The 114,303-nt window shown below is 67.5% G+C and carries 100 protein-coding genes (2 of these 100 only partly in view); 40 read left to right on the forward strand and 60 right to left on the reverse strand.

All coding sequences use genetic code 11. The features are described 5' to 3' along the window. The 4 genes from dgcA to ACFCQI_RS04360 form a co-directional block, all read left to right on the forward strand. Positions 1-474, forward strand: the end of a protein-coding gene (gene dgcA / locus ACFCQI_RS04345; RefSeq protein ID WP_395120156.1) for an N-acetyl-D-Glu racemase DgcA. Its footprint begins 513 nt before the window's first position; 474 of the gene's 987 nt are visible here — the last part of the coding sequence; its start codon lies beyond the left edge, outside the window; the stop codon is at positions 472-474. Between the two features lie 104 nt (positions 475-578). Then, a complete protein-coding gene (gene ggt / locus ACFCQI_RS04350; RefSeq protein ID WP_395120157.1) occupies positions 579-2,381 on the forward strand; it encodes a gamma-glutamyltransferase in 1,803 nt (600 codons plus the stop codon). Between the two features lie 113 nt (positions 2,382-2,494). Continuing rightward, on the forward strand, positions 2,495-3,715 hold the full coding sequence (locus ACFCQI_RS04355; protein WP_395120158.1) for a helix-turn-helix domain-containing protein: 1,221 nt from the start codon (positions 2,495-2,497) through the stop codon (positions 3,713-3,715). 36 nt (positions 3,716-3,751) lie between these two features. Then, on the forward strand, positions 3,752-4,402 hold the full coding sequence (locus ACFCQI_RS04360) for a DUF5074 domain-containing protein (protein ID WP_395120159.1): 651 nt from the start codon (positions 3,752-3,754) through the stop codon (positions 4,400-4,402). Positions 4,403-4,448: 46 nt separating this feature from the next. Here the strand turns inward: ACFCQI_RS04360 and ACFCQI_RS04365 are convergent, their stop codons facing one another. The 7 genes from ACFCQI_RS04365 to ACFCQI_RS04395 all read right to left on the reverse strand — a co-directional run bounded on the left by ACFCQI_RS04365 (position 4,449) and on the right by ACFCQI_RS04395 (position 12,607). After that, the gene (locus ACFCQI_RS04365) at positions 4,449-5,582 is read right to left on the reverse strand and encodes an NAD(P)/FAD-dependent oxidoreductase (RefSeq protein ID WP_395120160.1); all 1,134 of its coding nucleotides are present in this window, start codon (positions 5,580-5,582) and stop codon (positions 4,449-4,451) included. Between the two features lie 84 nt (positions 5,583-5,666). Further along, entirely contained in the window at positions 5,667-6,923 is a 1,257-nt protein-coding gene (locus ACFCQI_RS04370; protein ID WP_395120161.1) for a dicarboxylate/amino acid:cation symporter, read from the reverse strand. Next, positions 6,920-7,696: a L,D-transpeptidase gene (locus ACFCQI_RS04375; RefSeq protein WP_395120162.1), complete on the reverse strand. Its 777-nt coding sequence runs from the start codon at positions 7,694-7,696 to the stop codon at positions 6,920-6,922. Before ACFCQI_RS04375 ends, ACFCQI_RS04370 begins: the two co-directional genes overlap by 4 nt. A 141-nt stretch (positions 7,697-7,837) precedes the next feature. Beyond that, entirely contained in the window at positions 7,838-8,695 is an 858-nt protein-coding gene (locus ACFCQI_RS04380; RefSeq protein WP_395120163.1) for a MurR/RpiR family transcriptional regulator, read from the reverse strand. A 187-nt stretch (positions 8,696-8,882) separates the two neighbouring features. Beyond that, on the reverse strand, positions 8,883-9,974 hold the full coding sequence (locus ACFCQI_RS04385) for a dipeptide epimerase (protein ID WP_395120164.1): 1,092 nt from the start codon (positions 9,972-9,974) through the stop codon (positions 8,883-8,885). 52 nt (positions 9,975-10,026) lie between these two features. Continuing rightward, the gene (locus tag ACFCQI_RS04390) at positions 10,027-11,430 is read right to left on the reverse strand and encodes an SH3 domain-containing protein (RefSeq protein WP_395121248.1); all 1,404 of its coding nucleotides are present in this window, start codon (positions 11,428-11,430) and stop codon (positions 10,027-10,029) included. Positions 11,431-11,455: 25 nt separating this feature from the next. Continuing rightward, complete coding sequence (locus tag ACFCQI_RS04395; protein WP_395120165.1) at positions 11,456-12,607, reverse strand: DUF819 domain-containing protein; 1,152 nt, start codon at positions 12,605-12,607, stop codon at positions 11,456-11,458. Between the two features lie 165 nt (positions 12,608-12,772). Between ACFCQI_RS04395 and ACFCQI_RS04400 the strand changes: the two genes are divergently transcribed. The 8 genes from ACFCQI_RS04400 (at position 12,773) to ACFCQI_RS04435 (ending at position 24,523) form a co-directional block, all read left to right on the forward strand. Continuing rightward, the gene (locus tag ACFCQI_RS04400; protein WP_395120166.1) at positions 12,773-14,293 is read left to right on the forward strand and encodes a transglutaminase-like domain-containing protein; all 1,521 of its coding nucleotides are present in this window, start codon (positions 12,773-12,775) and stop codon (positions 14,291-14,293) included. A 54-nt stretch (positions 14,294-14,347) separates the two neighbouring features. Next, positions 14,348-17,374, forward strand: coding sequence for a carboxypeptidase regulatory-like domain-containing protein (locus ACFCQI_RS04405; RefSeq protein WP_395120167.1), 3,027 nt, complete (start codon positions 14,348-14,350; stop codon positions 17,372-17,374). Between the two features lie 91 nt (positions 17,375-17,465). Next, positions 17,466-18,773 carry a diaminopimelate decarboxylase gene (gene lysA, locus ACFCQI_RS04410; protein ID WP_395120168.1) on the forward strand — a complete coding sequence of 436 codons (1,308 nt, stop codon included), beginning with the start codon at positions 17,466-17,468 and terminating at the stop codon, positions 18,771-18,773. Continuing rightward, positions 18,770-19,981: a dipeptidase gene (locus tag ACFCQI_RS04415; protein WP_395120170.1), complete on the forward strand. Its 1,212-nt coding sequence runs from the start codon at positions 18,770-18,772 to the stop codon at positions 19,979-19,981. Before lysA ends, ACFCQI_RS04415 begins: the two co-directional genes overlap by 4 nt. Beyond that, a complete protein-coding gene (locus ACFCQI_RS04420) occupies positions 19,968-21,596 on the forward strand; it encodes a serine hydrolase (protein WP_395120172.1) in 1,629 nt (542 codons plus the stop codon). Before ACFCQI_RS04415 ends, ACFCQI_RS04420 begins: the two co-directional genes overlap by 14 nt. After that, entirely contained in the window at positions 21,593-22,408 is an 816-nt protein-coding gene (locus tag ACFCQI_RS04425) for a M15 family metallopeptidase (RefSeq protein ID WP_395120173.1), read from the forward strand. The genes ACFCQI_RS04420 and ACFCQI_RS04425 overlap by 4 nt, the downstream gene beginning before the upstream one ends. Positions 22,409-22,542: 134 nt before the next feature. Then, the gene (locus ACFCQI_RS04430; RefSeq protein WP_395120174.1) at positions 22,543-23,589 is read left to right on the forward strand and encodes a serine hydrolase domain-containing protein; all 1,047 of its coding nucleotides are present in this window, start codon (positions 22,543-22,545) and stop codon (positions 23,587-23,589) included. A gap of 163 nt (positions 23,590-23,752) precedes the next feature. Continuing rightward, positions 23,753-24,523: an N-acetylmuramoyl-L-alanine amidase gene (locus tag ACFCQI_RS04435; RefSeq protein ID WP_395120176.1), complete on the forward strand. Its 771-nt coding sequence runs from the start codon at positions 23,753-23,755 to the stop codon at positions 24,521-24,523. 12 nt (positions 24,524-24,535) lie between these two features. Here ACFCQI_RS04435 and ACFCQI_RS04440 read toward each other — a convergent pair whose 3' ends face one another. The 4 genes from ACFCQI_RS04440 to ACFCQI_RS04455 form a co-directional block, all read right to left on the reverse strand. Continuing rightward, positions 24,536-27,661 carry an efflux RND transporter permease subunit gene (locus ACFCQI_RS04440; protein WP_395120178.1) on the reverse strand — a complete coding sequence of 1,042 codons (3,126 nt, stop codon included), beginning with the start codon at positions 27,659-27,661 and terminating at the stop codon, positions 24,536-24,538. Then, entirely contained in the window at positions 27,658-28,824 is a 1,167-nt protein-coding gene (locus tag ACFCQI_RS04445; protein ID WP_395120180.1) for an efflux RND transporter periplasmic adaptor subunit, read from the reverse strand. The genes ACFCQI_RS04440 and ACFCQI_RS04445 overlap by 4 nt, the downstream gene beginning before the upstream one ends. Beyond that, positions 28,814-30,325, reverse strand: coding sequence for an efflux transporter outer membrane subunit (locus tag ACFCQI_RS04450; protein WP_395120182.1), 1,512 nt, complete (start codon positions 30,323-30,325; stop codon positions 28,814-28,816). The genes ACFCQI_RS04445 and ACFCQI_RS04450 overlap by 11 nt, the downstream gene beginning before the upstream one ends. Positions 30,326-30,596: 271 nt before the next feature. Beyond that, a complete protein-coding gene (locus ACFCQI_RS04455) occupies positions 30,597-33,446 on the reverse strand; it encodes a TonB-dependent receptor (RefSeq protein WP_395120183.1) in 2,850 nt (949 codons plus the stop codon). A 135-nt stretch (positions 33,447-33,581) separates the two neighbouring features. On the opposite strand from ACFCQI_RS04455, the gene ACFCQI_RS04460 reads away from it, so the two are divergent. Continuing rightward, complete coding sequence (locus ACFCQI_RS04460; RefSeq protein ID WP_395120184.1) at positions 33,582-34,364, forward strand: DeoR/GlpR family DNA-binding transcription regulator; 783 nt, start codon at positions 33,582-33,584, stop codon at positions 34,362-34,364. 166 nt (positions 34,365-34,530) lie between these two features. On the opposite strand, the gene ACFCQI_RS04465 is transcribed toward ACFCQI_RS04460, so the two are convergent. Next, positions 34,531-35,637, reverse strand: coding sequence for an amidohydrolase family protein (locus tag ACFCQI_RS04465; protein ID WP_395120185.1), 1,107 nt, complete (start codon positions 35,635-35,637; stop codon positions 34,531-34,533). A gap of 113 nt (positions 35,638-35,750) precedes the next feature. Between ACFCQI_RS04465 and ACFCQI_RS04470 the strand changes: the two genes are divergently transcribed. The 5 genes from ACFCQI_RS04470 to ACFCQI_RS04490 are packed head-to-tail and all read left to right on the forward strand — an operon-like array spanning position 35,751 to position 42,231. Continuing rightward, positions 35,751-37,868, forward strand: a complete 2,118-nt coding sequence (locus ACFCQI_RS04470) for a glycoside hydrolase family 36 protein (protein WP_395120186.1) — start codon at positions 35,751-35,753, stop codon at positions 37,866-37,868. Then, on the forward strand, positions 37,865-38,884 hold the full coding sequence (locus ACFCQI_RS04475; RefSeq protein ID WP_395120187.1) for an EamA family transporter: 1,020 nt from the start codon (positions 37,865-37,867) through the stop codon (positions 38,882-38,884). The genes ACFCQI_RS04470 and ACFCQI_RS04475 overlap by 4 nt, the downstream gene beginning before the upstream one ends. Beyond that, entirely contained in the window at positions 38,827-40,116 is a 1,290-nt protein-coding gene (locus ACFCQI_RS04480) for a D-tagatose-bisphosphate aldolase, class II, non-catalytic subunit (RefSeq protein ID WP_395120188.1), read from the forward strand. Before ACFCQI_RS04475 ends, ACFCQI_RS04480 begins: the two co-directional genes overlap by 58 nt. Beyond that, positions 40,103-41,263 (forward strand): SIS domain-containing protein, encoded by a 1,161-nt coding sequence (locus ACFCQI_RS04485; RefSeq protein WP_395120189.1) that lies wholly within the window; start codon positions 40,103-40,105, stop codon positions 41,261-41,263. Before ACFCQI_RS04480 ends, ACFCQI_RS04485 begins: the two co-directional genes overlap by 14 nt. Next, on the forward strand, positions 41,260-42,231 hold the full coding sequence (locus ACFCQI_RS04490) for an N-acetylglucosamine kinase (RefSeq protein ID WP_395120190.1): 972 nt from the start codon (positions 41,260-41,262) through the stop codon (positions 42,229-42,231). Before ACFCQI_RS04485 ends, ACFCQI_RS04490 begins: the two co-directional genes overlap by 4 nt. A 42-nt stretch (positions 42,232-42,273) precedes the next feature. On the opposite strand, the gene trpE is transcribed toward ACFCQI_RS04490, so the two are convergent. Then, positions 42,274-43,764 carry an anthranilate synthase component I gene (gene trpE, locus ACFCQI_RS04495; protein ID WP_395120191.1) on the reverse strand — a complete coding sequence of 497 codons (1,491 nt, stop codon included), beginning with the start codon at positions 43,762-43,764 and terminating at the stop codon, positions 42,274-42,276. Positions 43,765-43,983: 219 nt separating this feature from the next. Here trpE and ACFCQI_RS04500 point away from each other — a divergent pair, with 219 nt between their 5' ends. Beyond that, positions 43,984-45,000, forward strand: coding sequence for a hypothetical protein (locus tag ACFCQI_RS04500; RefSeq protein WP_395120192.1), 1,017 nt, complete (start codon positions 43,984-43,986; stop codon positions 44,998-45,000). A gap of 3 nt (positions 45,001-45,003) precedes the next feature. Here the strand turns inward: ACFCQI_RS04500 and ACFCQI_RS04505 are convergent, their stop codons facing one another. The 4 genes from ACFCQI_RS04505 to pdsR are packed head-to-tail and all read right to left on the reverse strand — an operon-like array spanning position 45,004 to position 48,755. Next, positions 45,004-45,387, reverse strand: a complete 384-nt coding sequence (locus ACFCQI_RS04505) for a hypothetical protein (RefSeq protein WP_395120193.1) — start codon at positions 45,385-45,387, stop codon at positions 45,004-45,006. A gap of 57 nt (positions 45,388-45,444) precedes the next feature. Further along, positions 45,445-47,475, reverse strand: a complete 2,031-nt coding sequence (locus tag ACFCQI_RS04510; RefSeq protein WP_395120194.1) for an ATP-binding protein — start codon at positions 47,473-47,475, stop codon at positions 45,445-45,447. An 18-nt stretch (positions 47,476-47,493) separates the two neighbouring features. After that, entirely contained in the window at positions 47,494-48,069 is a 576-nt protein-coding gene (locus ACFCQI_RS04515; protein WP_395120195.1) for a hypothetical protein, read from the reverse strand. Then, on the reverse strand, positions 48,066-48,755 hold the full coding sequence (pdsR, locus tag ACFCQI_RS04520; protein ID WP_395120196.1) for a proteobacterial dedicated sortase system response regulator: 690 nt from the start codon (positions 48,753-48,755) through the stop codon (positions 48,066-48,068). Before pdsR ends, ACFCQI_RS04515 begins: the two co-directional genes overlap by 4 nt. Before the next feature lie 305 nt (positions 48,756-49,060). Here pdsR and ACFCQI_RS04525 point away from each other — a divergent pair, with 305 nt between their 5' ends. Both ACFCQI_RS04525 and ACFCQI_RS04530 read left to right on the forward strand, forming a co-directional pair. Continuing rightward, positions 49,061-49,198, forward strand: a complete 138-nt coding sequence (locus ACFCQI_RS04525) for a hypothetical protein (protein ID WP_395120197.1) — start codon at positions 49,061-49,063, stop codon at positions 49,196-49,198. 174 nt (positions 49,199-49,372) lie between these two features. Next, positions 49,373-49,561: a hypothetical protein gene (locus tag ACFCQI_RS04530; protein ID WP_395120198.1), complete on the forward strand. Its 189-nt coding sequence runs from the start codon at positions 49,373-49,375 to the stop codon at positions 49,559-49,561. A 274-nt stretch (positions 49,562-49,835) separates the two neighbouring features. On the opposite strand, the gene rpe is transcribed toward ACFCQI_RS04530, so the two are convergent. The 3 genes from rpe to ACFCQI_RS04545 form a co-directional block, all read right to left on the reverse strand. Next, positions 49,836-50,504: a ribulose-phosphate 3-epimerase gene (rpe, locus tag ACFCQI_RS04535; RefSeq protein ID WP_395120199.1), complete on the reverse strand. Its 669-nt coding sequence runs from the start codon at positions 50,502-50,504 to the stop codon at positions 49,836-49,838. A gap of 123 nt (positions 50,505-50,627) precedes the next feature. Then, positions 50,628-51,440 carry a co-chaperone DjlA gene (gene djlA, locus ACFCQI_RS04540; RefSeq protein WP_395120200.1) on the reverse strand — a complete coding sequence of 271 codons (813 nt, stop codon included), beginning with the start codon at positions 51,438-51,440 and terminating at the stop codon, positions 50,628-50,630. Continuing rightward, entirely contained in the window at positions 51,437-51,751 is a 315-nt protein-coding gene (locus ACFCQI_RS04545) for a c-type cytochrome (protein ID WP_395120201.1), read from the reverse strand. Before ACFCQI_RS04545 ends, djlA begins: the two co-directional genes overlap by 4 nt. A gap of 122 nt (positions 51,752-51,873) precedes the next feature. On the opposite strand from ACFCQI_RS04545, the gene ACFCQI_RS04550 reads away from it, so the two are divergent. Genes ACFCQI_RS04550 through ACFCQI_RS04560 form a run of 3 tightly spaced genes read left to right on the forward strand, consistent with a single transcriptional unit; the run spans position 51,874 to position 53,668 of the window. Next, positions 51,874-52,770, forward strand: coding sequence for a phosphoribosylaminoimidazolesuccinocarboxamide synthase (locus ACFCQI_RS04550; RefSeq protein WP_395120202.1), 897 nt, complete (start codon positions 51,874-51,876; stop codon positions 52,768-52,770). A 23-nt stretch (positions 52,771-52,793) separates the two neighbouring features. After that, complete coding sequence (locus ACFCQI_RS04555) at positions 52,794-53,264, forward strand: DUF962 domain-containing protein (protein WP_395120203.1); 471 nt, start codon at positions 52,794-52,796, stop codon at positions 53,262-53,264. After that, positions 53,261-53,668 carry a hypothetical protein gene (locus tag ACFCQI_RS04560; protein ID WP_395120204.1) on the forward strand — a complete coding sequence of 136 codons (408 nt, stop codon included), beginning with the start codon at positions 53,261-53,263 and terminating at the stop codon, positions 53,666-53,668. The genes ACFCQI_RS04555 and ACFCQI_RS04560 overlap by 4 nt, the downstream gene beginning before the upstream one ends. Positions 53,669-53,720: 52 nt before the next feature. On the opposite strand, the gene ACFCQI_RS04565 is transcribed toward ACFCQI_RS04560, so the two are convergent. The 8 genes from ACFCQI_RS04565 to ACFCQI_RS04600 form a co-directional block, all read right to left on the reverse strand. Then, positions 53,721-54,128, reverse strand: a complete 408-nt coding sequence (locus tag ACFCQI_RS04565) for a hypothetical protein (RefSeq protein WP_395120205.1) — start codon at positions 54,126-54,128, stop codon at positions 53,721-53,723. A 108-nt stretch (positions 54,129-54,236) separates the two neighbouring features. Beyond that, positions 54,237-57,305, reverse strand: coding sequence for an error-prone DNA polymerase (locus tag ACFCQI_RS04570; RefSeq protein WP_395120206.1), 3,069 nt, complete (start codon positions 57,303-57,305; stop codon positions 54,237-54,239). Next, complete coding sequence (locus ACFCQI_RS04575; protein WP_395120207.1) at positions 57,302-58,702, reverse strand: Y-family DNA polymerase; 1,401 nt, start codon at positions 58,700-58,702, stop codon at positions 57,302-57,304. Before ACFCQI_RS04575 ends, ACFCQI_RS04570 begins: the two co-directional genes overlap by 4 nt. A gap of 12 nt (positions 58,703-58,714) precedes the next feature. After that, a complete protein-coding gene (gene imuA / locus ACFCQI_RS04580) occupies positions 58,715-59,341 on the reverse strand; it encodes a translesion DNA synthesis-associated protein ImuA (protein ID WP_395120208.1) in 627 nt (208 codons plus the stop codon). Next, entirely contained in the window at positions 59,341-59,961 is a 621-nt protein-coding gene (gene lexA / locus ACFCQI_RS04585) for a transcriptional repressor LexA (protein WP_395120209.1), read from the reverse strand. The genes imuA and lexA overlap by 1 nt, the downstream gene beginning before the upstream one ends. Before the next feature lie 64 nt (positions 59,962-60,025). Next, positions 60,026-61,093, reverse strand: coding sequence for a tetratricopeptide repeat protein (locus ACFCQI_RS04590; protein ID WP_395120210.1), 1,068 nt, complete (start codon positions 61,091-61,093; stop codon positions 60,026-60,028). Positions 61,094-61,175: 82 nt separating this feature from the next. Beyond that, positions 61,176-61,835 (reverse strand): thiopurine S-methyltransferase, encoded by a 660-nt coding sequence (locus ACFCQI_RS04595; RefSeq protein ID WP_395120211.1) that lies wholly within the window; start codon positions 61,833-61,835, stop codon positions 61,176-61,178. Positions 61,836-61,888: 53 nt separating this feature from the next. Further along, on the reverse strand, positions 61,889-62,191 hold the full coding sequence (locus ACFCQI_RS04600; RefSeq protein WP_395120212.1) for a hypothetical protein: 303 nt from the start codon (positions 62,189-62,191) through the stop codon (positions 61,889-61,891). Positions 62,192-62,352: 161 nt separating this feature from the next. Here ACFCQI_RS04600 and ACFCQI_RS04605 point away from each other — a divergent pair, with 161 nt between their 5' ends. Together ACFCQI_RS04605 and ACFCQI_RS04610 are read left to right on the forward strand one after the other, a co-directional pair. Beyond that, positions 62,353-62,844 carry an SRPBCC family protein gene (locus ACFCQI_RS04605; protein ID WP_395120213.1) on the forward strand — a complete coding sequence of 164 codons (492 nt, stop codon included), beginning with the start codon at positions 62,353-62,355 and terminating at the stop codon, positions 62,842-62,844. After that, the gene (locus ACFCQI_RS04610) at positions 62,828-63,181 is read left to right on the forward strand and encodes an ArsR/SmtB family transcription factor (RefSeq protein WP_395120214.1); all 354 of its coding nucleotides are present in this window, start codon (positions 62,828-62,830) and stop codon (positions 63,179-63,181) included. The genes ACFCQI_RS04605 and ACFCQI_RS04610 overlap by 17 nt, the downstream gene beginning before the upstream one ends. 69 nt (positions 63,182-63,250) lie before the next feature. Here ACFCQI_RS04610 and ACFCQI_RS04615 read toward each other — a convergent pair whose 3' ends face one another. Genes ACFCQI_RS04615 through ACFCQI_RS04625 form a run of 3 tightly spaced genes read right to left on the reverse strand, consistent with a single transcriptional unit; the run spans position 63,251 to position 65,244 of the window. Beyond that, the gene (locus ACFCQI_RS04615; RefSeq protein ID WP_395120215.1) at positions 63,251-63,736 is read right to left on the reverse strand and encodes a pilin; all 486 of its coding nucleotides are present in this window, start codon (positions 63,734-63,736) and stop codon (positions 63,251-63,253) included. A 2-nt stretch (positions 63,737-63,738) separates the two neighbouring features. Further along, positions 63,739-64,692 carry a hypothetical protein gene (locus ACFCQI_RS04620; protein WP_395120216.1) on the reverse strand — a complete coding sequence of 318 codons (954 nt, stop codon included), beginning with the start codon at positions 64,690-64,692 and terminating at the stop codon, positions 63,739-63,741. Between the two features lie 6 nt (positions 64,693-64,698). Next, the gene (locus ACFCQI_RS04625; protein WP_395120217.1) at positions 64,699-65,244 is read right to left on the reverse strand and encodes a hypothetical protein; all 546 of its coding nucleotides are present in this window, start codon (positions 65,242-65,244) and stop codon (positions 64,699-64,701) included. A 205-nt stretch (positions 65,245-65,449) separates the two neighbouring features. Here ACFCQI_RS04625 and ACFCQI_RS04630 point away from each other — a divergent pair, with 205 nt between their 5' ends. Beyond that, a complete protein-coding gene (locus ACFCQI_RS04630) occupies positions 65,450-65,611 on the forward strand; it encodes a hypothetical protein (protein ID WP_395120218.1) in 162 nt (53 codons plus the stop codon). Between the two features lie 116 nt (positions 65,612-65,727). Beyond that, complete coding sequence (locus tag ACFCQI_RS04635) at positions 65,728-66,543, forward strand: hypothetical protein (protein WP_395120219.1); 816 nt, start codon at positions 65,728-65,730, stop codon at positions 66,541-66,543. Positions 66,544-66,821: 278 nt separating this feature from the next. On the opposite strand, the gene ACFCQI_RS04640 is transcribed toward ACFCQI_RS04635, so the two are convergent. The 5 genes from ACFCQI_RS04640 to ACFCQI_RS04660 all read right to left on the reverse strand — a co-directional run bounded on the left by ACFCQI_RS04640 (position 66,822) and on the right by ACFCQI_RS04660 (position 70,297). Beyond that, positions 66,822-67,055 (reverse strand): hypothetical protein, encoded by a 234-nt coding sequence (locus ACFCQI_RS04640; RefSeq protein ID WP_395120220.1) that lies wholly within the window; start codon positions 67,053-67,055, stop codon positions 66,822-66,824. Between the two features lie 22 nt (positions 67,056-67,077). After that, positions 67,078-68,234 (reverse strand): IS3 family transposase gene (locus tag ACFCQI_RS04645; protein ID WP_395120221.1). Its coding sequence is split into 2 segments (ribosomal slippage): positions 67,078-67,985 and positions 67,985-68,234, totalling 1,158 coding nucleotides; the frame shifts between segments, so codons are not numbered across the junction. 129 nt (positions 68,235-68,363) lie between these two features. Beyond that, on the reverse strand, positions 68,364-68,885 hold the full coding sequence (locus tag ACFCQI_RS04650) for a hypothetical protein (RefSeq protein WP_395120222.1): 522 nt from the start codon (positions 68,883-68,885) through the stop codon (positions 68,364-68,366). A gap of 235 nt (positions 68,886-69,120) precedes the next feature. Continuing rightward, positions 69,121-69,369: a hypothetical protein gene (locus tag ACFCQI_RS04655; protein ID WP_395120223.1), complete on the reverse strand. Its 249-nt coding sequence runs from the start codon at positions 69,367-69,369 to the stop codon at positions 69,121-69,123. A 484-nt stretch (positions 69,370-69,853) separates the two neighbouring features. Next, complete coding sequence (locus ACFCQI_RS04660; protein ID WP_395120224.1) at positions 69,854-70,297, reverse strand: hypothetical protein; 444 nt, start codon at positions 70,295-70,297, stop codon at positions 69,854-69,856. 133 nt (positions 70,298-70,430) lie between these two features. Between ACFCQI_RS04660 and ACFCQI_RS04665 the strand changes: the two genes are divergently transcribed. Beyond that, entirely contained in the window at positions 70,431-71,501 is a 1,071-nt protein-coding gene (locus ACFCQI_RS04665) for an IS110 family transposase (protein ID WP_395120225.1), read from the forward strand. Positions 71,502-71,855: 354 nt separating this feature from the next. Here the strand turns inward: ACFCQI_RS04665 and ACFCQI_RS04670 are convergent, their stop codons facing one another. The 6 genes from ACFCQI_RS04670 to ACFCQI_RS04695 all read right to left on the reverse strand — a co-directional run bounded on the left by ACFCQI_RS04670 (position 71,856) and on the right by ACFCQI_RS04695 (position 75,036). Next, positions 71,856-72,260 carry a hypothetical protein gene (locus tag ACFCQI_RS04670; RefSeq protein WP_395120226.1) on the reverse strand — a complete coding sequence of 135 codons (405 nt, stop codon included), beginning with the start codon at positions 72,258-72,260 and terminating at the stop codon, positions 71,856-71,858. Between the two features lie 78 nt (positions 72,261-72,338). Beyond that, positions 72,339-72,728, reverse strand: a complete 390-nt coding sequence (locus ACFCQI_RS04675; protein WP_395120227.1) for a hypothetical protein — start codon at positions 72,726-72,728, stop codon at positions 72,339-72,341. Positions 72,729-72,871: 143 nt separating this feature from the next. Further along, the gene (locus ACFCQI_RS04680; protein WP_395121250.1) at positions 72,872-73,717 is read right to left on the reverse strand and encodes an IS3 family transposase; all 846 of its coding nucleotides are present in this window, start codon (positions 73,715-73,717) and stop codon (positions 72,872-72,874) included. Next, a complete protein-coding gene (locus tag ACFCQI_RS04685) occupies positions 73,678-74,031 on the reverse strand; it encodes a transposase (protein WP_369491286.1) in 354 nt (117 codons plus the stop codon). Before ACFCQI_RS04685 ends, ACFCQI_RS04680 begins: the two co-directional genes overlap by 40 nt. A gap of 75 nt (positions 74,032-74,106) precedes the next feature. After that, positions 74,107-74,688, reverse strand: coding sequence for a hypothetical protein (locus tag ACFCQI_RS04690; protein ID WP_395120228.1), 582 nt, complete (start codon positions 74,686-74,688; stop codon positions 74,107-74,109). A 66-nt stretch (positions 74,689-74,754) separates the two neighbouring features. Then, positions 74,755-75,036 carry a hypothetical protein gene (locus ACFCQI_RS04695; protein WP_395120229.1) on the reverse strand — a complete coding sequence of 94 codons (282 nt, stop codon included), beginning with the start codon at positions 75,034-75,036 and terminating at the stop codon, positions 74,755-74,757. A gap of 138 nt (positions 75,037-75,174) precedes the next feature. Between ACFCQI_RS04695 and ACFCQI_RS04700 the strand changes: the two genes are divergently transcribed. Both ACFCQI_RS04700 and ACFCQI_RS04705 read left to right on the forward strand, forming a co-directional pair. Further along, positions 75,175-76,245 carry an IS110 family transposase gene (locus ACFCQI_RS04700; RefSeq protein ID WP_395120230.1) on the forward strand — a complete coding sequence of 357 codons (1,071 nt, stop codon included), beginning with the start codon at positions 75,175-75,177 and terminating at the stop codon, positions 76,243-76,245. 1,241 nt (positions 76,246-77,486) lie between these two features. Further along, a complete protein-coding gene (locus ACFCQI_RS04705; RefSeq protein ID WP_395117203.1) occupies positions 77,487-78,566 on the forward strand; it encodes an IS110 family transposase in 1,080 nt (359 codons plus the stop codon). Between the two features lie 312 nt (positions 78,567-78,878). Here the strand turns inward: ACFCQI_RS04705 and ACFCQI_RS04710 are convergent, their stop codons facing one another. Continuing rightward, entirely contained in the window at positions 78,879-79,307 is a 429-nt protein-coding gene (locus ACFCQI_RS04710; protein ID WP_395120231.1) for a hypothetical protein, read from the reverse strand. Between the two features lie 64 nt (positions 79,308-79,371). Beyond that, complete coding sequence (locus tag ACFCQI_RS04715) at positions 79,372-79,887, reverse strand: hypothetical protein (protein ID WP_395120232.1); 516 nt, start codon at positions 79,885-79,887, stop codon at positions 79,372-79,374. Between the two features lie 136 nt (positions 79,888-80,023). On the opposite strand from ACFCQI_RS04715, the gene ACFCQI_RS04720 reads away from it, so the two are divergent. Further along, positions 80,024-81,103: an IS110 family transposase gene (locus ACFCQI_RS04720; RefSeq protein WP_395117203.1), complete on the forward strand. Its 1,080-nt coding sequence runs from the start codon at positions 80,024-80,026 to the stop codon at positions 81,101-81,103. An 858-nt stretch (positions 81,104-81,961) separates the two neighbouring features. Beyond that, a complete protein-coding gene (locus ACFCQI_RS04725) occupies positions 81,962-83,032 on the forward strand; it encodes an IS110 family transposase (RefSeq protein ID WP_395120230.1) in 1,071 nt (356 codons plus the stop codon). A gap of 840 nt (positions 83,033-83,872) precedes the next feature. Here ACFCQI_RS04725 and ACFCQI_RS04730 read toward each other — a convergent pair. The 3 genes from ACFCQI_RS04730 to ACFCQI_RS04740 all read right to left on the reverse strand — a co-directional run bounded on the left by ACFCQI_RS04730 (position 83,873) and on the right by ACFCQI_RS04740 (position 88,627). After that, a complete protein-coding gene (locus tag ACFCQI_RS04730; protein ID WP_395120233.1) occupies positions 83,873-84,616 on the reverse strand; it encodes an NrdJb in 744 nt (247 codons plus the stop codon). 99 nt (positions 84,617-84,715) lie between these two features. Next, positions 84,716-85,279, reverse strand: a complete 564-nt coding sequence (locus ACFCQI_RS04735) for a hypothetical protein (protein WP_395120234.1) — start codon at positions 85,277-85,279, stop codon at positions 84,716-84,718. A gap of 63 nt (positions 85,280-85,342) precedes the next feature. Next, positions 85,343-88,627: an LAGLIDADG family homing endonuclease gene (locus ACFCQI_RS04740; protein WP_395120235.1), complete on the reverse strand. Its 3,285-nt coding sequence runs from the start codon at positions 88,625-88,627 to the stop codon at positions 85,343-85,345. A 354-nt stretch (positions 88,628-88,981) separates the two neighbouring features. Here ACFCQI_RS04740 and ACFCQI_RS04745 point away from each other — a divergent pair, with 354 nt between their 5' ends. From ACFCQI_RS04745 to ACFCQI_RS04770, 6 genes are all read left to right on the forward strand, one after another. After that, a complete protein-coding gene (locus ACFCQI_RS04745; protein WP_395120236.1) occupies positions 88,982-90,373 on the forward strand; it encodes a Do family serine endopeptidase in 1,392 nt (463 codons plus the stop codon). Positions 90,374-90,657: 284 nt separating this feature from the next. Beyond that, positions 90,658-91,971: a substrate-binding domain-containing protein gene (locus ACFCQI_RS04750; protein WP_395120237.1), complete on the forward strand. Its 1,314-nt coding sequence runs from the start codon at positions 90,658-90,660 to the stop codon at positions 91,969-91,971. 34 nt (positions 91,972-92,005) lie between these two features. Further along, positions 92,006-92,713, forward strand: a complete 708-nt coding sequence (locus ACFCQI_RS04755) for an HAD family hydrolase (protein WP_395121252.1) — start codon at positions 92,006-92,008, stop codon at positions 92,711-92,713. A 67-nt stretch (positions 92,714-92,780) separates the two neighbouring features. Beyond that, positions 92,781-94,160, forward strand: coding sequence for a leucyl aminopeptidase family protein (locus ACFCQI_RS04760; RefSeq protein ID WP_395120238.1), 1,380 nt, complete (start codon positions 92,781-92,783; stop codon positions 94,158-94,160). A 436-nt stretch (positions 94,161-94,596) separates the two neighbouring features. After that, the gene (locus ACFCQI_RS04765; protein WP_395120239.1) at positions 94,597-97,473 is read left to right on the forward strand and encodes a TonB-dependent receptor plug domain-containing protein; all 2,877 of its coding nucleotides are present in this window, start codon (positions 94,597-94,599) and stop codon (positions 97,471-97,473) included. 102 nt (positions 97,474-97,575) lie between these two features. Then, positions 97,576-99,462, forward strand: coding sequence for a sulfotransferase (locus ACFCQI_RS04770; protein WP_395120240.1), 1,887 nt, complete (start codon positions 97,576-97,578; stop codon positions 99,460-99,462). Positions 99,463-99,555: 93 nt separating this feature from the next. On the opposite strand, the gene ACFCQI_RS04775 is transcribed toward ACFCQI_RS04770, so the two are convergent. The 12 genes from ACFCQI_RS04775 to ACFCQI_RS04830 form a co-directional block, all read right to left on the reverse strand. Continuing rightward, positions 99,556-101,805 (reverse strand): carboxy terminal-processing peptidase, encoded by a 2,250-nt coding sequence (locus ACFCQI_RS04775; protein WP_395120241.1) that lies wholly within the window; start codon positions 101,803-101,805, stop codon positions 99,556-99,558. 8 nt (positions 101,806-101,813) lie between these two features. Beyond that, positions 101,814-102,824, reverse strand: a complete 1,011-nt coding sequence (gene lipA, locus ACFCQI_RS04780; RefSeq protein ID WP_395120242.1) for a lipoyl synthase — start codon at positions 102,822-102,824, stop codon at positions 101,814-101,816. A 9-nt stretch (positions 102,825-102,833) separates the two neighbouring features. Further along, a complete protein-coding gene (gene lipB / locus ACFCQI_RS04785) occupies positions 102,834-103,532 on the reverse strand; it encodes a lipoyl(octanoyl) transferase LipB (RefSeq protein ID WP_395120243.1) in 699 nt (232 codons plus the stop codon). A 106-nt stretch (positions 103,533-103,638) separates the two neighbouring features. Further along, positions 103,639-103,929, reverse strand: coding sequence for a YbeD family protein (locus ACFCQI_RS04790; protein WP_395120244.1), 291 nt, complete (start codon positions 103,927-103,929; stop codon positions 103,639-103,641). Beyond that, positions 103,929-105,173 (reverse strand): D-alanyl-D-alanine carboxypeptidase family protein, encoded by a 1,245-nt coding sequence (locus ACFCQI_RS04795; protein WP_395120245.1) that lies wholly within the window; start codon positions 105,171-105,173, stop codon positions 103,929-103,931. Before ACFCQI_RS04795 ends, ACFCQI_RS04790 begins: the two co-directional genes overlap by 1 nt. 77 nt (positions 105,174-105,250) lie before the next feature. Further along, positions 105,251-106,159, reverse strand: coding sequence for a septal ring lytic transglycosylase RlpA family protein (locus ACFCQI_RS04800; RefSeq protein ID WP_395120246.1), 909 nt, complete (start codon positions 106,157-106,159; stop codon positions 105,251-105,253). After that, positions 106,156-107,160, reverse strand: a complete 1,005-nt coding sequence (mltB, locus tag ACFCQI_RS04805; RefSeq protein WP_395120247.1) for a lytic murein transglycosylase B — start codon at positions 107,158-107,160, stop codon at positions 106,156-106,158. Before mltB ends, ACFCQI_RS04800 begins: the two co-directional genes overlap by 4 nt. A gap of 96 nt (positions 107,161-107,256) precedes the next feature. Beyond that, positions 107,257-108,372 carry a rod shape-determining protein RodA gene (gene rodA / locus ACFCQI_RS04810; protein WP_395120248.1) on the reverse strand — a complete coding sequence of 372 codons (1,116 nt, stop codon included), beginning with the start codon at positions 108,370-108,372 and terminating at the stop codon, positions 107,257-107,259. Next, on the reverse strand, positions 108,369-110,330 hold the full coding sequence (gene mrdA, locus ACFCQI_RS04815; RefSeq protein WP_395120249.1) for a penicillin-binding protein 2: 1,962 nt from the start codon (positions 110,328-110,330) through the stop codon (positions 108,369-108,371). Before mrdA ends, rodA begins: the two co-directional genes overlap by 4 nt. Positions 110,331-110,346: 16 nt before the next feature. Continuing rightward, a complete protein-coding gene (mreD, locus tag ACFCQI_RS04820; protein WP_395120250.1) occupies positions 110,347-110,832 on the reverse strand; it encodes a rod shape-determining protein MreD in 486 nt (161 codons plus the stop codon). Beyond that, complete coding sequence (mreC, locus tag ACFCQI_RS04825) at positions 110,829-111,794, reverse strand: rod shape-determining protein MreC (protein ID WP_395120251.1); 966 nt, start codon at positions 111,792-111,794, stop codon at positions 110,829-110,831. The genes mreD and mreC overlap by 4 nt, the downstream gene beginning before the upstream one ends. Before the next feature lie 21 nt (positions 111,795-111,815). Further along, complete coding sequence (locus tag ACFCQI_RS04830) at positions 111,816-112,862, reverse strand: rod shape-determining protein (protein WP_395120252.1); 1,047 nt, start codon at positions 112,860-112,862, stop codon at positions 111,816-111,818. A gap of 272 nt (positions 112,863-113,134) precedes the next feature. Here ACFCQI_RS04830 and ACFCQI_RS04835 point away from each other — a divergent pair, with 272 nt between their 5' ends. After that, on the forward strand, positions 113,135-114,070 hold the full coding sequence (locus ACFCQI_RS04835; protein WP_395120254.1) for a carbohydrate kinase family protein: 936 nt from the start codon (positions 113,135-113,137) through the stop codon (positions 114,068-114,070). A gap of 7 nt (positions 114,071-114,077) precedes the next feature. On the opposite strand, the gene glpK is transcribed toward ACFCQI_RS04835, so the two are convergent. After that, on the reverse strand, positions 114,078-114,303 hold the 3' end of the coding sequence (gene glpK, locus ACFCQI_RS04840) for a glycerol kinase GlpK (protein WP_395120255.1). It continues 1,280 nt past the right edge of the window; the window shows 226 of its 1,506 coding nt (coding positions 1,281-1,506); its start codon lies off the right edge, out of view; the stop codon is at positions 114,078-114,080.

Raw genomic sequence — 114,303 nt, forward strand, 5'->3', positions numbered from 1 at the left:
CTCATCGTCGACCCCAACGAGAGCTGGACCATCGAGTTGCTGCGCGACATGCAGCAGCCGCTGGCGCGCGCCGGCGTCGACCTGCTGGAGCAGCCGCTGCCGGCCGACGCCGACGACGCGCTGCTGGGTTTTTCCGGCAGCATCCCGATCTGCGCGGACGAGGCCTGCCACGAGACGCGCGACCTGCCGCGCATGCGCGGGCGCTACCAGGCGATCAACATCAAGCTCGACAAGACCGGCGGCCTGACCGAGGCATGGCACCTGCTGCGCGCCGCGCGCCGCGAAGGTTTCAAGGTGATGGTCGGCTGCATGGTGTGCTCGTCGCTGGGCATCGCGCCGGCGCTGGAACTGGCGCGCGAGGCGGCCTTCGTCGACCTGGACGGGCCGTTCTGGCTGCAGCACGACCACCCGGACGGCGTGCAACTGCACGGCGGCTCGCTGCTGCCGCCCTTGTCCGGCTTCTGGGGTGGCTGAGCGCCCCGCCACAACCGCCGGTTATGCCAGCTGACCGTCTTTTCATTGGTGGCTGGCGCACGCCGGCGACTATGCTCGATCCGACAATCGTGGAGGGTGAACCCATGTCCGATCGCAACACCGCGCGCGCCGATGTCCGCCAGGCGCACCGCGCGCGCGCCGCGCGCTGGCGGCAAGCCGCGCTGGCGCTGGCGCTGACCGCGTGCAGCGCGCTGGCGTGGGCGCAGGAGGTCAATCCCGATTCGACCGGCCGCGAGCCGGTCATCACCCGCATGGCGCTGGAGAAGGCCAAACCGGTCACCGCCAAACACGCCATGGTGGTCAGCGCGCAGCACCTGGCCACGCTGGTGGGCGTGGACATCCTCAAGCGTGGCGGCAATGCGGTGGACGCCGCCGTGGCGGTGGGTTTTGCCGAAGCCGTGGTGCACCCGTGCTGCGGCAACATCGGCGGCGGCGGGTTCATGACCATCCACCTCAAGGATGGTCGCAATCTGTTCCTCAACTTCCGCGAGAAAGCGCCGCTGAAAGCCACGCCGACCATGTTCCAGGACGCCGACGGCAACGTGGTCGAGGGGCGCAGCACGGACAGCTATCTCGGCGTGGGCGTGCCGGGCACGGTGATGGGTTTCGACACCGCGCTGAAGGCCTACGGCACGATGTCGCTCAAGCAGGTCATCGCGCCGGCCATCAAGCTGGCGCGCGAGGGTTACATCCTCAAGCAGGGCGACGTCGACAGCCTCGAACCGCACACCGGGGATTTCGCCAGGCACGCCAACGTGGCGGCGATCTTCCTCAACCACGGCAAGCCCTTCAAGGTGGGCGAACGACTGGTGCAGAAGGATCTGGCCAACACCCTGGAAATGATCGCCGACAAGGGCATCGACGCGTTCTACAAGGGCCCGATCGCCGAGGCCGTGGTCAAGGCCAGCGACGCCAACGGCGGCATCCTGTCGATGCGCGATTTCGCCAATTACACCGCGCAGTGGGAAAAACCGATCCAGTGCAAGTACCGCGGCTACGCCGTCGTCTCGGCGCCCCCGCCGAGTTCGGGCGGCACCACGCTGTGCCTGATCCTGCAGATCATCGAACCCTACCCGCTGGCCAGGTGGGGTTACGGCTCGGTCAACAGCGTGCACTACATCGTCGAGGCCGAACGCCGCGCCTTTGCCGACCGCAACACCTACCTCGGCGACCCGGCCTTCGTGCACAACCCGATCGACGAGCTGCTCTCGGCCGAACACGTGGCCAGGCTTCGCGCCACGATCCAGCCGGACCGGGCTACGCCGTCCTCCGAGGTCAAGGGCAGCCTCGGCGCCCCCGAAGGCAATCACACCACGCATTACTCGGTGGTCGACAAGGACGGCAATGCCGTCGCCGTCACCTACACCGTCAACTTCCTGTTCGGCAACAAGCAGATCGCCGGCCATACCGGTTTCTTCCTCAACGACGAGATGGACGACTTCACCTCCAAGCCCGGCGTGGCCAACGGCGCCGGCCTGGTGCAGGGCGTGATCAACCAGGTCGAACCGGGCAAGCGTCCGCTGAGCTCGATGACGCCGACGATCGTGCTGCGCGACGGCAAGCCGTTCATGCTCACCGGCAGCCCCGGCAGCGCCACCATCATCTCGTCCACGCTGGCCAGCATCATCAACGTGGTCGACTTCGGCATGAACATGCAGCAGGCCGTCAACGCGCCACGCCTGCACCAGCAGTGGTATCCGGACGTGGTCTACGCCGGCCAGGGGCTGCTCACGCCCGAGTCGCAGAAAACCCTGGAAGCGATGGGCTACACGTTCAAGCAATTCAGCGGCGGCGCGGTCGAGGCGATCCTGATCAATCCGAAGACGGGCTTGCTGGAAGGCGCCAACGACCCGCGCCGTCCCGCGGGGCTCGCTGCCGGGTACTGACCTCCGCGACGCCGTCCGGTGGGCGGCCTGCGCTAGATTAGGCAGCCGAACCACGAAGGCCGGAGTGAACACGTGGCGCGACTGCCCGAACCCGTCGCAGCGAGGCCGCCGCGATGGATGCGCTGATCACCGCCGCGGCGCAGGCGCTGGCGGCGGGCGACCCGCTCGGTGCGATGACGCGGGTCGCCCTGCGCGAGGATGCGCCGGCGCTGGCGTTGCGCGGCCTGGCCATGGCCCAGCTCGGCGATTTCCCGCGCGCGACGCTGCTGCTGCGGCGCGCGGCGCGCGCATTCGGCCCGCGCGAGGCGACGGCGCGCGCACGCTGCGTGGTGGCCGAGGCCGAGATCGCGCTGGCCTCGCGCGAGCTGGCCGGTGCCACCGCCACCCTCGACGCAGCGCGCGCCACGCTCGACGCGCACGGCGACCACGTCAACGCGGCGCACGCGCGCTACCTCGGCATCCGCCGCCTGCTCCTGCTCGGGCGTCTCGACGAAACCGAACAGGCGCTGGCCGCGGCGGCCGGCACGCCGCTTCCGCCCGCACTGCTGGCGGTGCACGAACTGGTCGCGGCGGGCGTCGCGATGCGCCGCCTGCGCGCGACGGCGGCACGTGATGCGCTCGCTCGCGCCGCCCGCGCCGCGCAACGCGCAGGCATCCCCGCGCTGATGGCGGAGGTGGACGCCGCCACGCGCACCCTGCACGCGCCCGCCGCACGCTGGCTGGCCGGCGGCGAGGAACGCCTGTTGCCGCTGCGCGATGTCGAAGCCCTGCTGGCGTCGGAAACCTTCGTCGTCGATGCCTGCCGCCATGCCGTGCGGCACCGTGGCAAGACGGTTCCGCTGGCCAGTCGTCCGGTGTTGTTCGCGCTGATGCGGCAACTGGCCGAGGCGTGGCCGCATGACGTGCCGCGCGACGCGCTGGTCGCTCGCGCGTTCCGCGCCAGGCACGCCGACGAGTCGTATCGCGCACGCTTGCGGGTGGAACTCGGGCGCCTGCGCCGCGCGCTGAGCGGGTTGGCCGAGGTGCATGCCACCCCGCACGGTTACGCCTTGCTGGCGCATCGCGCGGACCAGGTCGGCGTGCTGGCGTGGCCGGTCGAGTCCGTGCACGCGGCGGTGCTGGCCCTGCTCGGCGACGGCGAATCGTGGTCCAGCTCGGCGCTGGCTCTCGCGCTGGGGCGCAGCCAGCGCAGCGTGCAGCGGGCACTCGAAACGCTGGCGGCAGCCGGCAGCGTGCAGTGCTCCGGGCACGGTCGCGCGCGCCGCTGGATGACGCCGCTTACGCCGGGATTCGCGACGACCTTGTTACTCCCGGCGCCGCTGTCGTTTGAATAGCATGGCCCGCGTCTTCCATCCCCAAGGAGTCCGGACATGAAACGAAGCAAAGCCGACATCGTCGCCGAACACGGCCCCTACCCCGGCACCGATGGCGTGCATGGCGTCACCTGCGATGGCGAACATGTGTGGTTCGCCTCCGGCGCACGGTTGAACGTGTGGGACCCGGCCAGCGCCCGCGTGTTGCGCAGCATCGACATCGCCGCGCACGCCGGCACCGCGTTCGACGGCCGCCACCTGTTCCAGATCGCCGAGGACCGCATCCACCGGATCGATCCGCAGACGGGCGAGGTGCTGGCCACCATTCCCGCGCCGGGCGACAGCAGCTCGGGCCTGGCGTGGGCCGAGGGCACGCTGTGGGTGGGCCAGTATCGCGGGCGCAAGATCCAGCAGATCGATCCGGCGACCGGCGCGATCCTGCGCACCATCGAATCCGACCGCTTCGTCACCGGCGTCACCTGGGTCGACGGCGAGTGCTGGCACGGCACCTGGGAAAACGACGAGAGCGCCTTGCGGCACATCGATCCGGCGACCGGCGAAGTGCTGGAGCAACTCGACATGCCGCCCGGCGCCGGCATCTCGGGGCTCGCCGCCGAAGACGGCCAGGCCGTGTTCTATTGCGGCGGCGGCCACAGCGGCAAACTGCGCGTGGTGAAGCGGCCGCGAAGCGTCGCGGCGGCTGGCTGACGAGGCGCCGGATTCCAGCTTTCGCTGGAATGACGGCCAAGGAGCTTCAGCGCCGCAGGCGTGCCGGGCTCAACATCTCCATCGACAGCCCGGCATCGACCAGGCGCTGCGGCAGCGGTCGGCCCAGCGCCAGGTTGGCGCAGGTTTCGCCCATCGCCGCGCTGGTCTGGATGCCGTAGCCGCCCTGCGCGGCGACCCAGAAGAAACCCGGTGCATCGGGATCGAAGCCGCCGATCAGGTCGCCGTCGGCGACGAACGAGCGCAGGCCGGCCCACGTGCGCCGGGGCCGGCGGATCGTCATCGTGGTGGCTTCCTCGATACGGTGGATGCCCAGCGCGATGTCGTATTCCTCCGGCTGCACGTCGTGCGGTTCGACCGGGTCGGCATTCGCGCACGAGCCCAGCAGCAGGCCGGCGTCGGGCTTGAAATAGAACCTCTCGCTGAAGTCGGTGACGAACGGCCAGCGTGCCGTGGCCACGCCTTCGGGCGGCTCGAACACGAAGGCGGAGCGGCGCTTCGGCACGATGCCCAGCGGCGCCACGCCGGCCAGCGCGGCCACGTGGTCGACCCAGGCGCCGGCGGCGTTGAGCAGCAGCGGCGCGCGGAACGACTGCGCCCCGCTGTGCACCCGCCAGCCGCCCGCCTCGCGCTCGATCGCGTCGATGGCGACGTCCACGCGCAACTCGCCGCCATGCGCGCGCAAACCGCGCAGAAAGCCGAGGTGCAATTCGTTGACGTCGATGTCGGCCGCGCCCGGCTCGTGCAGGCCGATCTGCGCGAACTCCGGCCGCAGCACCGGCACCGCGGCCTGCACGCGGGCCGCGTCGTGCAGCTCGATGTCGCGGCTGAACGGCACGATGGCCTCGTACAACGCGCGCACGTCGTCGCGGCGTTCCGCGCCGGCGATGATGGTGGCGCCACGCGGACTCAGGATCGGCTCGGCCGAGAATCCCGCCGGTGGCGCCGCCAGGAACGGACGCGCGGCACGGGTCAGCGCGCGCACCTGTGGCGAACCGTAGGTTTCGCTGAACAGCGCAGCCGAGCGCCCGGTCGAGTGCACCCCGGCATGCGCCTCGCGCTCCAGCACCAGCACCCGCACATGCGGTGCGAGGAAATACGCGACCGACGCGCCGGCCATGCCGGCGCCAATCACGATCACATCGGTTTCGATCCGTTCCATCTTCAGCTCTGTCGTTGTGGGAGCCCGCTCGCGGGCGATGCCTTTGAATCGGGATGCGCAAGAGCATCGCCCGCAAGCGGGCTCCTACGATTCCGTGTCGCCAGTTCCCGCCATATCGCTGCGCGACTGCCGGTTGACCACGCTGGTGGCGGTTAGGTCGGCGGTGACGTTGCCCAGCGTGGCGAGGGCGTCGGGCACCGTATCCACCGCCAGCATCAGGCCCAACGGGGACAGTGGCAGGCCCATCGCCTGCGCCACCGGCAGGTTGGTGGCGACGAAGGTGACCTGGCCCGGCAATCCCACCGAACCGAGGCTGACCACGACCGCCAGCAGCGCACCGGCCAGCAGCTGCGCGGTGGACAGATCCACGCCATAGGCCCACGCGATGAACGCCGCCGACGTCATGTACTGCACCGGGCTGGTCAGCCGGAACAGGCTCACCGCCATCGGCAGCACCAGCGCGGCGACCTGCTTGGGATAGCCGAGGCGGCGGTCGGCGCTTTCCAGCATCGCCGGCAGCGAGGCCAGCGAGGACTGCGTGCTGATCGCCACCGCCTGCGCCGGCACCAGCGCGGGCACGAAGCGGCGCAGCCGCTCGCCGCCGAACACCAGCGCCACCGGCAGCATCATCGCGGTGACGGCGAGATACAGGAGGCACTCGGTCAACACGTACACGCCCAGCGCACTGAGCATGCCCAGTCCGGAGCGCGCGCACACCGAGAGGATCAGCGCGAACACGCCCAGCGGAGCCACCCACAGTACCCAGCGCACGATCACGATCATCGCGTCGGCAATCGCCTGGAAAAACTCCACCAGCATCGCGCGCCGCGCCGGTGCGATGCGGGTCAGCGCGAAACCGAGGAACAGCGCGAATACCACCAGCGGCAGCATCGCGCTCTGCGCCGCGGCCATGATCGCGTTGCTGGGTACGATCGCCACCAGCGTGTCGACCCACTGCACCGGCGCCACCGACACCGCCGGCACGCTGGCGTGGTCGAGCGCGGCGACCAGCTCGGGGTTGTGCGGAAACAAGGAAAACACCAGCGGCGCCGCCAGTGCGGCGAACAGCGCGCCGCCGGTGAGGATCACGATGAACACCACGATCGCGCGGCGCGCGATGCGGCCGGAGGCCGCCGCGTCGGTGGCAGTGTTGACGCCCACCACCACCAGCGCCAGCACCAGCGGCACCACCGTCATCTGCAGCGCGTTCAACCACAGCTTGCCGACCGGGTGCACCGCGTTGGCCACCTGCAGCGCCACGGATTGATCCCAGCCGGCCAGCAGCAGGCCGATCACCGCGCCGGCGGCCAGGCCGGTGAGCACGCGCGCGGTGGCGCTCATCGCGCGCCGTCCGCGTGGAGGACGGGCAACTGCCACGTGTTGCGCAGGCGCTCGTACTCGGCCTGCGGCAGCAGCACGAACACCGGATGGTCCTGCGGCTTGAGCCAGGCCAGCAGCGACTGCATCACCGCCGGCGTCATCGCGGTGCAGCCGGCGGTGGCGTCGGTGGGCGACTTCCACAGGTGGGCGAAGATGCAGCTGCCGCCTTCCGGCGCCGCCTGCGCGTTGTGCTCGATGACGAAGCCGAGCCGGTAACGCTGGTCGCCATCGACATGCAGGTCGCGGCGCATCGGCTCGCTGGAACCTTTCACGGCCTCGGCACCCACCACGTCCGCATCGACGATGCGGTTGTAGTGCGGCGAACCGCTGACATCCATGCACCAGTCGCTGGCGCCGAGCGCACGATACGGCAGCGCGGTGGCCGCATGCGCGGCATAACCGAACGCCGTGCCGATGCGGAACACGCCGGCCGGGCTGCGGTTGTCGCCTTCGCGCTTGACCGGCCCGCCGGTCTGCGCAGGGTTCAGTCCCATGCCCCAGCCGGAACCGCGCTTGCCGACGGTGACCGGCGCGGCGGGGCGCACCTGGCGCCAGCCGTCGCCGTCGCGCTCGAACGCGCGCAACGTGCCGTGGTCGGCGTGCCAGTCGGCGGTGGTGACCACGATCATCTGGCGGGCGTTGCGCCACGGCGCGTCCGCGGCACCGGCGTGCGCGACGCCGGCAAGCACGGCGGCGAACGTCAGCAAGGCAAGCATGCGGCGGCGAACAGTCATCGGGTTTCCATCCGGCACATCATCGTCATCTCGTCAAGTTGCAGGAGCCCGCTCGCGGGCGACGCTTTTTTTACCGGGATTCGTGGCGAGAACATCGCGCGCGAGCGGGCTCCTGCGATTCCCAATTCCCAATTCCCGTCCTCATGGCTCCAGCATCTGCTGGATCCGGTCGAGGTTGCCCAGCAGCAGGGCACGGCGGTCGTCGTGGCTTTCGCACAGCTGCACGAATACGCCGTCGAGCAGGTGCTGCAGGGCGGACTGGTACAGCAGCGGCTGGATGTAGGGCAGCTCGTCATGGGCGGACACCACCAGCGCGATGTCGGCCAGCGTGCGCAGCGGATTGGCGGTGTGCCGCGTCACCGTGATCAGCTGGCCGCGGCGTTCGCGGAAATAGCGGGCGATCTTGCACAGCGCCGGGTGGTTGCCGTGTTCGGAGAACATGATGAGCACGTCGCCGGCGCCGGCGGCGGAGACGTTGGCGGTCATCCGCGCGGTGTCGAAGTTGTGCACGGTGAGGATGCCCAGCAGCGACAGGCGCAACGCGAAATTGCGCGCATAGATGTCGTCCTCGCCCAGGCCGATGATGAACACCTTGCCGGCGCGGCCGGCCTGGCCGATCGCGTCGGCCACCGCATTGAGCATCTCCGGCGGGTTGATCAGCCGGGTGGCTTCCTCGGCCTCGGACTTGCGCCGCCACAGGTTGCCGGCGAACGCGCCGGTGCCGTCGCCGCCGGCGGTCGACTCGACCTGCAGGGTGTCGCCGTTGTCGGCGCGGGCGATCGCCTCGCCCACGGAATACTTGAGGTCGGGATAACCCTTGAAGCCGAGCTTCTGGGTGAACTTGACCACGCTGGACTGGCTGATGCCCAGCGCATTGGCCAATTGCTGCGAAGAGTAGTCGCGCAGCAGGTGCGCGTTCTCCAGCACGAAATCGGCGATGCGCCGCTCCACCGCGGACATCTGGTCGCGTTCCGAACGGATTTTGACCAGCGGGGACATCAGTTCTCTATCCTCTCCAGCGCTTGCGAAAAATTCGACTGCCGTGGCGAGAGCGTCGCCGGGCGTTCGTGGCAAGGTGCGTTGTGGGCAACTCCGGAAAAGCCTGGAGAACCGGTGACCCGGATTTGCCCGCAGCGCGCCGCCGCTACGGACGTCCGGCGGCGGTCGCAGTAGGCGGGCGATTTTTTCACAAGCGCTCCAGGCCGCGAATTTCGCGAATGCCCAGGCCGGGCGCGTCCGTTACCGAGATCTCCGATTCGTTGAAGATTACCCCACCGTCGACCGGGTTGAACTGGCACAGCGAGGGGCCATCCAGGTCGATCTTGGTGATCGCGTTGGACTTGGCCACCGCCACGTGCACCGCGGCCGCCACGCTGATCGAGGTTTCCAGCATGCAGCCGATCATGCACTCGATGCCGTGCATGCCGGCGATGTCGGCGATGCGGATCGCATTGGAGATGCCGCCGGTCTTCATCAGCTTGATGTTGATGATGTCGGCCGCGCGCAGGCGGATCAGCTCGATCACCTCCATCGGGCCGAACACGCTCTCGTCGGCCATCACCGGCGTATGCACGCGCTCGGTGACGTAGCGCATACCGGCCAGGTCGTTGGCCTTGACCGGCTGCTCGATCAGCTCGAGCTTGATGCCGGCCTCCTCCAGCGTCTGCAGCGCATACACCGCCTGTTTGGCCGTCCAGCCCTGGTTGGCATCCAGGCGCAGCAGGGCGCGCCCTTCCACCGCGGCGTAGATCGCCTTGACCCGCTCGATGTCGACGCCGATGTCCTTGCCGACCTTGATCTTCAGCGACTCGAAACCGCGCTCCACCGCGGAGACCGAATCGGCCACCATCTTGTCGATGTAGTCGACGCTGATGGTGATGTCGGTGGTGATCACCGGATCGCCGCCGCCGAGCAGCTTGTACAGCGGCGCGCCGTAGAGCTGGCCCCACAGGTCGTACACCGCGATCTCCACCGCCGCCTTGGCGCTGGTGTTCTTCTCCATCGAGGACTGGATCAGCTGGGTGATCTGGTTGAGGTTGGCAATCTCCTGGCCGATCAGCCGCGGGGAGATGTAGTGGCGGATCGCGTCGATGATCGAGCCATGGGTGTCGCCGGTGATCACCGCGGTGGCGGGCGCCTCGCCGTAGCCGACCTCGCCGGTGTCGGTATGCATCATCACCACGATGTCGTCCACCGTGTTGACGGTGCGCAGCGCGGTCTTGAACGGGGTCTTCAGCGGTACCCGCAGCATGCCGAACTGGATGTCGGTGATTTTCATGGGAAGGCCTTCATGGAATCCGTGTCCTGTTTTCTTTTTGGTGCCGGCGGGCTCAGCGGCGGATGCGCACGATGCTGGTCATGCGGTCGACATAGGTCTGCTTGTCGTTGTAGAGCAGCGGCAGCAGCGGGGTCACCGACACCGCGTTGAGCTTGATGCGCACGCGGCTGCCGTCGGCCTTGCGGTAACTCATGCCGCCCACGTCGTGGATCACGTAGGGCTGACCGTGCAGACGGCCGATCACCATCATCACGTGGCCGGGGATGTAGACCAGGTCGCCGACCTCCAGCGCCTGCGCGGCCTTGAGGCGCGTCTCGCGGCTGTCCTTGGCGGTGAACGCGCGGTGCTCCAATGCCGGGCTGATCGCCTGCCTGCTGGTGTTGCGCGGCATCTGCACGCCCATGCTGCGGTACACGTCGGAGACGAAGCCCGAGCAGTCGCGGCCATCGTACGCGTGGCCCCAGCCGTAGCGTTCGCCGAGGAACTTGAACGCCTGGCGGATGATGTTGGCGCGGGTCAGCGGCAGGTAGTCGGCAGCCGTGTCGGTGTTCTTCTGCAGCAGCGCCGGGGTGAAGCCCAGCGTGCCGTCGGCCTTGCGCAGCGGCAGGTCGAGCACGTGCGCGGCGTACGGCGTCTGCCCGTTCACCGGCTGGTCCGGCGGCAGATCGGTCGCCAGCGGCAGGCGCGTGCCCATGTCCAGCGGCAGCTGCGAGACTGCCGGCACCTCGCGGGTGAACACGGTGCGTTCGACCGCGCCGGTGATCACCCGGTACGGCGTCCTGTCAACGTAGCCGAACACCTCGGCCGCGCTGCCTTCGGCCACGTTGTCCTTTTCCGTCCACGCCGCATAGCGCGGGCTGACCACGAACAGCCACTGGCCGTCGGCGCTCGCATGCACGATCGCCACCGGCGTGCCGGGAAATTCGGCGGTCTCCTGGAAGCGGTCGATGTCGGTGTCGCCCTTTTCATTGAACACGCGCAGCGTGGTGGGGAAGGTGCGCAGCGCAGCGCGGCGCACCACCAGGCCGTAGCGCGTCTTCTGCTGCGCGGGAATCGCATCCAGCGCGAGGTTGGCGACCACCGCGTCGAGCGTGGCCGCGCTCACCGATTTGCCCTCGACGTCGAACAGCGGTCGATCCGGCCGCTGCGACAGATCCTTGATCCAGCCTTCGACGCGGGCGCGGTCCAGCGTCGAAGGCAACGCGCGCAGATCGTGCATCGACGGGTCGATCTTCAGCAGCCTGGCGTTCTGCGCCGCGATCGCCGCGCGATCCATCACCGGCGCATCGGGCTGCGCCAGCCGCTCCACCCAGAACTGCGGCGTCAGCTGCGCCTCGCCCACGCCGAGCACGCCGGAGGGCGGCACGACCAGCGCGTCGTCGGCGCCGCGGGCCTGCGGCGGCGCCGCGGCGAGCAGGGGCGCAAGCAGGAGAGTGGCAAGCAGGGGAAATCGCATCATCGTGTCCTGTCGCAAGAACGCATCACGGAAGGGCCAGCTGCTTCAGGATCGACGCCACCACCAGGCCGAAACCGGTGCCGAGGATGTAGCCGAGCAAGGCCAGCAGGATACCCACCGGCACCAGCGCGGCCGAATAGCTGGCCGCCAGGATCGGCGTGGCGGCCACGCCGCCAATATGCGCCAGCGAGGAGATGCCGCACAGGTAGAGGTCGAAACGGAACAGCTTGGCGAAGCCGATCAGCAGCAGCGCGTGGATCGCGATGACGGTAACGCCGCACAGCAGGTACAGCGGTGCCGCGGCGATGCCGTGGAAGTTGCTCTGCGAGGCCAGCACCGCCACCACGCTGATCAGCAGGGCGCCGGAGATCGTGCTGGCGCCCGGATAACGCGCCAGCGGCGTATGCGCCACCACCAGCCCTGCGCCGGTGGCCAGCAGGATCGTCCAGGTGGTCGCGCTCAACATGCTGGAGGTCGGCAGTTTCGTCGCCACCCAGCCAGCCAGCGCCGCCGCCAGCAAGGCCATGCCCAGCCACAGCAGCACGCTGTCGGGCGTGGTCGGGCCGGTGGGTTTCGTTTCCGCCAGCGGGATGTCGCCGCTGGACTTGGCCCGCGTCCAGCGGTTGAACGCCGGCGCCAGCCGCGCCACCGAAAACAGCACCACCACCCACATCGAGTAGCACAGCGCGTCGGTCAGCAGCGACATCGCCAGCAACTGGTCGGACATGTCGATCGCCTGCTTCACCGCGATCATGTTGGCGGTGCCGCCGACCCAACTGCCGGACAACGCGGCCAGCGGTTGCCACTGGTCGCCCGGCAGCCAGTGCCGGTAGATCAGGAACGCGCCGATGAAGGCCACGAACAGGCTCACCGAGGTGCAGGCGAACACGGCCAGCACGCGCGGCCCCAGCCGCCAGATCGCGCGCAGGTCGCAGTTGATCATCAGCAGGAACAACAGCGCCGGCACCAGGTGCGAGACCAGCATCGTCTGCGCCGCATGGATCTCGTCGTTGACCTGCCACAGCCCCGACACGGCCAACGCGGTCACCAGCAGATAGGTCAGCACGATCGGCGGCAACACCGAGAAGACCTTCCAGCCGTAGCGGCGCTCGATCGCCGGAAACACCCCGGCGGCCAGCAACATCACCGCCAGGTAGGGCCAGACCGTTTGGATCACATGCGTCCCCTCGTGGTTCGTGCGCGGGCCTGTGCCAGCCTCGCTGTCGTGTCGGCAAGGAATAGCTGATTCGAGCCGAATTGGTTTGAAGCATAAATTATTGACCAGCATTTGCAAGCGTGTTACACAGCCATTTCAGGGGATCGGATGCGGAGACGCCGCTCGATGGATACACCATTGCCTGCCACCACGAGAATACGACGCCATGCCCGGGCCGCGCGCCTGTTGCTGGTGGCCGCGCTGGCGCTGTCCGCCGGCCTGCCGGCGGGGGCGAGCGTGGGCAGCTCACCGCTGAATCCCGTCATTGCCCAGATCGACGCCGGCCATTTCAAGGCGGCGCAGGCCGCGATCGAGACCGCGCTGGCGCAGCCGGGCGTGTCGGCCGAGCAGCGCCAGGCACTGCTGTTCCAGCGCGAGCGCATGCGCCGCATCCTGCTCGACTTCACCCTGAGCGCGGACGAGGTCGAGGCGCGCGTGCGCAAGCAGATCCCCGACCTCACCGACGCCGAGTTCGCGAAGTGGAACGCCGCCGGCCTGTTCGAACATCAGGTCATCGACGGCCGCACGCTGTACTTCAAGCGTTCGCCCGGCAACCTGTTCCGGCTCAGCCCCGAGGCGGTGGCGCGGCGCGCGGTGCAGGCACCGATCACCGACGGCCCGATGGAATCGCTCAACGACCACCAGCGCGCGATCTTCCACGCCGCGCTCGACCAGCATCGCGCCAGCGTGCTGCCGCAGCGCCTGCGCATGACGCAGACACTCACCGTCGACGCCGATGCGGTGCCCGCGGGCAAGATCGTGCGTGCGTGGATTCCCTACCCGCAGGCGATCCCCGGCCAGCAGGAAGACATCCGCTACGTCGCCAGCGTGCCGGCGAAGCACGACATCGCGCCGAAGTCGGCGCCGCAGCGCACGGTGTACCTGGAAAAGCCCGCCGTGGCCGGGCAGAAAACCGTGTTCTCGGTCACCTACGAACTGACCTTGCTGGCGCAATACCACGCGATCGACCCGGCCAGGGTGCAAGCGGAAACCATCACCCCGGAGCTGGCCCCGTTCGTGGCCGAGCGCGCGCCGCACATCGTGTTCACCGACGCCATGCGCGCGTTCTCGCGCAAGGTCGTGGGCGAGGAGAAAAACCCGTACCGCATCGCGCAGAAACTGTTCGCCGCGGTGGACCGGATCCCCTGGGCCGGCGCGCGCGAGTATTCGACGATCTCCAACATCAGCGACTACGCGCTGCACGCCGGCCACGCCGACTGCGGCCAGCAGACCCTGCTGCTGATGACCCTGCTGCGCCTCAACGGCATCCCCGCGCGCTGGCAGTCCGGCATGGTGTTCGCCGCCGACGGCAGCGGCTACAGCAACATCCACGACTGGGGCTTCCTGTACCTGGCGCCGTACGGCTGGGTGCCGATGGACGTCACCACCGGCCGCCTGCATCCGGCCGCGGGCGACGACCCGGCGCTGGAGTGGTTCTACCTCGGCGGGCTGGACAACTGGCGCATCGCCTTCAATGCCGACTACGGGCGCCGCTTCGAGCCGCCCAAGCACCACTTCCGTTCCGACGACGTGGATTCGCAGCGCGGCGAGGCCGAGTGGGACGGCGGCAACGTGTACTTCGATCAACTGGACTACGACTTCGACTGGCAGGTGCTGCCAGCGGAGCACGGACGCGGCGGCAACTAACCGGCAGCTATTCACAAAAACTGGCATCGACGGCGTCGATGGGGAGATGGGGAAATGAGCAACAGTCGCAGCTTGCGCAGAACCGTACTTTGCATGGCGCTTGGCATGGGCCTGGCCTCGCTGGCCGTGCCTGCCGCCTTTGCCGGCAGCAACGACGGCGCCGTGGTCGGCCACACCGCGGCGGGCGCGGTGGTCACGGTGACCAGCACCGACACCGGCCTCACCCGCAGCGTCACCGCCGATGCCAAGGGCAACTACCGCTTCCCGTTCCTGCCGGTCGGCACCTACACCTTGCAGAGCAGCGGCGGCGGTGCCGCGAGCGAGCCGATCAACGTCACGGTGAGCCTGGGCAACACCACCACCGTCAACGTCGGCTCGGCTCCGACCGCGACCGAACTGAGCGCGGTCACGGTCAGCGGCTCGGTCCTCCCCGGCGTCGACGTCACCTCCACCGAGTCGGCCACCAACGTCACCCGCGAGCAACTGGCGCGGCTGCCGGTGGATCAGAACATCACCTCGGTGGCCGTGCTGGCGCCGGGCGTCAACAAGGGCGTCGCCGGCTTCGGCGGCATCTCCTTCGGCGGCTCGTCGGTGGCGGAGAACTCGTTCTACGTCAACGGCCTCAACGTCACCGACTTCTACAATCGCAACGGCTTCTCCTCGGCGCCGTTCGCGTTCTACCAGGAGTTCCAGGTCAAGACCGGCGGCTACTCGGTCGAGTTCGGCCGCACCACCGGCGGCGTGATCAACGCGGTGACGCGCTCGGGCACCAACCAGTTCAAGTACGGCGCCGAGCTCACCATGGAGCCGGCCAGCTGGCACTCCCGCGCCGACGACCACTACCGCGCCGACGGCACGCGCTACCTCACCGCCAGCCGCGACCGCGACGCACTGGCCAAGCTCAACGTCTACGCGTCCGGCCCGATCGTGAAGGACAAGCTGTTCTTCTTTGCCATGTACGAGGCGCGCGACTCCTCGCCGGAGAACACCAACGACGCCGGCACCACGCTGACCAAGAACAGCGCCGACACCGGCTTCTGGGGCACCAAGATCGACTGGCACATCACCGACGCCAACCTGCTTGAGTTCATGGCCTTCTCGGACAAGAACAGCAACGTGGGCGACGTCTACGACTACACCTACACCGGCGACATCACCGGCAACAAGACCAACGAGATCTACACCGACACCGGCGGCAGGAACTGGAACCTCACCTGGACCAGCTACCTCACCAACGACCTGTCGATGAAGCTGATGTACGGCCGCAACGACCGCGAGTCGTTCAACCGCGGGCTCAGCGACGTGGAATGCAACCGCGTGGCCAGCGACGGCAAGATCGCCCTGCCCGGTGTCGCGCTCGGCTGCACCACCAACTCATCGGTGAGCCATCGCAACGACGTGCGCAAGCAGGCGCGCGCGGACTTCGAGTGGACGCTGGGCGACCACCTGCTGCGCTTCGGCTTCGACCACGAGCAGAACACCTCCGACTACGAGCGCTACTACCCCGGCCCCGGCGCGATCTACTACAACGTGTACAAGGCCGACCCGGGCTCCTCGATCTCCAACCCCAACGGCGGCGGCGTGATCCCGCCCGGCTACACCGGCTACGTGCGCGCGCGCCGCTACGAGATCGCCGGCAACTTCGAGACCACCAACTCGGCGTACTACATCGAGGACAACTGGCAGGTCACCTCCAACCTGCTGCTGAACGCCGGCATCCGCAGCGACGGCTTCGACAACAAGGGCGGTGACGGCAAGAGCTACATCAAGATGGACAACATGATCGCGCCGCGCGTTGGCTTCTCGTGGGACATGAAGGGCGACGGCAGCACCAAGCTGTTCGGCAACCTCGGCCGCTACTACCTGCCGGTGGCCAACGTGATCAACATCAAGCAGGCCGGCGGCCTGCTCGACGAACGCACCTACTACGCCTTCGGCGGCTGGCAGATCGAGGACCGCAACGGCTCGCAGTACGCCATGCCGATCCTCGGCCCGCAACTGGGCGGCGTCGACACCTCGCAGGGCGACGGCACCGTCGGCGACCTGCGCTCGGAGGTCGACCACGACATGGACCAGGTCTACCAGGACGAGGCGATCCTCGGCTTCCAGCAGATGATCGACGACAAGTGGTCGTGGGGCGTCAGCGGCACCTATCGCCGCCTGCACAACGCGATCGACGACATGGAGATCAGCGCCACCGCGCAGTGCGGCGAGGATGGCTACATCGGCTGGGTGATGGCCAACCCCGGCTCCAAGGTGCAGGTGTGGGGCGACTCCAACTGCGACGGCACCCCCGACGGCTACATCACCGTGGACACCTCCAAGGAAGGCTGGGCGATGTACCGCCAGGATGGCGTCGACGCCGACGGCGACCCGATCATGACCTACATCGGCCAGCGCGGCTGGGTGAAGCCCAAGCGCAGCTATACCGCGGTGGAGTTCCAGATCAACCGCGCGTGGGACGACCAGTGGGCGTTCAACGCCTCCTACACGCTGTCGTGGAGCCGCGGCAACGCGGAAGGCCCGGTCAACTCGGACACCAACTTCGACGACACCGGCCGCACCGAGAACTTCGATGACCCGTGGGTGAACTTCGGCGGCGACGGCTACCTGCCCAACGACCGGCGTCACCAGTTCAAGCTGCGCGGCACCTACGCGCTGACTCCGCACTGGCAGCTCGGCGCCGACCTGCAGGCGCTGTCCGGCACGCCGATCACCGGCTTCGGCGTGGGCAACCCGTTCGACGCGTCCAACTACCACAGCTACTACACCTGCGTGCAGAACTGCGATTCGGAGTTCTCCGCCGACCGCGTCTATGTGAACTCGCCGCGCGGCAAGTACGGCCGCACGCCGTGGACCTACAACGTCGGCGCCAGCGTGAGCTACATCCTGCCGATCGGCGACACCGGCCGCTTCAAGGCCAAGCTGGCGGTGTACAACCTGTTCAACACCCAGCAGACGCTGAACGTGGACCAGGACCTGCAGACCACCATCGGCAACGGCACCAGCGACACCTTCGGCGACGGCATCAGCTTCCAGGCGCCGCGCTTCACCCAACTCACCCTCAGCGTGGACTTCTGAACGTACTCCCCTGGCGGCGACCCACACGGAATGGTGGGTCGCCCTTTTTTTGCCCGCCCTGCGGGCGACCGACAATGGCCCGCCACTGCCCATGAACCACCTCCACGCCACGCCGGCCGCCATGCCCGGCAACCTCGCGGCCGCCGGTACGCCGGCGCCGCGCTGGCTCGATGGCGTCGACCTGCAGCGGCTGGCCGAACGCATCCCAACCCCCTTTCACGCCTATTCCGCCAGCGCGATCCACCAGCGCATCGACGCGCTGAAAACCGCGCTGGCCGGCCTCGACGCCACCATCTGCTTCGCGGTCAAGGCCAACCCCAACCTCGCCATCCTGCAGCTGATGGCCGGCGCCGGCGTCGGCGCCGACATCGTCTCGGTCGGCGAACTGCGCCGCGCCCTCAATGCCGGCATGCCGGCCGAACGCATCGTGTTCTCCGGTGTCGGCAAGAGCGCCGACGAGATCGCCGGCGCGCTGAACGTCGGCATCATGCGCTTCAACGTCGAATCGCTGGACGAACTGCATACCCTGCAGCGGGTCGCGAAGGCGCAGGAAGTGACCGCGCGCGCCGCCGTGCGCATCAACCCCGACGTGGACGCGCAGACCCACGCGAAGATCTCCACCGGCAAGTCGGAGAACAAGTTCGGCGTCAGCATCGACGAGGCGCGCCGCTGGTTCGCCCAACGCAAGTCGTTCGACCACGTGCAGCTCGACGGCCTGCACGTGCACATCGGTTCGCAGATCCTCAGCGTCGAACCGTTCCGGCTCGCGCTGCAGCGGGTCGCCGCGTTCTGGCGCGAACTCGAGCAGGCCGGCCATCCGGTCAACAGCATCGACGTCGGCGGCGGACTGGGCGTGCGCTATCGCGCCGGCGTGGACCAGCCGGTGGCCGCGGCCGATTACGTCGGCGCGATCCGCGAGGCGCTGGCCGGTTTCCGCGGCCGCCTGCTGCTGGAACCAGGGCGCTACCTGGTCGCCGAGGCGGGCGTGCTGCTGACCCGGGTGATCCGCGTCAAGCCCGGCATCGAGCGCACGTTCCTGGTGCTGGACGCGGCGATGAACGACCTGCAGCGGCCCAGCCTGTACGACGCCTGGCACGACATCGTGCCGGTAGCGGACGAGCCGCGCCCGCTGACCACCTACGACATCGTCGGCCCGGTGTGCGAGACCGGCGATACTTTCGCCCGCGCACGCGAACTGCCCGAATGCGCGGCCGGCGACCTGTTGCTGATCAAGGCCACCGGCGCGTACGGTACGTCGATGGCCTCCACCTACAACTCGCGGCCGCTGGCCGCCGAGGTACTGCTGCAGCGGGGCCGCTACGCCGTGGTGCGGCGACGCCAGCACTTCGAGGAAATGATCGCCGGCGAACAGCCGGCCCGGAAATGGGAAACGCCATGAACACGACTGTCCGCCTCGCCCTCCTCGCCGCCTTGAGCTTCGCCGGGACGCTGCCCGCGCAGGCACAGCAGGATCCGCCGGTCACCATCGACACCCACGTCGACATCCCCTTCAACTACATGGGCGAGCCGCGTTTTGACGTCGGCCACGACACCCGCCTGCTGGTCGACCTGGGCAAGATGGAGCGCGGCGGCCTGAACGCGGCGTTCTTCGTGGTCTGGGTGCCGCAGCACCAGCTCGACGCCGCCGGCTACGCCAAGGCGGTGAAACAGGCCAGCCAGAAATACGACGGCATCGGCCGCATGCTGATGATGTATCCCGACCGCATCCGCCTGGCCACCACGCCCGAACAGCTGCTCGCCAACCACAAGGCCGGCCTGCTCTCGGCGACGATCGAGATCGAGAACGCCTACTCGCTCGGCCACGACATCCACCGCCTCGACGCCGCCTTCGATCGCGGCGCGCGCTCGGTCGGCCTGGTCCACGTCGGCAACAACGACCTGTGCACCAGCTCGCTGCCCGACACCGAACACGGCGAGCCGGCGATGAACAGCGCCGGCGACAAGGGCATGAGCGACTTCGGCCGCGCCGTGGTGAAGCGCGCGAACGAACTCGGCATGCTGGTCGACATCTCGCACGCCTCGGACAACTGCGTGCGCGATGCGCTGAAGGCATCCAGCACGCCGATCATCGCCTCGCACTCCGGCGCCCGCGGCGTGCTCGACCACCCGCGCAACCTGCCCGACGACCTGCTGCGCGCGATCGCCGCCAAGGGCGGCGTGATCGACGCGGTGGCCTACAAGGAGTTCCTCAAGCACGACCCCGGTCGCGCGGCCGCCGAGAAGGCGCTGCAGGAACGCGTGGCGAAACAGGCCGGCGAGAAGGAATACGACAGCGACAACGACGACTACCGTCCCGAGATGGAAGCGGGCATGGCCGCGATCCAGAAGCAATACCCGCTGGCCACCCTGGACAACTACGTGAAGCAGATCCGCCACATGGTGAAGGTGGCCGGCATCGACCACGTCGGCATCGCCTCCGACTTCGACGGCGGCGGCGGCATCACCGGCTGGAAGGACGCCAGCGAGACCCGCAACGTCACCGCCGCGCTGCGCAAGGCCGGCTTCAGCGACGAGGACATCGCCAAGCTGTGGGGCGGCAACCTGCTGCGCGTGTGGGGCGAGGTCGAGCGCCATGCCAAGCACTGACCCAACAGGTTTTCTCCCTCCCCTGCGACCGAAGGAAGTCCCCGTGCGGCAACGCAGGGGAGGGTCGGGTTGGGGTGCTCTTGCTTTGTTGCTCCTGCTCGCCGTCCCGGTTGCCACCGCTCAAACCGCCAACCCCGCCTACGACAAGATCGTCGACGCCACCGTCGCCCGCTACCACCTGCCAGGCATCGCCGTGGGCGTGATCGAGAACGGGCAGGTCGTCTACACGCGCACCGTGGGCGAAACCGTCGCCGGCTCGGGCCAGCCGATCACCCCACGCACGCTGTTCAAGATCGCCTCCAACAGCAAGGCGATGACCACCGCCCTGCTCGGCCGGCTGGTCGACCAGGGCAAGCTGCGCTGGGACGATCCGGTGACGAAGTACCTGCCGCAGTTCCGCATGCACGATCCGTGGGTCACCGCGAACATGCGCGTGGCCGACCTGCTCACCCATTCCAGCGGCCTGCCCGAGGGCGGCGGCGACCTGATGCTGTGGCCGGAGCCGAACGCGTTCACCCGCGCCGACATCATCCACGGCCTCGCCTTCATCAAGCCCGGCTACAGCTTCCGCTCGCAATACCAGTACGACAACCTGCTCTACGTGGTGGCCGGCGAAGTCGCCGCCGCCGCGGGCGGCGCGCCGTACGAAACGCTGATGCGGCGCGAAGTGTTCGAGCCGCTGCACCTGGACCGCTGCCAGGTCGGCGCGTGGAACCGCGACACGGTCGGCGACGTGGCCACGCCGCATCGCCGCGACGGCGGCCGCAACGTGCCGATCCCCGAAGCCGCGGCGATTCCCGCGATCACCTCGGCCGCCGCCGGCGGCATCCGCTGCGACCTCACCGACATGCTGGCCTGGGCGCGCAACTGGCTGGTGCCGACCCACGCACAACTGCAGTGGCTGTCGCCGGTGCAGCGCGGCGTGCTGCAGGCACCGCACATGCTGATCCCGGTTTCCGCGCAACGCCGCGCCTGGGACAACAGCCACATCATGGCCTACGGCTACGGCTGGCGCATGGCCGACGTCGACGGCCAGTGGAGCGTGTGGCACACCGGTACGCTGAACGGCATGTACTCGATGCTGGCCCTGCTGCCGGACCGCAAGAGCGGCTTCGTGTTCATGATCAACGGCGAGGCGGACGATGCGCGCACCGTGCTCGGCGAAGTGCTTATGAAGCATTTCACCGCGCCCGACTCCAGCCGCGACGTGCGCTGGTACGCCGACGCGCTGGAGCAGCAGGCGAAGCAGCGGTCGCCGTCCTCGTCCGCCCCGGACACCTCGACGCAGCGGCCAGCCAGCACCGCCGAACTGGCGCGCTGGAGCGGGCAGTATCGCGACCCGTGGTTCGGCGACGTCACGCTGTGCCCGCGCGACGGAAAAATGCATTTCGCCGCCGCGAAGTCGCCGACGCTGGCCGGCACGGTGATGCGCCTGGGCAAGCGTTATTTCGCGCACTGGGACGATTCGGCCGACCTGGATGCCTGGCTGGATTTCCATGCGGCCACCGCCAGCCAGCCGATCACCCTGCGCATGGCCAAGCTCGACCCGCTGGGCGACTTCAGTTCCGACTACGAAGACCTCGATTTCCAGCGCGTGGGGAGCTGCCACCCATGACCAACCCGTCGCCCATCACCGCCGGCAGGAGCCCGCTTGCGGGCGATGCTCCCGTGCCTGGCGGAAGAAAAGGCATCGCCCGCAAGCGGGCTCCTGCGAAAGCCGGGCATCTGATCGCGTTTGCCCTGCTCGTCGCCGTCAGCGGCATCGCCCACGCGGACCAGCCGCCGGCGCTGTCGCCGGCGACGACTGCCGCCGCGGCGAACCTGGTCGACATCCGCACGCTGGTGCCGGACATCGCCGAGGACATCAAGTACGCCGGCAGCGACAACTTCATGGGCACGCCGGCGGACGGCTACCGCGCGCCGGCCTGCCTGCTGCTGCGCCCGGTCGCCGAGGCGCTGGCGAAGGTCGAGCACGAGCTGCGCGCGCAGCACCGGCGCCTGAAGATCTGGGACTGCTACCGCCCCGCCCGCGCGGTGGCGCACTTCGTGCGCTGGGCGCACGACTTGGGCGACCAGCGCACCAAGCCGCAGCACTACCCGCGGCTGGACAAGTCCGAACTCCTGCACGGCTACATCGCGGAAAGCTCGGGTCACAGCCGCGGCGCCACCATCGACCTGACCATGCAGCAGTGCGCCGACGACGGCACGCATTGCACGCCGCTGGACATGGGCACCGATTTCGATTTCTTCGACGTGCGCGCGCACACCGACTCGCCCGAGGTCACGCCGCAGCAGCACGCCAACCGCCTGCTGCTGCGCGATGCGATGCAGCGCGAGGGCTTCCGCAACTACCCGATGGAGTGGTGGCATTACACCCTCGAGCCGGAACCGACGCCGCACACCATCTACGACGTACCCGTGCAATGACCGGCGCGAACAACCGCCCGCCGGAACCGTAGGGCAGGCACGGCCCGCCGCTGTTCGACAAGACGCCACGCAAATCGCAAATGCGGCGGGCCGTGCCCGTCCTGCGCATCGCCACCACCAAGGGGATCTCTGCCGTGCATAGACTCTTCATCGGCCTCGCCGCTGCCACCCTGCTCGCCGGCTGCGGCGGAACCAAGCCGGTCGATCCGGTCGACGCGCTGATGGCGCCCTACGCCGGCGACGTGCCCGGCGCCTCGCTGCTGGTCATCAAGGACGGCAAGGCCGTCGTCGATCGCAGCTACGGCCTGGCCAACCTCGAGGACGACGACAAGGCCACGCCGGCCACCAACTACCGGCTGGCCTCGGTGAGCAAGCAGTTCACCGCCGCGGCGATCCTGCTGCTGGCCGAACAGGGTCGACTCACGCTGGACGATCCGATACGCCGCTGGCTGCCCTCGCTGCCGCAGACGACCTCCGCCGTCACCCTGCGCCAGCTGCTCGACCACACCGGCGGCCTGGTCGACTACGAAGACCTGATCCCGCCCGGCACCACCGGGCAGGTCAGCGACAACGACGTGCTGCGCATGCTCTCCGCCACCCCGAAGACCTACTTCGCGCCCGGCACCGCCTACCGCTACAGCAACACCGGCTACGTGCTGCTCGGTCTGGTGGTCGAGCGCGCCTCGGGCTACAGCCTGCCGCTGTACCTCAAGCAGCAGATTTTCCAGCCGCTGGGCATGAATCACACGCTGCTGTACGAGAAGGGCGGCCCCGACGTGGACGACCGCGCCTACGGCTACAGCGAGGTGGGCGGCCAGTGGACGCGCACCGACCAGAGCGTCACCAGCGCCACCCGCGGCGACGGCGGCATCTATTCCTCGGTCGAGGACCTGGCGAAGTGGGACGCCGCGCTGTACGACGACCGCCTGCTCAGCGACGCCTCGCGCAAGCTCGCCTTCAGCCCGCACGTGAAGGTCACCGGCGAACCGTACGAGGCCAGCTACGGCTATGGCTGGCGCATCACCGGCGACACGCTGTGGCACTCCGGCGAAAGCATCGGTTTCCGCAACGTGATCGTGCGCTGGCCGAAGCAGCGCCTCACCGTGATCCTGCTCAGCAACCGCAACGAGCCGGAGCCGTACCGCACTGCGCTGGAGATCGCCAAGCCGTGGCTGCGTTGACCACGACCATCACTTCACCGTCATTCCAGCGCAGGCTGGAATCCAGTGAAGTACGCGTGCGAAGCACACAAAGTCGATTTGGTGTGCTTCGCACGAATCGCCTGACTGGATTCCAGCTTGCGCTGGAATGACGGGCAATAGCGAAACCATGGGACCCATCGCGATGCGCTCGACACTTCCGATACGCTACCTGCGTCCCTTCTCCGTGCTGCTCCTGCTCGCCCTGCTCGCCGCCTGCGCCCCGCTGCCGCCGCGCAATCCGCTGGCGACCTGGGTGCCCTCGCCGAACCACGACATCCGCCGGCCGGTGCTGATCGTGCTGCATTTCACCGACCAGCAATCGGTGCGGCAGAGCCTGGAAACCTTGCGCACGGCCAACAGTGGCGGTCCGGTCAGCGCGCACTACCTGATCGGCGCCGACGGGCATCTCTACCAGCTGGTGTCCGACCAGCTGCGCGCTTGGCATGCCGGCGGCGGGCGCTGGGGCACGATCACCGACCTCAACTCCGCCTCGATCGGCATCGAGCTGGACAACGACGGCCACAGCCCGTTCGCGCAAGCGCAGATCGACAGCCTGCTGCGCCTGCTCGCCGACCTCACCGAACGCCTGCAGATCCCGCGCGCGCAGATCATCGGCCACCAGGATCTCGCGCCTGCGCGCAAGAACGATCCCGGCCCGCTGTTTCCCTGGCAGCGACTGGCCGCCGCGGGCTTCGGCCGCTGGCCGCAAGGCGTGCTGGTCGATCCGCCCGCCGGCTTCGATCCGTGGATGGCGCTGGCCGTGGTGGGCTACCCGCTGGACGATCGCGCCGCCGCGGTGCGCGCGTTCCACAACCATTTCCGCGGCCTCGGCGGCGACGAACTCGATCCGCAGGACCTGCGCATCCTGTACAACCTCGCCCAGCAGATCGAGGCGACCGGCAACGGCGGTTGAGCGCCGCCTGCCCTACACCTGCAACCGATCCTGCGGCCGCGCCACCAGCGCATACAACGCCGGCATCAGGTACATGCCGATCAGCAATCGCGACAGCATGCCGGCCACGATCACCAGCGCGAACGGGCGTTGCGAATCGGTGCCGACGCCGCTGGCGATGGCTGCCGGCAACAGGCCGAGCGCAGCCACCAGCGCGGTCATGGTGATCGGGCGCAGGCGCAGGATCGCCGCCTCGTGCACCGCCCTGGCGATGTCCATGCCGCCCAGGCGCAGCTCGTTGACGCAGGAAATGTAGACCACGCCGGTCAGCACCGACACGCCGAACAGCACGATGAAGCCGATCGCCGAGGACACCGAGAACGGCGTGCCGGTGAGCCACATCGCCACGATCGCACCGAACGGTGCGGACAGCAGCACGCCGGCCACGGTGATGAACGGGAACTTGAAATTGCCGTAGAGCACGAACAGCAGGCCGAAGATCAGCAGCAGGGTGAGCGGCAGGATCACGTTCATCTGTGCGCGCGAGGCGGTGTACTCCTTGTACTCGCCGCCCCACTCCAGCCGATAGCCGTGCGGCAGCTTCACGTCGCGGCCGACCCGGGCGATCGCTTCGTTCACCGCTCCGGCCAGGTCGCGTCCGCTCACCGAGAACTGCACGCCGATGTAGCGTGAACCGTTCTCGCGATAGATGAAGGAGGCGCCGTTGGCGATGCTGATGTCGGCCAGCTCCTTCAGCGGAATCTGCTGGCCGCCGGGCGTGGCTACCGGGATCTCGCCGATCTGCTGCGGGTTGTCGCGGTATTGCGGCTGCAGCCGCACCAGCAGGTCGAACTGCTTTTCGCCCTGCGCTACCTCGGTGGCCACGTCGCCGCCGATCGCCGCCTCGATCAGCTTGTTGATGTCCTCGACGTTGATCCCGTAGCGCGCGATCTTGGCGCGATCGATTTTTATCGACAGGTTCGGCTGCCCCAGCTCGTGGACCAGGGTCAGGTCGGTGATGCCGCGCACCTTTTCCATCGCCTGCTTGATTGCCTTGCCCTTGGCCTGCAGCACGTGCAGGTCCGGGCCGTAGATCTTCACCGCGAGCGAGCTTTTCAGGCCGGTCTCGGCCTCGTCCACCGCATCCTCGGCCGGCTGGGTGTAGTTGAACTGGATGCCGGGAAACACCTGCAGCTTCCTGTCGATCGCCGCGATCAGGTCGGCCTTGCTGCGGTACTTGCCGTCCCACTGCGAGTACGGTTTCAGGCCGACGAAGAACTCGTCGTTGAAGAAGCCGGTCGAATCGGTGCCGTCGTCCGGGCGACCCAGCTCGGAGCCGACCGTGGTGACCTCGGGGAAGGAGCGCAGGATGCGCCGGATCTGCGGCGAGATCTTCGAGGCCTCGTCGAAGGAGATGGTGTACGGCATGGTGGCGCGCACCCACAGCGAGCCTTCGTCCAGGTGCGGCATGAACTCGGCGCCGATGCCGCGCATCATCACCAGCGCGATCACCAGCAGCAGCAGGGAGGCCCCGGTCACGCGCCACGCGTGCTGCTGCAGGCGCTCCAGTCCGCGCACGTAGCACGCCTTGAACCTGTCGTAGATAGCGTTGCGCCGCTCGCGCACGCCACGGCGCATGAACAGTGCGCACAGCACCGGCAGCAGGGTCAGCGTGACCAGCAGCGAGCCGACCAGGGCGAAGATCATGGTGTCCGCCATCGGCTTGAACAGCGTGCCGGAAGGCCCGGTCAGCACGTAGATCGGCAGGAAGCTGGCCACGATCACCGCCACCGCGTAGACCAGCGGGCGGTCCACTTCCGAGGCGGCACCCTGGATGACTTCCCTGATGTTGAACTCGGTGCCCTGCCGCGCGGCCAGCTCGCGGAAGATGTTCTCGACCATGAAGATCGCGCCATCGACCAGGATGCCGAAATCCACCGCGCCGATCGACAGCAGGTTGGCCGAGGCGCCCTTCAGGTCCAGGCACACGAAGGCGAACAGCAGCGCCAGCGGGATCGTGACCGCCACGATCAGCCCCGCGCGCACGTCGTAGAGGAAGAAGATCAGCACCGCGATCACCAGCGCCATGCCCAGCAGCAGGTTGTGCATCACCACCGCCTTGGTCTGGCCGATCAGGTCGGTGAGGTCGTAGAACGGGTGGATCTTCACGTCGTCGGGCAGCACGTCGCGGTTGAGCTCCTGCGTCTTCGCCTCGACCCGCTGCAACACGTTCTCGGTCTTCGAGCCGGTCAGCGCCAGCACCACGCCCTCCACCGCGTCGTCCTGGTCCATGTAGCCGAACTCGCCCAGCCGCGGCGCGATGCCGACCTGCACGGTGCCCACGTTCTTCACCAGGATCGGCGTGCCGTCGTGCACCGCCAGCACCACGTCGCCGATGTCCTGTACGGTCTCGAGCCGGCCCAGCCCGCGCACGTAGAAGAACTGCCCACCCTGGGTGTAGAAGCCGCCGCCGGCGTTGCCGTTGTTGGCCGCCAACGCGGCCTCGACCTGCGCCACCGACATGCCCAGCGCGGCGATCTTCACCGGATCGAGCAGCACCTGGTACTGCATGGTGCCGCCGCCGAAGCCGGAGTCGTCGGCCACGCCCGGCACCGAGCGGTACTGCGGCGCGACGACCCAGTCGTTCAGCGTCTTCAGCTCCATCGGCGAGCGGTCGGTGCTCTGCAACACGTAGCGGTACACCAGCCCCGAGGGCGGCGACATCGGCGACATCGACGAGGACACGCCGTCGGGCAGTTCGACATCCGGCAGGCGGTTGCGCACGCGCTGGCGCGCGAAATACGGATCGGTGCCGTCGGCGAAGCCGAGCGTGACGTCGGACAGGCCGTACAGCGACACGGAGCGCTTGGTCACCATGCCGGGGATGGCATTCATGCCCAGCTCCACCGGCACCGTGATCAGCCGCTCCACTTCCTCGGCCGAATGCCCCGGCCACTGCGTGACGATGTCGACCATCGGCGGCGACAGGTTCGGGTACGCATCCATCGGCAGGATGTTGTAGGACCACACGCCGGCCGCGGCCAGGCCCAGCGCCAACAGCACCATCAGCATGCGCTGCTGCAGCGCGAACGCGACGATGCGGTTGATCAGCGAGGTGGGGCGCGGCGGCAGCCCCTCGGGTGGGGTCTGCGCGCTCATTGGGTCTGCATGAAATGCAGGAAGATCGCGCCGTCCACCACGACCTTGTCGCCGGCGTGCAGGCCGTCGGGAATCTCGAAGGCATCGCCCACGCGTCCGCCCAGCGTGATCGTGCGCTGCGCGTAGCCGCCGTCGGCCGCCGCCACGTACACGAACGGCAGGTTCTCGTCATCGCGCAGCACCGCCGACACCGGCAACAGCAAGCCCGTGTGCGCGTCGCCGGAGCGGATCTTCACGCGCACGTACATCTGCCGCTTGAGCACGCCGTCCGGGTTGTCGACCAGCACGCGGGCGCCGACGGAGCGCGTATCGGGATCGACCACGGCACCGACGTTGGTCACCTTGCCGGGCATCGCCGCGTCATCCCCGCCGACCTCGACGGTGGCCGCGTCGCCGTTCTTCACCGCCGCCAGGTCGTCGCTGAACAGCTGCGCCATCACCCACATTTTCGACGTGTCGGCGACGGTGAAGCAGGGCGTCGAACCGGCCGCCAGCAACTGGCCGGGCGCGATCGACTTCTCCACCACGGTGCCGGCGATCGGGGCGCGGATCACGCCCTGGCCATGCGCCACCGGCTTGCCTTCGCGTATCGCCGCGATGGTTTGCGGATCGACATGCAGGGCCAGCAGCGCCTGCAACGCCGCGTCGCGATCGGCGTCCGCCCCCGTCGCATCGGACTGCGCCTGCGCTTGCTCGCGCTGCGAGATCGCCTGGTGCGCATACAGGTCGCGATCGGTCGCGGCCAGCTGGTCGGCGGCATGCGCCGCGGCGAGCGCCTTGCGATACGCGCCGACGGCGGCGGCGAAGTCGGGCGAATCCACCCGCGCCAGCGGCTGTCCCGCCTTGACCTTGTCGCCCGGGTTCACCAGCACCTCGGTCACCGGGCCGGAGAACGGTGCCAGCACCTGCGTGGCGCGGTCGTGGTCGAAATCCACCACGCCGCTGGTTTCGATGCTGCGATGGAAGCTGCTGCGTTCGATGGTCAGCAGATGGATGTGCTGGCGCTGCGCCGCGGTCAGCGTCACGTTGTGCGGCGTGTCGGCGGCGGCCTGCGGCGCGGCCTTCGACGAGCAGGCGGCCAGCGTCGACGCGGCCAGCAGCACAAGCGCGGACAACAGGACGGGCGCGCGCCGGGTCGGCGCGGAGGATGGTCTACTTTTCATCGCTATCCCGGGTGGCAGCGGCATCGGTGGAGTGGGTGTCGGCGTCGTGCCACCAGCCGCCGCCCATGGCCTGGAACAGCGCGGCGGTGTCGACATAGCGGCTCGCCTGCGCCTGCACCAGCGCGATGCGCGCCTGCTGGTTGGCCTGCTCCGCACCAAGCAGCGACAGGTAGCTGGCATAGCCGTCCTGGTACTGGCGCTGCGAGATTTCCAGCGCGAGTTTGGCCGCGTCCGCCGCCCTGGCCGCCGCCTGCAGGCCCTCGGCATCGTGCTGCAGCGCGGCCAGCGTGTCGGCCACGTTCTGGAACGCGGTCAGCACCGTGCCGCGATATTCCTCGGCCGCCTGCACGTAGGCCGCCTTGGCCGCGCGCTCCTGGTGCAGCAGGCTGCCGCCCTGGAAGATCGGGGCGGCCAGATCGGCGCCCAGGCTCCAGAAGCCGGTGCCGCTCTTGAACAACTGCTTGATCGCCAGCGCGCTGCTGCCTGCATTGGCCGTCAGCGTGATGTCGGGCAACCGGTTCGCGATGGCTACGCCGATCTGCGCGCTGGCCGCATGCAGGTTGGCCTCTGCCTGGCGAACGTCGGGGCGCTGCGCCACCAGGGTCGAGGGCAGGCTCAGGGGAAGCTGCTGCGGCAGATGCAGGCTAGCCAGGTCGAACGCCTGCGGCGCCGCCTCGCCGGGCAGTTCGCCGGCCAGCACGGCCAGCAGATGGTTCTGCTGGTCCAGCTGGTTCAGCAGCGGCGGCAGCGTGGCCTGCAACTGGGCCAGCTGGGATTCCTGCGCGGCGAGATCGAGCCGCCCCGCGTAGCCCTTGGCGAGCTGGTAGCGCAGCAGCTCGACCATCTTCGCGTTGGTCGCGATCAGCTCGCGGGTCGCGGCGACCTGCGCGCGCAGCGAGGCTTGCTGCACTGCCGCCACCACCACGTTGGCGCTGAGCGTGATGCGCGTGGCAAGCATCTGGAACCGCACCGCCTGCTGCTGCGCCTTGAGCGATTCCACGTTGCGCCGGTTCAGGCCGAACACGTCCGGCACGTACGACACGCTGACCTGCGGCGTGAACAGGTTGTACAGGTACGCGTTGTTGCTGGGCACCGGCGCCAGCGCGCCGGGCGGGTCCTGTTCGCGGCTGGCCGAGAAGCCGGCGCTGACGCTTGGCGCGTACGCACCGCGTCCGGCGCGGGTGTTCTCGCGCGCCACCGCCAGTGCGGCCTGTGCGGCCTTGAGATCGGGGTTGTGCGCCAGCGCCTGTGCGATCAGCGCGTCGAGCGCGGCCGAATGGAACAGCGTCCACCACTGCGCGGGAATGTCGCCGCCGGAAACGAAACGCTGGGGCTGCCCGCCGGCGACATTCGCACCGGGGGTGCGCTCCGGCAGCGGCCCGGCGGCCACGCTGGCAACATCCGGTGCCGCCGGCTTCCGGAAATCCGGCCCCACCGCGCAGCCGCCGATCGCCAGCACCGCGACGACCGCCAGCAGCGACCCGCCTGCCCGTCTGATCATCGCGGCCGTCATCGCGACGGTGCCAGCAGACAATCGGACCGCGGGTTTTTCATGCGTGCGCGTCTTGAGGAAAAGATCGGAACGCAACGATATAACGTACCAAGCCGACGCGAAAGCCTGCAAGAAATTGCGTTTGCGCAGCCCGTCCTGCGGGAAGTCGCATCGGGAGGGCGCGACACTCGCCCCCTCCCGATGCGGATCAAGCCATGCAGATCAAACCCACGCGCCACGCGGTGCCCGGGAAGTCGGGCACGCCGGCGCGCGCGCCGCCCTAGAAGCGCAGCGCCACCCCCAGGTTGACGGAACGGCCATAGCGGTAATAGCCCTGCGACAGCAGCGGGTTGCCGTTGATGCTGTAGGTCTGCGCCTTGTCCAGCAGGTTCTGGCCGTCCAGGCTGACGCTGATCATGTCGTTGAACTTGTAGGAGACGTGCGCGGTGACCCAGGTGATCGCGTCGGCCTGCTCGTTGTAGCCGGTACCCAGCACGTTGATCGCGGTGACGAAGCCGTTGGTGCGGTCGGCGTTGGCGCCCACCGACCACTTGCCCTTCTCGTACATCACGCCCAGCGAATAGGTCGCCGGGGCGATGCCTTCGAGCGGCCGCTGCTCGCCGTCCACCCAGCTCGTGGACAGGTTGCGCGTGTACTGCGCACGCACGCCGAAACCGTTGTTCCAGAAGTGCTGCAGGCTCATCTCCATGCCCTTCACCCTGGCGTGGTCGCCATTGATCGGGCGCATGATGTTGAACAGGTAACCCGGCACGCCGATGTCCTGGCCGGTTTCCCAACTGGTGGTGATCTGGTTGGTGATGCGCTTGTAGAACACCGCCAGGCTGGCGACGGAGTGCTCGGCGAAATACCACTCCAGCGACAGGTCGCCCTGCGCGGCGCTGTACGGCTTGAGGTCCGCGTTGCCGCCGTAGACCTGGGTGAACTCGCCCCACGACACGCTTTCGGTGGTGTTGGTCGGCGCCAGCTGGTTCACTGCCGGACGCGCCATGGTCTTGGCCGCGCCGGCGCGCAACTGCAACTGGTCGGTGAAATGCCAGGTGAAGTTGGCCGAGGGCAGCAGATAGCTGTAATGGGCGTCCTGGACGACCGGCGTCGGCGCGTCGTATTGGGCGGTGTAGTTGAAAGGCCCGTTCTCGGTGATGCTCAGGATCTTGGCGTCCCAGGCCTGGGCGCGGGTATCGGTCTGCACCAGGCGCACGCCGACGTCGCCTTCCCAGCGATCCCCGGACATGTCCGCCTGCACGTAGAACGCGTTGGTCTTCTCGCTGACGCGGTAGCTCTGCAGCGGGTTCCATTGCGGGCCGGCCAGCGCGTAGTCGTACGGCGTGCCGTCCGGGCGGAGATTGCCGTTGTAGGCCTGCAGCCTGGCCAGGTAGTTGGGCACGTCGAAGGCCAGGAAGCTGCGCGGGAAGCTGCTGCCCACGCCGGACATGAAGTGCGGCAGGTGGAAGGAGTGCGAGATCACGTTGCCGCCGAGGTCGGCCACGTTGATGGCGTTGTCCTCGGAGTAGTAGTCCGCGCCGCCGTTGAGGGTGTTGTTGACCAGGTCGCGCGACTTCTCCCGCTCGGTGCGGGTCACGCCGAAGCGCAGGTTGTCCACGCCCCACTTGCCGACGAACAGCTTGCCGGCCACGGTGCCGCCGGTGATCTCGTCGCGGATGTTGTCGCCGCTCAGCTCCATGTAGTGCGTGTTGAAGTCCGAATCGCTGAACTGGCCGCTGGCGAGGCCCGAGATGAGGTCGCGGCCGTCATCGAACTTGACGTCGACGTTGGGCACCGCATACGGGCCGAGGGTGATGCGGGCCGTGTTGGGCTGGTTCATGCGCAGCACGACGTAGGTGTCCTGGCCGCCGGAGCGGCGCTCCGAGGTGGAGCGATACAGGTCGCCGGTCAGGGTCAGGTCGTCGGTGGCCTTCCACTCGCCGTTGATGCCGTACAGCGCGGTATCGACGACGCGGTACTGGGTCTGGTTCAGCAGTTCCGGATTGAGCCGCAGCTCCGGGTCCGGGTTGTCCATGGTGAAACCGGTGACGATGCCGTTCTGCACGGTGATGTCGGACCAGCGCCCCGGCGCGAACAGCGGGTAGTAGGACTGCTGGAAGGACACCTGCGGCGAATCCAGGCGCGTCTTCAACCCATCCACCACGATGCGCACCCGGTCGTTCGGACGCCACTCGATCTTGCCGGAATAGGCGCTGCGCTTCTTGTCCTCCAGGATCGAGCCGACCCGGAACTGGCCAGGGGCGATCAATCCGTAATCTTCCGGGTCCAGTTCGCCGTTGCCGTTGAGGTCGATGTTGCCGCCCCAGGCGTTGCCGTACCAGTTGGGATCGTTGGGGTCGGGGTTGCGCGTCCAGCCGCCGTCGTTGCCGGCGACGTCGGTGCGATCCTTGCGCTTGGCCTTGACCACGCCCAGCAGCACGCCGACGGTGTCGTTGGCGAAGGTGTTGCTGTAGGCGGCCGAAAACTTGTGTCCGTTGAGTTCGGACATCTGGTTGCGGTCGCCCTCCAGGCGCACGATGCCGTGCTGTCCGGGCCGGTCGAACGGGCTGGCCGAACGCAGGTTGATCAGGCCGCCGATGCCCCCTTCGGTCAGCGAGGCCTGCGCGCCCTTGATCACGTCGGCACCACTGATCACGTCGGCGGGCAGGACGTCGAAGGCAAAGTCGCGACCGGCGCCATCAGTCGCCAGGATGCGGCCGTTGAATGTGGTCAGCGTGAACTCCGGGCCGAGGCCGCGCACGCTGACCTTCTGTCCCTCGCCGCCGGCCGTGCGCGAGATGGCCACGCCGGTAATGTGGCTGAGCGAGTCGGCCACGTTGTCGTCGGGGAACATGCCCAGTTCGAGCGCACTGATCGAATCCTGCACGGTGCCGGCATCGCGCTTGAGTTCGGTCGAGCGCGCCATGCTGCCCCGCTCGCCGGTGACCACCACGGTGGCCAGCTCGGTGGCGGCGCGCGGCGTGCCCTGGTCGACCGGGACCGCCTGCGGGCTCTGCGTCGTGGCGGCGCTGGCAGGCGCTGTCTGGGAGAACGCCGCCGCCGGTATCAGTAGCGCCAGGGCGACGGCACAAAACAGTGTGTTTCGGTGAAAGGATGCGGCGTTCAAAGGCTCTCTCCTGGGGGCGCGATGGCGGACCTTACATCTAAACAACGAAACCGAGCCTATATCATGTTTCGTTTCGTATCAATAGCGAAATACAACGAAATGCGGCATAATTTCGCCACCCGTCGGAACTCCCAAATGGCCGCTACTCGCGATACCAGTCAACGACGCCTCCAGATCAGCGAACTCGTCCGCCAGCAAGGAAGCGTCCAGGTCAGCAGGCTCGCCGACCGCTTCGGCGTGAGCGCGCAGACCGTGCGCAAGGATCTGCGCTACCTGGCCGAGCGCGGCGTGATGGCGCGCGCCTACGGGGGCGCGATCGACAGCGGCGTGATCGGCAACGGCAGCCCCGCCGAACCCAATTACGAAGCGAAAATCACCAGCTACCTGGCCGAGAAGCGCCGCATCGGCGTGCGCGCCGCGACCCTGATCAAGCCCGGCGACACCGTTGCCATCGACTCGGGCACCACGGCCATCCAGCTGGCCAAGGCGTTGCCGGACATCGACATCACCGTGGTCACCAACGACTACGGCGTGCTGACCGCGCTGGCATCCAAGCCGAGCATCAACCTCGTCATGCTCGGCGGCGAACTGCGCCGGCGCAACATGGCGTTCTACGGCGGGCTGACGGTCGAGGCGCTGGACGCGCTGCACGTGGACAAGCTGTTCCTCGGCGTGGATGGTTTCGACCTGGAGCGCGGCATCACCACCCATTACGAGCCCGAGGCCCTGCTCAACCGCAAGATGGTGGAGGCCGCACGCGTGGTCATTTCCATCACCGACAGTTCGAAGTTCGGCAAAGTCTGCCTGCACCGCATCATCCCCGTCACCGCGTTGAACGTGTTGATCACGGACACCGGCGCACCCGAGGACATCATCCAGGCCAGCCACCAGCTCGGTTTCGAGTTGTTGCTGGCCTGAGAGCAGGGATTCGGGATTCGCAAAAGCATGAGAGCGCCGCCGCCGCAGGAGCCCGCTCGCCGGCGATGCTCCTGACGCTCCCGCAAATCCCCAATCCCCCATTCACTGCCCCGAGCTTGTCGAAGGGCCCTATCCCGGCTCAAAAGCATCGCCCGCAGGCGGGCTCCTACGTGCCCGGCCTGACGAACACGCGCATCGCATTGCCGTAGTAGATCTTGTCGATCACCGCGCGCGGCAGCGCCAGGCCCGGCACGTCGGCGTGGATCATGTCCACGTGCTGCGTCTCGCCGGTGGCCAGGTAGCGCCAGTCGGAGCTCCACGCCGCGTGCGCCTCGCGGCGGAACTCGGCGGGGTCGGCATCGGGGCCGTAGGTCAGGTCGGTGCCGTACATCACCCGATCCTGGTAGCGGATGAAGAAGTTGCGCACCTTCTCGCGGTCGCGCACCGACTGGTATTGCACCTGGCTCATGCGCGCGGCCATGTCCACGGTGGCATCGGGAAAACGGTCGAGGAAGGCGGCGATGCGGTCGACGTCATACTCCAGGCTGGCCAGATGCGCGCCGACGAAGCGCAGCTTCGGGTGCGCGGCCACGAAGCGGTCGCGCACCGCCATCAGATCCTCGTAGCGCGGCATCTCCGGATGCAGGTGCATGTAGTACTCCGGATGCTTGCTGAAGTACTCGCGGTCGTTGTCGGTGGTCATCTGGTCCAGCGGCAACCAGCAGTTGCGCGGCTCGCCCTGGTGGTCGACCAGAGCCACGCCGAGCGCGCGCACCTGCTCGGCCACGGGCGCCAGGCCCGGATCGTCGAGCATGATCAGTTTGCCGTCGGCGCTCCGCTCCGCGAGGCCCACGTTTTTCCAGATTTTCACTGCCAGGGCGCCCGCCGCCACGTCGCGGGCAAGTTTCGCGTCGACGCGTTCGGTCCAGCCCGGCGTGCCGAACCCCTTCATCGAGAAGGTGGTGGCCCAGTGGAAATGCGCCGGGTCCCTTGCCGCCAGGGCCACGGCGGCCGCGTGCTGCCGCGCGATGCTCGGGAAGTCGGGGTAGTCGACGTTGATCGACAGCAACTCGAAACCGTCCGCGCGCGCCTGTTCGAGGAATGCCGGATCGGGCGTGTTGGCGTGGACGTGGGCGTCGAACTTGCGCACCTGGCTGAAGTCGGCCATCGAATAACTTTCCGCGGCATGCCGGCTCGCCGTCGCGCAGGCGCTGGAAAGGGCTGCCGCGATGGCCAACAGGGCAAGGACGGCGGGACGGAAGATCGTGTTCATCGGTCCACCTCGGCAATATAACGAAACATTTTCGAACCATACCGAAACGAAACGCTTGCATCAAGAGCAACGGCTGACGCAGAATCGGGACGACGTCTCAAGAGGAATTCGCCATGCGCCCGATCGGACGACGCACTGTATTGAAGCTCGTGGCCGGCAGCGTGGCCGGTGGCGCGGCGTGGCTCATGCTGCCGAAGGCGCTGGCGGCATCCCGGCCTGGCTATCCCGGTGCCGGCCGCACCGATGGCGGCACCGGCGCCACCGCCGGCGATGCAGTACTGGCGATCGCCTTCGATCACCGCCTGCACACGCGCCTGGTGGTCCGCGGCAAGCCGCTCACGCCGTGGCAACCCAGCGAGAGCCTGCTGTTGGCCGATGGCGCGGTCGACGACTTCGCCATCACCGGCCACCGGGAACAACCGATCGCCGACGCGCGTCACGGCAGCGGTCACCAGTCGATCGTCACCGGCCGTTCCGGCAACCTGGAAAAGGAAGTGGCGCTGACCTTCTTCGACGGTCTTCCCGGCTTCGCCGTGCTGCAGACGCGCTACCGCAACCTGGGCAGCACCGCCGTGCAGGTCGCCGGCTGGCGCAATGCCGCGCATGAACTGGCCGAGGCGCCCGGCGGTTTCTGGAGCTTCTCCGGCACCACCCACACCGATCGTCGCGACTGGGTGCAGCCGATGGCTGCCGGGTTCGACCAGCGCAACACGCTGGGGATGGATTCGTCCGACTACGGCGGCGGCACGCCGGTGGCCAACATCTGGCGCCGCGACGTCGGCCTGGCGGTCGGTCATGTGGAGCCGGTGGTGCGTCCGCTGGATCTGCCGGTGCGCAAGACCGACCGCGGCGCGCACATCGCGGTCGAATCGCTGCAGGCATCCGCCCTGGCGCCGGGCCAGGCCCTGGTCACCGAACGCACTTTTCTGGCGGTGCACACCGGCGATCATTTCGCGCCGCTGCTGCAGTACCGGCAATACATGCAGGCCGAGGGCCTGGAGGCGCCGCGGGCTCCGGAATCGGCCTTTGCGCCGGTGTGGTGCGCGTGGGGCTACGGCCGCGACTTCACCGTCAAGCAGATCCTGGACACGCTGCCGAAAGCGCGCGAGCTGGGCTTCGGTTGGGTGGTGATGGACGACGGCTGGCAGACCAACGAAGGCGACTGGCGCATCGACAGGCGCAAGTTCCCGCGCGGCGATGCCGACATGCGCGACTTCACCGCCAAGGTGCGCAGCCAAGGCATGCACCCGCGCCTGTGGATCGCGCCGCTGGCCGCCGACCCGGGCAGCGACGTGCTGCACGACCATCCCGACATGCTGCTGCTGGACCAGGACGGCGGGTTCCAGAAGGTGACCTGGTGGAACGCGCTCACTCAGTGCCCGGCCTACCAGCCCACCGTCGACTTCTACGTGGCCCTGGTGAAGAAGGTCATCGGCGACTGGGGCTTCGAGGGCATCAAGTTCGACGGCCAGCACCTCAACGCCGTGGCGCCCTGCTACAACCCCGCGCACAAGCATGCGCATCCGGGCGATTCGGTCGAAGGCCTGGCCACGTTCTGGCAGGCCATCCACCGGGCGGCGCACGAGGCCAACCCGCAGGCGGTGGTCGAGCTGTGCCCCTGCGGCACGGCTTTCGATTTCCACAACCTGCCGGCCACCGACCAGTACCCGGCGTCCGACCCGACCTCTTCGTGGCAGGTGCGCAGCAAGGGCAAGAGCATGAAGGCGCTGATGGGCTCGCGCAGCAGCTATGCGGGCGACCACATGGAACTGTCCGATCGCGGCGACGACTTCGCCTCCACCGTCGGCATCGGCGCGATTCCCTCCACCAAGTTCACCTGGCCGAAGGACACCGAGCATCCCTCCGAACCGCTGCCGCCGGGCGGCCTGGTGCTCAATCCGGAGAAGGAGGCGCTATGGCGCAAGTGGGTGGCCCTGTACAAACAGCACATGCTGCCCAAGGGCGAATACCTTGGCACGCTGTACGACATCGGCTTCGACAAGCCCGAGGCGCACGCCATCGCCAAGGACGGGGCGATGTACTACGCCTTCTACGCCGACCAGTTCAAGGGCACGGTGCCCTTGCGCGGTCTGGGCGCCGGACGCTACAAGGTGCGCGACCTGTTCAATGAAGTCGACCTTGGCGAGGTGGATGCCAGCGGGGCGAACCTGCCGGTGGCGTTCAAGCACTTCGTGTTGCTGCAGGCCACGCCGCTGGGGACGCCGGCATGAGCCTGGCAGCCAGCGCGGTCGCCGCGCCACGCCGTCGCCCCTGGCTGGTCTTCGCCGTCACCACCGTCGCGCTGTGGGGTGTGTGGGGCGCGCTGTCGCCGCTGTCGGCCGAGCACGGTTTCCCCGAAACGCTGGTGTATTGCGTGTGGGCGCTGACCATGATCCCGCCGGCGCTGTACATCCTGTGGCGCAGCGGCTGGGCGCTGGAGCATTCACCGCGCGCGATCGGCTACGGCATGGCCATCGGCCTGCTCGGTGCCGGCGGGCAGATGCTGCTGTTCCACACGCTGACCATCGGGCCGGCGTATTTCGTGTTTCCGATCATCTCGCTGTCGCCGGTGGTGACGATCGCCCTGTCCTTTGCGTTCCTGCGCGAGCGCACCGGCTGGAGCGGCGCGCTGGGCATCGTGCTGGCGCTGGTGGCATTGCCGATGCTGGACCTGTCGTTCGGCCGCGGCGCCGGCGGCGGACTGGGCTGGTTCCTGCAATCGCTGCTGATCATGCTGGCCTGGGGCGTGCAGGCTTACTTCATGCGCCTGGCCAACCACACCGTGCGCGCCGAGAGCATCTTCTTCTACATGATGCTGGGCGGCCTGCTGCTGGCGCCGGTGGCGCTGGCGATGACCGACTGGTCGCAGCCGATCAACACCGGCATCGACGGCCCGTGGATGACCGCGGCGATCCAGTTGCTCAATGCCGTCGGCGCGCTGACCCTGGTCTACGCCTTCCGCCACGGCAAGGCGATCGTGGTGGCGCCGCTGACCAATGCCGGCGCCCCGCTGGTGACCGCCGCGCTGGCGCTGGTGTTCGCCAGCATCGTGCCGGGCCCGCTGAAAATGATCGGCCTGGTGCTGGCCCTGATTGCCTCGTTGCTGTTGGCACTCGAACCGGAGGCCGTGGCCGAAGCCGAGGGCGATCCCGACGTTTCCACCCCCTCCCCCGAATGGACTCCGTCCCCATGCACGTCCTCTCCGAGCTCATCGCCCGTCACAAGCAGGGACACGCCGGTGGCGTGACCTCGATCTGTTCCGCGCATCCCCTCGTGATCGAAGCCGGCCTGCGCCACGCGCAACGCACGGGACAGGCATTCGTGCTGTTCGAGGCCACCTGCAACCAGGTCAACCAGGACGGCGGCTACACCGGGATGAAGCCGGCCGATTTCGTCGCCTTCGTGCACGCGATCGCCGACCGCGTCGGCTTCGACCGCGCGCGCATCGCGCTGGGTGGCGATCACCTGGGGCCCAACCCGTGGACGTCGCTGGACGCGGACGCGGCGATGGACAAGGCCGAGGTGATGGTGGCCGCGTACGTGGCAGCCGGCTTCCGCAAGATCCACCTGGACTGCTCGATGGCCTGCCGCGGCGATCCCGAGCCGCTGCCGGAGGCGGAGATCGTGCGCCGTGCGGTACGCCTGTGCCGGGCCGCCGAGGTCGCTCACGCGCAGGCCGGCGGCGAGGCGCCGGTGTACGTGATCGGCACCGAGGTACCGGTGCCCGGCGGTGCCACCGAGGCCATCGAAGGCCTCGCCGTGACCACGCCGCAAGCCGCGCTGGCCACGATCGAGGCGCATCGCCAGGCCTTCGCCGCCGCGGGGCTGGACGCCGCATGGCAACGCGTGATCGCCTCCGTGGTGCAACCGGGCGTGGAGTTCGATCACCACGACGTGGTGGATTACGACCCGTCGAAAGCGCGCGAACTGAGCCACGCCATCACCGGCGTGCCGGGCATGGTGTTCGAGGCGCACTCGACCGACTACCAGACCCGCGACGCGCTGGCGGCGCTGGTACGCGATCATTTCGCCATCCTCAAGGTCGGCCCCGGCCTGACCTTCGCCCTGCGCGAGGCGCTGTGGGCGCTGGACGCGATCGAGCAGGAGTGGATCGGGGATGCGCGTCGGGCACGCCTGCGCGAGGTAACCCTGGCGCGCATGCGCGAGCAGCCCGGTTACTGGCGACGCTACTACCACGGCGAGGGCCACGCGCTGACCATCGACCTGCAATACAGCCTCAGCGACCGCATCCGCTATTACTGGCCGGACCCGGTGATCGAGCAGGCCTGCCAGCGCCTGTTCGACAACCTGCGCGCGACCCCGCCGCCGCTGCCGCTGATCAGCCAGTTCCTGCCGCACGCGCTGCGCGCGCTGCGCACCGGCGGCGCGACCAACGACCCGCTCTCCCTGACCATGGCACACATCAGTGCCGCACTCGACGACTACCACCATGCCTGCCATGACCATGACATCCACTGAGTACCTGGGCGCGTCCGAGTCCGAGCTGACCGCCGCGGGCGCGCTCTGCACCGCACGCGAGATCGAGCAGCAGCCACGGATGCTGCAGCGGACCCACGCGCTGGTGGCCGGGCTGCATGCGCAGATCCGGGCGTTTGCCGGCCCGCTGATCGACGACCCTGCCGCGCGGGTGATTCTGACCGGCGCCGGCAGCTCGTCCTATATCGGCCAGTGCGTGGCGCCGCTGCTGGACCGCCGGCTGGCCGCCCGCGTGGACGCGGTGCCGACCACCGACATCGTGTGCGCCCCGCGCTTGTATCTGGAGCCGGAACAGCCACTGCTGCTGGTCTCCTTCGGCCGTTCCGGCAACAGCCCCGAAAGCCTGGCCGCGGTGGAACTCGCCGAGTCCCTGGTGCGCGACGTGCGCCACCTGGCGATCATCTGCAATGCCGACGGTGCGCTGGGCAAGGCGCCGGTTGCCCGTTCGATGACCCTGCTGCTGCCGGCCGAGACGCACGACGCCGGCTTCGCCATGACTTCCAGCTTCAGCTGCATGATGTACGCGGCCATGGCCGCGTTGTTGCCAACCGGCCGCATGGACGCGCGCATCGACGCCATTGCCGAGGCCACCGCGCGGGTCATCGCCGGATCGCTGCCGGCACTGAACGAGCTGGCGCGCGGCCAGTACGACCGCGTCGCCTACCTTGGCAGCGGCGTCTTGCAGGGGCTGGCCCGCGAGGCGGCGCTGAAGCTCGGCGAGCTCACCAATGGCGCGGTGGCGACCTGCTTCGAGTCGCCGCTGGGTTTCCGCCACGGGCCCAAGACCTTCGTCACCGAACACGCCCTGGTAATGGTGTTCGTGTCCAACGACCCGCTGACCCGCCGCTACGACCTCGACCTGGTGGACGAGCTGCGTCGCGACGGCCGCGCGGCGCGCATCATCGAGGTGAACGCCCAGCCGCGCGCTGCCGCGGGTGCCGACGGCATCACGGTGCCGGCGATGGCCGATGCCGCCGATGCGGATCTGCTGTGGCCGTACCTCGCCATCGCGCAGATCCACGCCTTCCTCCGTTCGCGCGCCATCGGCGTGACGCCCGACAATCCCAACCCCGCGGGCCTGGTGAACCGCGTCGTGCAGGGCGTGCGCCTGTACGCTCTGAGCGCATGAATCGGGTGACTTACCTGGGCGTGGACGGCGGCGGAACGAAAACGCGTTTCGCCCTGATCGACGCTGACGGCCGACTGCTCGGCGAAGCGGAGCTCGGCACGACCTACCATCCCCATGTCGGGCTGGACGGCGTGCGTGCCATCCTGGCCGAGGGCGTGACCGCGGTGCTGGGCACCGCCGGCCGGACCCTGGCCGACATCGGCCATGCCTTCTTCGGGCTGCCCGCCTACGGCGAGGACAGCCGCGCCACCGCGCTGTTGCAGGCATGCCCCGCGGCGATCCTCGGCCACGACCGCTACACCTGCGACAACGACATGGTGTGCGGCTGGGCCGGCTCGCTGGGCTGCGCCGACGGCATCAACATCGTCGCCGGCACCGGTTCGATCGGCTACGGCCAGCGCCAGGGCCTCGCGGCCCGCGCCGGCGGCTGGGGCGAGGCGTTCTCCGATGAAGGCTCGGCCTACTGGATCGCCATGCGCGGACTCAACGCCTACTCGCGCATGAGCGACGGGCGCCTGCCCCGCGGCCCGCTGCACGCGATCCTCAACGCGCACTTCCAGCTCGACAACGACCTGGACATCTGCGCCCATGTCTACGGCGGCAACTCCTACGCCCGCGGCGACCTGGCGCAGCTCTCGCGCCAGGTGGCCGAGGCGGCACGGGCCGGCGACGGCGTGGCCGCCACCATCTTCCGCGACGCCGGCCACGAGCTGGCCGGCATCTGCGACGCACTGCGACTGGCCCTGCACTTCGAAGCCGGCGAAACCGTACCGGTGTCCCATTCCGGCGGCGCCTTCAATGCCGACGAACTGCTGCTGGCACCGCTGCGCGAGGCGCTTGCCGCCGCAAGCACGGATTTCGACCTGCGGCCGCCGTTGCACGCGCCGCATTACGGCGCCGCGCTCTACGCGGCCCGGCTCGCCGGCCACCCGGTGCAGGCGGCAACGCGGGCTGCCGTCGCCCCCTGAGCGAGACTGTCCGGTTCGCCGCGGACTTTTGCCGGGACCGCCCTACAAGCCTTTCGCCGCCTGCGCCACCGCGCGGAACAATGCGCGGCCCTTGTTCATCGTCTCCTCCCACTCGGCGGCGGGGTCGGAGTCGAACACGATGCCTGCGCCGGCCTGCACGTGCAGGCGGCCGCCGTGGATCACCGCAGTGCGGATCGCGATGGCGGTGTCGGCGTCGCCCCACCAGCCGATCCAGCCGATCGCGCCGCCGTAGATGTTGCGCTTGTGCGGTTCCAGCTCCTGGATGATCTCCAGCGCGCGCACCTTCGGCGCGCCGGAAAGCGTGCCGGCCGGGAAGGTCGCCTTGAGCACGTCCATGTAGCTCAGGCCTTCGCGCACCGTACCCTGCACCTGCGAGACGATGTGCATCACGTGCGAGTAGCGCTCGATCGCGAACGAGTCGCCCACTTCCACGCTGCCGGTCTCGCTGATGCGGCCGAGATCGTTGCGGCCGAGGTCGATCAGCATCACGTGTTCGGCGCGCTCCTTCGGATCGGCCAGCAACTCCGCTTCCAGCGCGCGGTCCTCTTCCTCCGTGGCGCCGCGCTTGCGCGTGCCGGCGAGCGGGCGCACCACCACCTTGCCGCCCTTCAACCGCGCCAGGATCTCCGGCGAGGAACCCACGATCTGGGTGTCGCCGAGATCGACGAAGTACATGTAGGGCGAGGGATTCATCGCGCGCAGCGCGCGGTACACGTCCACCGGCCGCGCGTTGAAGCGCACGGAAAGGCGCTGTGACGGCACCACCTGGAAGATGTCGCCGGCGCGGATGTATTCCTTCGCGCGCTCGACCATCGCCTCGAACTCGTCCCTGGTGAACGAGGACTTGAAGTCGCTCTCGTCCAGCGCGACCGACTGGGTCAGCTGCGGATACGAGGCGCCGCCCTGGCGCAGCCGATGGACCAGCGCATCGAGCCGCCGCTGCGCCTGCGCGTAGGCGTGCGGCTGCGACGGATCGGCGTGCACGATCAGGTACAGGCGACCCTTGAGGTTGTCGAATACCGCCACTTCCTCGGCCAGCATCAGCAGCACGTCGGGCGTGCCCAGCTCGTCGAGGCGGTCCCACTGCGCCAGCCGCGGCTCGATGTAGCCGATCGTCTCGAACCCGAAGTAGCCGACCAGGCCGCCCGAGAATGCAGGCAGCTGCGGCAGCTGCGGCACGTCGTACTGCGCGCGCAGCTTCTCGATCTCTGCCAGCGGATCGTCGAGGTGGCGGCGCTCGGTGATCTCGCCGGAATCCTCCACTTCCAGCTCTTGCCCGCGCAGGCGGAACACCCGCTTCGCCGGCAGGCCGATGATCGAGTAGCGTCCCCAGGTGGCGCCACCCTCGACCGACTCGAACAGGAAGGTGTACGGCCCGTCGGCGAGTTTCAGGTACACCGACAAGGGCGTGTCGAGGTCGGAGAACACCTCGCGCACCAGCGGGATGCGCGTGTGGCCGCGAGCGGCCAGCGCGTCGAATTCGTCTCGGCTGATGGGATCGGGAGAGCTCACGGGTCGCGGTTCCGGATGGGCACGAACGGGAAACGGCCATTGTAGGCCAAGCGCAGGCGGCACCGCGGCGCGCTTGATACGCTGGTGGCGGCGGTCTACTCTCGACGGTCGGGCTACAGGGGACCGTGCGTGGATCAGTACTGCGTCGTAGTGTGCGGCTTGCGGGCCGGTGCGTCGGACGAGGCTTCGACGTGGGCGCCGGTGGCGGCCGCGCTGAGGATGGAACCCGACGAGTTTTCCCGGCGCGTGGTCGCCGCGATGCCGCGGATCGTGCGCCAGCAACTGGACCGCTCCAGCGCCGAGCGCATCGCGCAGTTGCTGCAAGGCCTGCACGTCGACGCCCGCGCGCTCCCCGGCGACGAACAACTGGCGTACATCGACCGCGACGGCAGCAGCCGCGGGCCGTTGCCGCAGTCGGCGGTGGACGCGTTCATCGCGCCGGGCGAGTCGTATCGGCTGCACGGCAGCCCGGTGTGGCAGATCTGGCCGGGGCCGCTGGATTGCGAATCCGCGAGTCCGCCGGCACAGGCGTTCGACGAGGTAATGGCCGCGCCCGTCGAGGAAGCCTTCGCTGTGGCACCCGCCGAGCCGCTCGACGATGAACCGCCCGCGCCCGCGGTCGCGACCCCGTCGCCCGGCCTGCCGCCGCCCTTGCCCACCGCGTCGTCGCCCGCGGCCGTCGCGCCGACGGCCGACGACGAGCTGGCGCCAGACGACGCACTGATCAATCCGCCGTCGGACGAGCCTGTCGGCGAAGCCGATGTCGCCGCCCCGCCGGCCGAGGCCGCAACCCACCCGCCACGACGCTCGCGGCTGGGTCGCGTGTTGTTGCTGCTGGCATTCGTCGGCGTGGCCGCGTGGGCGTATCTGCACTGGGGTGCCGACACGCACGTCGACGATTCCCCGCCCCCGGCACCGGTCAGCCATGCGCAGCCGGCGAAGGGCATCACCGCGGTAGCGGCACCGGCGACATCGGCCACGGCGGCGCCCGCCATCGCCGCCTCCACCGCAGCGGCAAGCGCCAGTTCGACGCCCGCGACGGCGACTTCGGTCCCGGCTGCCGGTGGCACGGCCGTCCTGCCCGCGACGGCCGCGACCACGGCGGCACCGGCGGCACCGGCGGCGGCATCCAGCACGACGCCGGCCACGGCGTCCAGCGCGGCGCCTGCGCATGCGGCCAGTGCAACGGTCAAACCCGCAACACCCGCGGCGGCGGGCTCGTCGCCGCAGGGCTGAAGCTCAGGCGGTTTCGGTGACCGGCTCCGCTGCCGGCGTGGCATCGGTCGCCATGTCTGCCGGCGCCTCCGCACCACCGGCGAGGGCGAGCAAGGCCTGGTTCTCGCGCATCACCTCGCGCAAGGCCAGCAGCGCCCGCACGTTGCGCTCCAGCTCGGCGATCGAGATCGGGAAGAACCCGTCGTCGCGGTCGCTGACCACCCAGCTGCGCGCACGCGCCAGGTCGACCGGGATCTGCGCGGCATGCAGCGCCTCGACCACGTCCGCGGGACGCAATTCGGCCAGCTCGCACACCAGTCGCCACAGCCAGTTCATGCGCTGCGGATCGGTGGCGCGCAGCAGCGGCGGGCGGCGATAGGGTTGCCGGCTGAGGTTGGGGACATCCATGGCGACATTTCCGCGGGGGGCCGAGATGTCCGGATAGCGGCAAACGGCGGCGAAGCTTTAACCGCCCAGCCGATGCCGCGGCATGCCGCGCAGGGTCAGGGTGAACGCCACGCCGCTGCCGTCGTCGAGGTTGCGCGCGCTGACGCTGCCGCCGTGGCGCGCGGCGACCAGGCGCACCACGTACAGGCCAAGGCCCAGGTGCGGTGCCTCGCCGGGCACGGTCTTGTCGCGCAGGCTGACCAGCGAATCGAACAACCGACCCTGCATCGCCGCGGGCAGTGGCGGGCCCTGGTTGGCCAGCTCGATCTCGGCGCCACCCTCGAGCGCGCGCAGGCTCAGTCGCAGCCAGCCCTGCGCGGGAGTGAACGAGAGCGCGTTGTCGAGCAGCTTGTCCAGCGCCTGCGCGATCAGTTCGGGCGCGCCGTGCAGCGGCAGCGGCGCATCCGGCAGCCGGCAATCGAGCCGGCGCGTGCCGATCAGCGGACGGTAGCCGTCGGCGCAGCCACGCACCACGTCGCGCAGGTCGACGTCCTCCGGCTCGGCCGCTTCGATCGAGCGCTCCATCCGGCTCGACTCGCTCATCGCCCGCACCAGCGCCCCCAGCCGCGCCACGCCGTCGCGGGCGCGTTCCAGGTAGGGCTTGGCCGGGTCCGGCAACGCGGCGTGCTGCTGCAGCTCGTGTTCCAGGTTGTCCAGCGAGGACTTCACGATCGCCAGCGGCGTGTTCAGCTCGTGCGACAGCTTCGAGGCGAGCGTGCGCAGGTAATCGGTGTAGCTGCCCACGGCCACGAACAGCTTCTCGAAGCTGCGGGCGAGATCGCCGATCTCGTCCGGCGCGTCGATCATCGGGAAGCGGTCGGGATTCAATTGGCCGTCCAGACGTCCATCGTTGCGCTGCGCCTGCTCGACGGCATTGCGCAGCCGCGCCAGGCGCAGGCTGAGCCGGGTGGCGAATGCCAGCAGGATGCCGCCGGCCAGCAGCAGTACGCCGAAGCTGGTCAGCAGCACGCCGAACAGCGCGCGGTTGGCCAGCAGCGGCACGGTGCGGCTGGACTGCTCCAGCAGCAGCACGCCCTCGACCCGGCCGGCCCGCTCGATCGGCACCGCCGCGGCCAGCACCACGCTGCCGCGCTCCTCGCCGTGGCGCCAGCGGCTGACCGCATGGCCGGTGCGCGCCTGCTCCACCTCACGAGTGTCCAGCCGGGGCACGTCCTGCGCCCACAGGTTGGCGTCGTCCAGGCGAGTGGCCAGCAGCGAGCGATAGACCAGCGAGGCGAACCAGCCCGGGTCGCGCTCGGACGCGCTGCTGCCATGCAGGCGGCCGCTGCGTGCCAGCAGCCAGCCCGCCGGCGACAGCACGCGCGCCTGCACGCCCGTCGGCACCAGCTGCGCCAGCTCGCCGGACAGTGCGGGCGAATAGCGGCGCAACGGGCGCGACTCGACGGCCCGTCGGTCGCCGCCGCTGCCGGCGTCATAGGCGTCGATGCCCAGGCGGCTCAGCGCCAGGTGCGGCGGCAGGCGCAGCTCGACCTGGTAGCCGCTGCCATCCTCCTGCCAGCTCGCGCCGAGCTGATCGGGCAGGCCGGGCACCGGCGGGTCCAGCGGCAGCGCCTGCAACGGTCCCGGCGCGGCGCTGGCCAGCAGGTAGCGCCGCTGGCCGGCGGCGTTGCCCAGGGCGAGAATCAGATGGTCGGCCAGCAGCGCGTTCGCGTCTTCGGCATCGGCGCGGGTGCGGTGGGTGTCGGCCACCTGCGCATGCAGGTAGAAGCCGTCCGCATCCTCGGCCAGCAACAGCTGACCGCGTCGCGCGAACGGCTGGCTCCACGGCGTCAGCGGCGCCCAGTCGTCGCCGTAGCCGTCGACGGTGATCGGCGTGGGCACCTCCTGCACGTACCAGCTCGGGCCCTCGGCCGGTGGCAGCGCACGGGTCACCACCAGGCTGCGCGCCACCACCTGCGCCGAGGCCACCAGGGCCTGCGCCTGGCCGTCGCGCAGCAGCGACTCCATCTGGCGCACGTCGAACCAGCCGGCGACCGGCAGCGCCAACGTGCACAGCGCCACCAGCAGCAGCTTGCGGCGCAGGCTCATGCGTTTCCCGCCCGTCGCTCAGCGGGCATCGGCCGGCGCCGTGGCACGCTGGTAGTGCGAGGCCATCACCACGCGCATGAAGTCATCCAGCAGCGCGCGACGCGTGGGATCGCCATCGTCGAAAGCCATCGACCAGCTGTAGCGGATGCCGCTGGCCCGGCCCGGATCGCAGAACACCAGCACGTCGTCGACATGATCGCTGCCTTCGTAGACGCTCGCCTCGCAGGCCATGTGCGGATGGCGCACGACGAAACTGGTGGCCTTGCCCGCGGGGTCGAGCTGGAGGTAGCGCTTGCGGTCGGCCTGCACCTCGGCGGCCAGGCTGGGCAGCACGCGCGGCCACACGTTCAGCACCATGACCCGCTGCGGCTTGCCGCTCCACTCGCCCTGGTACAGCACCGCGTTGACGCCGATCGCCTGGGCGTAGGTGCAGCAGTCGCGCGTCCAGCCCGGCGGCGACGCCACCGCGATCGTCCAGGCCGGCGCATGGCCGTCGCGGGCGCCGCGGGCCAGCACGTCCGCGTCGGTGCCGGTCGCCCAGGTCAGCGCCGCGCAGAACAACAGTGCCATCGCCAGGCACAGGCGCACGCTCACGGCTTCCACCGGTAGCCGACGCCGTGCACCGTCTCGATCGCGTCGAAGTCGGGCGCCACCGCCACGAACTTCTTGCGGATGCGCTTGATGTGCGAGGTGATGGTGGCGTCGTCCACCACCAGCTCCGCCTCGCGCATCAGCTGGTCGCGGTTCTTCACGTGGCCGGGGAAGCGCACCAGCGTGTGCACCATCCAGAACTCGGTGACGGTGAGCGGGATTTCCTCGCCGTTCCAGGTGATGCGCATGCGCTCGGACTCCAGCTTCAGCGGGCCGTGCTCGAGCACCGTCTCGCTGGAGGCGGGCGCCTTCAGCGACTCGATCCGGCGGAACAGCGCGGCGATGCGCGCGGCCAGCTGGTGCAGGCTGGTGTCCTTGCTGAGGTAGTCGTCCGCGCCCAGGCGCAAGCCGGAGATCACGTCGAAATCCGAATCGCGCGCGGTGAGGAAGATCAGCGGCAGCGTCGACGATTTCGCGCGCAGTTCGCGGCACAGGTCGAAGCCGCCCTCCGGTTCGTCGCCCAGGCCGATGTCGATGATGACCAGCTCGGGCAACTTCATCGCGAACGCGCTGGACGCTTCCTGGCGCGAACCGTAGCCGCGCGCGTCGTAGCCGAAACGGTTCAGCGCCTCGACGTAGTTGGCGCGGATCAGCGGTTCGTCCTCGACGATGGCAATGCTGCGGCCCATGGCGCACTCCTTGGATGATGGCTGCAGCGTGCTATGCGCGCCGCGCGGGCGCAAGCGGTCGCAGCGCGCTGCCAGCGATTTGCCACAAGCCGGCGGCAAATCGCCCGGCAACCGTCGGCGCACGCGCCGCGATGGAGGCTTTGATGTGATCCACGCACTCCATCACGAGGTCACCCATGGACACCCGCCGCAACGAACACGACCCCCGCGCCGAACTGCACGGCTTCGAGCCGCTGCGCACCAGCCTGGCGCTGGGCGCCCTGCTGCTGGGCCTGCTGGTCGGCTTCTTCTGAAGGAGGCGCGTCATGTCCCATCATCCGTCCAGGCTCAATCCGTTTGCCGTGGTGGAAGTCGTCCGCGCACCCGGCGCGAAAGGAATCGCGCCGGGTGCGGCCCGGATTGCCAGCAACGACGACACCGATCCCGACTGGCAACCGCTGTAACCGTGTTCCTCCCCCTGGTGGTTGCTTGCCCCTCGCTTGCGAGGGGCTTTTTTCGTGCGCGTGCTGCCTGCCATTTGCCACGACTGGCCCGGAGCCCGCCGCCGGCGCGGCTCCCGCGCGACCTTCACGCGTGCGGCAATGCCATCGTGGCTCGGGCGACAGGAGGACACCGGCATGCATGAAGCAATACGGCTTTCGCACACATGGCGTCACTGGTTGATGGTCGGCAGCCTGATGCTGGCCGCCGGACTGGGTCTCGATGCGGTGTGGATCCACGCCAGGGTCGCGCTGACGCAGTGGCTGAACGCCCGCGCGGAGGCCCGATCCAGCCGGCTGCGGCCGCGACCTGCGCAGCGAACCTGAACGACACAGTTGGCAAATCGGCCACCGCGGCGGGAACCAACCGGCAGGGACCGGGTCGGATTAATTGATTGGCGATGTTCCTCTTTGCCGTGGAACGTGCCGGTGCGGGGTCTGAGTACTCCTGAGCAGGGCTTGCACCGGCACGCGCCAATCCATGGTGTTTTCCTCCTTGCGTCCCCGACGACGTTTATCCCGGTGCCTCCCTCCTGGCGCCGGGATTTTTTCTTTGTGCCGTCTGGCCAGGCGATCGCCTTGCGCATGGCGGCGATCATCCTCAACCGATCGCCTTGCGCATGGCGGCGATCTCGGCCGCGTAATCCTTCGCGTGGAAGATCGCCGAGCCGGCGACGAAGGTGTCGGCGCCGGCGCCGGCGATCGCGCCGATGTTGTCGGCGGTGACGCCGCCGTCGACCTCCAGCCGGATCGCGCGGCCGCTGGCTTCGATCCGTTCACGCGCCTGGCGCAGCTTCTCCAGCGTGCCGGGGATGAACTTCTGCCCGCCGAAGCCGGGGTTCACCGACATGATCAGGATCATGTCCAGCTTGTCCATCACGTAGTCGAGATGGTCCAGCGGCGTGGCCGGATTGAACACCAGCCCGGCCTGGCAGCCGGACTCCCGGATCAGCCCCAGCGTGCGATCGACGTGCTCGCTCGCCTCGGGATGGAAGCTGATCAGGCTGGCGCCGGCCTTGGCGAAGTCCGGCACGATGCGATCGACCGGCTTGACCATCAGGTGCACGTCGATCGGCGCGGTGATGCCGAACTTGCGCAGCGAGGCGAGCACCATCGGGCCGATCGTGAGGTTCGGCACGTAATGGTTGTCCATCACGTCGAAATGCACCCAGTCGGCACCCGCGGCGAGCGCCGCGGCGGTGTCCTCGCCCAGCCGGGCGAAATCGGCGGCGAGGATGGACGGGGCGATGATCGGGGATTGCTTGGGCATGGGTGGCTACCGGGCGGCTCGAAGACGACGTCTATTGTAGGAGCCCGCTCGCGGGCGATGCTCCTGCTCTTGCGAATGCCGAACCTCGAAGCCCGAAAAGGAGCGTCGCCCGCGAGCGGGCTCCTACTTGAATCCTCTTGCTTCCTTGATGCGGTCGTAGGCGGCGTTGATCTCGCTGGCGCGCGACTCGGCGCGCTTGCGCATGTCTTCGGGCAGGTCGCCGAGGCGGTCGGGGTGGTGCTCGGAGATCAGCTTGCGGTAGGCGCGCTTGATGGCGCGCTCGTCGGCGTTGCGGTCGATGCCCAGCACGGCATAGGGATCGGGCCCTTGCGGCGTGCGTTGCGGCGGCACGTAGCCGCCGCCATTGCCGTACTGCTGGCGGCCGCCGCGCGGGCCGCCCGCGCCCTGGTTCCAGGCGTAGCCCTTCATCGCCATCAGCGCCATCAGCTCCATGTCGCTGACGCGCAGCGCGAAGGCGAGCTGGCGCAGGATCGACATCTTCTCCGGCCCCGGATTGCCCTCGGACAGTACCGTCTCGATCACCACGTCCAGCACCGGGAACGCATGGTCGCGGCGCAGGCCGACCCAGCTGCGCAGCTCGGCGATGGTGCGGGTGACGTCGAACTCCGGCTGCTTGCCCGCATTGAAGCTGGCCACGGCCTGCGCGCGCTGCTCGGCGGTCAGGCCCATGCGCGTCATCAGCCGCTCGGCCACCGCGATCTCGGCCTCGGACACGCGACCGTCGGACTTGGCCACCGCGCCAAGCAGGGTGAACAGCGGGCCGACGAAACCGCCGGCCTCGGGCGTGGCCTGGCGGCGCTGGCTGTGGCGCAGGTTGTCGAAGATGAAACCGAGCACCGCGCCCACCACCGCGCCCGGCATGTGGCCGACCAGCAGGCCGAAGATGCCGAACCAGATCGTGTAGGTGAAACTCATGGCTGCACCTGCGCCGGCGCGGCTGCCTGCGCGCTGTACCAGCGTGCCAGCGCGTCGAGCTCGGCGGCGTTCAGCGGACCGATCGCCGCGCGCATCACCGGCACGTTGCGGCGGCCATCGCGGTACTGCTTGAGCGCATCGCGCAGGTAATCCAGCCGCTGCCCGGCCAGGTTCGGCACGCCGGGCATGTGCGCCTGCCCGGTCTCGCCGTGGCAGGCCGCGCAGAGGCCGAGCCGGCCGGGCCGGGGCGCAGATTGGGCAAGGCTGGGCGAGGCGGCCAGGCAAAGCGCCGCGATCAGGAATATTCGCATCGGCAACACATGGGGCCAAAGGATGCCAATTCTAGCAGTGCGCCCGATCGGCCCGGCGGCACGCTCCCGGCGCCGTGCCGGCAGTCGCTACAATAGACATTTGCCGCCTCGTGGAACCCGCCGTGCCCACCACCCTGCCCCAATCGAACCTGCCTGGCCTCGAGCTGATCCATCGCGGCAAGGTGCGCGATGTCTACGCGCTGGATGATCAGCGGCTGCTGATGGTGGCCACCGACCGGTTGTCGGCGTTCGACGTGGTGATGCCCAACCCGATCCCGGGCAAGGGCGAGATGCTCACCCAGATCTCCAACTTCTGGTTCGGCAAGACCGCGCACCTGGTACCGAACCACCTGCTCGACGTACCCCTGGCCGAGGTGCTGCCGCCCGGCACCGACCTCAAGTTGTACGAGAAGCGCGCGGTGGTGGTGCGGCGGCTGAAACCGGTGCCGGTGGAATGCATCGCCCGCGGCTACCTGATCGGCTCGGGCTGGAAGGATTACCAGGCCAGCGGTGCGCTGTGCGGCATCGCGCTGCCGACCGGCCTGAAGCAGGCGCAGCAGTTGCCCGAACCGATCTTCACGCCCTCGACCAAGGCGGCGGTGGGCGACCACGACCAGAACGTCAGCTTCGACGCCGTGGTGGACGCAGTCGGCGCCGACCTCGCCGGGCAGGTGCGCGACGCCACGCTGGCGATCTACCGCTGGGCCGCCGCCTATGCGGCCGAGCGCGGCATCATCATCGCCGACACCAAGTTCGAGTTCGGCACCGATGCGAGCGGCAAGCTCTACGTGATGGACGAGATGCTCACCCCGGATTCCTCCCGCTTCTGGCCGGCCGACGAATACCGCACCGGCATCAGCCCGCCCAGCTACGACAAGCAGTTCGTGCGCGACTGGCTGGAGACGCAGCACTGGAACAAGACCGCACCCGGCCCGGTGATCCCGGACGAGGTGATCGCACGCACCGCGGCCAAGTATGCCGAGGCGCTGCACAAGCTGGCCGGCATCCGGCTCGACTGAGGTTTCATCGAGGGGGAACGCTCATGCGCACCATGCAGGACTGGCTCGACAGTTACAGCAGCGACCACCAGAACCCGACCAACCAGATGTTCCACTGGTTCTGCGTGCCGCCGATCGTGTGGTCGGTGATCGCGCTGCTGTGGGCGGCCCCGGTGCCGTTCACCGCGCTGCGCCCCGGTTCGTGGGCGGTGCTGGTGATGGTGCTGGCGTTCTACTGGTACTGGAAGCGCTCGCACCGGCTCGCGGCGGGCCTGCTGATCGCGTTCGCCGTGCTGGGCCTGTTCACCAATTTCCTGTACTGGCGGCTGGGCGCGCCGGCGCTGGCGTGGTGGGCGGTTGGCGTGTTCGTGGTGGCCTGGATCGGCCAGTTCATCGGCCACAAGTACGAAGGCCGCAAGCCCAGCTTCCTCACCGATCTGTCCTATCTGCTGGTCGGCCCGGCGTGGCTGATGGCCAAGCTCTATCGCAAACTGGGACTCCGCCAGATCACATGAATACCGCACTTGCCGTGACCAGCACCCTGCTCTGGTGGGTGCTCTACAGCAGCATGGCGGCGCTGGTGTTCGCGCTGATCGGCTGGTCGGTGCTGCGCTGGACCGAGCGCTGCGCGGTGGTGTTTAACCGCGTCTACCTCGCCTGCCTGCTGTGGACGATGCTCGGACTGTTGCTGGTGTTCCTGGTGGCCGTCTACGAAGGCGCGGTGCATCCACCCTACGGCGGCCTGCTGCACTCGGGCCTGCTGCGCGTCGCGCTGGTGCTGGACATGCTGCTCGGCGCGGTCCTGCTGTGGCGGCTGGTGCCGCGCATCGACGCCCGCCGCATCCGCCCCGGCAGCGCCTGCATGGCGGTGGCCGCGAGCATGGCGATCGGGTTCGGCGTGGCCACCACGCTGGTGTAGCCAGACCGCACGAGGCGCGGGTCAGCCCGCGCCTCGTGCCGGACACGCCGGATCAGTGCGCGAGGATCGCCGCGCCGAAAATGAGCACGACGAGGAAGCCCAGCACCATGCCGGCCACCATGTTGATCAGCTCGACCACGCAGGCCTTGCCGAAGCCGATCTCGCTGCCGTCCGCGGCCCGCAGCAGGTAATTCACCACGACGGCACCGACGAGGAAGGTCACGATCAGCGACAGCACGCTGCTGTGCACCACCATGCCGAGGATCAGCATCGCCGCGAACGCGCCGACATAGGTCAGCACCACCGCGCCCAATGCACGCAGGTAGGACGGCATGAAACCGACCACCAGGCGGAAGGACACGCTGAGGATCAGCGCGCCGAGCGCGATGCCCACGACGATCATGATCAGCATGGCGAATAGGCCCATGCCGGCCAACGCGGCAAACGTAGAAGTACCCATAAAATCCCCTGGATTGCGATGGAAGGAAAACCGCCCGGTGGCATCCCCATGCCTGGCCGGGCGGCGGCTCCAGCCTAACCGATTCCCTGCGCGGCGGCAGCGCCGGAGTCAGTGGAAATCGCGCGAGCGACTGTCCAGCTCGCCCAGCCACGCGCTCATGTCGGTGAGCCGCCGGGCGATCAGGTGGGCCACGCCGTCGACGCACTCCCACTGCCCTTCCACCCCGAGCAGGCGCGCCTCCAGATACGCGCGCCATTGCCGCTCGGCCACCTGGCTCCACACCACCACGTTGATCGCGCCGTGCTCGTCTTCGATGGTGATGAAGGTGACGCCGCTGGCGGTCTGCGGGCGCTGGCGCTGGGTGACCAGGCCGGCGGCGCGCACCGTGCTCTGGTGCGCTTGGCCGCGGAGACTGCGCGAGTCGGCGAAACGCGCTGCGTGCAGGCGCGGGCGGATCAGTTGCAGCGGGTGCGGGCCGAGGCTGAGTCCGGTGCGCGCATAGTCCGACTGCAGGTTTTCCGCCACCGACGGCACCGGCAGCACGACGGCCTCTTCCGCCGGACTGGCGCGCCCGAACAACGGCAGCTGCGATTCGACCCCCGCCACCGCCCACTTCGCGCGATGGCGATGACCCGCCAGGCCGCGCAAGGCGCCCGCCTCCGCCAGCAGTTCCTGCTGGCGGCGGTCGATGCCGGTGCGGGCGCACAGCTCCGTCACGTCGACGAAGGCACGCACGGCGCGCGCCGCCGAAATCCGCCCGGCGACGTCTTCGCGAAAACCGCGCACTTGGCGCAGCCCGAGCCGCAGCGCCGGCTGATCGCGCCCGTCGCCCTCCAGCGTGCAGTCCCAGTCGCTGTGGCGCACGTCGACCGGGCGCACCGTGATACCGTGGCGCTGCGCGTCCTGCACGATCTGGCTGGGCCCGTAGAAACCCATCGGCTGCGCGTTGAGCAGCGCGCAGGCAAACGCGGCCGGCTCGTGGCATTTCAGCCAGCAGCTGGCGTAGACGATGCCGGCGAAACTGGCTGCGTGACTCTCGGGAAAACCGTAGCTGCCGAAACCCTTGATCTGCTCGAACAATCGCGCGGCGAACTCGGCGGTGTAGCCGCGTTCGAGCATGCCGCGCATGATCCGCTCGCGGTGATGCTCCATGCCGCCGTGGCGTTTCCACGCCGCCATCGCGCGGCGCAGCTGGTCGGCCTCGCCGGCCGTGTAGCCGGCCGCCACGATCGCCAGCTTCATCACCTGCTCCTGGAACAGCGGCACGCCCAGGGTGCGTTCGAACACCGCCTTCAGATCCTCCGAGGGATAGTCCACCGGCTCCTCGCCGCGCCGGCGGCGCAGGTACGGATGCACCATGTCGCCCTGGATCGGGCCGGGCCGCACGATCGCCACCTGGATCACCAGGTCGTAGAAATTTTCCGGGCGATGCCGCGGCAGCATCGCCATCTGCGCGCGACTCTCGATCTGGAACACGCCGACGGTGTCGGCACGCTGGATCATCTCGTACGTTTGCGGGTCTTCGGCCGGCAGCGTCGCCAGGCTGTAATCCTGGCCGCGATGCGCGCGCAGCAGGTCCAGGCAACGGCGCACGCAGCTGAGCATGCCCAGCGCCAGGCAATCGACCTTGAGCAGGCGCATGGTGTCGAGGTCGTCCTTGTCCCACTGGATGATGGTGCGATCGGGCATCGCCGCGTTTTCCACCGGCACCAGCTCGGCCAGCGGCGCGTCGCTGATCACGAAGCCGCCCACGTGCTGCGACAGGTGCCGCGGCATGTCGCACAACTCGGCGGTAAGTTTCAGCACCCGGCGCAGTACCGCGCCCTGCGGGTCGAAACCGTGTTCGCGCAGGCGTTCGTCCAGCGATTGCTCACCGCGCCAGCCGAAGATGCCGCTCAGCTGGTCCACCTGGTCCGGCGGCAGGCCCAGCGCCTTGGCCACGTCGCGCACGGCGCTCCTGCCGCGATAGCAGATCACCGTGGCCGCCAGCGCGGCACGCTCGCGACCGTACTTGGCATAGATGTACTGGATCACTTCCTCGCGCCGCTCGTGCTCGAAATCCACGTCGATGTCGGGCGGCTCGTTGCGCTCCTTGCTGATGAAACGCTCCACCAGCAGGTTCATCCGCGCCGGGTCGACCTCGGTGACGCCGAGCGCGAAACACACGGCGGAGTTGGCCGCCGAGCCGCGACCCTGGCAGAGAATCCCCTTGCTGCGGGCGAAGTGCACGATGTCGTGCACGGTGAGGAAATAGGACTCGTACTTCAGATATTCGATCAGGCCCAGCTCGTGCTCGATCTGTGCGCGGACTTTCTCCGGCACGCCATCCGGCCAGCGCCAGCGCATGCCTTGTTCGGTGAGATGGCGCAGCCAGCTGCTGGCGCTGTGGCCGGCCGGCACCAGTTCGGCGGGGTAGCGGTATTCCAGTTCGTCGAGGCTGAACGTGCAGCGCGCGGCGATGGCGGTGCTTTCGAGCATCAGCGCGGCAGGGTAGATCGCACCCAGTGCCTCGCGCCGGCGCAGGTGGCGCTCGCCGTTGCGGAAGATCAGCGCACCGGCTTCGGCCAGCGGCACGCGATGGCGGATCGCGGTCAGCGTGTTCTGCAACGCCAGCCGGCGACGCACGTGCATGTGCACGTCGCCGGCGGCAACCAGCGGCAGGTCGAGGCTGTGCCCGAGCCGCTGCAGCTCGCGCAGGCGTTGCGCGTCGTCCGGCCCGTGATGCAGTTCCACCGCCAGCCACGCCCGCTCGGCGAAGGTGTCGCGCATCCAGCGACCGTGCGCGACATCGGGCTCGCGCCCGGGCAGCCACAGCGCGAAGGTGCCCGGCACACCATCGGCGAGATCGGCGCGCTGCAGCCGGTACGTGCCCTTGGCCGCGGCGCGGCGGCCACGGGTGATCAGCGCGCACAGTGCGGTATAGCCGGCCTTGTTCTCGCACAGCAGCACCAGTTTGGGGCCGTCGTCGAGCTGGAATTCGGCGCCGACGATCAGCTTCATGCCGGTGGTGCGCGAAGCTTCCAGCGCGCGCACGATACCGGCCAGCGAACACTCGTCGGTGATCGCCAGCGCCTCATAGCCGCAAACCTTCGCGCGTTCGAACAACTCGCGTGCACTGGACGCGCCACGGCCGAACGAGAAGTTCGACAGGCAATGCAGCTCGGCATACGCGTTCATGCGAACCAGCCGTGCAGCATCCAGCCGTCGCGCTCGCCCGGCGCGCAAAATGCCCAGCCGCGCTGGCCTTGCGCGGTTTCCACCACGTAGTAGTCGCGGCACACCTCGCCGCCATCCCACCAGCCGGTTTCCAGCCGCTCGGGGCCGGCCAGGATCTGCGGGGCGGGACCACGCAGGGGAATCGGCCGCTCGAGCAGCCAGGTCGGTCGCGGCGAGGGTTCCTGCCAGTCGTCATCGTGGGCCGTCACTTTCTGCGCCAGCTCGGGCCGCGGATCGGTGGTGCTGCCCAGCCGATGCACGGCGCGATCGCCCAGCCGGGCACGCAGGCGTTCGCGCAACTGTTCGATCGGCAACGCATTGGCGGGGCGTTCGTCGAACAGGTCGCGGCCGGCCGGCACGAACGCAGGCAGGTCGCGCGCGAGCAGGCGCATGGCGATGACCGGTTGCGGCAGTTGCACCTGCTCCAGCCGCGCGCGTGCCAGTTCGAACAGCATGCCGGCCTCGCGCTCGGGTGCGAGCAGGCCCACCTTCACCTCGGTGTATCCCTCGCGATGTTCCAGCTGCAACGTGAAACGCTGCACGCCGCCATCGCGACCGGCCAGGTAGGCGGACAGGTCGGCTGTCATCCGCCGCAGCGGAAACACCAGCGCGCCGATGGCTTCGACTTCATGCGTGAGTTCGATGCGCAGGTCGAAGCGGTCGGGTGGCCGATACGCTTCCAGGCCGGCCGGGGCCGCGCCGGTCAGCCGATCCAGCGCCAGCAGCAACTCCGCACCGAAGCGCCGGCGCAGGCCGTCGCGCGGCAGCGCCAGCAACTGGCCCAGCGTGCGGATGCCCATGCCCGGCAAGGCGTCGGCCGCCGCCGCAGGCAGGCGACTCTGCGACAGCGGGATGCGCTGCAGCGCGTGGCGCAGCTGCTCGTCGGTGAACACCGCCTGGCCGTCGGCGACACCGGTCAGCACGTGGGCCGCATGCGGCGTGGGCGCGGCGCTGATCCGGTGGCGGAAACCCAGCGCGTCGAGATCGGCACGCAGCAGGCTTTCCAGCCGCGGCCACGAGCCGAACAAGCTCAGGCTGCGGCTGACCTCCAGCACGATCGCGTGCGGCAACAGGCTCACCTCGGCGCTGTAGCGATAGGCCACCGCGGCCAGGAACCGATGCCAGTGGTCGACCCGCTCAGGCTGGTACGGCAGCGCCTCGAATTGCGCCAGCAGCGCCTGCGCCGCGCTCAGCCGCTGGCCCACGCGCAGGCCGGCCTCGCGCGCGGCCGCGTTCGCCGCCACGATGCTGCGCGCATGCCCGGTGCCGGCCACCAGCACCAGCGGCCCCGCGTCCGGGCGGCGGCGGAGGACACCGTCCAGTGCCAGCTGCGGCAACAAGATGCAAGCCCACAACATGCGCGGCCACCATCAATGCAGCGCCGCGGTGGGCAGCGGCAGCGGTTGCGCCGGCACCGCGCCGCCCCGGCATTTGCGCACCCATACCCGCGCCTGCGGCCGTGCCTCCAGCTCCAGCCGCAACGCCGCCGGCGAGGCATTGGAGAGATGCCGGCGATCGCGGAACGCGAAGGCCAGCGCGCGGCCGCCGTCGGCCGCCACCTGCAGGCGCCGCAGCGCGCGATCGTCCGCCTGCCGCGGCCACGCCAGCACCGCCGCGCAGCTGCCCGAGCGCAGGCATTGCTCCGTCGCCCACAGCACGTCGGCCTCGGTCGCGTTGACGATCTCGACCCGACGCATGTCCACGCCGTGCTGGCGCCAACCGGCCACGCAGGGCAGATACGGCGGCGCCACCAGCACCACCGGCCGCGCACCCTGGCTGAGGCGCGCCAGCGTGGGCAGCACCAGTTGCAGTTCGCCCACGCCATCCAGCGGCAGCAGGATTTCCGACAGCGCCGCCGCCGGCCAGCCGCCGCTGGGCAGCACCGCATCCAGCGCGGCCCAGCCGGTCGGCTGCTCGCCGGCCGGCGGCGGCTCGGCCCGGCCGCGCCAGACCCGGCGCGCATCGAGCAGGTTCGACAGGGGCAGCACGGCCGCCATCAGCCGCCCCTCAGCAGGCCGGCGAACAGGCCTTCGATGGCGAAATCCTCGGTGGGGTCGGGATCGATCGGCTGGTAACCGGGGCTGTTCGGCAGCAGCCGGATCACCTCGCCCTGCCAGTACAGCCGCTTGATCGTGAAGCGGTCGCCGCCGACGCGCGCCGCCACCACCTGGCCGTGCCGCGCCACCGGCGTGGCGTGCACGCCGACCAGGTCTTGGTCGAGGATGCCCTCGTCGCGCATCGAGTCGCCGACCACCCGCACCAGGTAATCCGGCGTGAGCCGGAACAGCCAGCGCGACACCCGCAGGCTGCGCTCGATCCGCGACTCGGAGAACAGCGGCTCGCCGGCGGCGATGCGGCCGACCAGCGGCAGCTCCAGGGTATCGGCATCCAGCGCGTCGGGCGCATCCACCAGGCGGATGCCGCGCGAGCGGTGCGGCTCGATCGCCAGCCGCCCCTTGGCCTCCAGCGAACGCACGTGTTTGAGCACCGCGCTGACGTGGGGCAGGCCCATCGCCTGGCCGATCTCCTCCAGCGTGGGCGCCTGCCCATCCCGTGCCACGCGGGCGCGGATGAACTCGAGGATGTTGGACTGGCGGCTGGTCAGGTGCAGGCTCATGGTTCCGGCATTTTCACCTCAAAAGGTGAAAATTGAAAGTACCCGGAAATCATCCCCGCCGACCTCAATTGCGCAGCGGCACCCGCGCGCGGTGGTCCGCGTCGGCGTTGCGGCCGAGCACGTCGGCACGTTGCAGGGCCCGCCGCGCATGGCGCTCCTCGCCCAGTTGCCGATAGACCCGGGCCAGCCCGAGGTAGAAACGCGGGTCGCCGTGGTACAGCCGGATGGCGCGCCGGTAGTGCTGCACCGCGCCGGCGTAGTCGCCCCGTTTTTCGTCGTCCATGGCCAGCAGGAACTGGAAGTACGGGTCCTTCTGCTGCACCTTTTCCAGTCGCTGCTGGAAGCGGGCGCGGCGCGCCTCGTCGCCCTGGCTGCGATACAGCGTGACCAGGTTGAACAGCGCGCCTGCATGCGTCGGGTCCAGCGCCAGCGCCTGCAGATAATTGCGCTCGGCGCCGCGCAGGTCGCCCAGGCGCAGCCGCAACACGCCGGCATTGGCCCGACCGCTGGCATAGCGCGGCGCCAGCTGCAGCGTCATCGCCATGTAGGGGGCGGCGACCTTCGGGTCGTCGTCGGCCAGCAATTCGGCGGCGCGGTTGTTGTAGTAGAGCGCCAGCAGGCGCTGGTCGGGAATCGGCTCGGGCTGGTGCCGCGCCAGCACCTCGTCGCGGGCCACGTCGACGGTGTAGCGCATGCGGCCGATCGCGACTTGCGCATTGACGTGGTTGAAGCGGTAGACCACATTGTCCTGCACGCGCCAGGCCACGACGTCGTCGATCTCCTGCGCGCGGGCCTCCAGCCCGGCCTCGCGCGCCAGCGCCACGGTGAGCAGGGTGAAGGTGAGGCAGTTGGCCTGGCGCAGCCGGTACGCCTGCGCCACCGTCAAGGTGGCGTCGGCGGCGTAGGTCATGCCCAGGCCGGAAGGATCGAACAGGAACGCCACCAGGCGCTGCAGCCGCTGCCGCTCCGACCCGCCACCGCCGGTGACCTGCTGCTGCAGTTGCGCGCGCAAGGCCGGCGGAATCGCCATGACCTGTTCGGGAGGCGGCATCGGCTCCGGCGGCGGCATGGCCGGGGCGGGCGCGGTGGCCACCGACCACGCCAGGATCGCCGCATGCATCCAGGCCACCATGCCGGAACCCTCCACGCACAAGGCGGGAACGTTTGACGCGGTCAGTCTAGACCTTTTCGCACGCACCGAACGGCGCGGTGAATCAGGCCTTGCGCAGCAGCCGGTACGCGGCGGTCTCCAGTGCGCTCACCCCTTCGGCGGCGAAGCCCGGCTGCTCGGCCAGGATGTCGCGGCGCTCCAGCAACTCCACCACCCAGTCGCGGCCGTAACGCTCGCGCACCTCGGCCTCGGACACGGCAAACGGCGGGCCCTGCTTTTCGTGCGGCGGATAGTCGAGCGTGATCAGCAGGCCGCGGCAGCCGACGGGCAGCCTTGCATGCAGTTCGTCCACGTAGCGACGGCGCAGCTCCGGCGGCAGCGCGATCAGCGCGGCGCGGTCGTACACCGCCGAGCAATCGGCGAGGAGGTCGGCGTCGAGCCCGAACACGTCGCCGCAGATCAGCTCGATGTTGCCGGCCACGTGGCGACGGCCACAGGCCGAGGCGGACACCTGCGGCGTCAGTTCGTGTTCGGCGAAGAACTGCTCCACCGCCAGCGGCGACAGCTCCACGCCCAGCACGCGATGCCCCTGCGCGGCCAGCCAGACCATGTCCAGCGACTTGCCGGCCAGCGGCACCAGCACGCGGGTGTCCGGCGCCAGTGCCAGCGCCGACCAGTGCGCGAGCAGCAACGGCGTGGGTCGATCCTGATGAAAGCCGGTGCGACCCTCGCGCCAGCGCCGATGCCAGAATTCGGGTTCCATGGCCTGTCTCCGGTGAACATGCCCGCGCACGGTAACAGGGTGTGCGTGACGCTTCAGCCGTGCCGGACCATCCAGCGCAGATAGCCCAGATACAGCACGGTGGCCACCAGCGGCAGCGCATGCCAGGCGTATGCACCGGCGCCGCCACCGCACACTTGCAGGCCCAGCACGATGAGCGCGCTGCACAGGCAGGCACCGGGCAGCACGAAGATCGACAGGTTCAGCACCCGCAACTGGCGCGGGCGCAGCGAACGCCCGCTGGCCATGCCGCCGCCGGAAAATGCCACCAGCATGAACAGCAGATACGCCAGCAGCAGCTGGCCGAACACTCCCAGCAAGGTCCATCCCCACGACATGCCGTTTCCCCCTTGCGCGCCACGCCGGCGAAGTATCGCAGGCCTTCCCCGACAGGTGCTGGAGACCGGAAACCGGCGGCAGCAATCGAGCAACTGAAAGATTGCATATCAGGCGCGGCGTGTGCATCATGCAACCTCAAGGTTGCCATTGAGGATGACCCATGAGTTCGTCGACCGATCGCATCGAACAACACATCCTGCTCCGTGCACCGCTCGAACGGGTGTGGCACGCATTGACCGACGCCCGCGCATTCGGCGCCTGGTTCGGCATGGCGCTGGACGGCCCCTTCGTCGCCGGGCAGCCGATCACCGGCACGATCCAGCCCACCCAGGTCGACGCCGACGTCGCAAAGTTGCAGGCGCCGCATGCCGGCACGCCGTTCACGCTGTACGTCGAGCGCATCGAACCGATGCGCGTGTTCGCCTGGCGCTGGCACCCCTACGCGATCGAGGCGGGGATGGACTACGACAAGGAGCCGACCACCCTGGTCACCTTCGAACTCGAAGCGGTGGCCGAGGGCATCATGCTGCGGCTCACCGAGTCCGGCTTCGACCGGTTACCGGCCGCGCGCCGCGACGCCGCACTGCGCGCCAACGCCGGTGGCTGGGCCATGCAGATGGGGAATATCGAGAAATATGTCGCCGCGCACTGAACGCTCCCGACGCAAGGCCGCCGCGTTGTCCGCCAGCGCGCCGGTGTTCGCCGCGCTGGGCGATGCCACCCGGCTGCGGCTGGTCGTCGCGCTGTGTGCCGGCGGCGCGCTGTCGATTGCCCAGCTCACCGCGGGTACCACCATCACCCGCCAGGCAGTCACCAAGCATTTGCAGGTGCTTGCCGATGCCGGCCTGGTGCAGGACTTGCGCCAGGGCCGCGAGCGGCTGTGGGAGTTCACGCCGGCGCGGCTGGACGAGGCACGCCAGGCGCTGGACGCGATCAGCGCGCAGTGGGGCGCGGCGCTGGCGCGGCTGCAGCGTTTCGTCGAATCGTGATGGCGAGCGCGGGCTGCCGAGGTGCCGCGGTGGATGCAACGGCGGCGTGATGCGCCGAAGCCGGGGCGCCTATGGCGCGCGGCAGCTCGACGGCAGGTAGGCGGCCTTGAGCGTGGTGCGGTTGGTGCCGATGGCCGACATGCCCTCCGGTGCCGGCGATTCGCCGCAGGCCCAGGCAATCGGGCTGTGCGGGCTGCCCTTCACCACCAGCGGCCGCAGGCTCAGCACCTGGCCTTGCAGGGCGCTGTTGATGTTCCTGTCGCGGAAACGGATGTTGATCACGCCGTCGTCGACGGTCACCGCGCCCACGTAATGGCCGATGATCGACCCCGCCGACGGCACGCCGCTGGCGCGGTTGTCCGCGGGGAAGTGACCGAACTGGCGGTAGTAGTCGACGATCTTCGGCTGCACGAACGAGCCCAGCGAGAACGCCTCGGTGGTCTGCGCGCGAATGACGTAGCTCTGGTACGCCGGGATCGCGATCGCCGCGAGGATGCCGATGATGGCCACGACGATCATCAGTTCGATAAGCGTGAATCCGCGTTTGCGTGTCATCCTCAATGCACTCCCACCATGCTGGCGACCGAAAAAATCGGGATGTAAAGCACCGTGACCATGACGCCGATCAGGATGTAGAACAGCACGCGCGAGGCCAGGATCAGGCGGTCGCGCGACGATTCGAGTTGGGCCTGGGCGGTGGTCCAGTGCAGGCGGCGCTGCCATTCCAGTTCCACGCCGAACGTGCCCAGGCGCTCGGCCTGCGCGAGCTTTTCGCCCAGTTCGCCGGCGAGCGGCGTCCCCGCTGGCCAGCCGGCCACCCGCAGGGCCGGCTCCAGCACCGCCGCATCCGTCACCCCTGCCGCCTTGAGCGCAGCGGCAAACTCCAGGCAGCGCAGCACCTGGTAGGCGGCCGCGCCCTTGCCATCCAGCCAGCCGGCACGGGCGCGCCCCAGCGGTTGCAGCTGCGCCATGCGACGACGCATGCGCAGCCATCGCGTCGCCAGCAGCACCAGCACGATGGCCATCACCAGCAGCGGCGCGAACAGGCGGATGGCGCCGTTCGCGGCGATCCAGTCGGCGGCGCCGTGCACGCCCAGCGTGCGGTCGAGGTGACTGAAGGCCGGCAGCACGTAGGTCGCGTAGATGAGCGCGATCACCAGCGCCAGGCCCAGCAGGAACAGCACGTACGAAAGAAAGGTGCGCACCGGCCGCCACCAGTCCAGCGCGAACAGCCGCGCCTCGGCCAGCGAGTGGATGAACGCGGCTTGCACGCCGGCCGCGCTGCCGCCAAGTTCCTTCGCTGCCGCAGCCAGGCGCGGGCCCATGCCGGCATCGGCGAAGCGGGCCGGGCCGTCCGCCGCATCGCCGCCGCCGAGCAGCGCCACGGCATCCGCGCCCAGCACCTCGCGCAACCGCGCATGCGCCGCCGGCTCGTCCAGGCCGCTGGCGAGCAGATGCGCGTACTGGCGCGTCACGAAATCGCGGGAGTCATCCAGCTTCAAGGCATCCATTCGCAATCACCGGCAAGAGGGCGGGAGGTAGTCCACGGGGAGGGTGGTCCGGTTCGCGGCCGTGGCCTCGACCGTTCCGGACACTGGCGTGGCGTAACCGCACAGGAAGGAAACCGTCGGCTCCTCGGCCGACCCCATCAGCTCGGGGCGGAACGACAGCCGCCCCCGCACACCGCCTGTCGCCACCGCGCCGCTGCGGTTGCCGGCCGGCAGCGACTGGCCCAGCACTACCTGCGCCGTGATGACGCCACCCTCCGCCAGTGAGAGGTTCTCCACGTGCGACCCCGCGCGCGCGTCGCCGAGGATGTTCGGGTCGCCCGCCGAGGGCCATCGACCATGTTCGGCGCGATAGACCCGGGCATTGACTTGCGGGGCCCACGCCAGCGAGACCGCGTCCAGGGTCTGCGCCATGAGCATCACGCGGCTGCCGAAACCCGTGGCGACCGCCACCACGGCTGCCACGATCGCGCCAGCGGCAATGAGTTCCAGCGCGTCGGGCCCCCGCACTTCACGCGTGCGGCCGATCGCTGTCCGATGCAGTCTTGCTCCCATCGTTCGAGCCTAGCACAGCGCCCTGCGGCGCCGGAACGACTGCCTGGCGGCCCTCCTGCGAAGTGCGCGGTGGAAAGTTGCCGCCGCCACGATCACGCGGGTGGCAGCCCCTCGACGCCATGACGCGGCGATGATCCATCGACGACCGGGCATTCACCCGCCCGGACACTGGCGTAGGACGTCCATCTAACTCTGGAGCACTCCCATGTCCAAGGGCGACAAATCCTCGTACACCGCCAAGCAGAAGCGCGAAGCATCCCACATCGAGGAAAGCGAAAAGAAAAAGGGCAAGTCGGAGAAGACGGCCGAGCGCATCGCCTGGGCCACCGTGGACAAGCGCGATGGTGGCGGCAAGAAGAAGTCGTGAGGGCAGCGGCTACCGACCCCGGTTCCCCACGCATCTGCCGGCAACGCCCGAACCACGGGCGCACGCCACCGGGCTGCCCCGCTATATTGCGTGGCAGGCACAACGGGGAACAGTCGATGTCCGATGGCGATGACGAAGACACAGACGGCGGCGAGTTCGGCATGTCCGTCGGCGAGGACGGCGAGGTCACCTTCGTCGGTCGCCCGCCCTGGGGCACCAAGGCCGCCAAGATCCCGGTCAACTCGAAGGCAAGCCAGGGGCCGGTGGAGGACCGCCGCCACATCCTGCACTGGGGCGAGCAACTGCGGCCGATCCTGGCCTCCGTCATGACGGCCATGTTCCAGCTGCACGGCCGCAGCGGGCCGGCGATCGAGAAGGCGCTGCGCGACCCGCTGAAGGGCCGGGTGCAGCGCATCGTCGGCACCGATGCCCACGCGATCGCCGAGCGGGTGGCGAAGGAGATCAACGGTGCCGTGATCAACCTCGTCGCCGATCGCGCCGACATCAACAAGGCCATCGAACACGTTCGCGCCCGCGTGCGAAACCTGACCCGCCGATTGACCGACGACCCCGCGCTCACCGCCAAGGTCGCGAAGGCCATGCGGGAGCCCTTCCCCAACGACGCGATCATGGACGTCTACCTGGACGAGGCGGCGCAGGAACTGCTGGGCGGGACCAGCGACAGCACCGCGATCAAGTCGCGGGTCCAGGACATCGGCTTCCAGATCGTCGGCCTGGTGCAGTCCTGCCGCGCGCCGTGCGATTTCGTGATGATGCTGCACCACGTGGCCGATTCGGTCACCTTCGACCTGTCGCAGAAAGCGGAGCGCGAACAGACTCGCCGCACGCTGGAATGGCTGCGCCGGATGGAAGCCAACGTGCGCGAACCCGCCGACATCCGCTACGAAGCACTGCTGACGCTGCTGGACTGACCGGCGACTCCCGCGCGACACGGCGGCGAGGAAAACCGGGGGCATACACCACCCGCCGGTCGGCCGTGAGCGCCCAGGGCACGTAACTCTCCGCCGAAGTTCGCGGCAGCACGCCTTGCGGGAAATTCTGCGGAACGAAGCTGCGCGGATCGCCAAAGCTGCGGATGAGGAGCACGGACATCGACTTGCCCCAGGACAGGAACCACCAGTGGAGACGAGCGGCACGACGCCCGCGGTGGCGCAGTTGGCCGGAATCAAGGCTGCAGAGGCAGGCGACGTTACTCGCCAAGCAGCGTCACAGAAAGTTGCTCCCGACGCATTTCCGATTTAATTAGCCACGTCCCCTTTAATTCGCGTTTCGCCCCATGCAACGCAGCGGCCCCGAGAGCGACAAACGCGGCTCCGATACCAAAGAAGCTGGAGCCAGCTCCCATGCTGGCTGCGACGAAAAAGATGCCGCCAGCGGCAATGAATAGATAGCCACCAAGTTTTTGACCCTGGATAGTCGACACGTCGCGATGCCCCTTTTGGGTTCTACCCCGTTTCCACGGACGGTTTGATTAAGGCTGAAAACTCCCGGTCGCGCCGGGCAACTCTACGACGCATGCGCGGGTTGTGGAACCGCTCGAGGTAATCGAACAGATCGGCCCGCGCCTCGTCGCGAGTCCGGTAGCAGCGATGGTGCACCCGCTCTCTTTTGAGCATCCCGAAGAAGCCCTCGCAGGCTGCGTTGTCGGCGCAGTGGCCGACCGCACTCATGCTGCTCACCAAGGCGTTCCCGCCCAGGAACTTCTGATACGTGCCGCTGATGAACTGGCCACCGCGATCGGAGTGCAGGATGACCTCCGAGCTTTCCTGCCGCTGCCACACCGCCATCTGCACCGCCCGCACGACCATGTGGCGATCCTGGCGGTGATGCATCGACCAGCCCACGACGAGCTTGCTGTACAGATCGACCACGACGCACAGATATAGCTTGCCTTCCTGCGTCACGACCTCGGTGATGTCCGTGACCCACTTGGTCTCCGGCTCGCTGGCGTGGAAGTCCCGTTCCAGCCGGTTCTCGATCCCCACGGGCCGGGCGCCCGGCTTGCCGCCGAAGCGACGCTTGGTCCGCCGTGGCCAGCCCTGCAGGCCAGCGCGGGCCATCAGGCGAGCCACCCGATTGACGCTGGCATGCATGCCCTCATCGACCAGGTCCTCTTGCATGCGTGGGGCGCCGATCACGCCCTTGCTGTCCTCGTGGATCTCCCGGATGCGCTCCAGCAGGCCCGCGTTGGCCCGCGCACGCGGGCCCGGCTTGCGCCCGACCCAAGCGTAGAAACCACTCGTTGAAACCTCTAGGCAGCGGCACATCATCCCGCCGGGATAGTCGCTGCGGCAGCGCTCAATCACCGCGTACCGTTCGGTGATTGCTTCGCGAAGTACGCTGCCGCGTCTTTTAAAAAATCCCGTTCCTTCGTGACCCGTGCCAGTTCGCGCTTAAGGCGAGCGAGCTCCTCGTCACGCGGGGTACCACCCCCGGGGAAAGCTTTGCCGCCTCCCGCCTCGGCCTCCCGAACCCAGCGGGTCAGCATGTTCGGATTGACGCCGACCTCCAGGGCGACCTGGCGGCAGCTCGACTTCGACCGCCGAACCAGTTCGACGATCTCTTGTTTGTACTCAAGGCTGTAACGCTTGCGCTTGGACATGAACACTCCTCTGGCCCAGTATGGGGCTTAGTGAAAGTGTCCGCGGAATCGGGGTAGAACCCTTTCGTCTAACGCAGAGCTAAGCGGCGCGAGCCCGCGTAGCGGGTGAGCGTCCGCTTGAGCGCCGTGTTAGGACGAAGGCCGGTCATAGTTGACCCATACCCTGTACGTGGTGACACCCTTAACCTCGTAAGTATTGAACGAGCTGAATACGAAATTGCCTTTGGGCTGTGATTGCGGAGCCATCTGAACCTTTGCGCCCGCTGCGACGGCGAGCTGCGCCTGTGCAGCGAGTTCTTGAAGATTGGTGCCTTTGAGGTCTGGCGTTTCCAGAGTGCCATAAAGCTTGTAGAGGCATTCGTAAGTCCAGGCCCAGCGTCTCGCTGCGTCCTCGCTACTTGTACCTTCGTAAGTGACGACGACGATTCGCCAAAGCACACCATCCTTTAGATAAAACTGTACGTTTTGCTTTTGGTCGCACAGCGTTGCGTTATAAGTTTCCAAGTCGCCATTCGTAAAGGCATCGTACGGGCCGTGATCGGTGACCGCACGAATTTGCGCTGCCGTCATGCCGAAGGCCCAATGTCCAAACCCACCCGCGATTGCGACGGAAGGAGCGACGAGCAGCGCGACAACAAACGGTAACTTCATCACTGAGTCCTAACGAGGTTGTAGAAAAAGTCCTTGGTCAAGAAATTTGCCGATTTCCGGGGGTACTTCGACCCCTCCCAAGGTGCTGCGCGTCGATTCTAGCGCCTCCTGTGAGGGCGATTTTCGGCGCCGCCGCGATCAACTTGGCAAACCGACTTTTTCTACAACCTCAACGCTGGAGTTAAGCGGCGGCGAAGCCGTCCGCCTTGAACGAACTGTTAGCCGCCTACGAAGTTTACCTATTGGCGCTGTTGAGCTTGGCTTGAAGCTCGGCTACTTGCACTCGAAGCTTGGCGTTCTCCTCCGAGAGCGACTGAACATTGTCTTGGCAAGCGATGTTAGTTGCCGCCATAGACCCGACGAAGCCGCCCGCCGGGATACGAACGCTTGAACCGTCGCGGCGTGTCACTGTTGTGCAACCAGCTAGAGTCATCACGCACAAGGTGACGATGGTGAAGCACAGAAAAAGGTTTTTATGGAACATCGTAATTCCCCCTGGTGCGTTGCATGTGCGACAACTCGGCTAACGCTTGAGTTGAGCGGCGGCGTAGCCGTCCGCCTCGAACGAGTGGTTAGGTGTCAGGTGCCGGTAACAGCACGAGAGCGTTTGCGCTTGCGTAAGTAGAAAATTGCGATCGAGGCAGGAACGGCCCAAATAGCTGGTGCAACGAAAGGCGAAAATATCAGAACCCCGAGGCCCTCCATACCTGACGCAGCATGACCCATCTTGAGCTCTACGATTAGCTGCACAGGTTTTATGTACACGTCCCATATAGCAGCCAATCCTTCCGCCACATACATAGTTGGAGGAGTGTAGCCGGGAGGACGCCCATCCGTTGCGAGAGCGGCTGAAAACGTAAGCCCCGTTGCAAGCCCAATAATAATAAGGCCAGCGGCGCCAATGACTAAGAAGCAGACCAGGTACGTTAGAAGAAATTTCCGGGTCATCGCGGCGCCTAACGCTTGAGTTAAGCGGCGCGCGGCTCTTTCGCGCGTCCGCTTGGACGAAATGTTATGCCGGCGACAAGGCAGAAAACAATGCCTGAGAGCAAGCCGAATAAGGCATAAATAAGGATATCTTCGGCGTGAAGCGAGGTGGAGCCAAAAAGGATCCAAACATAAGCTGGTGACACAACGATGGCCGCAATCATTGCCCCTATGCAAACAGGCAGGAAAGTCAGTACACCGCGCGCCCGTAGACACAGTACGTATGGAAGTCCGATGACAAGCATCGCAGTATAGGTCGCCGGCAAGGTGTAACCGAATACCAAGTATAGATCGTCCCGTCCCTTGAGAGCACCGATGCCTTTGGTAAAGAGGCCAAATAGCAACGCCAAAAGATTTAGTCCCATAGGTACGGCCCAAGGCGTAACCAGCGTGGCTAACCAGATTGAGCGGTGATGTTGGGTCATTGAGGCATAACGCTGGAGTTAAGCGGCGGCGAAGCCGTCCGCCTTGAACGAGTAAAAAGAGACTTCCTCCCCTTTCGGCCTCGAGGGCCATGATGGTGTTGCGACACAACCGTCAGCAGAAGAGGAAGTCTCCATGAGCACTATAACCCTGGGTGTGGACTTGGCGAAGAACGTGTTTTCGGTGTGCGCGATGGATGGCGCCGGACACGTGCTGGAACGACGGGAGTTCAAGCGTGAGGTCTTCGCCGTGTGGCTGGCGCAGCGGCCGGCGGGGACGGTGGTGGCGATGGAAGCCTGCAGCGGGGCCCATCACTGGGCACGGCGGTGTGAAGAGTACGGGCTGCGGCCGCGGCTGATGGCTGCCCAGCTGGTCAAGCCGTACCGCAAGAGTCAGCGCAGCAAGAACGACCGCAACGACGCCGAGGCGATCGCCACGGCCGCCCGCCAGGGCAACATGCGTTTCGTGCCGATCAAGACCATCGACCAGCAGGCCCGGCTGTCCTGGCATCGGGTGCGCGAGGGTTACAAGGCGGAGAGTCTGGCGATCGGCAACCGCCTGCGCGGCCTGCTGGCCGAGTTCGGCATCGTGATGGGCAAGAGCGACAAGGCCCTGCGCCGGGTGCTGGCCGATCTGGATGCACACACCGCGCTGCCGGCAGAGTTCAAGGCGTTGATCCGCAGCGTGGAGGCCCACTGGACCCAGGTCCGCACGGCCTTCGACGCGTGCGATGCACGCATCGAAGCCCATGTGCGCGATGACGAGCGGTGCGTGCGCCTGCGCGCGATCGTCGGCATCGGCGCGCTCACCGCAGACGCCCTGATCGCCAGCCTCGGCAAGGCGCAGGAATTCCGCAATGGCCGGCAACTGGCGGCGTGGCTCGGCATGGTGCCGACCCAGCACTCCAGCGGCGGACACACGCGGCTGGGTGCGATCAGCTGTCGCGGCGATGGCTACCTGCGCACGCTGCTGATCCAGGGCGCGCGCAGCAGCCTGCAACGGGCCAAGGTGGTCGCCACGGGAAAGGCCACACCCGAACAACTCTGGATTCGGTCACTCGCGGTGCGGTTGCCATTCGGCAAGGTGCTGGTCGCCATCGCCAACAAACATGCGCGCCAGTTGTGGGTGATGCTGGCTCACGAGGTGGATTACGACCCCTGCGCCAGCCAGCGTCGCCCGCTGCATTGCCCCGCTCAACTCGCTTGAGGAACCTTGCTTTCGATTCACGGTCAGCGCTACGCGGCAACAACGGGTCAGACCCACCCGGAGAGAACCTGACTAACATTCTGGACGTCCAAACGTGTTTCGGCCGATCCCCGAACATCGACGACACCGCTGAACGAATGAGGTCTCCGGGCGCGGTTTATACCCTGGTCCGAGCCGGCACCATCGACTCAACAAGACCGTCTAAGGAAATGCAGTCTGGCAACGTTCGACGCCGCATCCCACTGACCACGCAGCACGCAGCACGCAGGACAACCCGATCACCAGCAGTCGCCCGAAAGCTCAGGGCAAAAGCATCATGCGCCCGGGGTTGACGGGAAGTCTCCTAAGGAAATGTTAGCGCTTCGAGAGCGCTGCACGAAGAGCCTTTTCGTAGTCGGGCGAGAGAAAAGGAACAAGACAATACCAATATTTTTGGCTGTGCAGGACGATGACCCGCTCGCGAGCCTCCGGTGCTGGGGAAGCGCACGGAACTACGATTTCTTGTGGCGAGGTAAGACGGCCCTTCAGCACCTCTGTAAAGACCACGCGCACTATTCGGCGATCAGGCACCACAAAACCCGATCTACCGGACAGAAGATGCTTCTCGTAGTCAGGCCAGCGGTCAGCGACGACGTAACCGACCTCAATATTGTCTGCATCTCTAGCATCGACCTTTGGGTCGGGCAGGTTCATAGAGCATGCAATCGCCGCTTGGCTGAAAGCTGCAAAGAAGATCATCAGGATCGCGATATTTTTCATGTGCTAACGCTGGAGTTGAGCGGCGCGCGGCTTTTTCGCGCGTCCGCTCGGACGAATGGTTAGACCTTTCGTGCGAGGTCAGTCGAAGCTGTACTGGCGCCCTTCCAGCTCTCCAGCGCTTGATAGTGTTACGTTGAAACGCTTGAACAACGAAAAGAATTCGGTGGGGCTAAAGTCGTGCGAGACCTTCCTTGCGGGAATAGTCTCAGCATTTCTCATGTCTGCGGCAGCGTCATCAAAGTTGGCCGCCTGGACCAAAATAAACGAGGTGCTCAAGACGATTTCTTGGCCTTCTGCGGCGAGTGCAGATGATACGTACGTCTCGATGCCAACCAGAAACTCGCCAGCTTTGATTAGGCCTTGGCTTTCTAGCCAGCTTCCGGCGTCGTCTTGGTCTGCCCTATCTGCGGCTGCGCTACCCAAAAGATCGTTGTACTGGGTCGAAGCTTTAAAGGTGTCTGAACTCATGTGGGATACTTCCTTGCAGTCAATAGTTGTTGGGTCACGTTGCCGGATTGGTTCGAGAAAGGTCTAACGCTTGAGCTCAGCCGCCGGCAGCCCGCGTAGCGGGATGGCGGGAGAGTTCCTACGCAAAAGTGGACACCGGTTGGTTAGCCGTACTGTGCCTCGAACTCGATGGGAGAACGATAGCCCAAGGCAGAGTGTAAGCGCTTGCTGTTGTAGAAATCGATGTAGCTGCGCACGGCGCTTCGCAGCGAGCCTTCGGTGCAGAAGCTGTCGCGGTGATACATGTCCGATTTCATCGACTTGTTCCACGACTCCATGTGCGCGTTGTCGGTCATTCGATGCGGGCGGTTCACGCTCTGCACCAAGCCCGCCCTGGCCAGCATGCGTTTGAAGTCGCTGGCCAGAAACTCCACCCCGCGATCACTGTGCAGCAACGTGCCGGCCGGCGGTTTGCGTTGGCGCAACGCCGCTGCCAACGCCCGGCGCGTCAGGTTGGCCGTCCGGTCCGTTCCCAGCGACCAGCCCAGCAGGCGCCGCGAATAGCGATCCATGACGGTGGCGAGGTAGCGCCATGAACCCGATACTTTCAGATAGGTGACATCGGTGACCCAGACCTGATCGGGCCGATCCACCGTCAGCTCGTGCACCTGGTTGTCGACGCTGGCGAAGAAGCGATCGACACCCGGACAACGTCGATACAGATCGGCAGAGCAGCCACGGATGGCATGGTCCCGCATCAAGCGCTCGACCCGGCGGCGTCCGACGGATTCACCGTTGCGTTGCAGGCCGGCGTGGACCCGCGGGCTACCGTAAGTCTGCCGGCCTTCGGCGTGCACGTGGCGAATGCTCTCAAGCAGTCGTGCATCCTCCTGCGCACGCGCGCTCGACGGTCGATCCCGCCAGGCGTAATACCCGCTTGGACTGACCCCGTACAGCCGGCACAACAGCCTCACCGGGTGGTGCTCTTGCTGACGGATGAAGGCGAAGATGTCGGCCTTGGACTGGAAGTGAACGCGATCGCTTTTTTTAAAAGGTCATGCTCGATCTTCAGCTGCTCGTAGGCCTTCTTCACCCGACGCAGCTCCTTCAGCTCCGCTGCCACGGCTTTGTCGACCGCCACACCCTTCGTCATGATCAATCCCTCGCGCGCCTGTTTGCGCCAACGAGACAGCATGAACGGGTGGATGTAAAGCGACTGGGCAACGTCACCCACCGCGACGCCCGGTAACAGGCTCAAACGGACAGCGGTTGCCTTGAATTCCTGGGTATAGCGGTAGGTGGTTCGTGGACCTGGTTTGGGCATCTTGTGGACTCCTGAAGTGGTAGTTCAGGGTGTCCACTAAAGCGTAGGAACTGTCCGGTCGGCTGCAGCGAACTGTTATATTTTGAACGCTTTGAAATCTGGGTCATCAGTTGATAAATCACAAAGGCCTTTCACCATGCCATACAAGTGTGCAACCGCGCTAGTTGGCGTGTGGCTCGATAAATTACACGTATTGGCAATGGTTGTTACGAAATTATGGATTCTTGTGTCTATGTTCTTTGGCTGCAACTCGTGCGCCAATTGACCTCTAATGGTATTCAGCTCTTTCACTTGCTGCCACAGCCAGGCAGGTTCCTCGTTTGGTAGGCACATGGCTTCCGCTATTTGGATGCACTGCGAAAAGCGGAAACTTTGGCTTTTGAATGCCTTGGGGTTTGGTAGGCGAGAATGGATGAACTTGTGGACCAGACGCTCTATGAGAAGTTGACCCTTGAGAACGACTAATACGTTGTCCGCTCCTTCATTTGGTAGATTCTCGGCAATCTCGTTGTACGCCTGCCAGTCACTTTCCGAAGCGTTGGCCAAGTCCTTGTGTAAGTTGAGAAAGAACTGGAGGACTTCGGACTTCTCCGTACCCGCTTCAACAGCAGCCCGACACTCCGCGATGTTCTGCTCTAAAAGCTCCAACGTTAGCAAGGGACTCTCCGAGAAATATAACGCTTGAGTTGAGCGGCGGCGGAGCCGTCCGCCTCGAACGAGATGTTAGACGGCGGCCTGTGCATATGCCAGCTTGACTGCCTGCCAGGCGTCCGATGCGCTTTGAAAGACTGGATCTTGAAGCCATGAATAGCCCCAGAGCCGCTCATGTTGAGAGATACGTGATGCAATGTTGGATTGCGCGTCGCGCACCAATGCACTTGCGAGGATGGGGCCAGCGTCGGCAAGTAGAGACTTGTAAATCGAGCGATCCTCAGCGCGCGAAGTGGCCTCGGACGATTGCTCCAGGGCAAGAACGTATTTGACGAGTGACTGGATGGCGTCCATGACTGAGCCGTCTAACGCTGGAGTTAAGCGGCGGCGAAGCCGTCCGCCTTGAACGAGTAAAAAGAGACTTCCTCCCCTTTCGGCCTCGAGGGCCATGATGGTGTTGCGACACAACCGTCAGCAGAAGAGGAAGTCTCCATGAGCACTATAACCCTGGGTGTGGACTTGGCGAAGAACGTGTTTTCGGTGTGCGCGATGGATGGCGCCGGACACGTGCTGGAACGACGGGAGTTCAAGCGTGAGGTCTTCGCCGTGTGGCTGGCGCAGCGGCCGGCGGGGACGGTGGTGGCGATGGAAGCCTGCAGCGGGGCCCATCACTGGGCACGGCGGTGTGAAGAGTGCGGGCTGCGGCCGCGGCTGATGGCTGCCCAGCTGGTCAAGCCGTACCGCAAGAGTCAGCGCAGCAAGAACGACCGCAACGACGCCGAGGCGATTGCCACGGCCGCCCGCCAGGGCAACATGCGTTTCGTGCCGATCAAGACCATCGACCAGCAGGCCCGGCTGTCCTGGCATCGGGTGCGCGAGGGTTACAAGGCGGAGAGTCTGGCGATCGGCAACCGCCTGCGCGGCCTGCTGGCCGAGTTCGGCATCGTGATGGGCAAGAGCGACAAGGCCCTGCGCCGGGTGCTGGCCGATCTGGATGCACACACCGCGCTGTCGGCAGAGTTCAAGGCGTTGATCCGCAGCGTGGAGGCCCACTGGACCCAGGTCCGCACGGCCTTCGACGCGTGCGATGCACGCATCGAAGCCCATGCGCGCGATGACGAGCGGTGCGTGCGCCTGCGCGCGATCGTCGGCATCGGCGCGCTCACCGCGGACGCCCTGATCGCCAGCCTCGGCAAGGCGCAGGAATTCCGCAATGGTCGGCAACTGGCGGCGTGGCTCGGCATGGTGCCGACCCAGCACTCCAGCGGCGGACACACGCGGCTGGGTGCGATCAGCTGTCGCGGCGATGGCTACCTGCGCACGCTGCTGATCCAGGGCGCGCGCAGCAGCCTGCAACGGGCCAAGGTGGTCGCCACGGAAAAGGCCACACCCGAACAACTCTGGATTCGGTCACTCGCGGTGCGGTTGCCATTCGGCAAGGTGCTGGTCGCCATCGCCAACAAACATGCGCGCCAGTTGTGGGTGATGCTGGCTCACGAGGTGGATTACGACCCCTGCGCCAGCCAGCGTCGCCCGCTGCATTGCCCCGCTCAACTCGCTTGAGGAACCTTGCTTTCGATTCACGGTCAGCGCTACGCGGCAACAACGGGTCAGACCCACCCGGAGAGAACCTGACTAACATTCTGGACGTCCAAACGTGTTTCGGCCGATCCCCGAACATCGACGACACCGCTGAACGAATGAGGTCTCCGGGCGCGGTTTATACCCTGGTCCGAGCCGGCACCATCGACTCAACAAGACCGTCTAAGGAAATGCAGTCTGGCAACGTTCGACGCCGCATCCCACTGACCACGCAGCACGCAGCACGCAGGACAACCCGATCACCAGCAGTCGCCCGAAAGCTCAGGGCAAAAGCATCATGCGCCCGGGGTTGACGGGAAGTCTCCTAAGGAATTGTTAGAGCGTACTCGCTGCACAGCATGTGTGACTAGCGCAATGGGAACTCCGTATAAGCCGACCAGGTATGCAACGGCCGAGCCTGCTGCCACAAAGCATATAGCGACCATGGCAAGGACAACGAGCAGCGTAGAGATGACTGAAGCGCGATTTCGTTGCAGCAGTGCCGCGTACAGCGGGCACCCGACTAGTAGCGTGGCCGGTGCAGCGAAGAGCAGCGCAACCGCGAGAAGAGGAAAGGCTGCTAATGGTGCAGACGCCCAATCATGAAGTTGTGGAGTGCGATTGGAGAACGCGATTCCGGCGCCAAGGAGTAGAGATGCTAAATAGCCGCCCGCGAACATGCCGAAAATTCCGCAAGGGATCGTTCTTCGAATGGCCGCGGAATACTTCATGTGCGCTCTAACGCTGGAATTAAGCGGCGGCGTAGCCGTCCGCTTGAATGACGGGTTAGGCGTGATGCCGCGCAATTGCATACGCGAGACAAGCAACCAGACCCATGAGTGCTGCAGCCAAGACTACGGCAATTTTGTTACCTGCTGGGCTACCCGAAACATAGGACTCAGGCCTCTCGCGTAGCTGCTGCCACTGAGCGTACAGCTCGATGCCTACGGCGATGAACAAAGGAAGGGATGCAGCGACAAACAAAATTTTGGACGAATGAGAGCTGGGATTTGGAAAGGCCAGCCACGCGGCGATAGGCCAAGTGACCAAGGTAAGTGCCGAAATCTTCCATTTCACAGCAACCTTCACGTAGCACCTAACGCTGGAGTTAAGCGGCGGCGGAGCCGTCCGCCTTGAACGAGTAAAAAGAGACTTCCTCCCCTTTCGGCCTCGAGGGCCATGATGGTGTTGCGACACAACCGTCAGCAGAAGAGGAAGTCTCCATGAGCACTATAACCATCGGCGTGGATTTGGCGAAAGTCCTGTTTTCAGCGTGTGAGATGGATGGCGCTGGCCATGTGCTGCGGCGGCAGGACCTACGGCGCGAGCCGTTTGGCCTGTGGCTGGCGCAGTTGCCGGCCGGCACGGTGGTGGCGATGGAGGCGTGCAGCGGGGCGCACCACTGGGCGCGGCGCTGCCTGGAGTACGGTCTGCAGCCGCGGATCATCGCCGCCCAGTTCGTCACGCCGTTCCGCAAGGGTCGCCGAACCAAGAACGACCGGGCCGATGCCGAGGCGATCGCCACAGCCGCCCGCCAGGGCAACATGCGTTTCGTGCCGGTCAAGTCGATCGATCAGCAGGTGCGGTTGTCATGGCATCGAGTCCGCGAGGGCTACAAGGTCGAGTCGCTGGCGATCGGCAACCGTATTCGCGGCCTGCTGGCCGAGTTCGGTGTGGTCGTGGCGCAGAGCGATCTGGCGCTGCGTCGCCAGCTGGCTGACCTCGATGGGCAGCTCGGATTGCCGGCTGAGCTCAAGGAACTGTTGCGTGACCTGGCGGAGCACTGGAAGCAGTTGCGCCTGCACCTCGACGCGTGCGATGCACGCATCGAGATACACGCGCGCGATGACGAGCAGTGTGTGCGGCTGCGCGCGGTCATCGGGGTCGGCGCGATCACCGCCGATGCGGCGGTGGCCACGGTCGGCAACGCGCGCGAGTTCAAACACGGCCGGCAGATGGCGGCATGGCTGGGGCTGGTGCCCACCCAACACTCCAGCGGCGGGCATGCGCGGCTGGGTGAGATCAGCTGTCGTGGGGATGCGTACCTGCGCACGTTGCTGATCCAGGGCGCCCGCAGCAGTCTGCAGCGCGCGAAGGCCGTGGCCACCGAGAAGGCCACGCCCGAACAGTTGTGGATACGTACCCTGGATGGACGCATGCCTTTCGGCAAGGTGATCGTGGCCATCGCGAACAAACATGCCCGGCAGATCTGGGCGATGCTGGCGCACGACGTCGACTACGACCCCTGTGCCTGCCTGCAGCATCCGATGCACCAGCAAACTCACACGGTGCAGGCGGCGTAAAACCGAGTTTCGATTCAACGTCAGCGCGACACGGTAGACAACAGGTCAGACCACCCCGGAGAGAACCTGACTAACTAGATGGACGTCCAAACGGTGTGCCGACTGATCCCTGGGCACCGGACAGTCCGATGAACGAACGAGGTCTTCGGGTGCGGTTTATACAAAGGTCCGAGTCGGCGGCATCGACTCAACAAGACCGATTACGGAAATGCAGCCTGACATTCGTTGTACCCATGAAGCACTGACACGCAGTACGCAGCAAACAGGACAACACGATGACCGGCAGCAGCCCGAAAGCCCAGGGCGAAAGCATCATGCGCCCGGGGTTGACCGGAAGTCTCTTACGGACTGGTTAGGGCGGCTGCCTAGGAAGAACGCAGCTGTTTTTGCACTAAGGAGCGCCCATACGTTGATAGAAATTTCCAAAGCATTGCGTATGACATTGGCCCAAAGCTTCGGCACAACCCCGGCCGACAACGACGCTCCAGATGATAGGAGAATATCCAAGCTTTGGAAGCCTAGGATGCCAAAAAATATCAGTGCGGCTGCCAGCATGAGCCAACGAGAGAATTTGACGCGAAACAATGCGAGCACAGAAGATACGATGAGAAAGCCCGCCGTGCCGAGAGCAAACAAAGCTGCTGACAGTCCTGGCCTGAGGCTCTCGGGAATATTTGGATTTGAGCTGAGCAGAAGAAATGCAAGAAGTAGAACGCTGGTTGCGGCAACGAGAATATTCATGATTGCCGCGACCCAAAGTCTCTTAGGACGAGGAAGTTTTGTGATTGTCATCGTCTGGTGAGCCCTAACGCTGGAGTTGAGCGGCGGCGGAGCCGTCCGCCTCGGACGACTGGTTAGGGGCCACGGTAGCAGGAGACGAGCTGAAAACGCGCTTTAGCTCGACCTCGCCCTTTGGCACCCAAGGTTTCCCGCGCGATGCAAAAGTATCGTGCGAATCGGTTGTGACCCAATGAAATACGATCTCTGCTCGAAGCGCCCGTTTTGTGCCCGGGCCGTTCCGCATGATGCCGTTAACCAAAGCTTGCTCGAAGCGGGCGACGGAGCCGTCGGTATCGCTCTGTTGGACGCCGAGTTGCACCCAACAGTTTGTATTTGCGGGATCTAGGAGCCAAGCACCGTGGCGAAGATCGGTGCCATACAACGCCGAGGTTTCGTAAACGCTCCCATCGTGCTCTGCACCGAAATGCATGAGTTGGCAAACCGATGCTTGAGGAAGATGCGTGGGGTTTGAATGCACCACCGGAAGACAGATGGCGCAGAGCAGCGCAATGAAAAGGTAGGGCAAACCGTCACGTTCCATGAGTGGGCCCTAACGCTGGAGTTGAGCGGCGGCGCAGCCGTCCGCCTCGAACGAGTAAAAAGAGACTTCCTCCCCTTTCGGCCTCGAGGGCCATGATGGTGTTGCGACACAACCGTCAGCAGAAGAGGAAGTCTCCATGAGCACTATAACCATCGGCGTGGATTTGGCGAAAGTCCTGTTTTCAGCGTGTGAGATGGATGGCGCTGGCCATGTGCTGCGGCGGCAGGACCTACGGCGCGAGCCGTTTGGCCTGTGGCTGGCGCAGTTGCCGGCCGGCACGGTGGTGGCGATGGAGGCGTGCAGCGGGGCGCACCACTGGGCGCGGCGCTGCCTGGAGTACGGTCTGCAGCCGCGGATCATCGCCGCCCAGTTCGTCACGCCGTTCCGCAAGGGTCGCCGAACCAAGAACGACCGGGCCGATGCCGAGGCGATCGCCACAGCCGCCCGCCAGGGCAACATGCGTTTCGTGCCGGTCAAGTCGATCGATCAGCAGGTGCGGTTGTCATGGCATCGAGTCCGCGAGGGCTACAAGGTCGAGTCGCTGGCGATCGGCAACCGTATTCGCGGCCTGCTGGCCGAGTTCGGTGTGGTCGTGGCGCAGAGCGATCTGGCGCTGCGTCGCCAGCTGGCTGACCTCGATGGGCAGCTCGGATTGCCGGCTGAGCTCAAGGAACTGTTGCGTGACCTGGCGGAGCACTGGAAGCAGTTGCGCCTGCACCTCGACGCGTGCGATGCACGCATCGAGATACACGCGCGCGATGACGAGCAGTGTGTGCGGCTGCGCGCGGTCATCGGGGTCGGCGCGATCACCGCCGATGCGGCGGTGGCCACGGTCGGCAACGCGCGCGAGTTCAAACACGGCCGGCAGATGGCGGCATGGCTGGGGCTGGTGCCCACCCAACACTCCAGCGGCGGGCATGCGCGGCTGGGTGAGATCAGCTGTCGTGGGGATGCGTACCTGCGCACGTTGCTGATCCAGGGCGCCCGCAGCAGTCTGCAGCGCGCGAAGGCCGTGGCCACCGAGAAGGCCACGCCCGAACAGTTGTGGATACGTACCCTGGATGGACGCATGCCTTTCGGCAAGGTGATCGTGGCCATCGCGAACAAACATGCCCGGCAGATCTGGGCGATGCTGGCGCACGACGTCGACTACGACCCCTGTGCCTGCCTGCAGCATCCGATGCACCAGCAAACTCACACGGTGCAGGCGGCGTAAAACCGAGTTTCGATTCAACGTCAGCGCGACACGGTAGACAACAGGTCAGACCACCCCGGAGAGAACCTGACTAACTAGATGGACGTCCAAACGGTGTGCCGACTGATCCCTGGGCACCGGACAGTCCGATGAACGAACGAGGTCTTCGGGTGCGGTTTATACAAAGGTCCGAGTCGGCGGCATCGACTCAACAAGACCGATTACGGAAATGCAGCCTGACATTCGTTGTACCCATGAAGCACTGACACGCAGTACGCAGCAAACAGGACAACACGATGACCGGCAGCAGCCCGAAAGCCCAGGGCGAAAGCATCATGCGCCCGGGGTTGACCGGAAGTCTCTTACGGACTGGTTAGGGTGGCTCCACGGCCGCAGCCTTTGCCCTGAGAGATTCAATGCTGCGGGGAGTAGCGCGGATCGCTGGCGTCTAGGCACATGAAAGTAATTTCGCTTTGGCCGCAGCCGCCGTGCAACATGCACTCGGACGAATGCTCGTCCTTGAGAAGAACCTGCTTGCTCTGTTTGGAACAGTACAAGTTTGCTTCCTTCAACGCGGTCCCCTTGGCACTGGATGGGCCTCCGAACGGGGCGCGCACCGAAGCTGTATATGTGTCCTTGCCAACTTGTATAACGCCGGAATTAGCACAACCAGCCAAGCTTGCTACCAGCACCATCGACGCTCCCCATAACGACGCTCTCATTTGACTTTCCCCTGATGGCTGACGGACGCCCTAACGCTGGAGTTAAGCGGCGGCGAAGCCGTCCGCCTTGAACGAGTAAAAAGAGACTTCCTCCCCTTTCGGCCTCGAGGGCCATGATGGTGTTGCGACACAACCGTCAGCAGAAGAGGAAGTCTCCATGAGCACTATAACCCTGGGTGTGGACTTGGCGAAGAACGTGTTTTCGGTGTGCGCGATGGATGGCGCCGGACACGTGCTGGAACGACGGGAGTTCAAGCGTGAGGTCTTCGCCGTGTGGCTGGCGCAGCGGCCGGCGGGGACGGTGGTGGCGATGGAAGCCTGCAGCGGGGCCCATCACTGGGCACGGCGGTGTGAAGAGTGCGGGCTGCGGCCGCGGCTGATGGCTGCCCAGCTGGTCAAGCCGTACCGCAAGAGTCAGCGCAGCAAGAACGACCGCAACGACGCCGAGGCGATTGCCACGGCCGCCCGCCAGGGCAACATGCGTTTCGTGCCGATCAAGACCATCGACCAGCAGGCCCGGCTGTCCTGGCATCGGGTGCGCGAGGGTTACAAGGCGGAGAGTCTGGCGATCGGCAACCGCCTGCGCGGCCTGCTGGCCGAGTTCGGCATCGTGATGGGCAAGAGCGACAAGGCCCTGCGCCGGGTGCTGGCCGATCTGGATGCACACACCGCGCTGTCGGCAGAGTTCAAGGCGTTGATCCGCAGCGTGGAGGCCCACTGGACCCAGGTCCGCACGGCCTTCGACGCGTGCGATGCACGCATCGAAGCCCATGCGCGCGATGACGAGCGGTGCGTGCGCCTGCGCGCGATCGTCGGCATCGGCGCGCTCACCGCGGACGCCCTGATCGCCAGCCTCGGCAAGGCGCAGGAATTCCGCAATGGTCGGCAACTGGCGGCGTGGCTCGGCATGGTGCCGACCCAGCACTCCAGCGGCGGACACACGCGGCTGGGTGCGATCAGCTGTCGCGGCGATGGCTACCTGCGCACGCTGCTGATCCAGGGCGCGCGCAGCAGCCTGCAACGGGCCAAGGTGGTCGCCACGGAAAAGGCCACACCCGAACAACTCTGGATTCGGTCACTCGCGGTGCGGTTGCCATTCGGCAAGGTGCTGGTCGCCATCGCCAACAAACATGCGCGCCAGTTGTGGGTGATGCTGGCTCACGAGGTGGATTACGACCCCTGCGCCAGCCAGCGTCGCCCGCTGCATTGCCCCGCTCAACTCGCTTGAGGAACCTTGCTTTCGATTCACGGTCAGCGCTACGCGGCAACAACGGGTCAGACCCACCCGGAGAGAACCTGACTAACATTCTGGACGTCCAAACGTGTTTCGGCCGATCCCCGAACATCGACGACACCGCTGAACGAATGAGGTCTCCGGGCGCGGTTTATACCCTGGTCCGAGCCGGCACCATCGACTCAACAAGACCGTCTAAGGAAATGCAGTCTGGCAACGTTCGACGCCGCATCCCACTGACCACGCAGCACGCAGCACGCAGGACAACCCGATCACCAGCAGTCGCCCGAAAGCTCAGGGCAAAAGCATCATGCGCCCGGGGTTGACGGGAAGTCTCCTAAGGAACTGTTAGGCACGAGGGATTACTTACGATTTTCGCGCCAAAGCATAACGGAAAGAACGACGGCGACTACAAATATGAAAGCACTTGCCCAGAGCGGAACCGCGAGCCCATTGATTGATACAGGCCAAGCCTCTATGAAGCGAACCAGCTGCAGCAGGGCAACACATGCAAAGACAACGATGGCGATTAGAGTGAAAGGCTTCATAACTTTCTCCTCGTTGAATGAAAGCAGAATGTAAATCGACTTTCTGCATAAGGCCTAACGCTATGTAGATTTCAAAGTGCAGTGTAATCCTGCAGCCTATCCCTTGGCACTGGATGATCGCTTCGCGCCGACTCGCCAATTTTTCAATGACTTACAACACAGGACGCAGCCTAATCCTGCAACCTAATCCCGCAGCCTTTCGTGACACATCCGCCAAGCAATCCGGAAAGCAAAAGGGCAGCCCAACGGCCACCCTTTCAGCGTTCAACTTAGTGCGTGCCTTCCATCACCCGCACTTCGAATACCCACAATTCAAACAGGTCTGACAGTTGTCCATCAGTACCAACGCCTTGGTATTGCACTTGTCGCACATCATCGACCCCGGCGGAAACGACAGCGCCTCACCCGCGCCCGCTTCGGCAGCAGCGCCCGCATCGGCAGCCTTCTTCGCGCCCAGCGCCTCGTACGCCGCCCGCTTCTCCGCAATCAGCTTCCGCGTCGCCTCATCCATCTCCGGATCGTGGATCAGCCCGATGTTCTTCATGTGCTGCTCCACCACCGAGCCGATCTCGGCGACGATGCTGGGCATGTAGACGCCGCCGGCCTTGAAGTAGCCGCCGCGGGGGTCGAATACGGCTTTCAGCTCTTCCACGATGAAGGTGACGTCGCCGCCCTTGCGGAACACGGCGGAGAGGATGCGGGTGAGCGCCACGATCCACTGGAAGTGGTCCATGTTCTTCGAGTTGATGAAGATCTCGAAGGGACGGCGCTGCTCGTACTTGGTGCCGGCGTTGAGCACGATGTCGTTGATGGTGACGTACAGGGCGTGCTCGAACAGCGGCGACTTGACCTTGAAGGTGGAGCCGACCAGGGTTTCCGGCCGCTCGACACTCTCGTGCATCTGGATCACTTCGGCCTGCTTGGGCGCGGCAGGGGTGGCCTGCTTTGCGCTGCCGGCCGCATCGGCAACCTTGTCCTCGGGCTTGACCACGTTGTAGCCGGTGATCTTCTTGTCGATCTTGATTGCCATGGGATTCGCTTCTTTGCTGGGGCGCGCCGCAATGGCGGCGACGTGTGACATGAAAAACCATCCGGCCCGGCGCGACGCCGGGCCGGATGGAGGTACGGCTTACTTCTTCTTGCTGGCAGTGGACCTCTTGGCTGCCTTGGGGGCGGCCTTCTTCTTGCTGGCGGACTTCTTTGCCGCCGCCTTCTTCGGGGCCGCCTTGCGGGCGACCGACTTCTTGCCTGCCGCCTTGCGGGCGGGCTTGGCGCGCTTGACGGCGGCTTTCTTGACCGCCTTCTTCGCCACTTTCTTCGCGCTCTTGCGCACAGCCTTCTTCGGGGCCGCCTTCTTCACCGACTTCCTTGCCGCTTTCTTGGCGGCAGCCTTCTTCGGCGCGGCCTTCCTGGCTGCAGCCTTTTTCTTGGGAGCCGCTTTCTTCGCGGCGGCCTTCTTCTTAGGCGCAGCCTTCTTGGCCGCGGCCTTCTTCTTCGGAGCCGCCTTCTTCGCGGCCGCCTTTTTCTTCGGTGCGGCCTTCTTCACTGCGGCCTTGCGGCGTGCCGGGGCCTTCTTCGCCGGGGCCGCGGCGGGTGCGGCCGGCGCTACCTCGGGCAGCACGGGCAGCACGACGGCGGGTGCCTCGGCGGCCGCTGGGTTGTTGTTTGACTCAAGCTCGTTGTCGATGGACATAACTGGTGTTCCCCTCCGATGAATGTCAGTACGTGCCGTGGCCCTCGGGAAACTGCGCGCAGTTCAGAACTTGCCGTAGTAACCCTCCTTCAAGGCATCGAAGAGGTTGGCGGCCGAATGCATCTCGCCGTCGTATTCCACCTGCTCATTGCCTTTCAGTTCGACAACACTACCGTCCTCCAGCTCGAAGCGGTAGAGGGTGTTTTCAAGGTCCGATTCCTTGACCAGCACACCCTGGAAAGCGGCGGGGTTGAAGCGGAACGTGGTGCATCCCTTGAGCCCCTGCTTGTAGGCGTAGAAGTAGATGTCCTTGAAGTCTTCGTACGGGTAATCGGTGGGCACGTTGGCGGTCTTGGAGATCGACGAATCGATCCATTTCTGCGAGGCGGCCTGGATGTCCACGTGCTGCTTCGGGCCGATGTCGTCGGCGGAGACGAAGTAGTCGGGCAGCTTGTGCGCGGCATCGTCGGTGAACGGCCTGGCCTCGGCGTTGATCAGCGCGCGGTAGGCGAGCAGCTCGAAGCTGAGCACCTCGACCTTCTCCTTGGATTTCTTGCCTTCGCGGATCACGTTGCGCGAGTAGCTGTGCGCGAAGCTCGGCTCGATGCCGTTGCTGGCGTTGTTGGCCAGGCTGAGCGAGATGGTGCCGGTGGGGGCGATCGAGGTGTGGTGGGTGAAACGCGCGCCGGTCTCGGCCAGTTGCTCGACCAGCTCCGGCGCCACCGTGGCGATGCGCTGCATGTAGCGGCTGTATTTCGCGTGCAGCACGCGGCCGGGGATGGTGTCGCCGATCTTGTAGCCGTCGACCGCCATTTCCGGGCGTTTGCGCAGCATGTCGCCGGTGACGGTGTAGTCGCGCAGCAGCACCGGCGCGGCGCCCTTCTCTTTCGCCAGCTCCAGCGCCACTTCCCAGCCGGCCAGCGCCATTTCGCGCGAGACGTCCTCGGTGAACGCCACCGCCTCGGGGCTGCCGTAACTCTGCTTGAGCATGGTCACGGTGGAGCCCAGGCCGAGGAAGCCCATGCCGTGGCGGCGCTTGCCCATGATCTCGTTGCGCTGCTGCTCCAGCGGCAGGCCGTTGATCTCGACCACGTTGTCGAGCATGCGGGTGAACACCTTGACCACCTCGCGGTATTCCTCCCAGTCGAAACGCGCCTTGGGCCCGAACGGGTCGCGCACGAACTTGGTCAGGTTGACCGAGCCGAGCAGGCACGAGCCGTAGGGCGGCAACGGCTGTTCGCCGCAGTTGTGCGCGTGCAGGCCGTTGCCGTCGAAGGTGTTGATGCCGGGTACCTGCACGTCGTAGACGTCCTCGACGCCATCGGCCTGCAGCGATTGCACGGTGGCGACAAAGCGCTCGCGGTTGAGGTGACGCTTGTAGCCCGACAAGGCGGCCTTCAGACGCGCGGCCTTGTCGCTGTCGGCAAAGCCGATCAATTCGGCGAAACGCGGCAGCGACTCGCCGGCAATCACCAGCTCGTGCTGGGCCCGGGTGGCATAGGCATGCCTGCCGCCATGACCATCGGGCAACAGGCTTTCACCTGCGACACGGCGGTCGCGATAGATCCGTGACGGCATGCCCAGGCGCAGCAGCATGCGCTGTACCGCTTCCAACCGCGGCAGGTCCGACTGCGCCAGGCGCACGGACACGCCCTTGGCCTGGCTGCCCTGCACCGAACCGTCGGCGTCGAAGAAGCCGCGCAGGAAGCCGCGATAGGCCTCGCTCGACGCCTGCTCCAGCGCCGGCGTGATCGCCTTGTCGCCCGGATTCATGCCGAACTCGAACGCAAGGTCACGCAGCGCGGCGGACTTCATGCGGAACTCGCCGCGGCCGGCCACTTCCGACCAGCCGGTGAAATCGGCACGGTGCGGCAGCGTCCGGGCGCAGCGCAGGGCTTCGGCCATCAGCGCACGGGTACCGCCATCCACCGAGCCGTTCATCACGGCGGCCTGCGGCCACACCGACAACACCGCGGCCTCGTGCTTGAGCGTGCCGTCACCGACCAGCAGGCCGAGCAGGTAGCCCTGCTCCCCGGTCAGCGCACCGGGCCACTGCGCGTTGGCGCGGTGATCGTTGAGCAGCACGCGGTCGCCAGGCTGCAGCGCGCCGGCGGCGCACCACTCGGTGTCCACGCTCCAGCGGGTCAGGCGCGACACGCGGCGCACGCGGTGGTCCTCGGTCAGGCGCAGGCGGTGGCCTTCCTCGGTCTGCAGCGCCAGCACCGGCTTGGTCGCGGTGCGGAAGAAACCCTCGGCGCCAGTGGCGTGATCGTTGCCGTCCACGCGGGCCATGAAGCCTCGACCGAGCAGGTCACTGACTTGGCGCGGGCCTTCGGCGGTCTGCACCCAAGTGTCGGCCGTGACGCAGGGGTTGGTCGCGCGGATGTGCTCGCACCACCAGTTGTTGTTCATCTCGTTGACCTTGTCGATCAGGATGAACCCGGGCTCGGCGTAGTCGTACGTCGAGACCATGATCATGTCCCACAGGTGCCGCGCGCGGATGTGGCTGTAGATCTTGCAGGCGACCAGGCCGTCTTCGCGGTCGACGTAGTTCTCGTGGGTCGGCCATTCGCGCCAGACGACCCTGCTCGGGTCGTTGACGTCGATCTCGTCCTTCTCCTTGACGTGCACCGGGAATACCAGCGGCCAGTCCTGGTCGTTTTCCACCGCGTCCATGAAGCCGTCGGTGATCAGCAGGCTGAGGTTGAACTGGCGCAGGCGGCCGTCCTCGCGCTTGGCGCGGATGAACTCCTTGGCGTCCGGATGGCTGATGTCGAAGGTGCCCATCTGCGCGCCACGGCGGCCGCCGGCGCTGGAGACGGTGAAACACATCTTGTCGTAGATGTCCATGAACGACAGCGGGCCGCTGGTGTACGCGCCGGCGCCGGAGACATAGGCGTTGCGCGGACGCAGGGTGCTGAACTCGTAGCCGATGCCGCAACCGGCCTTCAGGGTGAGGCCGGCCTCGTGCACCTTCTCCAGGATGTCGTCCATCGAATCGTGGATGGTGCCCGAAACGGTGCAGTTGATCGTGCTGGTGGCCGGCTTGTGCGCCAGCGCGCCGGCGTTGGAGGTGATGCGGCCGGCGGGGATGGCCCCGCGGCGCAGCGCCCACAGGAAACGCTCGTACCAGTGGCCGCGCAGCTCGTCGGTGGCTTCCACGTCGGACAGGGCGCGCGCCACGCGCTGGTAGGTCTCGTCGATGCTGCCGTCGACCGGCTCGCCGGTCTTGGTCTTCAGGCGATACTTCTTGTCCCAGATGTCCCACGAGGCGGGTTGCAGCGGGATGTCCACGGCAGCATCACGGCCGGTGGCGGGGTGGTTGGCTGGCGCACGCATTGTGCTCATCGTTTTGCTGACCTCTCGGTGTGGCCTCGCGGCCCCCGTTGATTTTTATTGGGATGTAAGGGTGTCGCTCGCGACGCGACGGCGACGAAGATCACGGGCGGGAACGACCTCCCGGCCTGCCCGCCCCCTGGCTTTCCGACAACAGTGGCTCCTCCCCAAGAACGCCGCGGTTGGCACCAGTGCTAGTCTCGGCATTGGCGCTTCAACACAAGATGTTGTGGTTGTTACCAAGGGAGGAAGTTAACCCTGCCGCTCCGGGAAGTAAAGTCCTGCGAGCGGCATCGGCCGGCGGGAACCCGCACGCCGCCGATCGGTCGAACCAGCGCCGAACTCACCCCCGCCAAGGAGCCCCTCATGTCGCCTCGCCATCCCTCCGTGCCGTCGTGGTTGACCGGCTTGCTGGCCGCGCTGGTGATCGCGTTCGGCACGCTGCCGGGCGCCGGCCGCGCCGCCACCTTGCCGGCGGCGATCGACGGCCAGCCGATGCCGTCGCTGGCGCCGATGCTGACCCGGGTGACGCCGGCGGTGGTGAACATTTCCAGTACCACCCACGTGCCGGTGCGCGATGCATATTTCGACGACCCGATGGTGCGCCAGTTCTTCGGCCTGCCGCCCACGCCGCGCGAGCGCGTGGAGCAGAGCCTGGGTTCGGGCGTGATCGTGGACGCGGCCAGGGGCTACATCCTGACCAACAACCACGTGGTCGCCGGCGCCGACGACATCAGCGTGACGCTGCAGGACGGGCGCAGCTTCAAGGGCAAGCTGATCGGCACCGACCCGGCCACCGACGTGGCGGTGGTGCAGATCCGGGCCAGCGACCTGCACGCGCTGCCGATGGCCGACTCCTCCACCCTGCGCGTGGGCGACTACGTGGTGGCGGTGGGCGAACCGTTCGGCCTGGGCCAGACGGTGACCGCCGGCATCGTCTCGGCGCTGGGGCGCTCGGGCCTGGGCGATTCGAGCTACCAGAACTTCATCCAGACCGATGCCTCGATCAACCCGGGCAACTCCGGCGGCCCGCTGGTGAACCTGCGCGGCGAGCTGGTCGGCATCAACACGATGATCTTCTCGCCCTCGGGCGGCAACGTGGGCATCGGCTTCGCGATCCCCAGCAACCTCACCGCCGAGGTGATGAAGCAGCTGATCGCGCATGGCAAGGTCGAGCGCGGCAGCCTGGGCCTGCAGGCGCAGGCGATCACCCCGCGCATCGCCCAGGCGCTGGGGCTGAAGGAGAGCAAGGGCGTGGTGGTGACCGGCGTCGGCGACGGTTCGGCCGCCGCGCGCGCCGGGCTGCAGCCGGGCGACGTGCTGACCTCGCTCAACGGCAAGCCGCTGCAGAGCGTGCAGCAGCTGCGCAACACCGAAGGCCTGCTGCCGCTGGGCAGCAGCCTGCAACTGGGCATCGTGCGCGACGGCCAGCCGCGCCAGGTCAATGCGACGCTGAGCGCCGAGAAGCTGGCCAGCCTCGACGGCGGCCAGCTCGACCCGCGCCTGGCCGGCGTGCGTTTCAGCGAGCTGAGCCAGAGCCAGCGCGACCAGGGTTGGTACGGCGCCGCCGTCAGCACGGTGCAGCCGGGCAGCCGCGCCGCCCAGGCGGGACTGCGTGCGGGCGACGTGGTGGTCGGCATCGGCAACCAGCGCCTCACCAGCCTGCGCATGCTGCGCGGGCTGGCCGGCGTGCGCCTGCGCCAGTTGGTGCTGGTGGTGGCCGATGCGGACGGCAGCCACTACGTACTGATCAACTGACGACGCGGCAAAGCGACCGCGCGAAAAACCGGACGTGGGTCGCGTGAACGGCGTGTTCGCGCGCACGCTCTGTGACGCATCGTCACGCAAACGCCAGAAATCGCTTGATATTGTGGGTTCAGGCCGATCCAATATCCTGACGGCTTGTCGAACGCGCCGCGCGTCGGCTGCATATCCGCTTTCGATCACGCACCTTCGTCAAGTCGCCAGACGGGTGGGCCGGCCCGATCGGCCAGCTCATCCGCCCATGTCATGAGTTCATCACGCCGGGGTTTCGCATCATCATGTCCGTACGCTTTGCTCGCCTGTTCTGCCTCGCCCTGATCGGCGCCTGTTTCTCCACCGCGGCAACCGCGGCCACCAAGTCCGGCAGCCTGGTCTGGCGCGGCGACGACGCCACCGCCAACGCGGTGATGAACGAAGTGGGCAAGGCATGGACGAAGGCCGGCCACGGCCGCATCGAGCTGCAGCCGTTCAACACCGCCTCGGGCCTCGACGCGGTGAGCAACGGCACCGCCGACCTCGCCGGCAGCGCGCGCCCCTCCGACGGCAGCGCGCAGAACGACCGGCTGACCTTCACCCCGGTGGCCTGGAGCGGCCTGGTAATCATCACCCAGGCGTCCAACCCGATCGGCAGCCTCACGCTGAAGCAGGTGCACGACATCTACTACGGCAAGATCCACAACTGGAGCGAAGTCGGCGGCCGCAACGCGCCGATCGACGTCTACGCGGTGGCCAGCCCCGGCGACGGCGTGGAGTACAGCCTGCGCAGCCTGCTGTTCGGCCGCGGCAACCAGCCGGTCGCCGCGCCGCGGCTGTACGTCAACACGCGCAAGCTGGAAGAAGGCATCGCGCTGAACCCGAACGGCCTGGGCGTGGCCATGCTGGCCGGCATCAGTGACAACCCCAAGCTGAAGGCGATCCCGATCAACGGCCGCACGGCGACCACGGCGAACATCGCCAACGGCAGCTACCCGCTGTTCATCCCGCTGTACCTGGTCACCAACCCGCACAGCGCCAAGGCCGAGCAGGCGCAGGATTTCGTGGACTTCCTCAAGACCGAGCCGGCCAAGGCTGCGCTGCGTCGCCACGGCGTGCTGCCCTACGACGACGGCGCGCGGCTGGCGGCGATGGATGCCGAGCGCCGCAGCACGATCCTGGCCGAAGTCGGCGCGCGCGCGCGGTCGCAGGGCACGCCGATCTCGGCGCCCGGCGCCACCTACGCGTCCCGCGCCGCCATCGCGCCCACGTCGGAGCGCACGGTGCAGGCCCGCAACGCGCTGGAAGCGCGCCGCGAGCGCGCGGCGAACGATGCACGGCTGGAGCGCGTCAGCGGCAGCGTCAGCAACGTCGCCGTGACCGGCGTCGAGCGCGCCAGCGGCTCGGCCACCACGGTGAGCCAGGCCAACGGCAAGAATTTCCGCGGCGTCAGCGCCGACGCCACGCAGACCCATTCGACGTACAAGGTGGTGCGCGGCGACACGCTGTCCTCGATCGCCAAGGCACATTCGGTCGAGGTGGCGCAATTGCGCGCGTGGAACCAGCTCAAGAGCGACCACCTGCAACAGGGCCAGGTGTTGCGCGTCAGCAAGCGATAACCGGGTGAGCCGCGCCGCAGAGGCGGGCGCCGGCATGGTCCAGCGTCCGCTGGCGCTGACGCTGGATCTGGACGACACGCTGTGGCCGGTGCTGCCCGCGCTGGAACGGGCCGACCAGGCCGTCGACGCCTGGCTGCAGCAGCACCATCCGGAGGTGGCGCGTGCATGGCCGATCACCGCGATGCGCCAGCTGCGCGCCAAAGTGGCCGCCGAGCGGATCGACCTGGCGCACGATTTCACCACCCAGCGCCAGCTGACCCTGCGCCATGTGTTCGAGGCCAGTGGCATCGCCGATGCGCCGGTGGACGCGTTGTGGGAAATCTATTTCGCCGCGCGCAACCAGGTGGAACTGTTCCCCGACTGCCCAAGCGCGCTGGAACGCATCGCCGCACGCTGGCCGCTGGCGAGCCTGACCAACGGCAACGCCGACCTGCGCCGCATCGGCATCGAGCGGCATTTCCGCCATCAGGTCTGCGCCCGCGACCATGGCGTGGGCAAGCCCGACCGCGCCATCTTCCTTGCCGCAGCCGCGCTGCTCGGCGTCGAACCGGGACAGGTGCTGCACGTGGGCGACGACCCCGCCCTGGACGTGGCCGGCGCGCGCGACGCCGGCTTGCGCACGGCGTGGATCAATCGCCAGGGCGAACCGTGGCCACCCGGCATGGGCCCGCCGCCGGATCTCGACCTGCCCGACCTGGCGGCGCTGGCCGACTGGCTGGAAGCCTCTTCCCGCCGCGACTGACGCCGTTGCGATTGTTCTTCGACGCGGGCATGTCCATCATGGGCCATTTCCCCGCAAGGATTTGCCCATGTCCGCCCTGATCGAACGCCGCCCTGGCCAGCGCCATGGCATCCCCGTCGAGACCACCGACGCCGCGCACCTGGCGGCCAGTCGCCGCCGGCTCGATGCGACGCAGCGGCGCTGGCTCGGCGACAGCGGCTTCGACGCAGCGCCCGGCACGTTCGCTCTGGTGCCCGACGCGGCCGGCAAGCTGGCGCGCGTGCTGGTCGGCGTGGCGCCGGCCGATCCGCTGGCCGCGCTGGCCGGCCTGCCCTGCCACCTGCCCGAAGCCACCTACGAACTGGCCGCCGAAGGCGTGCTCGCCGACACCGCGCTGGCCACGCTGGGCTGGGCGCTGGGCGCCTACCAGTTCACCCGCTACCGCGCAGCCAAACGCGCCCCGGCGCGGCTGATCGTGGCGGCCGAGGAACTGGCCCGGCTGGCCCCGCTGGTGGAGGCCACCTCGCGCGTGCGCGACCTGGTCAACACGCCCACGCAGGACATGGGCCCGGAGCAACTCGGCGAGGCGATAAAGACCCTGGCCAAGGCACACAAGGCGAAGCTGCGCGACTGGGTCGGCGACGAACTGCTCAAGGCGAACTTCCCCACCATCCACGCCGTGGGCCGCGCCAGCCATCGCGCGCCGCGGCTGGTCGAACTGAGCTGGGGCAAGCCCGACCATCCCAGGCTGGTGATCGTCGGCAAGGGCGTGTGCTTCGACACCGGCGGCCTGAACCTCAAGGGCGGCGAAGGCATGCGCTGGATGAAGAAGGACATGGGCGGCGCCGCGCACGCGATCGCGCTGGCCGGACTGGTGATGCAGGCCAACCTGCCGGTGCGGCTGACCCTGCTGGTGCCGGCGGTGGAGAACGCCGTGGCCGGCAACGCGATGCGCCCGGGCGAGGTGATCACCACCCGCGCCGGCCATACCGTGGAAGTGGACAACACCGACGCCGAAGGCCGGCTGATCCTGTGCGACGCGCTGGCCTACGCCGGCGAACAGCAACCGGCGCTGATCATCGACTTCGCCACCCTCACCGGCGCCGCCCGCGTGGCGCTGGGCCCGGATCTGCCGGCCCTGTTCGCCAACGATGACGCGCTGGCCGACGCGGTGCTGCAGGCCGGTAACGCCGTGGCCGACCCGCTGTGGCGGCTGCCGCTGTGGCGTCCGTACCGGCGCATGCTGGACTCCCACCTGGCGGACTTCGCCAACTCCAGCGCCTCGCGCCACGCCGGCGCGATCACCGCCGCGCTCTATCTCGAACGCTTCGTCCCCGACGGCACGCCGTGGCTGCACCTGGACACCTACGCCTGGAACGACGCCGACCGCCCCGGCCGCCCCCGCGGCGGCGAGGCGATGGGCCTGCGCGCGGTGTTCGCGTTCCTGCAGGAGCGTTACGGACACTGAGAGGCTGAGCGGTTTTCAACCCCTCGGATCAGCCCCGGCGGGGCATGGCTGTCCGAGTGGAGGCAAGGCGGGAGCAATGGCCCGATGCCCGAGTCGGCAACAGGAGCGGTTGTCCGAAGGCTGGACATGAAACAGGCATCCTGGTGACTGTTCCACGTGAGCGAGTCCGGGCCTGTAACGGGCTCGCGACAGCAGGAAACCACGGGAGGCGGTTTCCTTCACAAGCTCCGGGGCGCCCCCGCCGACCTCGACGCCCGATACCCCGTTCCGCCCGGTGCCGTGCGCAGTGGTGCGACGAAGCCTCGGGGGAGTAACCTCTCGAACGTTGGGCGTGGTCCGAAACTGGTTGCGACATTGCCTGAGGGGGGACAAGGGGCACCAGTGGACGCGCTCGACATTACAGGGCCGAGCCATCACCACTGGGGAAAGAAACCACATGAAATACGACTTGAATCACCTGTCACTGGCTGTGCGTCTCGCATTGACCGCCGGGATGCTCTCGGTCGCCGGCGGGCTGCAGGCCCAGACGACGACCACCAATCCGCCCACGACGGATCAGGCCACGCCGGCCTCCAAGGACAAAGCCAAGACGCTGAACGCCGTGGTGGTCACCGGCTCGCTGATCCGCCGCGTGGACGTGGAAACCGCCAGCCCGGTGGTGACCATCGACCGCGAGGCCATCACCAACTCCGGCAAGCCCACCCTGGGCTACGTGCTGCAGGACATGCCGGCGATCTCCGGCAACGCCACCAACCCCTCCAACAACAGCAACGGCGGCGGCGTCGCCAGCCCGCTGCTGGAAGCCGGCGGCGGCGCCTCGCGCGTCTCGCTGCGCGGCCTGGGCATCAACCGCACGCTGGTGCTGGTGGACGGCCAGCGCATGGTCAACTCGGACATCAACATGCTGCCGCCGGACATGATCGACCGCGTCGACGTGCTGGCCGAAGGCGCCTCCACCGTGTACGGCTCCGACGCCATCGGCGGCGTGGTCAACTTCATCCTGCGCAAGGATTTCCAGGGCGTCCAGTTCAGCCTGAACGACGGCATCTCCAGCCACGGCGATTCGCAGCGTCGCGGCTTCAACCTGACCGGCGGCATGTCCGGCGACAACTACAGCATCGTCGGCGGCCTCGACTACAACAAGTACGACGCCACGCTGGCCTCGCAACGCGACTTCTCGCGGCAGCAGCTGTACCTGTCCAGCGGCACCATCATCGCCGCCGGCTCCAGCTCGATCCCGACCGGCCGCATCCAGCTGCCGGCCTCGATCGCCAGCCAGTACGGCTGCGCGATCAACTCGTCCGGCACCGCCAACGTCACGCTTGCCACGGGCGACGGCTCCAGCCTCGGCGACTACCGGTGCCGGCTCGGTTCGGACACCTACAACTATGCCGCGCTCAACTACATGCAGACCGCGCAGAAGCGCACCAACGGCTTCGTGCTGGGCAGCTACGACCTGACGCCCAACCTCAAGGCCTACGTCAACGCGTTCTACAACCGCACCGAATCCAGCGGCCAGGATGCCCCCTCGCCGGTCGGTACCGGTGACGGCCTGATCATCTCCTCCAGCAACCCGATCAACCCGTTCGGCGTCACCTTCAGCCAGAACGCGGTGCCGGGCGACCCGAACAGCGGCTACAACTTCCAGACCCGCCTGACCGGCGCCGGCACCCGCGTGCACAGCTACAAGACCGACAACGCGCAGATCAACACCGGCCTGCGCGGCAACTTCGGCCAGGACAGCAGCTGGATCTGGGACGCGTCGATCAACTACAGCCACAGCAAGCGCGACCAGCGCGACACCAACGAGGTGGACATCCCCGCCCTGCAGGCGGCGGTCGATGCCGGCGCCAACATCTTCAACCAGGCCGACCCGGCGGTGGGCAAGCTGCTGAGCGCCGGCGTGAAGACGCCGATCTATGTCATGACCAACTCGACCAAGCAGGCGCAGTTCGACGCCAGCGGCGACCTGTGGGATCTGCCCGCCGGCGCCATGCAGCTGTCGGTCGGCGCGCTGTACCGCAAGCAGACGATGAAGTACACGGTGAGCCCGTTCGCGGTGCTCGACCCGGTCACCACCCAGTGCCAGATCCTGCAGGAAGCATGCGGCTCGCCCGCCAGCGGCAGCTACAACGTCAAGGAGATCTACGCGGAAACCCTGATCCCGCTGCTCGCCGATGCGCCCGGGGCGCAGTCACTGAACATCGACCTGGGCGTGCGCTCCTCCAACTACAGCACCAGCGGCAGCACCACCAACGGCAAGGTCGCGATCGAATGGAAGCCGGTGGCCGATCTGCTGGTCCGCGGTACCGTCTCGCAGGTGTTCCGCGCGCCGAACCTCAACGAGCTCTACGACGGCCGCACCCTGGTGCAGCCCACCCTGAACGACCCCTGCGTCAACCTCAGCGCGGCCGATCTGGCCCAGCATGCCGCGGCCTGCCAGTACGTGCCGGTCAACTGGGGCGGCAACTCGCCGGCGCAGGTCAACACGTTCTATTCCGGTGCCGCCACCGTGGGCAACTCGCTGAAGCCGGAAAAGGGCAAATCCATCGACCTCGGCCTGGTCTACTCGCCGGAGTGGCTGCCCGGCTTCTCCACCAGCCTCGACTTCTGGCACATCTACCTGTCCGACACGTTGACCGCGATCACCGGCGACCTGGTCGTCAGTTCGTGCTTCAACAACAGTGCCAGCCCGTACTGCGGGCTGATCCATCGCGAGGACACCACCAGCCGCCAGCCGGGCCAGGTGTTCCTGATCAACACGCCGGTGGTCAACCTTGGCACGCTGAATACGTCGGGTGTCGACTTTACCTTGCGCTACAAGGTGCCCCACTTCAACATGGGCAGCGTGGACCCGGGCGACTTCCAGGTGGGCCTCAACAGCAGCTACACCTCCACCTACAGGAACAACGCCACCCCCGGCGAGCCGGGCGCACAGGCCATCGACTACGCCGGCACCTACAGCCAGCAGTTCGGCAACATCTCGCGGCTGCGCGGCACGGTCACGCTGAACTGGAGCAAGGGCAACTGGAACGCCCAGTGGCAGTCGCGCTACATCAACAGCCTGACCGCGCTCAACACGGATGCGGCCATTCCCGGCGTGAACATTCCGATCGCCTCGGTGACCTACCACTCGATCCAGCTCGGCTACGCGGTGCCGTCGATCCACACTCGCTTCGACGTCGGCGTGGACAACATCGCCGACAAGGCACCGCCGCTGATGTATCAGAACGGTTCCAACTACAACGTGGACGTCTCCACCTACGACGTGCTCGGTCGCTACTACTGGGCCCGCGCCACCGTGAAGTTCTGATGTCCTAGCTCCATCGCAGTCGTTGCAAACCCCCAGGAGGGCCGCGGGCAAACCGCGGCCCTCTTGCATAATGGGCGCCGGACACCATCCCACCGAGGCCGCATGCCCCCGCCCGCCGCCGATCCACCCAGCACTCCGGCCAGCACGTTGGCCGCCGCCATGGCGAGCGCGTGGAATGCAGGCGACGCAGAGCGCGTCATCGAACTGGCGGCGCAGGCGGCGGATGCCGCCGGCGACGACGAAGGCGTGCTCGTCCTGCTCGGCGTGGCGCAACAGGCCACCGGCCGGCACGCACGGGCGGCCGCCACGTTCAACCGCCTGTGCCAGTTGCGACCGGCCGTCTCGGCCTACTGGAACAACCTCGGCGTGGCCTCTCGCCTGGCCGGCGACCTCGCCGCGTCCGGACAGGCCTTGCGTCAGGCCCGGCAGCTCGCGCCGGGCGATGCGGAGGTGCACTACAACCTCGGCCTGCTGTACACCCAGCAACGCGATTGGCCGGCGGCACGGCAGGCGTTGCTGGAAGCGGCCAGTCTCGCCCCGTCATTCATCGAGGCCCGCCTGCAGGCGGCCTACGCCTGCTACGTCTGCGGCGACAACGCGGCGCAGGAGGAAATGCTCGACGGCGCCGGCGAGTGGCCGCCGCAACCCGCCGAACAGGCGCTGATCCTGGCCGCCATGTTGTCGGTGCAGGGCGCTTCCGAGGCGGCCCTGCGCACGCTCGCGCGCGCGCAGTTGCCGCCGACGGAGGCCGCGGCCGCTCCGCTGCGCCTGCGCATCGCCGCCCAGCGCGTGGTGTTGCACGAGCGCAGCAACCAGGTCGAACGCGCGCAGCAGGACCTGCAGCAACTGCCGCTGGCCGCGATCGACGCCCTGCCGCCGGACGCCGTGCAAGCGCGCGCCGACGGCTGGCGCGCGCACGCCGCGATGGCCTCACGCAACGGCGCACACGCCGAGGCAGCGGCGCTGTACCGGCGCGTGCTGGCGCTGCCGCTCGACGACGAGAGCCGGGCCAGCGTCGGTTTCGGCCTCGCCATCGCCTGCGACCGGCTGGGCCGCCACGCCGAGGCATGGGACGCGTTGCAGGCGGCGCACGCGGCGCAACTGGAGATCGCCCGCCAGGTCGTGCCGGAGCGACTGGCGGCGGACAGCCAGCCGCTGCCGCTGGCGGACTGCGTGGTCGAACCGCACGACTACGCCCGCTGGACCGAGCTGCGCGCCCCCGGCTCCATGGAGAGCCCGGTCTTCGTGGTCGGCTTTCCGCGCTCGGGCACCACCTTGCTGGAACAGATGCTCGACGCCCACCCGGATTTCCGGTCCATGGACGAGCGTGCCTACATCCATGAGCTGATCGAAAGCATGGAACGCGTCGGCCAGCGCTATCCCGCCGATCTCGCCTCACTGAGCCAGGACGATGCCGATGCCCTGCGCCGCAGCTATCGCCGACGGGTCGCGCAGGTGCGCCCCGACCTCGGGCCGCGCCGGCTGGTCGACAAGAACCCGCTCAACATGCAGTGCCTGCCGATGATCATGCGGCTGTTTCCGCAGGCACGGATCATCCTCTGCCTGCGCCATCCCTGCGACGTGTTGCTCAGCTGCAGCATGCAGTCGTTCCGCTCGCCGGCGTTCATGGTGCTGTGCTCCTCCCTGCCGCGCCTGGCGCAGGGCTACGCGCGCGCCTTCACCCAATGGCAGCGCGATGTCGAGGTGTTCGCCCCGCAGGTGCTGGAGTGGCGCTACGAATCCGTGGTGGAGCAGTTCGGCGACCAGGCGACACGACTGGCGCAGTTCCTGGACCTGGCCGATGCCGCGCCCCTGCAGCGCTTCGCCGAGCATGCGCGCGAGAAGCACATCAGCACGCCCAGCTACGCGCAGGTCACCCGCGGCGTCTATCGCAAGGCGGTGGGCCGCTGGCGCGACTACCGCGAGCATTTCGAACCGGTGTTGCCCGTGCTGCAACCGTGGCTCGAACGCTTCGGCTACGACGGGTAGGAAACGGCCCGCGGGACAAGCGCCTGCGGACCGCAGGCTCCCGCACGCACCACGACAGGGAGTGCCGCCTTGTCGTCGTGCGCAGCGGGATACTCAGTGCGCCGGGCTGCTCGCGGACGGCGCGGGGGTGGTTACGCTGGCCAGTGCGTGCGGCGAGAACTTGCCGCCGTAAGGCAGCACCTCGCTGGCCAGTTTCGGGTCGGCCTTGATCATGCCGATCGCGTCGAACAGGATGTGCGCGGTCTCCTGGAGCTGCGGGTCCTTGGCGTTCTTGGCGTCCTTCTCTTCCTTCAGCTCGCTCTTGATGCTGCGCTCGTTGGGGTTGAGGCCGTCGTCCAGCGTGCTGCCCGCCTCCGGCAGGGCCGCGTCGCTGCCGTCGATGGCGACGTGCCGCGCGCGGAAGGCGGCCTGCATCTGCTCCTGCTGCTTGCGCTCGGCTTCGCGGGTGGCCAGGTTCAGCGAGATCGTGGTCATGTCGCGCATCTTCTTGTACTGCGCCAGCTCGTCCAGCATCAGCTTCCACGCCGGCGATTGCGCCGCACGCTGGTCGTGCTGCTTGAGCAGCTGCGGCAGGTAGGCGGAGAGGTTCGCCACCGGCTGGTAGTCGGCCGGCGGAATCTGCGTCCACGGCAGCGCGTTGTCGTAGGTCGATTCGCCGAAGTCCTTCTCGTCGCCGTTCTTCGGGAACTCGATGTCCGGGGTGACGCCCTTGAGCTGGGTGGAACCGCCGTTGATGCGGAAGAACTCCTGGATCGTCATCTTCAGTTCGCCCAGTTGCGGCTTCTCGCTGTCGCCGGAGGCGAACTTGTCCAGGTCCACCAGGGTCTGCACGGTGCCCTTGCCGAAGGTCGGCTCGCCGATGACCAGGCCGCGGTGATAATCCTGGATCGCCGCGGAGAAGATCTCCGAGGCCGAAGCCGTGCCGCGGTTGACCAGCACCGCCAGCGGACCGCTCCAGGCCATGCCTGCATCGTCGTCGCCCTGCACCTGGACTTCGCCGTGCGAGCCGCGCACCTGCACCACCGGGCCCTTGTCGATGAACAGGCCGGTCATCGAATCCGCCTCGGCCAGCGAGCCGCCGCCGTTGTTGCGCAGGTCCACCACGATGCCCTGCACGCCTTCCTGCTTGAGCTCGGCGATCAGCTTGGCCACGTCGCGGGTGGTGCTGCGGTAATCCTTGTCGCCGGCGCTGCGCGCGCCGAAATCGGAGTAGAACGAGGGCAGGTCGATCACGCCGATCTTGCGGGTGACCGCGCCGTCCTTGATCTCGATGACCTTCTTGCTGGCCGCGGCATCCTCCAGGTTGATCTTGTCGCGCACCAGGGTGATCAGCTCGTGCTTGCCGTCCGGGCCGACATCGGCGGGCAGCACTTCCAGCCGCACCACCGTGCCCTTCTTGCCGCGGATCAGCGCGGTGACGTCGTCGATGCGCCAACCGACCACGTCCACCATTGCGCCCTTGTCGCCCTGGCCCACCGCCACGATGCGGTCGCCCGGCTTGAACTTGTGCGACTTCATCGCCGGGCCGCCGGGGATCAGCTTGACGATCATGGTGTAGTCGTCGCGCGACTGCAGCTGCGCGCCGATGCCCTGCAGCGACAGGCTCATCGCGATGTCGAAGTTGGCCGCCGCCTCCGGGCCGAGGTAGTCGGTGTGCGGGTCGGTGGATTCGGCGTAGGCGTTCATGAAGGTCTGGAACGCGTCGGCGCTGTTGATCTGCCGGATGCGGTCGATGTAGCCGCTGTAGCGCTTGTCCAGCGTCTTGCGGATGTCCGCGTCGTCCTTGCCGGCCAGCTTCAGACGCAGCCAGTCGTTCTTGGTGCGCTTGCGCCAAAGGTCCTGCGCGGCGGCCTCGTCCTTCGGCCAGGCGGCGTCCTTGCGGTCGACCTCGTAGCTCTCGTCGCGGCTGAGGTCGAAGCCGTTCTTCAGCAGCTCGCGGGCGTAGCTCATGCGCTGCACGGCGCGCTGCAGGTACAGGTTGAAGATGGCGAACGGCGCGGAGAGGTCGCTGTTCCAGATCGCGTCGTCGAACTTGCTCTTCAGTGGCGCGAACTTGTCCATGTCGGCCTGGGTGAAGAACACCTTGTCGCCGTCGAGCATCTTGAAATATGCCTTGTAGATGCGCGCGGACATCGCGTCATCCAGCGGCTGGGCGTCGTAGTGGAAGCGGGTCAGGAAGCGCGCGGACAGTTGCGCGGCCTGGGCCTGTTCGGCCGTGGGCTCCAGCGGCCAGGTGGCCGCCTTGCGCGGCTGGGGGCCGGCACCCAGGTCGGCCGCTGACTGCGCAAAGGCGCAGCTGGCGGAGAGAACGAACAGCAGGACCAGCGCGGGGCGAAGTTTCATGGGTGCTCTCAGGCGGATTCGGTGACGCCGGCGGCATGCGCCTGCAGGTCGGCGTGATAGGACGATCGCACCAGCGGGCCGGAGGCGACGTGATGGAAGCCCATGGCTTCGCCGGCTTCGCGCAGCGCGTGGAATTCCTCGGGCGTCCAGTAGCGCAGCACCGGGTGGTGGTGCGGCGTGGGCTGCAGGTACTGGCCGATGGTGATCATCTCCACATCGTGGTCGCGCAGGTCGCGCAGCGTCTGCAGCACCTGCTCGCGGGTCTCGCCCAGGCCGAGCATGATGCCGGACTTGGTCGGCACCTGCGGGTGCTGCGCCTTGAAGCGCTTGAGCAGGTCCAGCGACCACTGGTAATCGGCGCCGGGGCGCACCTCGCGGTACAGGTGCGGCACGGTTTCCAGGTTGTGGTTGAACACGTCCGGCGGGAATGCCTTGAGCACCTCCAGCGCCCGCTCCATGCGGCCCTTGCCGCGGAAATCGGGGGTGAGGATCTCGATGCGGATGGCCGGGCTGGCATGGCGCACCGCGCGGATGCAGCTGGCGAAGTGCGCCGCGCCGCCGTCGCGCAGGTCGTCGCGGTCGACCGAGGTGATCACCACGTACTTCAGCCGCATGTCGGCGATGGTCTGCGCCAGGCGCGCCGGCTCCAGTTCATCCGGCGGCTGCGGCCGGCCATGCGCCACGTCGCAGAACGAGCAGCGCCGCGTGCACACCTCACCGAGAATCATGAAGGTGGCGGTGCCGTGGCTGAAGCATTCGTGGATGTTGGGGCAGGAGGCCTCCTCGCATACGGTCACCAGCGCGTTCTCGCGCAGGCGGGCCTTCAGCTGCTGCACCGCGTTGCCCTGCGGCAGGCGCACGCGGATCCAGTTGGGCTTGCGCAGGGTCGGCACGCTGGTGTCGAAACCGGCGCGGTTCAGCGCGATCTTGTCGCTGCCGAGCTGTTTCTCCACCGTGCCGGTGCCGGCCACGACCTGGATCGGAATGGATTTGGACAAGGGGGCGCTGGTTTCGCTCATGGGAGGAGTTCAGACCGCGGCGCGCGCGGGGAGTTCGGGAATCAGGGGGGCAGCGGGCGCGGCGACGAAGCCGAACTGACGGCAGAACTCGTCGGCCAGCACCGTCTCGACGTCCGCCAGCTGCGACGGACCGCCCAAGTCTACCAGTTGCGTGACCGCCAAACCCTTGTAGCCGCAGGGGTTGATGCGTTCGAACGGCTCCAGGTCCATGGCCACGTTGAAGGCCAGCCCGTGGAAACTGCAGCCGCGACGCACGCGCAGGCCGAGCGCGGCGATCTTGGCCTCGCCCACGTACACGCCGGGGGCGCCTTCGCGGCGCGCCGCCGCCACCTGCCAGTGCGCCAGCGTGTCGATCAGCGCCTGCTCGATCCGCCGCACCAGCTCGCGCACGCCCACGCCGATGCGGCGCAAGTCGATCAGCGGGTAGCCGACGATCTGGCCGGGCCCGTGGTAGGTCACCTGCCCGCCGCGGTCGACCGGGATCACCGGGATGTCGCCCGGCGCCAGCACGTGCTCCATCTTGCCGGCCTGGCCCAAGGTGAACACCGGGTCGTGCTCCAGCAGCCACAGCTCGTCCGGCGTGTCGGCGGTGCGGTTGTCGGTGAACGCGCTCATCGCCTGCCAGGTCGCCGCGTAGGGCTGGCGGCCGAGACGGCGGATGGCCAGGGGCCGGAATTCGGGATGGGGGGTTCGGGATTCGTGGTTCACGACGAGCTTGTGGCCTTGCAATTCTTCTGGTTCAAGAGCCGCCGAACCCATGCGACGCGGAGGCTCGGGACGCGGCTCTTGCGAATCCCCATCCCGAATCCCGGCCTCACAACGTATACCGGACATCCGCATCGGCGCGCAGTGCGTGATGCGCTGCTTCGTACTGCTCGCGGTTGTCGCAGCGGAAGGTGACCGTGACCGAGACGAAATTGCCGGCGCCGGAATGGCGGTGACGCACGGTTTCGTGCAGCACGTGCAGGCCGGCGCGTTCGAGCAGTTGCGGCACGTGGCGGGGCAGGTCGGCGCTGGCGCTGCCCACGGCGGTGATCTCGAACTCGCCGGGGAACTGGAAGCCCCGGCCTTGCCGCTTCGCCTTGTCGAAGTCGATCGGTTGCATCACTTGGCGCTCGGCGCCTGCTCGGTGTTGCCGGTGTCCTTGTGGAACCAGAGCAGGATGCTGTCCCACAGGCGCGAGAAGAAGCCACCCTGCGGCGCGTCGGCCAGTGCGACCAGCGGCACCGTCTGCAGCGCCTGGCCATCCAGGCTGATGCGCAGGCTGCCGATCTGCTGGCCCTTCTTGAACGGCGCGATCAGGGTCGAGGGGATGTCCATCACCGCCTTGAGCTTGTCGTACTGGCCGGTCTTGACGGTGACCAGCACGTCGCTGGCCACGCCGATCGGCAAGGTGTCCGCCTCGCCCTTCCACAACCGCGGCGTCGCCAGCGGCTTGCTGGTGTCGTACAGCTTGTGCGTCTCGTAGAAGCGGAAGCCGTAGTTGAGCAGGGCCATCGCCGAATCGGCGCGCGCCTTGTTGGAGCTGGCGCCCATCACCACCGCGATCATGCGCTCGTCGCCATGCTTGGCGGACGCCGCCAGGCAGAAGCCCGCGTCGGCGGTGTGCCCGGTCTTGATGCCGTCCACGGCCGGATCGCGCCAGAGCAGCTCGTTGCGGTTCTGCTGCTTGATGCCGTTCCACTCGTACGACTTGATCGCCGAGATGGCGTAGTCGTCCGGAAAGTTGTGGATCAGCGCGCGCGACAGGATCGCGACGTCGCGCGCGGAGCTGTAGTGGTTCTGCACCGGATAGCCGGAGGCGTTGGAGAAGTGCGAGTTGGCCATGCCCAACTGCTTGGCGTAGGCGTTCATCAGGTTGGCGAAGGCATCCTCCGAACCGGCGGTGTGCTCGGCCAGCGCGATTGCCGCGTCGTTGCCGGACTGCACGATCATGCCCTTGAGCAGGTCCATCAGCGGCACCTGGCTGCCCAGCTTGAGGAAACTGGTGGAGCCGTCGGTGCCGGCACCGCCGCCGCGCCACGCATGCTCGCTGATGGTGATCATGTCGCTGGTGTGGATGCGGCCGTTGGCGAGCTCGGCCGACACCACGTAGTCGGTCATCACCTTGGTCAGCGAGGCCGGCGCGCGACGCGCATCGGGATCCTTCGAGGCAAGTATCTGGCCGGTGGCGTAGTCCATCAGCACCCAGCTGGCGCCATCGACGTCCGGCGGCGGCGGCACCGGTGCGGCCGGCATGGCCGGGCGCGGCACGGGCGACGGATGGGGCGGGGTCTGCGCCATCGCAGCGCCGACCAGCAGGACGGCAACGGCGGCAAACGGCATCAGGGTGCGTCGAAGAAAGTTCATCGTGTTTTCGAGTCCGGTTTTTTCGAGGATCGGCGTTGCGCGCGCCGAAGTGGCAAGGAAGCCTGCGCAAATCCTGCTCAGTCTACCGCGACCTGCGGCGAGGGCAGACCCATGCGTTCGATCCGGCGACTGACTTCGTCGGCACGATCCACGCTGTCCAGCGGGCCGACCCGCACGCGGCGCAGGCGCTGGCCATGCGCCACGCCATCGATCACCTGCACCGTGCCGAGGTCGGCCGCACGCAGGCGCCGGGCCAGGCGGTCGGCATTGGACGCGTCGGCGAACGCACCCACCTGCAGGTAGATTCCCGGGTGCCTGCCTGAGACCGTCTCCGGCGGCGGCAGTTCCTGCGCCGGATGCGCCGGGTCGATGCCGCGCACCTCGACCAGGCCGGTGCCCTTGGGCCAGATGCCGATCTTCACTGCCGCGGCATAGGACAGGTCGATCAGCCGGTTGTCGTGGAACGGTCCGCGGTCGTTGACCCGCACGACCACGCTCTTGCCGTTCTCCAGGTTGGTGACGCGCGCGTAGCTGGGCAGCGGCAGCGTGGTGCTGGCCGCGCTGAACGCGTACATGTCGTAGGTTTCGAGGTTGGAGGTCTTGTAGCCGTGGAACTTGTTGCCGTAGAACGAGGCGATGCCGCGCTCGTCGTAGCCGCGCGCCGTGGACAGCACGCGATAGGTCTTGCCGCGCACGCTGTAGGGCGACTTGTTGCCGTAGCGCGAGCGCGGCTCGGCCTTCGGCACCGGCTCGGACAGCTTGCTGACGTCGATCGGCGGCGGCACGCTGTCGCGGCCGTCGCGGTAGCGGCTCGATTGCGGCCGACTGAGGTCGTCGTGGATGCCACCTTCACCCGCGGGCGATGCCGTGCCGGACACGCCGCGATGGCCCGCGCCGGACGACGACGACGGCCGGCTGCGCGGCCCGCTGCACGCGGCAAGCAGCGCGCTGGCCGCGAGCACGGCGGCGACCGCGGCGAACCTCACCGCGCCGCGTCCGCCTGCGCCACGCCGGCGGCGATCGCCTGCGCCAGCTGTTCGACGGCCATCGCGTACAACGGGCTGCGGTTGTAGCGGGTGATCACGTAGAAATTCTGGAAGGTGAACCAGTACTCCGGCCCGGCCGGGCCTTCGAGCTGCTGCAGGCTGGCGAGCCGGCCGGGGTCGATCCGCTGCAGCGGCGCGTAGCCCCAGGCCTCGAACTGTTCCAGCGGATGCTTCGGCATGAGCTCGTTGAGGTCGCTCGCGTGCGCCTTGGCATCGGGCTGCGCCCGCGCCGCCACCGGGGCATCGCGCTCCCAGCCGTACCCGTGCAGGTAGTTGGCGACGCTGGCCACGATGTCGTCGGCCGAATCGTGCAGGTCGATGCGACCGTCGTGATCCTCGTCAACCGCGTAGTCGCGGATGCTCGAAGGCATGAACTGGCCCCAGCCCTGCGCGCCGGCATAGGAGCCGACCAGCGAGTCCAGCGGACCGGCCAGCTTGCTGGCGGGAAGCTCCAGCAGGGTCTTCAGCTCGTCGCGGAAAAACGGCGCGCGCGGCGGGTAGTAGAAGGCCAGCGTCACCAGCGCATCGAGCACCTTGTAGCGGCCCACGATGCGGCCGTAATTGGTCTCCACGCCGATGATCGCCACCACGTATTGCGGCGCCACGCCGTACTCGGTCGCGATCCGGTCGAGCAGTGCGCGATGCTGCTGGTAGAACGCGATGCCGCCGTCGATGCGGGCATCGGTGAGGAAGATCGGGCGATAGTCCTTCCACGGCTTGGCCTCGGCCGGGCGGCTGATCGCGTCGAGGATCGACTGCTGTTTGGTGGCGCCGTCGAGCAGCGCATTGAGCGCGGCCGGGCTCTGGCCGGTGTCGTGCGCCACCTCCTGCACCAGTTTCGCCTGCCCCGGATGGGCGGCCAGCGCGGTGTCCGTTCCAGCCACCCACGACAGCAGGACCAGCAGGCAACAGCACACACGGGACACGGGATGCACGGACATGCAAGGCCTTCGCAAAGGGAAAATCGGGGTCAGCGAGAGCCTACCATGCAAGCCGCGGCGACTTCGGCCCCACGCATGGCGCGCGCGGGGCGCGATTCAGATGTGGCTCTTGCGATTGGCATGGATCGACATCAGCACGCCGAAACCGGTCAACAGCGACACCGCCGACGTGCCGCCGTAACTGATCATCGGCATCGGCACGCCGACCACCGGCAGCATGCCGGCCACCATGCCGCCGTTGACGAACACGTAGACGAAGAAGCTCATGCCGATCGCGCCGGCGAGCAGGCGCGAATACGTATCGCGCGCCTCCATCGCGATCCACAGGCAGCGGCCGATGATGAACGCGTACAGCGCGATCAGCGCGCACACGCCGACCAGGCCGAACTCCTCGGAGAACACCGCGAAGATGAAATCGGTGGTGTGCTCGGGCAGGAAATCCAGCCGCGACTGCGTGCTGTGCAGCCAGCCTTTGCCGAACACGCCGCCGGAGCCCACCGCGATCTGCGACTGGATGATGTGCCAGCCGTTGCCCAGCGGATCGGATTCGGGATTGAGCAGGGTCAGCACGCGATCGCGCTGGTACTGGTGCAGGAAGTGCCAGCCGATCGGGATCATGCCCACCACCGCGCCCACCAGCAATCCGATACGCCACCACGCCATGCCGGAGAGGAACAGCGCGAACGCGCCGGCCGTGGCCACCAGCACCGCCGTGCCCAGGTCCGGCTGTTCGGCGATCAAGGCGGCAGGAATGGCGATCAGGATGCCGACCACCGCGATGTCCTTCCAGCCCGGCGGCAGCTGCCGCGGGTGGAGGTACCAGGCCACCATCATCGGCGTGGTGAGCTTGAGCAGTTCGGACGGCTGGAAACGCATCACGCCCAGATCCAGCCAGCGCATCGAACCGCGCCCTTCACCGAGGATCGCCACCACCACCAGCAAGGCGACGCTGACGGCGTAGAGGCCCGGCGTCCAGCTGCGCAGCACCGGGGGCGGAATGCGCGAGACCAGCAGCAGCAAGGCGCCGCCCAACACGAAACGCGCGGCCTGGCCACCGACCAGGGCCAGACTGCGATCGCCCGCGCTGTAGAGCGTGGCCAGGCCGATCAAGGCCAGCACGAACAGGCCGGCCGCCAGCGGCAGGTCGATCCGGCGCCGGGTCATCACCCGGTGCGCGAAGCGGCGCATGCGCGCGCGCAGCACGCCGATCATGGTTGCACCTCGCTGCTGGCGGACACGGGCACGTCCTCGACGACCGAGCCGGCCGGTGCCGGCGCGGCGGATGGGAGCGGTGCGGCATCCGGCAATCGCTCGGCGCCGGGCAGCACGCCCTGGTGGGTGGCCAGCCACGCATCGAGAATCTTGCGCACGATCGGCCCCGCCGCCGAAGCGCCCCAGGCGCCCTGCTCCAGCACCACGGCTACGGCGATCTGCGGGTGGTCGGCCGGCGCGTAGGCGATGAACCAGGCGCGATGGCGGGTGGCCAGATACGCGGTGTTGCGATTGGTGTCGTACGCGTCGCTGGTGCGCGAGTAGCGCTCGGCGGTGCCACTCTTGCCGGCGATCGCGTAAGGGAAGCCGTCGTTCAGGCCCTTGCCGGTGCCTTCGGTGATCACCGCGCGCATGCCCGCGTTGATCACCGCCCAGTCGCCGCGCTGGCGGATCAATGTGGCGCCCGGCGGATTGGGCAGCGGCTGGCGCTGCGCCTCGCCGACCGTGCTGGTGGCCATGCCCAGCCGCGGCAGGTACGGCACGCCACCGCCGGCCAGGGTCGCCACCGCATGCGCCAGTTGCAGCGGGGTAACCGCCCAGTAACCCTGGCCGATGCCGGCGATCACCGTTTCGCCGGGATACCAGGGCTGCTTGCTGTTGGCCGCCTTCCACTGGCGCGAGGGCAGGATGCCGTCGGATTCGCCGATCAGGTCGATGCCGGTCTCGCGGCCGAAGCCGAAGCGACTCATCCACTGGCTCAGCCGGTCGATGCCCATGTCCAGCGCCAGCTTGTAGAAATACGTGTTGGTCGACTTCTCGATCGCGGTGACCATGTCCACCGTGCCGTCGCCGCCGCGCTTGTCGTCGCGGTAGCAGCGCGTCTGCCCCGGCAGGCAGAACTGACCGTTGGAGAACACCGTGTCCGACGGCTTGCGCAGGCCCAGCTCCAGCCCGCCGAGTGCAAGGAACGGTTTCACCGTCGAGCCCGGCGGATAGACGCCCCGCAGCGCGCGGTTGTACAGCGGCTTGTCCGGGTCGGTGGTCAGCGCGCGGTAGTCGGCCTGGCTGATGCCGTTGACGAACAGGTTGGGATCGAACGTGGGCACGCTGACCATCGCCAGCACCTGGCCGTTGCGCGGATCGATCGCCACCGCCGCGCCGGGACGGCCCTCGAATGCCGCCTCGGCCGCCTTCTGGATGCGCGCGTCGATGCTCAGGTAGAGGCTGCGGCCGGGCGTGGGCGCATGGGTTTCCAGCACGTGCTGGGTGCGGCCATCGGCGTTGACCTCCAGCAATTCGTAGCCGGGCTTGCCGTGCAACACGTCCTCGTAGGAACGCTCCACGCCGCTGCGCCCGACATGGCTGGTGCCCTGGTAGCGATCCGCGTCCAGCCGCTGCAGGTCGTCGGCGTCGATGCGCCCGACGTAGCCGACCACGTGGGCGAACAACGGGCCGAACGGATAATGCCGGGTCAGGTAGGGCACCACGTCGACGTTGGGAAAGCGCCAGCGATTGACCGCGAAACGATCGATCTCGTCTTCGGTCAGGTGCATCTTCAGCGGCACGCTGTCGAAACGCCGGCTCTGCCGCAACTGCTTGTTGAACGCGTCGATGTCGTCCTGGTCCAGCGGCACCACCTGGCCCAGCCGCGCCAGCAGAGCGGGCATGTCCTTGACCTGCTCGGGCACCACTTCCAGCCGGAACGCCGGCACGTTGTCGGCCAGCACCACGCCGTTGCGGTCGTAGATCAGGCCGCGCGCCGGCGGGATCGCGCGCGGCTTGACCCGGTTGTTGGTCGAGCGGGTGGCGAACTCGTCGTGTCGCGCGACCTGCAGCACCACGTAACGCCCGACCAGCCCGCCCAGCCCCAGCAGGATCAGCACGAAACCCACCAGCGCGCGTCGACGGAACAGCGCGGTCTCGTCACGGACGTTCTTGAGCGCGCGGCGACTCTTCATCTCACCGGCTCATGCTTCATTGGATCCGCAGCCGCGCGCGCAGGTCGTCGAGCAACAGGAACAGGAACGGCCACAACGCCGCGCCGACGAAGGGCGAAATCCACCAGCTCGCCGGCGGCAGCGAGGCGCCGGCCAGCATGCGCACCAGCAGCAGCAGGAAGCGATCGTTGAGCAGCAAGGCCAGCACCGCCAGCGCCTGCTGCCACATCGGGAAGAAGCGCAATCGCGAACGGAATCGCACGGTGATGAAGACCAGCGCGCACAGCCGCAGCGCCTGCTCGCCCAGCAGCACGCCGTCGAGCAGGTCCGCAAGCAATCCGACGCCGAAGGCAAGGCCCAGGCTCACCCGGTCTTCCGCTTCCAGCGCCCAGTACAGCAACACCAGCGCCGGCCAATACGGCTTGAACGGCTCCAGCACGCCGGGCAGCGGCACCAGCATCAGCAGCAGCGCCGCGGCCAGCGTGCCGACGAACCACCACTGGCTCAGCCGCGCGCGACTCATCGCGGTACCCCGCCGGCCTGACCCGGGCGCACCGCCGGCGCGGCCACGCTGGCGGAAGTGGCCGGCGCCAGGACCTGCGGCGGACCTGCCGGAACGGGCAGGTCGGGCGGCCCCTTGGGTTCGGCCTGGTCGTGCAGCAGCAGTACATCGGTGCTGCGATCGAGGTCCGCCGCCGGCGTGGCCAGGGCGACCTGGAACATGCCGGTCGGCGCCGGCGCCACGCTGTCGATCCGGCCCACCGGGAACCCCGGCGGAAAACGGCCGCCGATGCCCGAGGTGAGCAGCTTGTCGCCAGCGCGCACGTCGGCCGCCAGCGGCAGGTTGGGCAGGCTCAGCTGGTCGCCGTCGCGCGAACCGTAGGCCACCGTGCGCAAGCCGGTACGCGCGATCGTCACCGGGATCGCATGCGAGGGGTCGGTGATCAGCATCACCACGGCAGTGTGCGGCAGCACGGCCTTCACCTGGCCCATCACGCCGTGGGCATCGATCACCGGCTGTCCGGGCTCGACGCCGTCGCGCGAGCCCATGTTCAAGGTCAGCTCATAACGGTACGCGCCGAGATCCACGCCGATGACCCGCGCCAGTTGCACGTTGAGCTTCAGGCTGTGCTGGGTATCGAGCAGCCGCCGCAGCCGTTCGTTCTGCTCGGCGACCGCGGCCATGCGGTTCAACTTGGCGTTGGCCAGCAGCAGGTCCTCGCGCAGGCGCTGGTTCTGCGAGGTCAGCAGCTGGCGATCGGCAAACGCGACGCCGAGGGTGTGCACCCCGGCCGCGGGCAGGCCGGCCAGCCGATAGACCGGCTCGACCACCGCCGAGGCGGCCGAGCGCAGCTGCCACAGCCAGCCATTGCGCTGGTCAAGCACCATCAGCACCACCGCCAGCGCCAGATAGACGATCAGCCGCAGCGTGCCGGCCGCGTTGCCGGCAAACAGGGGGGAAGAACCTTCGCGTGCGCGCGCCATCGCGGCCCCCGTTGCCGCGCGCTATTCGGGCGAGAAGAAGTCGCTGCCATGCTGATCGATCAGCTCCAGCGCCTTGCCGCCGCCCCGCGCCACGCAGGTCAGCGGGTCGTCGGCCACCTGCACGTGCAGGCCGGTTTCCTCGGAGATCAGCCGGTCCAGGTCGCGCAGCAGCGCGCCGCCGCCGGTGAGCACGATGCCGCGCTCGGCGACGTCGGAGCACAGTTCCGGCGGAGTCTGTTCCAGCGCCGACTTCACCGCCGCCACGATGCCGGCCAGCGGCTCGTGCAGTGCCTCGAGGATTTCGTTGGAGTTGATCGTGAACATGCGCGGCACGCCCTCGGCAAGGTTGCGCCCGGAGATCTCGATCTCCTTGACGTCGTCCTGCGGGAACGCGCAGCCGATCTGCAGCTTGATCCGCTCGGCGGTGGATTCGCCGATCAGGGTGCCGTGGTTGCGGCGCACGTAGTTGATGATCGCCTCGTCGAAACGATCGCCGCCGACGCGGGCGGACTGCGAGTAGACGATGCCGTTGAGCGAGATCACCGCCACCTCGGAGGTGCCGCCGCCGATGTCCAGCACCATCGCGCCGCGCGCCTCGTGCACCGGAATGCCGGCGCCGATCGCCGCAGCCATCGGCTCTTCGATCAGGAACACGTCGCGGGCACCGGCGCCTTCGGCCGATTCCTTGATGGCGCGGCGCTCGACCTGGGTCGAGCCGCACGGCACGCAGACCAGCACGCGCGGGCTCGGCCGCAGGAAGCGCGACTTGTGCACCTGCTTGATGAAGTGCTGCAGCATCGCCTCGGTCATGGTGAAGTCGGCGATCACGCCGTCCTTCATCGGGCGCACCGTGGCGATGTTGCCCGGCGTGCGGCCCAGCATGCGCTTGGCGTCACCACCCACCGCCGCGATCGTGCGCGGACCACCGGGGCCGCGGTCCTGGCGAATCGCCACCACCGAAGGCTCGTTCAACACGATGCCCTGACCACGCACGTAGATCAGCGTGTTGGCCGTGCCGAGGTCGATGGAGATGTCGTTGGAAAAGATGCCGCGGAACTTCTTGAACATGGGTCCGCCGTGGGTCGGCCAGGCTAAACAGACAAGCTCGCCAGTCTAGTCAGGCCCACCGTTCCACGCAAGGAAAAACACGTTAAGAAACCCTTGTGCAACACGGCCATAAGCGATTTTCCTGTGCCGTGGACTGAACTGCGAAGCAGGTCGCGAAGTCGCCAGCGCGGACGGATGGCGGTACGATGGCGGCCTTTGGCTGCAGGGACCGATTCTGCCCGTCCGGGCACGCACCCGCAGCCTCCCATCTCAAATCGGGGTTTTCTCGCATCATGCCTGCCGTCATCTGCGGATCGCTCGCCTACGACACCATCATGGTGTTCCAGGATCAGTTCAAGAACCACATCCTGCCCGACCAGATGCACATCCTGAACGTGTCGTTCCTGGTGCCGGCCATGCGGCGCGAGTTCGGCGGCTGCGCCGGCAACATCGCCTACAACCTCAAGCTGCTGGGCGGCGACCCGCTGCCGGTGGCAGCGGTGGGCCAGGATTTCGCGCCCTACCGGCAGCACATGCAGGACTGCGGCATCCGGCTCGATGGCGTGCGCGTGTTCGAGGAGCAGTTCACCCCGCAGTGCTTCATCACCACGGACCTGGACAACAACCAGATCACCGCCTTCCACCCCGGCGCGATGTCCAGTGCGCAGGAGAACCACGTCCGCGACATCCCGCAGATCGACTTCGCGATCGTGGCGCCCGATGGCCGCGAGGCGATGCTGCAACACGTCGACGAATTCGCCGCGCGCGGCGTGCCGTTCATCTTCGATCCCGGCCAGGCGATGCCGTTGTTCAACGGCGACGAGTTCCGCTCGATGATCGCCAAATCGACTTACGTGATCGTCAACGACTACGAATCCCAGTTGCTGCAGACTCGCACCGGCTGGAGTGCGGCGGAGATCGCCAGCCATGTCACCGCCTACATCGTGACCCAGGGTCCACGCGGTTCGGTGATCCACGTGGGCGAGGAGAGCCACCACATTCCGCCGGCGCGCGAGCGCGTCATCGTCGATCCGACCGGCTGCGGCGACGCCTACCGGGCCGGCTTGATGTTCGGCATCATGCATGGCAAGGACTGGCCCACCACCGGCCGGATCGCCTCGCTGATGGGTGCGCTGAAGGTCGAGCACCCCGGCACCCAGAACCAGCGTTTCAACTACGCCGAGTTTGCCGCGGAGTTCGCCGACCAGTTCGGATACGCACTGGACTGAGCGGAAGTCAGCTCGCGGGAAAGCCCATCGTGGCCTGCACCGCCGCTTGCCAGCCGCTGTAGAGGCGCTCGCGACGGGATGCCTCCATCGCGGGATCGAAGCGGCGATCCTGCTGCCACAACCGCGCGATCTGCTCGCGGCTGTCCCAGACGCCGACCGCCAGGCCGGCCAGATAGGCGGCGCCCAGCGCGGTGGTTTCGGTAATCCGGGGCCGCAGCAGCGGCACGCCGAGC

The organism is Rhodanobacter sp. FW102-FHT14D06 (assembly GCF_043950705.1).
In the GTDB taxonomy this organism is placed as follows: domain Bacteria; phylum Pseudomonadota; class Gammaproteobacteria; order Xanthomonadales; family Rhodanobacteraceae; genus Rhodanobacter.

What these genes read in the sequence shown, in the direction of transcription:
- ggt (WP_395120157.1), top strand. Translation starts at nt 579, where the DNA reads ATGTCCGATCGCAACACCGCGCGCGCCGATGTCCGCCAGGCGCACCGC.
- ACFCQI_RS04355 (WP_395120158.1), top strand. Translation starts at nt 2,495, where the DNA reads ATGGATGCGCTGATCACCGCCGCGGCGCAGGCGCTGGCGGCGGGCGAC.
- ACFCQI_RS04360 (WP_395120159.1), top strand. Translation starts at nt 3,752, where the DNA reads ATGAAACGAAGCAAAGCCGACATCGTCGCCGAACACGGCCCCTACCCC.
- ACFCQI_RS04365 (WP_395120160.1), bottom strand. Translation starts at nt 5,582, where the DNA reads ATGGAACGGATCGAAACCGATGTGATCGTGATTGGCGCCGGCATGGCC.
- ACFCQI_RS04370 (WP_395120161.1), bottom strand. Translation starts at nt 6,923, where the DNA reads ATGAGCGCCACCGCGCGCGTGCTCACCGGCCTGGCCGCCGGCGCGGTG.
- ACFCQI_RS04375 (WP_395120162.1), bottom strand. Translation starts at nt 7,696, where the DNA reads ATGACTGTTCGCCGCCGCATGCTTGCCTTGCTGACGTTCGCCGCCGTG.
- ACFCQI_RS04380 (WP_395120163.1), bottom strand. Translation starts at nt 8,695, where the DNA reads ATGTCCCCGCTGGTCAAAATCCGTTCGGAACGCGACCAGATGTCCGCG.
- ACFCQI_RS04385 (WP_395120164.1), bottom strand. Translation starts at nt 9,974, where the DNA reads ATGAAAATCACCGACATCCAGTTCGGCATGCTGCGGGTACCGCTGAAG.
- ACFCQI_RS04390 (WP_395121248.1), bottom strand. Translation starts at nt 11,430, where the DNA reads ATGCGATTTCCCCTGCTTGCCACTCTCCTGCTTGCGCCCCTGCTCGCC.
- ACFCQI_RS04400 (WP_395120166.1), top strand. Translation starts at nt 12,773, where the DNA reads ATGGATACACCATTGCCTGCCACCACGAGAATACGACGCCATGCCCGG.
- ACFCQI_RS04405 (WP_395120167.1), top strand. Translation starts at nt 14,348, where the DNA reads ATGAGCAACAGTCGCAGCTTGCGCAGAACCGTACTTTGCATGGCGCTT.
- lysA (WP_395120168.1), top strand. Translation starts at nt 17,466, where the DNA reads ATGAACCACCTCCACGCCACGCCGGCCGCCATGCCCGGCAACCTCGCG.
- ACFCQI_RS04415 (WP_395120170.1), top strand. Translation starts at nt 18,770, where the DNA reads ATGAACACGACTGTCCGCCTCGCCCTCCTCGCCGCCTTGAGCTTCGCC.
- ACFCQI_RS04420 (WP_395120172.1), top strand. Translation starts at nt 19,968, where the DNA reads ATGCCAAGCACTGACCCAACAGGTTTTCTCCCTCCCCTGCGACCGAAG.
- ACFCQI_RS04425 (WP_395120173.1), top strand. Translation starts at nt 21,593, where the DNA reads ATGACCAACCCGTCGCCCATCACCGCCGGCAGGAGCCCGCTTGCGGGC.
- ACFCQI_RS04435 (WP_395120176.1), top strand. Translation starts at nt 23,753, where the DNA reads ATGCGCTCGACACTTCCGATACGCTACCTGCGTCCCTTCTCCGTGCTG.
- ACFCQI_RS04440 (WP_395120178.1), bottom strand. Translation starts at nt 27,661, where the DNA reads ATGAGCGCGCAGACCCCACCCGAGGGGCTGCCGCCGCGCCCCACCTCG.
- ACFCQI_RS04445 (WP_395120180.1), bottom strand. Translation starts at nt 28,824, where the DNA reads ATGAAAAGTAGACCATCCTCCGCGCCGACCCGGCGCGCGCCCGTCCTG.
- ACFCQI_RS04450 (WP_395120182.1), bottom strand. Translation starts at nt 30,325, where the DNA reads ATGATCAGACGGGCAGGCGGGTCGCTGCTGGCGGTCGTCGCGGTGCTG.
- ACFCQI_RS04460 (WP_395120184.1), top strand. Translation starts at nt 33,582, where the DNA reads ATGGCCGCTACTCGCGATACCAGTCAACGACGCCTCCAGATCAGCGAA.
- ACFCQI_RS04465 (WP_395120185.1), bottom strand. Translation starts at nt 35,637, where the DNA reads ATGAACACGATCTTCCGTCCCGCCGTCCTTGCCCTGTTGGCCATCGCG.
- ACFCQI_RS04470 (WP_395120186.1), top strand. Translation starts at nt 35,751, where the DNA reads ATGCGCCCGATCGGACGACGCACTGTATTGAAGCTCGTGGCCGGCAGC.
- ACFCQI_RS04475 (WP_395120187.1), top strand. Translation starts at nt 37,865, where the DNA reads ATGAGCCTGGCAGCCAGCGCGGTCGCCGCGCCACGCCGTCGCCCCTGG.
- ACFCQI_RS04480 (WP_395120188.1), top strand. Translation starts at nt 38,827, where the DNA reads ATGCACGTCCTCTCCGAGCTCATCGCCCGTCACAAGCAGGGACACGCC.
- ACFCQI_RS04485 (WP_395120189.1), top strand. Translation starts at nt 40,103, where the DNA reads ATGACATCCACTGAGTACCTGGGCGCGTCCGAGTCCGAGCTGACCGCC.
- ACFCQI_RS04490 (WP_395120190.1), top strand. Translation starts at nt 41,260, where the DNA reads ATGAATCGGGTGACTTACCTGGGCGTGGACGGCGGCGGAACGAAAACG.
- ACFCQI_RS04500 (WP_395120192.1), top strand. Translation starts at nt 43,984, where the DNA reads ATGGAACCCGACGAGTTTTCCCGGCGCGTGGTCGCCGCGATGCCGCGG.
- ACFCQI_RS04505 (WP_395120193.1), bottom strand. Translation starts at nt 45,387, where the DNA reads ATGGATGTCCCCAACCTCAGCCGGCAACCCTATCGCCGCCCGCCGCTG.
- ACFCQI_RS04510 (WP_395120194.1), bottom strand. Translation starts at nt 47,475, where the DNA reads ATGAGCCTGCGCCGCAAGCTGCTGCTGGTGGCGCTGTGCACGTTGGCG.
- pdsR (WP_395120196.1), bottom strand. Translation starts at nt 48,755, where the DNA reads ATGGGCCGCAGCATTGCCATCGTCGAGGACGAACCGCTGATCCGCGCC.
- ACFCQI_RS04525 (WP_395120197.1), top strand. Translation starts at nt 49,061, where the DNA reads ATGTCCCATCATCCGTCCAGGCTCAATCCGTTTGCCGTGGTGGAAGTC.
- ACFCQI_RS04530 (WP_395120198.1), top strand. Translation starts at nt 49,373, where the DNA reads ATGCATGAAGCAATACGGCTTTCGCACACATGGCGTCACTGGTTGATG.
- rpe (WP_395120199.1), bottom strand. Translation starts at nt 50,504, where the DNA reads ATGCCCAAGCAATCCCCGATCATCGCCCCGTCCATCCTCGCCGCCGAT.
- djlA (WP_395120200.1), bottom strand. Translation starts at nt 51,440, where the DNA reads ATGAGTTTCACCTACACGATCTGGTTCGGCATCTTCGGCCTGCTGGTC.
- ACFCQI_RS04545 (WP_395120201.1), bottom strand. Translation starts at nt 51,751, where the DNA reads ATGCGAATATTCCTGATCGCGGCGCTTTGCCTGGCCGCCTCGCCCAGC.
- ACFCQI_RS04555 (WP_395120203.1), top strand. Translation starts at nt 52,794, where the DNA reads ATGCGCACCATGCAGGACTGGCTCGACAGTTACAGCAGCGACCACCAG.
- ACFCQI_RS04560 (WP_395120204.1), top strand. Translation starts at nt 53,261, where the DNA reads ATGAATACCGCACTTGCCGTGACCAGCACCCTGCTCTGGTGGGTGCTC.
- ACFCQI_RS04565 (WP_395120205.1), bottom strand. Translation starts at nt 54,128, where the DNA reads ATGGGTACTTCTACGTTTGCCGCGTTGGCCGGCATGGGCCTATTCGCC.
- ACFCQI_RS04570 (WP_395120206.1), bottom strand. Translation starts at nt 57,305, where the DNA reads ATGAACGCGTATGCCGAGCTGCATTGCCTGTCGAACTTCTCGTTCGGC.
- ACFCQI_RS04575 (WP_395120207.1), bottom strand. Translation starts at nt 58,702, where the DNA reads ATGTTGTGGGCTTGCATCTTGTTGCCGCAGCTGGCACTGGACGGTGTC.
- imuA (WP_395120208.1), bottom strand. Translation starts at nt 59,341, where the DNA reads ATGGCGGCCGTGCTGCCCCTGTCGAACCTGCTCGATGCGCGCCGGGTC.
- lexA (WP_395120209.1), bottom strand. Translation starts at nt 59,961, where the DNA reads ATGAGCCTGCACCTGACCAGCCGCCAGTCCAACATCCTCGAGTTCATC.
- ACFCQI_RS04590 (WP_395120210.1), bottom strand. Translation starts at nt 61,093, where the DNA reads ATGGTGGCCTGGATGCATGCGGCGATCCTGGCGTGGTCGGTGGCCACC.
- ACFCQI_RS04595 (WP_395120211.1), bottom strand. Translation starts at nt 61,835, where the DNA reads ATGGAACCCGAATTCTGGCATCGGCGCTGGCGCGAGGGTCGCACCGGC.
- ACFCQI_RS04600 (WP_395120212.1), bottom strand. Translation starts at nt 62,191, where the DNA reads ATGTCGTGGGGATGGACCTTGCTGGGAGTGTTCGGCCAGCTGCTGCTG.
- ACFCQI_RS04605 (WP_395120213.1), top strand. Translation starts at nt 62,353, where the DNA reads ATGAGTTCGTCGACCGATCGCATCGAACAACACATCCTGCTCCGTGCA.
- ACFCQI_RS04610 (WP_395120214.1), top strand. Translation starts at nt 62,828, where the DNA reads ATGTCGCCGCGCACTGAACGCTCCCGACGCAAGGCCGCCGCGTTGTCC.
- ACFCQI_RS04615 (WP_395120215.1), bottom strand. Translation starts at nt 63,736, where the DNA reads ATGACACGCAAACGCGGATTCACGCTTATCGAACTGATGATCGTCGTG.
- ACFCQI_RS04620 (WP_395120216.1), bottom strand. Translation starts at nt 64,692, where the DNA reads ATGGATGCCTTGAAGCTGGATGACTCCCGCGATTTCGTGACGCGCCAG.
- ACFCQI_RS04625 (WP_395120217.1), bottom strand. Translation starts at nt 65,244, where the DNA reads ATGGGAGCAAGACTGCATCGGACAGCGATCGGCCGCACGCGTGAAGTG.
- ACFCQI_RS04630 (WP_395120218.1), top strand. Translation starts at nt 65,450, where the DNA reads ATGTCCAAGGGCGACAAATCCTCGTACACCGCCAAGCAGAAGCGCGAA.
- ACFCQI_RS04635 (WP_395120219.1), top strand. Translation starts at nt 65,728, where the DNA reads ATGTCCGATGGCGATGACGAAGACACAGACGGCGGCGAGTTCGGCATG.
- ACFCQI_RS04650 (WP_395120222.1), bottom strand. Translation starts at nt 68,885, where the DNA reads ATGAAGTTACCGTTTGTTGTCGCGCTGCTCGTCGCTCCTTCCGTCGCA.
- ACFCQI_RS04655 (WP_395120223.1), bottom strand. Translation starts at nt 69,369, where the DNA reads ATGTTCCATAAAAACCTTTTTCTGTGCTTCACCATCGTCACCTTGTGC.
- ACFCQI_RS04660 (WP_395120224.1), bottom strand. Translation starts at nt 70,297, where the DNA reads ATGACCCAACATCACCGCTCAATCTGGTTAGCCACGCTGGTTACGCCT.
- ACFCQI_RS04665 (WP_395120225.1), top strand. Translation starts at nt 70,431, where the DNA reads ATGAGCACTATAACCCTGGGTGTGGACTTGGCGAAGAACGTGTTTTCG.
- ACFCQI_RS04670 (WP_395120226.1), bottom strand. Translation starts at nt 72,260, where the DNA reads ATGAAAAATATCGCGATCCTGATGATCTTCTTTGCAGCTTTCAGCCAA.
- ACFCQI_RS04675 (WP_395120227.1), bottom strand. Translation starts at nt 72,728, where the DNA reads ATGAGTTCAGACACCTTTAAAGCTTCGACCCAGTACAACGATCTTTTG.
- ACFCQI_RS04685 (WP_369491286.1), bottom strand. Translation starts at nt 74,031, where the DNA reads ATGCCCAAACCAGGTCCACGAACCACCTACCGCTATACCCAGGAATTC.
- ACFCQI_RS04695 (WP_395120229.1), bottom strand. Translation starts at nt 75,036, where the DNA reads ATGGACGCCATCCAGTCACTCGTCAAATACGTTCTTGCCCTGGAGCAA.
- ACFCQI_RS04700 (WP_395120230.1), top strand. Translation starts at nt 75,175, where the DNA reads ATGAGCACTATAACCCTGGGTGTGGACTTGGCGAAGAACGTGTTTTCG.
- ACFCQI_RS04705 (WP_395117203.1), top strand. Translation starts at nt 77,487, where the DNA reads ATGAGCACTATAACCATCGGCGTGGATTTGGCGAAAGTCCTGTTTTCA.
- ACFCQI_RS04710 (WP_395120231.1), bottom strand. Translation starts at nt 79,307, where the DNA reads ATGAATATTCTCGTTGCCGCAACCAGCGTTCTACTTCTTGCATTTCTT.
- ACFCQI_RS04715 (WP_395120232.1), bottom strand. Translation starts at nt 79,887, where the DNA reads ATGGAACGTGACGGTTTGCCCTACCTTTTCATTGCGCTGCTCTGCGCC.
- ACFCQI_RS04720 (WP_395117203.1), top strand. Translation starts at nt 80,024, where the DNA reads ATGAGCACTATAACCATCGGCGTGGATTTGGCGAAAGTCCTGTTTTCA.
- ACFCQI_RS04725 (WP_395120230.1), top strand. Translation starts at nt 81,962, where the DNA reads ATGAGCACTATAACCCTGGGTGTGGACTTGGCGAAGAACGTGTTTTCG.
- ACFCQI_RS04730 (WP_395120233.1), bottom strand. Translation starts at nt 84,616, where the DNA reads ATGGCAATCAAGATCGACAAGAAGATCACCGGCTACAACGTGGTCAAG.
- ACFCQI_RS04735 (WP_395120234.1), bottom strand. Translation starts at nt 85,279, where the DNA reads ATGTCCATCGACAACGAGCTTGAGTCAAACAACAACCCAGCGGCCGCC.
- ACFCQI_RS04740 (WP_395120235.1), bottom strand. Translation starts at nt 88,627, where the DNA reads ATGAGCACAATGCGTGCGCCAGCCAACCACCCCGCCACCGGCCGTGAT.
- ACFCQI_RS04745 (WP_395120236.1), top strand. Translation starts at nt 88,982, where the DNA reads ATGTCGCCTCGCCATCCCTCCGTGCCGTCGTGGTTGACCGGCTTGCTG.
- ACFCQI_RS04750 (WP_395120237.1), top strand. Translation starts at nt 90,658, where the DNA reads ATGTCCGTACGCTTTGCTCGCCTGTTCTGCCTCGCCCTGATCGGCGCC.
- ACFCQI_RS04755 (WP_395121252.1), top strand. Translation starts at nt 92,006, where the DNA reads ATGGTCCAGCGTCCGCTGGCGCTGACGCTGGATCTGGACGACACGCTG.
- ACFCQI_RS04760 (WP_395120238.1), top strand. Translation starts at nt 92,781, where the DNA reads ATGTCCGCCCTGATCGAACGCCGCCCTGGCCAGCGCCATGGCATCCCC.
- ACFCQI_RS04765 (WP_395120239.1), top strand. Translation starts at nt 94,597, where the DNA reads ATGAAATACGACTTGAATCACCTGTCACTGGCTGTGCGTCTCGCATTG.
- ACFCQI_RS04770 (WP_395120240.1), top strand. Translation starts at nt 97,576, where the DNA reads ATGCCCCCGCCCGCCGCCGATCCACCCAGCACTCCGGCCAGCACGTTG.
- ACFCQI_RS04775 (WP_395120241.1), bottom strand. Translation starts at nt 101,805, where the DNA reads ATGAAACTTCGCCCCGCGCTGGTCCTGCTGTTCGTTCTCTCCGCCAGC.
- lipA (WP_395120242.1), bottom strand. Translation starts at nt 102,824, where the DNA reads ATGAGCGAAACCAGCGCCCCCTTGTCCAAATCCATTCCGATCCAGGTC.
- ACFCQI_RS04790 (WP_395120244.1), bottom strand. Translation starts at nt 103,929, where the DNA reads ATGCAACCGATCGACTTCGACAAGGCGAAGCGGCAAGGCCGGGGCTTC.
- ACFCQI_RS04795 (WP_395120245.1), bottom strand. Translation starts at nt 105,173, where the DNA reads ATGAACTTTCTTCGACGCACCCTGATGCCGTTTGCCGCCGTTGCCGTC.
- mltB (WP_395120247.1), bottom strand. Translation starts at nt 107,160, where the DNA reads ATGTCCGTGCATCCCGTGTCCCGTGTGTGCTGTTGCCTGCTGGTCCTG.
- rodA (WP_395120248.1), bottom strand. Translation starts at nt 108,372, where the DNA reads ATGATCGGCGTGCTGCGCGCGCGCATGCGCCGCTTCGCGCACCGGGTG.
- mrdA (WP_395120249.1), bottom strand. Translation starts at nt 110,330, where the DNA reads ATGAAGAGTCGCCGCGCGCTCAAGAACGTCCGTGACGAGACCGCGCTG.
- mreD (WP_395120250.1), bottom strand. Translation starts at nt 110,832, where the DNA reads ATGAGTCGCGCGCGGCTGAGCCAGTGGTGGTTCGTCGGCACGCTGGCC.
- mreC (WP_395120251.1), bottom strand. Translation starts at nt 111,794, where the DNA reads ATGGCGCGCGCACGCGAAGGTTCTTCCCCCCTGTTTGCCGGCAACGCG.
- ACFCQI_RS04830 (WP_395120252.1), bottom strand. Translation starts at nt 112,862, where the DNA reads ATGTTCAAGAAGTTCCGCGGCATCTTTTCCAACGACATCTCCATCGAC.
- ACFCQI_RS04835 (WP_395120254.1), top strand. Translation starts at nt 113,135, where the DNA reads ATGCCTGCCGTCATCTGCGGATCGCTCGCCTACGACACCATCATGGTG.